Genomic DNA, 115,343 nt, shown 5'->3' on the forward strand with positions numbered 1-115,343 from the left:
CTAGACCAGAAGTACTCCTTCCACAGTTGCTTTTTGATATGAGGAAATTCTTTTTTGATGATGCGAGAACTAGCACTTTTGTAAGCATTGATAAATTTTGAAAGTTCAGTTTTAGGATGTGCTTTAAACAACACGTGAACATGGTCTTGATCGTGGTTCCACTCTAGCAATGTTATATGATACTTACTTCCAATGTCGATAAACATTTGTTTTGCTTTTTCAGATACCTTATGATTGATTACTTTTCGACGATATTTGATAACCAAAACTAAATGATAGCTTAATCTGAATACCGAATGATTATTACTGTCTATTTTCATATACAAAACAACCTTTTAGCTAATTAAGACTGATTATATCATATAAGAATAAAAAGGGCAAATGTTCTAAAAACAAATGCCTCTAGGCTATCGTCTAGCTGAAATTCACCACCCACTTAGCAACTTGAAGTGGGAGTACTCTTTCAGAAAAACTGATAGACACAATTTGTCAACTCAAGAATAGTACACAAATAAGTTTGGGATGGTCCTATTTACCATCCTGTTTTCCTGTCTCTCTCCTATTTCATTGGCAAGACTCCTGTAGGAAGGTGTTTTCATAACCACAATATAGAGTATTAGATTCATGTATCCAGATAGTATAATTCGTCATCCTACAGCATTTGGTTTTTATTTGTTCATTTCACATCTAATTCATGTTAATCATATGTATCGGAATATTTTCTTCCTAGGATTCTGAGTATCCAATCTGTTAGAATCATTCCAGATGAGTGAGATGATATTTTTCCATATCTGAATCTGTTATATGAGAGGAGTACGAAACATGTGTGGACGATTTACGCTTACTACGCCAGAAAGCAAACTTGAGCAACGATTTCAAATGTCATTAGATTTACCTTATGCTCCAAATTATAACACTGCTCCAACACAAAGCGTTATAGGGATAATTTCAAAACAAGGATCAAGGCAGGTAACGCATTATCGTTGGGGTTTGATCCCATTTTGGGCCAAAGACCAGAAGATTGGAAGTCGCCTCATCAATGCAAGGGCTGAGACACTGCATGAGAAGCCTAGCTTCCGTCATTTATTCAAACGTAAACGTTGTATTATTCTGAGTGATGGTTTCTATGAGTGGAAGCGGATTGGCAATAGTAAACAGCCTTATTATATTCGAATGATCGATCATTCTCCATTTGCATTTGCTGGATTATGGGATACATGGAAAAAAGGAGAACAAGAAATTCATTCTTGTACTATTATTACTACGCAACCAAATCGCTTAATGGAATCCATTCATCACAGAATGCCTGTAATATTACCACAAGAATATGAAGATCAATGGTTAGATGAGAAATTAATCGACAAAGAAGCTCTTCAATCATTGCTAGTACCTTACACTGAACCAAAGATGGAAGCGTATCCTGTATCGACTATGGTGAATAGTCCTAAAAACAATAACCCTGATCTACTAGAACGAATATGAGATGTAGTGGTTTTGTTTTTTGTAGATCTGTTCATTAATCCTCTCTATAGCAAATAACCACAAAGAAACAGCAAAGATTAAAACACATTTTATCAGTTCATAATGCAAAATAACAAAAACATACTTACCTACTAGGTGCACCAGAAATGGAGCTATCTTCTCAAAAGAGCAGAAGTTGTTATTCAACTACTTTGTTAGGAATCGAAATGGTGATTATCGAGACTTTCAGGATGAAGAAGATGACGCATATCTTCTTGATGAAGAATACTTTGATATGTATCTGCAGACGATGGAGAAAGGCGACCGAGAAGGGATGTGTAAGATTTCTAAGATTATCACGAAGAAAAACAAAAATTAACCCTGACTATCCTAGAAAATGCTGATTGTCTACGAACAAGTATAGCGGTGGATTTGTGTTTACAACAATGTGTCACGAATCCACCGCTGGTGTGTTATTATACTACATTGTTTAGAATAGAAGTAAATTTCACCTTTATCGGGCTATTGTCTATGAAAATTTACATAAGGATATACGAATGATATGGATTAAAAAAAGAGATAGGGGAGATGAAAGAATCGTTAGGCTAATCTTCTTAATTGGACAATAGTAATTGTACACATAGGAATCAGAAGTGATTATCAGATATTTGATAAATTAAAATATGTATCAAAAGATAGATAGACGTATGATTTCCCTCAATGTTTGTAAAAATATACCTATGCAATTGGGAGTAATGAACATAACACATATGATCCAATTTTTGTAATCGATAAAAAGTCGTTAGTTATTATGATTATTGATAAAATATAAAAGCAAATATATCCAGATGAGAATTATATGGAGTGGTTTATTTGTACAACAGCCAAGAAATCTTACTAGCGCTTGAATCTACTGCGTTGCATGTGAACAATCTCCCCCCTGAAATTGAAGAGTTTATTAATACTAATGAGCGATTCATGTGGGTGAGTATGCTGGATGATCCTGAATATAATTGGGTAACGCGTGTTCAGTTTAACAATCAAAATGTAGAACAAAAGGTTGATGAGATTGTCGATTATTATCGTTCGAAGAAGAAGTCCTTTAATTGGAGTATTGGACCCAATTCTAGTCCACTATTTTTAGGGGAAGTAATGGAGAAGAAAGGTTTTCATGTTATCAACGAATATGAAGGTTTGGCGTTCGATTTGCAGACATCGAATATAAAGACTCAATCCACAGATCATTTAAAAATGAAACGAGTACAAACAACTCAGGAGCTAAAAGATTTTATCAATATTCGACATGCAGGAATGAATGAGAAAGATCAGAACCTGTGGATCTCCCTACGTTCAAAGGGTTTGGAAAAACAACAGGATATGTTAGTCATTGCCTATTTAGATCAGACTCCTGTAGGAACAGCCAGTTTCCGTCTCTCTGCTGATAGAAAGATCGTCTATTTTGCCGATGCTGTAGTCTTGCCTCAATATCGTCAACGTGGGATCTATAAGCATTTGATCGAATATCGCATGAGATTGAGTAGACAATTAAAATGTCATGTGGTTATTACAATTGCTAACGTGAATACTTCTTCTCCTATACTAAAGAAATGGGGATTTAAATCATATTGTCTGATGACGGATTATAGATTATTAGATCAAACATAAAATGACCCATCCGCTAAAAGTTAGGGAGGGGCTTTTCGTTTATTGAATTGTTTTTTGCGGCTGGGGTTGCATAAGGTCGATGCTGGACAAGAGCAATGCAGTCAAAATTTGCGCCCCTTGGAGTAACGCCTCTTGATTAAAAGTCATGTCAGGATGATGTAATCCAGGTTGCAGGTCACATCCTAAACCGATCATCGTAGCGATCAGCTCAGGATGTTGCTGGGTGTAGAAATGAAAATCCTCTCCACCTGGCGAATGGCAGACAGGCACTAGATTTCGCTTGCCCAATACCTTGATAATAGATTGTTTAGCAATCTCTATCGCGTAATCATTTGGAATCGTTGCGGGTACATAATCTGTTACTCGCCATTTGATGAAGGTACCAGTCTCTAACGTCGTAGCTTGTATACATTGAATGATAAGTTGTTGCAATTGTTTCATCATTTGATCGGTATCTGCTCGCAAATCCAGCGTAAATGTGGCACTTTCTGGGATCACGTTGCAAGCTTTACGATTTCCTGATTCTAATTGAGTAATCGTGGCCGAAAAAGCTCCTCCTTCGAGTTTGATCTTTTGTATGGAGTGAAGGAGATTTGTCATAGCTAGTATCGGATGGATTGCTTCCTGTGGTCGCGCCGCGTGCGACGATCGCCCGGTAATGGTACCGCGAATGGTTGCTGAACTACGATGTATAATAACTGGAGCTGCTTTGCCATAGGGAACTTCCATCCATGGACGTAAATGGATGCCGAACAGCATTTTGACATTTTCCAAAACCCCATCTTTCATCATTTGTAATGCACCACCTGCTACCTCTTCGGCAGGTTGGAAAAGAAAGCGAAGTGTGTAGGGGAATCGAGGCTGATAAGCTGCCAATGCGAGTGCCGTATATAATACCATTGTACTATGAGCATCGTGTCCACAGGAGTGATTAGCGATCATTTCTCCTTGAACCTCTTGTATGATTGCATCCATATCTGCACGCAATGCGATCACGGATTCACTTAAACCAGGAATTTCCGCGACAAAACCATGATGTCCAGGAAATGAACGTACTTGTAGTCCAGCTTCGCTCAGACGTTGGGAGAGATATTGCGCAGTATATTTCTCTTGCCAACTTGGTTCTGCTATTTTATGTAATTTTTGGTATGTGTGGATGATGTCTTCACGATGTTGTTCTAAGTAAGTATGTGGTAGCATGAAATTCCCTTCTCACCTGCTAATTTGTTTCTGCTATCATGTCCGATTAACTGATAAATGTATTCTTTGATTCTAACAGAAATGAGCTTTTCTATCTAGTATTTGTAAATAATTATCAGAAAATTTTGGGTAGGCCATTAAACAGAAAATAATGATGGTGAGATTGACACTCCACACGCTTTCATGTGTGTGGAGTGTCAGGAGCTTTGGTATTCATGCTTTAGGATAGACATAGAAATTAGAGAAATATATCGATCATCCTCTAATCGACATTCTCTTGCAACACCTTCTCTTGTAAAACCTTCACTCACATAAAGTTTCTGAGCCCGCTGGTTAAATTCTTTGACATCCAAGTATAATCGATGAGTTTGTAAGTTGTTAAAGCACTATTTTTTTAACAGTCTTAATGCTTCTTTTCCAAAGCCTCTCCTTTTTTCATGGATCACAATACGTTTTAAATAGTGTGATCCATGAATATTCTTAAGATCAGTCATGATGATATATCCAAATCGCTTTCCTGATGAAACACTTTGTATGATCATATGTTCCATATCTAAACTTTCCATTGTATGAATGTGTTGATCGATTGTCCACGAATAATATATGGGGTATTTTCTTGATTTTATAATTTCAAAGAAATTGCATTAAAAGACAACTGAACTAAGCAAAGTTTTATAGCGTTAATGTTATGTATATTATGTATATTGCTAATTATATAATTTCTCTGGCCTTCCCGCAGGAAATGCCAGTAGCGTAATGCGTCAGGGTTTGATGTCCAAAACAATCACCAGAGCTATCAGTCGAGTCAACGTAGTGGGATACTCCCGCTGCACGACCAATTCGAATGCTCTTTTATCTGCGAAGGACCTGTGCTAATTTGACTTCCGTCGCTCGATCATCCGAAGAACCATGGGAAGAACAATCAGCGAGAATATCAGGAGAGGTATACTCGACACCCACACCCGACTGACCCCTTGGTTTGACTCAATCCAACCTCCGTACAGAAGGCCGACGAATGAACCGATATTTGAGAACATATTGAGGGTGGCTATCGCTGCTCCCTTCTCGTTCTCGTTTGCCCTATGCAGTATGAATCCCTCGGAATACAGCCCCTTTATTCGTGAAGCAATTCCTATAAGTGCTGCTGCGACGAAGATGGCTATGATGTGGTGGAGAACGGTGAGGACGATTGCCACTAACATGAGTAGCTGGCTCAGATAAAGCATCCACCGATACGTCTTTGGTTGGATGTGCTTACTGATCCAATTACTACTACCAATGCTAGAAACATAGCATACAAGGAAAACCCAGCTTGCTAGCCCTACATCGATTATAGTGGCAAATAGACCATAAAGAAACGGAAGGCTACAATTGAGCCCGCCATTCCGAGTGCAACCCACACTGCAGGCCAGTAGAGGAAGTTTGTCCAGGAGAATGGTTGTGGCTTCTCACTGAACACTGCATTCGGGACTAGCAGATACAGTCCCACTTCCAACAGGTTAATTGCTACTCCTATGATCAGGAGCCACCTATATGGAACCCGGGAGAGAAGTTGGTCTACCAGTACCATTGACAAGAAGTCTCCTATGATCATGAAGGTAATCATTAGAGATCTCCCTTTCGTTTGGTACGTTTCGGTTTGTTCTTGTTGTGTAGGTGACAACGAACCCGAGATGGAGGCTCGAATCCAGAGAATGCTCGAAGCAGCGCAGATACTGCTCGAAATTCCCAGCAGGATCCAAATGAAGAAAATCTCGAAGCTTCGTTGGAAGAACACTGACAAGATGGTCGAAACCATACCAATCAGTGATGACACACACACAACTTTTTTCGGTGGAAATCGATCAACCAACTGAATGGCCATCAACCCACCTACACCTAGGCCTATCCAGTAGCCGGATTCGAAAAATCCGACTGATCGTCCCTGCTTGTTCAGATGAATCTCCTGAACAACCCTTATATAGGCCACCTGCATCTCGTTAATACCTGCGCCCAGAAGAAGGCAGAAGAGAGTGCCAGTTAACCACGACGGAATGAGTTTGTTAACCCACTTACGCATATCGCCTCCTCATCAACTTGACTTCCTGTTGAAGTAACAGGACAGCTTTGTAGATTCCCACATCTACTAATGAGTGGGGAAAATAGCCTTGTTGAGATCATTTAATCATAGTAGAAAAAAATAATAAAGTCTGAATAATATTTAAAACAAAATTCTATTATTTACTTTGATTATATTAGTAAAGAAAGTAACTGTTTAACATCAGATAGGGTCAATGAATATGTGATATTCATAAATTTTGAATGTAAACAGATCAGACTTAGGTAGAATCATGAAAACCCGATCGGTACTAAAGTGTCAAACCCTAAAAGGGTAACAATTTCATCTGGTTTCGCATAGGAACGAATGGAGAGATACATTTTGTTTGAAGTGGATGCAGATGGTAAAATGAAGTAGAATTAATAAAGTTTGGAGTGATGATATGGATCATTCAGTGAATAAACGGACGTTTGTAGGTCTGTCTCTTCCTGCAAATATTAAGGAACAATTAGGCGGCTGGATGGAAGAAAACCAACTGAAACTACCTTTTCGTAAATGGACAATTCCAGAAGATATCCATATCACACTGCATTTTTTAGGAGAGACAACTGAGGAACAGTTGAAACACATAAAGAGCATATTAACGGAAGTATGTTCTAAACACCGTTCATTTTCATTATCTTTAAATGGATTTGGGATATTTGGTCAAAACCATCAACCACGTATTTTCTGGTCGGGAGTAGGTGGGGATTTGGAGCAGCTTCAAAATTTACAAAAGAGCATAGTGAAAGAACTTGATCTGATAGGGTTCCCCAATGAAAATCGTCCTTATCGACCACATATTACCCTTGCTCGAAAATATGAATCGAATACCTTTAACCCCAGTGTTTTACCATCACTACCAAAAATAGAAGCCGAATGGATCATTAATAAAGGGGTATTGTATGAATCGAAATTAGGGCAAAGGCAAAGGTATCATCAAATAGAATACTTTTCTTTTTCAAATACTTAGAAGAAGAGAAAAGCTGACTCAGCTTTGGACGTTTTATTAATTAATTATTTCAACTACTTGTCTCTATTTATTGATCCAATACCATCTTGAGGATTTATTGTTGCCATACCAAATAAAACAAAAAGCCCACGATACAACCATGGGCTCTTTGTCATGAATCACTTTGTTTTAGGGATAATAACATTTTACTCCATGGTTGAAGTGTTTCCCTTGTTTGTTACTCACTGTGAATGGTAGAAGATTACTCTGAGTGTGTGTAATCGCTTAAACAGATCGACTTGGACTCGTCTGAGTGGTTGTGGTCACTTCTGCAGGTCGACTTGGACTATCTGAGTGGTTGTGATCTGAACAGTTGTGCCTTTCGTAGGCAGGGAACTGGATGATGATACCCTTCATATGGAAGCTTTTCTCTTGCAGCAGTTCCTTCAGGTAATCTCATCCCCAATGTATCATTTTAGCTCCCAGCCAAAGGCCGAGCAGCGAATCGATGAAACGCAAGTGCTGACCGAATTGCCACACGGCTCCTTGACCGATGATCACGATGATCGAGTGGTAGAGATCCGATTTCACATGAAGGAAAACTCCCTTCAAATCGCCCTTGCGAGTTGCTGATGAGGATGACAAGTAGGTTGATCACGTTGATGATTTAGTTACCCATTTGCATTTGTAAAATTGTGAGTTAGGAAGTGAATAACCATATTGTCGCAAGTGAAAATAATGGACATATTGGTTCTGGTCATCAAAAATGAGCAACCTATTTATGATTTTTTGTTGTATCATTGAGTTCATCATCTTCCAAAGAATCACACCTGCACATGTGTTGGCTCTCTAGTTGAACATCGAGCATAAACGATGAGTAAGACGTTTGGTTTTAGAAGATAAGAGTTAAAAAGTAGGTTGAAAGATAAAAGTAATGAACTGATACAGATATATTTAATTGCTTATGTTTTTCAATTCTTGTATTAAGATATCGAGGGTATTAGCCCTTTCTTTTGCATCCTGTTGGTCAAATAGAAGTTCTTCGATACATTCCCAGATATCTTCTAGTTTTCGTCTTCCTTTGTAAAATTGTAGTGTATCGAGATTGATTACAAAATCTTTATGGGCTTTTTGATAGATGCTTAAAAACTTTTGATAGAAGGGTTTATCAATGAAAAATATCATATCCGCTTCTATAGGTGCCAATTTCAGCCCTTCCCAATCAATCAAAATCAAATGTTTTTTATGTTGCATGAGATTCCAATTATGAATATCTGTATGGCAAAGAACCATCTTCAAATTACTATTTTTCAAGAGTATAGCCAGCTTTTCAACTTGATCAACTAAGAGACTCAATGGTTCAATGTAAGGTTTTATCACTTCTTTTATATCATTTGAAAGATTGCGATACTCCTTATCAAATAAGTTTCTGATCAGTTGCAGGTATGGAACATGAAAATCCTCTCTAATCGCATCGGTTCCAATTGGTATTTCTTCGCCAAATAAATGAAGTTCTGCTATTATCTCCGAGAATTGGATAATTTGTTCTTCCATTAACTCTTGATCACCGATCGTTTGACCATCAATGAACTCAAAGAGTAAATATATTCCATCAGGGTCTTCATATTTATAATCACCGTTTTTTGTTATAAGAGGCACAGGAACTTTACCTTTTAATCCGCTATTATGCATCAGCCATTCCAAAATCGGCATATAGACATCTATAAGAGCGGTCCATTTTGCGGTTGAAGCTCTGCTTTTTTCATAAACCTTCAAAAAATAGGAATTTCGATCGTTATCAAGTTTGTATGCAAGTGCTGCCCAACCGGGTTGTTGTTCTAAAATGGTTGAAATATCGATATCATAGTGTTCCTTCAAAATAGATTTTATTTTATCCATAAGACCCTCCATATTACTAGTTCATATAAACTATTCTTTTTCTAAACATTTAAATAGATCCTTAAGAGAATATCATCAAATAACGCCGTGCGTTTGAATCTGATTGGAATAACTTTGTTACTTGATGTAGCAAAATAAATTATCCGTCCTTACCATCCAATCCTGTAGTCATTTGTAACTAAATCAAAGATTTAAAAGTGGAAAACATAGTACTTCTTCATGAAGAAAGAGAGATCAACTCTCCTACAAAAATGTAGCTGTATGTGATGCAATGAAGGCGTTTAAAAAAGAAGCAGGAGGCAAACCAAATCAAAAAAAACCAGCAATCTTTACTTTCGAGCCAGGGAATTTCGATAAGATTCCATAATATAGGAGGTTATTAAAAATGCTTGAGACTGAATTAACACGTATTCTCAAAATTCGTTATCCGATATTCCAAGCACCGATGGCAGGTGGATCTACTACTCCTGAATTAATAGCAGCAGTTTCAAACGTCGGCGGTCTTGGTAATCTTGGGGCAGGATACTTAACACCAGAGAAAATCCGTAGTTCGATTCAAGAGATCAGACAATTAACGGATCGGCCGTTTGGAGTCAACCTGTTTGTACCAGAGCAACCAATGGAATCAAAAGAAAATATCGATCAAATGACAGATTACCTCAATAAATATCGTGTCAAACTTGGCATTGCACAAAATCCATTGATCCAGAAGTTTTCGGAGTCGTTTGATGAACAGCTGCAAGTACTGCTGGAAGAGAGAATTCCAGTATTTAGTTTCACCTTTGGCATACCATCACAAGACGTGATCCAAGCTATGAAGCAGCGTGGAACAGTCGTTATAGGCACTGCAACAACAGTTGAAGAATCTAAACAATTGGAAGCGGCAGGCGTAGATTCCATTGTAGCTCAGGGAAGTGAAGCTGGAGGACATAGGGGCACATTTTTGAAGGGCCGTTCCGACTCTCAAATTGGCACCATTGCTCTTGTTCCTCAGATTGTGGACAATGTTTCGGTTCCAGTTATTGCATCTGGGGGCATCATGGATGGAAGGAGTCTTGTAGCAAGTCTCGCATTAGGTGCAGCAGCCGTACAAATGGGTACCGCGTTTTTGGCGTGCCCTGAAAGTGGAGCCCATGAAGTATACAAACAGAAAATCCTTTTGGAGAATGAGGATGCCACTGAAATTACACAAGCATACTCAGGTAAAGCCGCACGAGGCATTCGAACTGAATTTATGAACGACATGAATCATTATTCTGGCATAATTCCAGCCTACCCAATTCAAAATGCAATGACAAGAGACATTCGCCAAGCAGCTGCAAAAGTGAATAATCCCGAATTCATGTCGCTTTGGGCTGGACAAGGTCTTAGGTTAGCTAAAGATCACTCTGCCACTGCAATTGTAAAACAAACCATCGAGGAAGCGAAAGTTCTAATCAAAAGGATTTCTATCTTCGGAAAAATTAACAATTGAAATAAGAAATCGAGTAGATGCAATTTTTCACCGCGAGGATACGCTGGAAAATAGATGAACATGTCAATTCATTAAACTGGTATGTTATGAACGAAACAAGATGCCACTTTTTCAAAAAAACATGTGCAATACAGAAAAGAAATGCGACAAGAGAACAGTCTCCTTGTCGCTGTTTCAAGTCGATTATGATAGATTTTCTGATGGTCTAAATGTAGCATTCATTCGGATTTTTTTCTCTTGGGCCAACGGAGTCGATTTCTTGATCGAGAATAATAACCTTATTCATCTGTATCCCTCCTAATTCATCTACAATATTAATAAACATTCCCTTAAACGAAATAACTCAGTCTTACTTTTCGTAAAATAAAAAAGTGACCATTCCATTGGTAACGGTAAGGGTAAGCGGCTAGTTTTATCATTTTGACTAAGAACACTCCTGTCTTAACCAAGTCAGCTTATTGAACTCAGCGTACCGATCAATCATTGATATTTGTCTGATACTGGGAAATATTGTTGGTATATTCTGTATTCTATGGCTGAATATCAGATATAAAAGCGATTTCAGACTGCGCAATGTAGTAAATAACTACTGATCAAGTAGCTTAGAACAGATTGATGATGAGATGAAATGAAGAAATGAAATGAAGAAATGACTTGAATATCACTTAGAATACAAGTCATTTCATATTTAATAGGGAAACTCATAATGGGTTTATATACCTTTTTCGTTAGCATTCAAAAAATATATCTTCAAAAAGAAATCTAGTAAGAGAAGGATTAACTCTTTTAAAAAGAGTAATCCTTCATCTTCGATCCATTGTTACTTTATTATGAAGAGTCCTTTTGAAGATTTCCCTTCATTAAAGTTGCAATTTGTTGATCGTCTGATTGTTTAGATTGTTCCAATTGGCGGATGATAAGCTTTTGACGCTCTTTGGGATGGTTTTGGCTTAACTTTGCTTTCCCCTCAAGCCTGTCTATTTTTATTTTAAATCCAACTATGCCTTTTGACATACCATCTATATAACTTGCCTCTACTTGATCTAACTGGTAAGAGCTATTTGGTTCTTCGTATTTCAAGACCATATCCTTTAAGGATTCCATCAGTTCGTTTCCTTCTATGATTTTGACTTGTCCGTACACATGAACTGAAATGTAATTCCAAGTAGGTACAGCTTTATTTGTTTCATACCAAGAAGGAGAGATAAAGCAATGGGGGCCATGAAAGATTGCGAGCACAGCTTGAGATTCGATTTCCTTCCATTGTGGATTTGGACGAGCAAAATGACCGTATAAGTATTTTTGGCTTTGATCAAGTATTAAAGGTAGGTGTGTTGCCCATGGCTTTTCATGGTGCTGAGATATTAATGTTGCAAAGCTATACTTATTGATTACCTCATATATCGTATTATCATCTTCAATGCGGAATTGTGGTGGAATATACATCATTTATCACCCTATTCATGAATCATTTTGATATCAGTTCATAGATGAATGGAGGTTTCATTTGATGGTCAGGATGTCAATTCAATGAACAATACCTATATTATCATGGATGTTTATGTCGATTGCAAGAAACTGGTTTTATTCCAAGTAAAAGGAGCTCCTCTCAGGTACATGATTTTGGAACCAATTATGTTTTTTACAATGCCGATGATTCATACATCAATTTCTTTCAGCATACAAAGTAAGCTAGGATATCATGAACCCACTTTTTGAACGAGCTGTGCAAGAAGAAGTAATGAAAGAATTCTTAACTTGGTTTAAGGAAATCTCTATTAATAATCAAGAAAAATGGGTGGTACCATCCCAAACAGTTGCTTTGATGATTAGTTGGACAGTTTTTGGTGTAGCAGTTGAATGGAGTCAAGGAAAACCTGAAAAAATTTCTATTCATGAGATTGCTGATCATCTTCTTGACATGATTACGAAAGGAGCTGACTGCTTAATTCCAAAGGATTAAATCCAGGATTGATAAATCGACAATAAATGAAGGTCGAAGAATTACCCGAAAACGAGTATTTACTGATATATATATGTTCGAAATGGAATGGTCTCATTTTAATTATGTGAAATGAGACGTTTTTTATTGGCATGGTTTTTGCTTTTAATAGTCAATGTAAAACCAAAAATCACATGGAGGGTTAAACATGTTTGAACCAGAGTATACCATTTTACCAGATTATGCACCCTTATATCCTCAGCTACCTTTTCATTACAAAAATTATCGTAAGCTCAGTGTCTATTGTCGGGGAGAACGTGCAGCTATCGAGAGATTTTTACCTAAGCAATTTGAATATGCAGGAGATGTTTTTGAAATTTTTGTTTTAACCAATCCAGAAATTTCAGGACTTACTCCATACTCAGAAGGAGGGATAGTTATTCCTTGTAAATATCGAGATATTCAAGGTGGCTATATGGCTTATGAATATGTGGATACTGATGAATCTCTATGTGCTGGAAGAGAAATATGGGGTTATCCAAAAAAATTGGCTGATGTGACCTTCGAGGAGAATGAAGGAAAAGTTCAGGGTCGATTGGTTCGTAAAGGAAAGACAATTATAGATATCTCTGTCGATTTGGATGACACTCAAGTAGATCAACCTAATCTTTTTCCACGATTAATTGTCAAACGAATTCCAAAAGCTGATGTTTATGGAGTAGATGTTGATCAAGTTATATTAAATGAATTTGAAAACGTAGTTATTCACTCACGTGAAACAGGTTCTGCACAAGCCAATTGGGAGTATTCAAGTTTTGATCCTTTAGCAGAATTAGGACCAGTGGAAGTGTTGGGTGGCGTTTTTGTAGTTGCCGATTATACCTTGAATTATGGTAAGGTTCTAACTCGATAAAGGAGGGAGAAAATGAATAGAGGAAATAATATGCCTGTTCAGGCACCACTTATTCCAGATCCCTTTGTTCCTTATGAATGCATGAATAACCGTACACTTTTTGCCCTTTGCCAAGGTGACCGAACCATAATTGAACGTTTTTTAGAACCTACACCATTTGAGTATGTAGATAACCAGTTCGTTGTCTCGATTTCTGATTTTAGAAACTGTAATAAAGTCCCTTATATGGATTGTGCGATTGTCATACCAGTTAAATATAAAGATCAACTGGGTGGCTACTATCTCTTTGAGTATGAAGATCATGATGCGGCGATTGCTGCTGGTCGCGATTTATGGGGCTATCCAAAGAAGTTTGCAACGATTCAACTTAGCAAAGAAAATGATCAAGGAATGATACGTGGGACAGCAAGTCGTGAAGGTCAAGTCATTATGGAAATTGAATGCGATTGTAGTCAACCTTCGGAACAACTGAGTCTACCCCAAATAACCCCGCATCTGAATTTGCAAGTTTTTCCTAGACCAGATGGCCCAGGAATCGAGTCAATGAGAGTGATTTCTCGTGACACTTCTCCTGATTTTAAAAAGAAGTCGGAGAAATTTGGGAAGACGAAAGTAACTTTACAAGGATTATCGACAGATCCACTAAATCTATTACAGCCAAGTTATGTAATAGGAGGAGGGATCACAGTTGGTGATTTTTATGCGACAGATGAAAATGGTTGGGGGAAAATCCTTGATACCCTCATCTGAATAGCAATTTTGAAGGTGGTTTGCATGAGACTTAAAGATAAAGTAACAGTGATAACTGGTGCTGGTAAAGGAATTGGGAAAGAAACTGCTTTCTTATTTGCTAAAGAAGGAGCTCATGTAATAGTAACCGATTTTGATGCAAGTATAGGAGAATCAGTCTGTGAAGAGATTAGCCAGACATGTGCAACTACAGCATTTGTTCCATTAGATGTTCGCTATGAGGAAGAATGGATTCAGATGTGTCAGTTTGTCATTGCTAGGTTTGGTCGAATGGATATTCTTGTAAACAATGCAGGGATAGCTATGCAAGATACGATTGAGGATTGTAGCTATGAACAGTGGAGGAAAGTACATGAGGTCAATTTGGATGGAGTATTTTTAGGAACCAAACATGGAATTCGCACAATGAAAAGAAATAGGCAAGGTTCTATTATTAATTTATCTTCAATTGAGGGAAACATAGCTGAGCCACATTTAGTTGCCTATAATTCTAGCAAGGGTGGAGTCCGATTATTGACCAAATCGGCAGCTCTTCACTGCGCTAAATCGGGGTATGGGATACGTGTGAATAGTGTTCATCCGGGATATTTGCACACCCCCATGCATGATCATTTTTCGCAAAAACAGCTTAAAGAGATTACAGATCGACATCCAATTGGATATTTGGGACAAGCCATTGATGTGGCTTATGGAATTTTGTACTTGGCAACAGAAGAATCACGGTTTGTAACAGGATCAGAATTAGTGATTGATGGAGGATATACTGCACAATAGACAAGATACCGAAAAACGGGTAAATACCCAATAGTTCATGAATAATTTGGGTGAACGTATAAATGTTTGAATGAAAATGGCTTAAAATCTTCAATCTATGTTTTGGCATCAAAATTGCATTACTATTATACAAGCAATCGATGGATTGTAAATGTATATCATACGATAGGAGGGTGTCTATGAAAAGGCTCAAGTTGTTTGTGAATGGACAATGGACAGAACCAATCGATGATCAATATTTTTCAGCTTATAATCCAGCGACCGAGGAAGTGATTGCTCAGGTTGCACAGGGTTCACGGAAAGATGCACAAAGAGCAGTAGCAAGTGCAAAATCAGCTTCTAGAGAATTTCGAGAATGGTCTATTTGGAAGCGAGCAGAGTTATTACAACGTATTGCTACTGTAGTAGAAAAGAGAAAAGAAGAATTAGCATACTTACTGACTATTGATCAAGGAAAACCTTATCATACAGAGGCATTGAGAGAAGTAGATTCAGTTGTTCGTGCTTTCTCAGATGCAGCTGAACAGATTAAGTGGATGGAAACATCTTTTATTCCTACCCGAGATGAAAAGAAGCGAGTATACAATTATTTAGCTGCAAAAGGGGTATATGCGGTGATTACTCCTTGGAACTATCCTTATATGGTTCCTACTGAGTTTCTCGCTCCAGGGTTAGCAGCTGGAAATACAATTGTTTGGGTACCTGCTCCTACAACTTCAGTGTGTGCTGTAAAATTCGCTGAATGTCTAGAAGAAGCAGGAGTTCCTCCAGGGGTTGTCAACTTGATAACAGGCTTTGGGGATGAAGTGGGTGATGAAATTGTCATTCATCCAAATACAGATGCGATTGCATTTTGTGGCAGTACGAAAACAGGTCAGGTGATTGCTTCACGAGGTGCTGGAAAGCCCATGTTGTTAGAGTTAGGTGGGAATGGACCTACGATTGTACTAGCAGATGCAAATATTGAACAAGCAGCTCAGTCGATTGCCAAAGCTTGTTTTACAAATGCAGGGCAAATTTGCTCTTCAACAGAGCGGATCTTAGTGCAAAAGGAAGTACAGGATGAGTTAGTAGAACGATTGTTAGAGCAAGTGAAGTCAATTATTTTGGGTGATCCTTTAGATAGTAAGACGACGATGGGGCCTTTAAATAATCCTCCTGTTGTTGATAAAAATATTGAACATGCTGAGGATAGTCGTAAGAGAGGATCTACTATTGTAACAGGCGGAAAGAAACCAACGCATTTTGAAAAGGGTTATTATTTTGAGCCAACCATTATTAACAATGTCAAATTGGATAGTTTATATAATTTAGATGAAACCTTTGGCCCAGTAGCCCCAGTCATTCCTTTTGAATCATTAGATGAAGCACTTGAAATTACTTATCAAAGCAAGTGGGGGCTATCTTCGGCTATTTTTTCTCAACATTTAAAGACAGCGCTTACATTTGCTGAAAAAATGCCGACAGGCTTAGTGAATATTAATGATAATAGTGATTATTGGGAACCACATCTTCCGTTTGGTGGAGTTGCAGGGAAAACAAGTGGATTGGGTCGTGTTGGAGGAAAATATGCCATTCGTGAGATGTCTGATTTAAAGACAATCACAATTGATTTGAAATAAAGAAGCTTTGTTCAATTAAGGAGAAGAGGTGTCCAAATGGCGAATTCTGTACCTATGATCGCATGGATCTTTTATGTGATCATCCCTGTTGTCGGAATGGTCATTACAATTGCAACTTCGATGTATGTGTCAAAAAAGGATCAAAAGCAATAGATCACTGGGGAAATCGGAGGGGATCAGCTTGATCGCTACATTCATTGTTTATCTTGTTGTAGTATTTGTGATTGGCATTTCGGCTGAGCGATATATTTCTAAAGGTGAAGAAGGTTACTACCTTGGAGATCGTAATTTTGGTACTTGGGTCACTGCCATTAGTGCAGGTGCGACAGATTCGAGTGGCTGGGTATTCATTGGTGCAGCCGGCGCAGCTTATGCAGCAGGGGCTTCGACCATGTGGATGTTGCCAGGTTTTATTGTGGGGTATTTTTTGAATTGGTTCGTGGTTGCACCCAGACTGTATCAATATGGTTTAAAGCATAATGTTCTCAGTTTAGCTGATTACTTTGAAAAGCGCTTTAATGATAAAACAAATCTTCTCAAAGTGATTGCCAGCATTATTATTGTCATCTTTTTTGTCGCCTACATGGCATCTCAATTGAGTGCAGCGGGTAAAGCATTCAATGCCATTATCGACTTTGATTTCAATGCAGGATTAGTCTTATGTGCCGCGTTTGTGTTGGGTTATTCCGTGTTTGGTGGCTATCGCTCTGTTATGATGACTGACTTTATACAAGGATTGCTTATGGTTGGCGTCTTGATTGTATTCCCAATTTACATGATCTTTTTCGAACTCGGAGGTTGGTCTTCCTTTATTCAACAAGTAGCTTCCCTTGATCCTCTTCTTATGACATCGACTGCTGGAGCGACTGGTTCTGCTGCGATTGGATTGGTTCTTGGCTATTTGCTCTTCGGCTTTGGTGTCCCAGGACAGCCACATATCTCACAGCGCTTCTTATCAGCAAAGGATGAAAAAACAATTCACAATGGCTCAGTGATTGCAATGGCATGGGTCATTATTATGATGGTCAGCTCAAACCTTCTTGGTTTGATTGGACGTGTTATGCTGCCTAATCTAAAAGACCCTGAATATGTGTTTCCTATGTTGACAGAACAATATCTAAGTCCAGTGATAGCAGGTGTTGTGATTGGGGGAATCTTTGCGGCAATCCAATCGACATTTTCTTCTCAATTAATGGTTGCTACACAATCAGTGGCGAGCGATCTTCTGAAGGCTTTTAGTAAAAAGTCCTATACAGATCGACAGCTATTGGTGATTAGTCGTTGGACAATGGTGGTTTTAGGTATTTTAGCAACTGGTATAGCCCTACTTAATATAGAGGCTGTCTTTAATTTAGTGATGTATGCCTGGGGAGGCTTGGCCGCTAGTTTTGGACCGCTACTCTTTTTTAGTCTATATTCCAATATTGTAAACAAATGGGGAGCTGCAGCAGGAATGATCACAGGTACATTAGTGACGATTATTTGGAAGAACACTCCATATGACACAGTTGTTTATGAGTTAATTCCAGCGTTCATCTTATCCACCATTGCCATTGTGCTTGTTAGCAAACTAACCAAAAAACCACATCTTACACAATAGCAAAAAAACAGAGTCAGATGAAGAAAGTAACCAAAAGTTACTGATTTTGTAAAAATCGATAAGGAGTAGGTGAGGATTTATGCAATTTCAGCACATTATTTACCAAATCTCAAACAACGTCTTAACGATTACTTTGAATCGAGAATCGACATATAACGCTCTTAGCACAGATACGAAATTGGAGTTACAGCAAGCTTTCCAACAAGGAGAACAAGATCAAAGTGTGAAAGCAATTGTAGTTACCGGAGCGGGTGAACGTTCCTTTTGTTCAGGTCAAGATCTAAGTGAAAGTAAAGAGTTAACAGAAGAATTGGCCCAAGAGTGGGTAAATGAGTTTGATCAGCTTTATCGAGTGATTCGTTCTGTTCAGAAACCAATTATTGCTTCTATCAATGGGTACGCAGTTGGATCAGGTCTGCAACTTGCCATGTTAGCAGATATTCGTATAGGAGTTGCCTCTGCTAAGTTTGCAATGACAGAGATTAATGTGGGATTGGCTTGTATTATTGGTACAACGATGTTTTGGGAGATCATGGGGAGATCTAGAACTACAGATTTGATTCTAAGTGGACGTATGTTGACTGCGGAAGAAGCGGAGCAATATGGACTCATTACTCGATTAGTTCCTGATCATACAACGTTGAAGGAAGAAACAACCAAGCTCGCGTTTGAACTTGCTGCAAAACCACCTGTGGCTCTCAGCTCAAATAAAAAATGGTTTAACTATTTAACAGAAGAGAATTTCAATCACTGTATGGATTTTGCTAGAGAGGCACATAAGATTGGGTATGCATCAGGAGAACCACAAGAGATGATGAGAAAATTTTTTGCTAAGTAATATAAATGAAGGTCGGGATTATATATGAATCTATATGAATACGAAGGAAAAAAGTTATTTTCAATATATAATATTCCAATTTCACAGGGGTGGCTCTGGCCGAATCTTCCTTCAGTAGATCAACCACTGATGGCAAAAGCACAAGTCTTAACAGGAGGTCGTGGAAAGTTAGGTGGCATTCTTCCTGTTCAAAGCCTAGAAAATTTGGAGCCAGTAGTTCAAAAGTTAATGGATTTGAAAATCAAGGGAGAGAAGACAAATACTGTGTATTTGGAAGAGATCGTTTCTTTTCAGAGAGAACTATATCTTTCCCTTACACTTGACCGAAATGAAAAGAGCCCTATTTTATTAGTATCTAAGATGGGAGGGGTTGATATTGAATCAGTCCCCAATGAGCAAATCCTACAAATACCGATTCATCTTTTGATCGGTGTGCAAAACTATATGATTCGACATGTGGCTGATTTTCTGGAGTTATCTCAAGAAATAGTAGCTGATTTACTAGAGAAATTGTGGCGGTTGTTCATAAGGGAAGAAGCAGAGTTGGTTGAAATAAATCCCTTATTTGTTGATCAATCAGGTTCGATTACTGCGGGAGATGCGAAAGTGGTTTTATCTAAAGAGGACAACAAAAGTTTGAGATCGTTTTATTTGCCACGTGAAGAGAATACCTTTGAAGCCAAATGTAAACAGTTAGGCGCAGTTGGTGTTGAATTGGATGGTGAAATTGCGATTATCACAAGTGGAGCAGGTCTAGGAATGGCTACACTTGATTGGATTTGTCATCACAATCACTCAGTACGTGCTTTAGTGGATTTAGGAGGATATATCATTCATGATATTCAAAAAGCGAAACGCTTGCTGCATGAAGTTGTTTTGCTAAATCCAAAAGGGATCTTAATTAATTTCTATTTTCAAGTTGCCAGTTGTGAAGTGCTAGGACAAGCTATTGCAGAAGAATTGGGTCATTCTGCTATTCCTGTATCGGTTCGGTTAAAAGGAAAACAAGAAGAACAAGCATTACGTTTGTTAACATCCTATCAGAATATCAATACAGCGAGTGATTTAGAACAAGCATTTGCCAATTCGATTGGTTAAAGGGGATATAGAAAGCATGGCTATACTCATCGATGAGAAGTCACGTATTCTCATACAAGGGATGACAGGTAGTGTGGGTCAAATATTTGCCAAACGGATGTTGACCTATCAAACTCCTCTCGTAGCAGGAGTGACACCTGGAAAAGGACGACAAGTTTTATTCGGAGTTCCAATCTATTCAACTGTGCTTGAAGCAGTTCAAGAGACAGCAGCAAATGTTTCACTTGTTATTGTGCCACCAAATGTAGTAAAAGAGGCTGTATTTGAAGCAATTGATGCCGGCATTAAAACAATTGTTATTTACTCAGAAGGAGTTCCTGTGCATGATAGCATTCGAATGATTGAATATGCCAAGCTGAAAGATGTGCTTGTTTTTGGACCTAATTCTGCTGGTGTAGTATCTCCTAGAAAAGCTAATGTAAGTGACCTTGATGATTCAATCTTACAACCAGGTAAGATTGGAATCGTCTCAAAAAGTGGCACATTGACATATGAAGTGGTTGAAATTCTCAAAGATCTTTCTTTTGGTATTAGTACGATTGTATGTCTAGGTGGCGATCCAGTTATTGGCGTTCAACATGATCAGATTTTGGAGCTATTTGAACAGGATATGGAAACAGAAGCGATTATATATATTGGAGAAATTGGTGGAAATGATGAAAAACGTTCTGCTGAAGTGATTAAACAGATGGAAAAACCTGTGTTTTCATATGTGGCTGGAAAACATGCTCCTGTTGGAAAGAGAATGGGACATGCAGGTGCAATTATTCATCGAGAAGATGAAAGTGCGAGCAATAAACAACAAATATTAAAAGAGAGTGGTGCTTTGGTTGTTGATATTATAACTGATTTGAGAAGTGTATTAGCAACCTATCCCTTTACTTTTAGACAAGTATAAATCGAAATGGGAGGACTAAATATGAACTTACAAGATAAAGTTGTGATTATTACAGGTGCCGCTGGAGTTATTGGGAAAGCAACATCCAAATTATTCATTAAAGAAGGAGCTAAAGTTGTTTTAGTAGATTTGTCTAAAGATGCATTAGAGAAGGCTGCAAATGAACTTGATTTGCCTGAAGATCGTTATCTGTTGATTGATGCCGATGTGACAAAAGAAGTAGAGGTTAAAAGATATTTTCAGCACACAGTAGATGTCTTTGGTCGAGTAGATGCTTTTTTTAACAATGCAGGAATTGAAGGAGATGTAACAGATATTAAAGATACTACGCTTGAAAATATGGTTAATGTTTTAAATGTAAATGTCAATGGAGTCTTTTTGGGTTTGAAATATGCGATCCGGACGATGCTAAAGCAAGGTTTTGGCTCCATTATAAATACTGCATCTGATGCGGGTATCGGAAGTGCGACAGGTTTAGGTGCTTATGTTGCTTCAAAGCATGCAGTAATTGGATTAACAAAAGTGGCGGCATTAGAGACTGCTGATCAAGGAATACGAGTAAATGCAATTTGTCCATCATCGATCAATAGTCGTCTCATGCGATCATTAGAGGAAGGTTCGGGCAATCAACAGCAAGCACATGAAGAATATAAAAGTAAAATTCCTATGAAGCGTTATGGTAATCCAGATGAAGTTGGGCAAATCGTATTATTTCTAGCTTCAGATCGAGCTTCTTTTGTAACAGGTGCACATTACAATGTAGATGGAGGACGATTAGCAAAATAGTCATTATATGAATAAGTGATTCTTATATTGATGAGAATCACTTATTTTTTGTAACAACTTGGATTGTTGATAGAAAGGGAAATGAACATGGTTTTACTTGGGGCAATTGTAAATGGAGTAGCAATTATTTTAGGAAGTTTACTTGGTGCGGTTTTTACAAAAATACCTGAGAGAGTGAAACAGACAATATTACAGGCATTCGCATTATCTGTCTTGATGATGGGAATTGATATGAGTTTAAAAAGCCAACATTTGCTTTATGTGGTGATCAGTATTGCGTTAGGAGTGGTTATCGGTGAATATTTAAATATAGAAGAATCATTTCAACGATGGAGCATTTGGTTAGAAGAAAGAGTTGGAAGAAAAGAAAGTGATTCATTATCAAAAGGTTTTGTTACTTGTACGTTGATCTATATTGTAGGTGCAATGCCGATTATCGGTGCATTAGATAGCGGTTTGCGAAATGATCATACATTATTTTATATAAAAGCTTGTATTGATGGGCTAATGGCACTTTTTCTTACCACAACTTTAGGAAAAGGAGTGCTTTTTTCTGCTATTCCTGTTATTATCTATCAGGTTATATTGACTCTTTTAGCTACTCAGATTAGCTATTTGGTTTCTTCGAATATGTTAGATCAGATCATTCAAGAGATAACAGGTACAGGTGGTATCTTAGTTATGGGAATCGGGATGAATATGTTGGGGCTTATAAAAATACGTGTGGGTAATATGTTACCAAGTTTAGTGATTGTGATTCTGCTTATTTTCTTCAGAGATTTTTTTTGAAAAGGCATAAAACAGCAGGGAGTGTTGCATACTCCCTGCTTCGTTGTTATGAGATTTGCCGTGAAATAGATTTAGCCTGGGTAAAAAGTAGTAAATAATCGTAGCCACCCGCTTTGGAATCGGTACCTGACATGTTAAAACCACCAAATGGATGAACACCAACAAGAGCGCCGGTACATTTTCGGTTAATATAGAGATTTCCACAATGCATTTGCTCCTGTGCTTGTTGTATGCGGTGTTCATCTTTCGAAAAGAATGATCCTGTCAATCCGTATTCTGTATGATTGTAGATTTGAATGGCCTCTTGCCAGTCGGTTGCTCTGGTGATAGCCAACACAGGTCCAAAGATTTCTTCTTGCATAATTCTCGCTTCCTGATCAACCTCGCCAAAGATTGTGGGTTGAATATAGAAACCATCTCCCGAAGCGGTGCTTCCGCCAAGTAATAAACTTCCTTCCTGCTTTCCAATTTCGATGTAACTTAAAATTTTATCATATGCTTTTTGATCGATTACGGGTCCTATTGGATGATTTTCTTCAGGTAGACCAATTGTAAATGTTTTCGTCAGATCTAAAATTTTTGAGACGACCTGATCATAAATTGAATCGACAAGAATGGCTCGAGAACCAGCAGAACATTTTTGTCCTTGAAAACCAAAGGCAGATGCAACGATTTGCTGAGCGGCTTGATCGAGATCTGCGGTCTCATCTACAATAATCCCATCTTTTCCTCCCATTTCGGCAATCACACGTTTGATCCAAATTTGGTTTTTCGCTGTATTTGCTGCTAATTTGTTGATATGCAACCCCACTTGTTTGGAACCGGTAAAACTGATAAACCGAGTTTTTGGATGAGCAGTCAGAAAATCTCCAATTTCATTTGGATTACCAGGAATAAAATTAATGACTCCTGGTGGTAAGCCTACTTCTTTCATCAATGATACAAATTGATAGGCAATGATCGAAGTAGGTGAAGCAGGTTTTAACAGAACCGTATTTCCTGACACAATCGCGGCTGATGTCATTCCTACACAGATGGCAAGTGGAAAGTTCCAAGGCGGAATAACAATACCAACACCTAACGGAATATATCGTAGTTGACTCTTTTCTGTAGGGATTTGTGTAGGAGGAAGTGTTTCGTTGATACGATCTAAGCGGATCATCTCTCTTGCGTAAAACTCTAAGAAATCTATTGCTTCTGCTGTGTCTGCATCTGCTTCAGCCCAGTTTTTTCCTGCTTCAAAAACCAACAACGATGAAAACTCATGCTTTCTTTCTCTCATCAAGTTAGCAGCTTTAAATAAATAAGAAGCACGTTCTTCTGGGGAGACTTTTTTCCAAGTTTCAAATGTATCTAATGCCTTTTGCATCGCTTTTTCTGCAAGTTCTCGATTAGCACTACTCATATACCCAATCGTTTCAGAAACTTTACCTGGATTAATTGATGGTGTTGTGGTTTTCGTATAAATTTTTTCAGAGCCAATATAAAGAGGATAGGTATGACCAAAGGAATTTTTCACCTTGGTTAATGCTAGTTTCATCGCTTTCCGATTATTTTCATCCTGAAAATTGGTAAAGGGCTCATTAACGAAAGGTGTTAACATAGACTTCTCTCCTTGATCCATTAGTTTGATTGGTTACCGCTGAGTTCAAGTTTTACATAGATTAATAGTAGCAAGAGTGGTGCCAAATTCCTGATCAAGAAGAATAGGGATTCAAAAGTTGTGTTACCCATGAATAATACAAATGAATCGTTTTTTACCTATTTTTGGGTAGATGCTTTAATCTCGTAAACAAATGAACGTAGTTGATATTTTTGAATTTTGTTATTGAGTGTTTGCTGTGGAATATCTAATCGACGTGCTGCTTTTGATATGTTTCCTTGTTGCTGGATCAATTCTTCTTTTATCAGTTGAATCTCCAAATCAATGATTGCTTCTCTTAATTTAGGACGTTGATTTGTTGAGGAAGGAGTAGGTTGCTTTGATTGAAAGTACAATAATGTGTCTGTTTGAATGTCGGATAATTGGATATACCCATCTTCGGCGATATTCATAGCCCGCTCGATTAAGTTTTGTAACTCTCGAATATTTCCTGGCCAGTCATATTTGGTGAAGAAATTCAAAGTCTCTTTACTTACTCCTAATATGTTCTTATGAAATTCTTTATTGTATTTGTGAATAAAATGCTGTACAAGTTCGGGAATATCTTCTTTTCGTTCTCGTAGGGAGGGTAGCTCTAGATAAATTACATTTAATCGATAGTATAGATCTGAGCGTAATTCACCTGATTGTAGAATGATCGAAGGATGGACATTTGTCGCTGCGACAATGCGAACATCAATCGAGATTTCCTTTTGACTGCCAATTCGCCGTACTTTTTTCTCTTGAAGCACTCGTAATAACTTTGCCTGTAAAGTAAGCGGCATTGAGTTGATTTCATCTAAAAATAAAGTTCCTTTATGGGCAAGTTCAAATAATCCAGGTCGATTTTCTGCTCCTGTAAACCCGCCTTTTTCAGTTCCAAATAAAATGCCTTCCAATAACGTTTCAGGTATTGCTGCACAATTTTGAGCGATAAATGGGGCTTTTTCTTGTAGGGTCGATTCATGAATGGATTGAACTAGTAACTCTTTCCCTGTACCAGTCTCCCCATATATAAAAATAGGTGATTTGTATTTTGATATAATCGGAATTTGTTCTTTGATGTTTTGAATGGCAGGACTATGATCTAAGATCATGGTATCTGAATATTGATTATCAATATCAACAAGGGGTTGAGTGACGGATTTGTTTTGTAGCTGTTGTAATAAAAGCATTTTGTTTGAGTACTCATGGATCGCTGATACGTCCTCGAATATTTCAAATACACCTACTAATTTATTACCTTGGATTAGTGGATAGGTAGAGGTGAGTGTTGTTTTTCGTTCACCACGGTAATTGATAAATGTAATACGTTGATTGATAACAGCTCTTCCTGATTCTAATACTTGTATGATTAGACTTTTTTCCTTGTTTAATTTAGGAAAGACTGTAAATATCGATTGGCCCAGATCACGATCTGGTTGAAAGCCAATTGTTTTAGTTGCCGAGTTCATATAGATCAATCGTAGATTTGTATCAACAGCATAAACAGCTTCCTGTACTTTTGAGAGCATTTGCCAGAAACCTTCATTTGTAATGTTGGATGGAATCAATCAAGTCACCTACTTTTTCCAGCAAATTTAATTTCGTATTCAAAAACTAATAGAAGAAACTGAGTGTAATAAAAAGATACGATCTAAATAGTGGAATAAAGAGATTATAAACCCCGTTGGAGACTATTTGAAAGTAATCTTGAAGGATTATATAAGCTGATTTCTCGTGGCAACAGTTTCTATCATGTGAAAAATTCAACTTCCCATTTACTTCAAACGAATTGTATGCATCCAAGTAATTTTGAATTCAATTTTTTATTGCATCACTTGTTATGAATGCTTCTCCTTCGAGATTTTTTTATTGTGTTTCATATATTAACATATACAGTTATTCCGTTGCTCGAATTCTTATGTATCTAACTTTTGAAATAAATTCTAGTTTATACTGCTGACGAATTTTTCCTCCTATGAATAACTCTTTAGTTACATATAGATGAACCAGCCACGAATAGCGAAAAAAGGATGGTTCTTTTATTTGTACATTGGTATTAGTACGCAATATAATTAAAATCCAATTTATGATCGGGATATTCAGGAGGACAATAGAACAGGAATGTTAATTGGACTTATTCAACAGAACTTCATTCAAGAATCAGCGATTGAAGGAATACCAAACTAGTTGATGTTTGGTTTGCTTTATTTCCAACCTTTCACGAATTGAATTAGTAAAAGTAAATATGTTAGTTTTTGAATCATAACAAGCAAAAGAGACTTTGTTTTGCAAAGTCTCTTTTACATCACAATGTCAATTAGTTTTTGATATAGTAACGTTTAGCTCCTTGCCATTGATCCAAATTACTAACATCCCCCATACGAAGCATACCAGAACCCATGCTACCTTGCACATATTTTCCATGCCCCACATAGAGTGCAGCATGGGTAATATTTTTATCAATATAACATGAGCTACAGGAATAAGTGGGACCCCTAAAAAAAAGATCTCCAGGTTGTAGCTTATCTCTAGCTACTGGCTTTGCATAGACTGAGCCTGGTTTTAACTTTTTAAATTCGCTTTCATTTAGAGCAAGCTTCTTTGCACCAGCTGGTAATTTTTTGTATTTCTCATCACTTAGCACCAGTCGATCATAGTATTGTGTGTCTGTTATTCCTGGTAAGCTAATTCCAAGTTTTTTGTACATTTGAAGTACAAATCCAGAGCAATCCCAACGGTTACCATCTTTAGGCACTGGCCCTACGAGCGATTTTGCTGTTTTGATCATGGATTCAATTTTTGTTTGGGAAATAGCGGAATCTTTACCATTGTTATTTTTTTCTTCGTCCTTTTTCGGTTGTTGGTCATCTTTTTTGGGCTTATCTTTTACTTTATCTGTTGGTTTATCGTTGGTTGCTTCTGGCTCAATTACGGTCACAGGTGGCGTGACATCCACAATAATATATGTTCCGGCATCTGAAGAATGAATTGTTTGGGAGTCGGGTGATGGATCAACTGGATTGATTTCTATTGGGTCAGCAAATACAGAAATAGGTGATACGAGTGTCAAAGTAAGCAACAGGGTTAGTATAAAGAATGAGGAGCGTCGCATGTTGTAACCCCTTTCAAAAGTGTGTATGTAAAGTATAAATAATAAAATAAATAAAATCAATTCAAGAATGTTGATTAGGCATAATTAGAGGAAATATAAATATTAAACCTCTATTCAAAAATGAATGAATAGGAGAATGAAATTGAAACATGAAAATAAAAAGCCGAATTGACTGGTCAAGTTGTCAATGGGGAATTATTCGACATGTTAATAATGTATTTTTATGTTATTCAATTCGGAAAATAAATCTCCGGCGCAGCCCTCGTCCCTAGTGGGTACGAAGAGCGCGCACAGAGGTTCCTCCGTTGATTAGGCAGCAAATATGGATTTATCCATATAGGTCAGTGGGAACTCACCTCGCATATGGATCCAATATTGCGCTTGGATTCCGATCACCTGAATCTGTCGTCGCTTACCATCGAGCAGCAACCACTGATTTGGCTGAATCCGAACCAACTCCAGCTTCCGAGTCAGTAGAACCAAGTGGATGTCGATGATGCTGTACTTCTTTTGCGTCATATTCCGCAACTTGGCAAGAGTAAAGTCGAACTTTTCCTCCTTACCATAGATGATCCGCTCGCAAGCAAGAACCTCACTCAATCGCAGAAATCGACCTTCAGCTTGTACTACTTCAGTTGAAGTATTGCTGAAGACATGCATTCGACTTCCCATGATCCTTCCGCCGTGGTTGTCCCCTTCGAAAGAGCCAACACGAGTAAAACTGTCGAAACTAATAGACATTAGGTCCCTTTAGAAGAACATCTGTTTAGCTCCAGGAAACCTGGCATGCCCAGACTTTGGGTATTTAGGGCTATTTTCATGTTTGATTGTATAAAAACATATTTTGTAAATAAAATCAAATGATAAAATAGTTCAGGTATCATTTCGGGATTTTTTAGTTATGGATGAGATCATGTGTTGATGTAGTAGAAAAAATCGGAAAACAAGAGTCATGCTGCATGCGAGAATAAAACAACCGATCAGGTGAAAACACTAGTAGGGAAATATTAAAGATGATATTATAAAAAATATAATGTTTTGACATAGTTTCTGTTGTGGGAAAGAAGAATTATCAAGATCAAACTATCAACCTTTATAAGATGTGGTTTTTATATTATACGGAATATTTAAATTCAATGGGGAGCATCAATGATGAATGATTATAAAATCCCATTTCGCAACCGAATTGTTAATATTGCAGCAAATGTTCGCACCCATTCAGATCAGTGGTTGGTCTTTTTGCATGGGCTCGGCTGTACCAAAGCAGCATTTGATACCGCTTTTGCTGCAAAGGAATTAGAGGATTTTTCACTTTGTGCTTTTGATTTTTTAGGCTTTGGTGATTCCGATGCACCTAATGATTTATCTTACGAACTAAATGATCAGGCGGAAATATTGATTGCCCTGATAAATCAGCTCTCGATAAAAAAAGTGCATCTGGTGGCACATAGTATGGGTGGGGCGATCGGCTTATTGGCGACCGAGAAACTGCCTGAGCTCGTATCGTTTATTAATGTGGAAGGGAATTTACTTAATGAAGATTGCGGGATTGTTAGTCGAAAAATAGCGACTCAAAAAGAAGAAGATTTTATCCGAACCGGTTTTCATGAGTTTGTTCAATCATTGGAAGCAACAAAGCAAGATGATCTATTGCACTGGGCAAAGTGGTGCAGAGAAGGAAGCCCTATCGCTTTCCATCGCAGTGCCTGTTCTCTCGTTACATGGTCAGATAGCGGAAACTTGTTCTCGATTTTCCAGGCTATACAGAATAAAGCCTACATTCGTGGAGAAGAAAATTTACAGCTTTATCTGCAGCCACATCTTGATGGGTGGCATTCATATGTGATTCCTGCAAGTGGTCATTTTATGATGTTAGAAAATGCGCGTTCATTCTATACCAGTATAGCTCATTGGCTAAAACAGTCGAAGTAGATTTGAGACTTATTATCCGGATATAAATTTTGTGTTTACTGAATATAAGTACCTTCATGGTAAATCGTTGCTAGAAGTTTTTTAAACAGCCGATAGAATTTTCTTGCATCAACAAAGGGTAAAAACAAGAGCGTTGAACTCGATGTGTGGATTAAAAGCCAAATAAGTTTAGCGGCGACAAACATCCATCTAAATATACTTGATCCGAATTTACTTTTTTCTTCTCTTTCATTATTTCTAGCAGCTTTCTCCAAACGTTCTCTCATATTCCGACCTTTTGCCACGCTTTCAATCTTCTTCAACAAGTAGTGTAAGAACCATATTTATCCGGCATATCCATCCATGCTACGCTTGTCTTTAATATAAAAATAATCCCATTCAGCACTTTTTGGTAATGTTGGGGATGCATATACAGGAGATGAGACAGTAGAGGGATAAGACAAAGTGCATGGTATGATTTCAAGATGTTTTATGGCTAGTTAGCTGGTAGTAATGACGCACTCGCACTCAAGGCAGATCGGAAAGAGTGGCTTTGTGTATGCTTTTAAATACGTTTATGAAGTTTGTAAGTAAAAGAACTCGTATACCTAACCAGGCGAGTACATACTCACCTGGTTGGTATTTACTTCATTCGTTCCTCCAACTCGCGAAGTTTATTCTGAGACCATGTTAGTTTTTTTAGGTGATTTGCTAGTTTTCTCCGATCCGCTGGGGTTGCTTGGTTTGTATTAACACGTGCTTGGAGGGTTTCGATGTTTATTTCTAGTGTTCTGATGTCTCTTTTTAGTGTATTGATCTGTCTTACTTCTAGCGGAAGTTCATCTTCATCGGATGACATGGTACTCCTAACTAGTGGAAACGAACAAGGGCTCCTTTTACGAGGAGTTGATCCTTCCTCCGTTGGATCGACTATATACAGTACATTCTCATTATAAATGAGATGTGGAATATTGAAAATACAAAAAGGTGTGAATTATTAGGACTAAATTGAGAGATTGGTGAGATTATTGAAATTGGGAGTGATATTCGCTACTTCTTCATACGTTTCTAAAATCGTTCAAAGTCACAACCGAACCCACTGGAGAAAAGAATTCACTCCAGTGGGTTCGGTTGTTAGTTATGTTTATTTAGTATTATTCTATTATTACCTAATTCATGGCATTATTTGAATTTGGTGCATTTTAAACATGGATGATTAGAGTGATCTTTGCAAAGAAAAACGCCTTGTGTGGCGTTAGCTGTTTGTTATACTTAACATAACAAGCAATGTTTGCATGCACTCTCAGTAGTGCCTGAATCTCTAGGAGACAGATGTGAGTGTCTTTATGGGAGCGATGGCTGCATATGTCTGCTCCCTGGTACTGCCATTCCCGTGGTGGTTGATCGTCGCAACACCTATATGCATCGCTATCGGGTGGTTTACTTCGAGGTGATACACTCGCAAAAGCAGGTGGGGACGAGTCGCAGTCAAGCGATTCCCTACCTGCTTTTGTGTGAGCGTGAGTCTTTATCTTGCGTGTGGGGCTTGGGCTGTCTTTTGTTGTGAGAGGATGTGTGTTATTGCAATGTTTGTGTGAGTCCTTAAACTGTGAAAATAATATTGTCGCTTATGAGAGCATCTTTTATATATCTTGAATCTATCAAACCATAAAAATAGGTTATTGAAATTATCAGCTTATTTCTGTTTGGGTAAATCATTCCGCCGAGAGCGGATCAGTGTAATCCCAGCAAGAACTATGCTGATCAGCCCCATCAAAATGGCAATGATGGCTCCTGCTTTCCCGCTACCAGTACCGAAATTACCAGTAAACATGGTTAGATGCAGACCAGCATAAGCTATGACGATAACCCCTACTATCACGGCAATAATGGCACCGTTTCGTCCACCATTGCCGATTTGACGCTTGGAGCGAACCATTGATAACCCAGCTAGTATCGCACTGAATAGTCCCACAAATGCGTCTATCGACGCCCAAAGTCGCCCGGAAGTGAAGCCATATACCACACTTTCTGTAGTCATAGCTGCGAAGGAAAAAGTTGGTACTAAAAGAAGTACACTAAGAATTGCTAATGATATTAGTTTTGCTTTCATTTGTTAATGACTCCTCTTGGTTTGTCTTTTGTAAATAAAAGTTTATACATATGATGATCTAGCAATTTGGGATGAACCTGAGCAAAGCAATGTTCAAATAGCTTTCATCCACAATCATTCACTTACTTTAGAGGTAATTTTTGGCTTTTAACAATCACATAAGTAAGACTTTGATTATTAAAATTGAGATTTTCTTATTTTACACAGCTTAGATTACATTACAATTGTCGAGAACTTATGCAGATCCTATCCTTTTTATGCAGATTTTTTTTTAATAATATAAAAAATATACACATAATTCTGATTAATTTCTGATGAAACTTGATATTGGAAACAGACTAACAAGAAAGATATGATGGGATAGAGCAGTTAAAATGGGAGACAAACCAGGAATATTAAAAGAGGTGTAGACCTATTTGCGTGAGTTGCAAGTATTGACTGTTTGTATTAGTTAAGAATGTTTTATGATTGCCTATTCAGAACGAAAAGATAACATCTTGATTGAATGCTTCCTAAAAAAGTGAAATAGATGAATGTCACGAAATGAGGATATCTCACAATATAGCATGGTTATTGTAATAAGACGATCGAATGAGTCAAAAAAATAATTGATTTTGGGATGAATCATTGAATTCGAAATTCTTTATCCATTGCCGGGTAACTCTGGCATTGTATTAGCCGTTTACAATAGTAAAAGCTGCTTTGGAGGGAGAGTATATGGGTTACGAGAATTCGCATATCCGGAAACTTTATCACCAACTGGGGGATGGTCTTAGTAATCTGCGATATATTAAAACAATAAATGGTTTTAGCTACCAATTCGGTGATAATATATGAGAATAACAGTTCGAATGAAAATATTTGTCTGTATGGGACTGCTTTTACTGATTGGAAGCATTGCCTCTATTCTATTTACATTATCTTACACCAATATTTTGTTTGATAAATTTGAAAGAGAGCAAATTGACCCACATTATTTGAGCGCCTCACCAATAGAGCAAATCGAAATTATTAAATCTTATTCTTTTGACGAAATAAAGAAAAATGTGCTGTTTAGATTGTCCTTCTTTGTATTAATCGGTATTTTCTTTAGTTATTGGGTATCAGGACTGCTAACCCTTCCACTTAAAAAGTTGATGGTTGCTATAGAACGTGTGACACAAGGAGATCTAAATGTCGAAGTACCAGTAGGGACGAAAGATGAGTATGGGAAAGTGACTCAAGCGTTCAATGATATGATGTTGCGACTTCGTGAAGCGGAAAAAATTCGAAGGAAATTGGTGGCTGATGTTGCTCACGAGCTTCGAACCCCATTGTCCATTATGCAACTGAAACTGGAAAATTATCAACAAGCTGGACAGCATATTCCACCAGAAATGCTGCTTCGAATTCATGATGAAGTGATCCGAATCAGTTTGTTGGTCGATGATCTTCATGTCTTGTCATTGGCTGAAGCGGGGCAATTGTCACTTTATCGCAAACCAATTGACATGACTGTTCATTTAGAACGAATTGTAGATGACATAAAATACGAAGCGGAAGAAAATGGATTGAAAGTTCACCTTTCTGTATGTGCTAAACCAGTTATCGTGTTAGCAGATGCCCGACGAACCACTCAAGTTTTTATAAATTTGCTGACCAATGCGATACGTTACACACCTCGTGGCGGGGAGATTACGGTGAAAGTCGAAGATCAGGTTATTGATCAGAATAAGTTTTATGTACGAGTCTCAGTGGTTGACACTGGCATTGGGATACCTGAAGAGCATCTACCTTACCTATTCGATCGATTTTACCGCGTAGACAAAGCACGCTCTCGACATACAGGTGGAACAGGACTTGGTTTATCCATCGTACATCAACTTGTAAAAGCCCACGGTGGTTTCATCCGTGTTGAAAGTTGTATTAATAAAGGAACTAAATTTAGCGTCTATTTGCCTTCAGGAAATGAACGAGGTGAAGATAGAGAGGATAGGGAAGGGAACTGACGGTTCGTTCTTTTGTGACAAATGAGTAATCGTGCATTATTAAATACATATTCACATTCAACGTGGAGAATTGACTGTAAAAAGGAAGCCGAATGATCGACTTCCATTTGCAGAATGCTATTCCAAAGTTCGATTGTTATCATCAATGGCGAATGGCTTTGCTGGTTCAGGGGATTCTCCTAGTGTGAGATGACCATCGCCACCGCAAACAGTACAGCTATATTGCCAATTTTCATCATCAGCTAATAAACCAGTTCCTTCACAAGCTTTACATATAGAGTTTCGATCTACCATTTTACACAACCTTTCGTAGTGAAACTATTGCTTATTTTTTACCCAATTAATCAATCCTCCAGCTAACATGATTTCAACTTGCCTTGGGGAGAGGAGATGTTGAAGTTGAATTGCCTTTCCTGCAATAATTGCTTCAATTTGGTTGCCCTTGCGTAATTGTTCACGAATGTGATCAATCTGGATTAAGTCACCTGGCATAAGTTGTTCATAGTCCTCTGGTTGTCTAAATGTTAAAGGAAGTACACCAAAGTTAACGAGATTTTGCCAATGGATTCGAGCGAAATCTTTTACAATTGCTACTCTTAATCCAAGATATCGAGGAGCTAACGCTGCGTGTTCTCGGCTAGAACCTTGTCCATAGTTATACCCAGCAATAATCCCATGACCCCCTTGATCACGAATCTTGATCGCTTGTTCATAATAGGAGTCATCAATAATTTCAAATGTAAATTTACTGATTTCGGGTAGATTACTACGATAGGGAAGGACTCGTGATCCACCAGCAAGTATTTCATCTGTGGAAATATTATCCCCCATTTTAAGCAGGATGGGGACGTGTATGGAGTCAGCTAGTTCATCCATTGTTGGAATGGATGCTATATTGGGCCCTTTGACTAGTTGGACGGTTTTTGCTTCTTCAGCAGATAAAGGTGTATCAAGCAAGTCTACATCAATGGAGGGGTATTCGGGTTCATATGCTTGTGGGTAAGTAATGTTCAGTGTTCTTGGATCTGTAATTTTTCCTGTTATTGCAGAGGCGGCAGCCGTTTCAGGGCTGCATAAATAAACGCTATCCTCACGCGTTCCTGAACGACCTGGGAAGTTGCGTGGAGTGGTACGTAAGCTATTTCTTCCAGTTGCGGGTGCTTGCCCCATGCCAATACAGCCATTACATCCAGCTTGGTGGAGACGGGCACCTACAGAGATCAAGTTCGTGATGTGTCCATGTTTAACCAGATCAGTAAGAATTTGTCTTGAAGAAGGATTGATATCAAAAGAAACACCATCCGCAATTTGCTTCCCTTTTACAATTTCAGCGACGATTGCATAGTCACGATAACCAGGATTTGCGGAAGAACCAATGTATGACTGATAAATCGGACGACCCACTACTTCCCTTACTGGCACAACGTTTCCTGGGCTAGAAGGCTTAGCGATTAAAGGCTCCAATTCAGAAAGATTGATTTCATCATATAAATCATAATCTGCATCAGGATCAGCGATAAGCTCAACCCAATCATTTTCCCGTTGTTGACGAATTAGGAAGTCTTGAATCACTTCATCTGATGGAAATACAGTCCCTGTTGCTCCTAACTCGGCTCCCATATTGGCAATCACATGACGATCCATTGCGCTTAAATGCTGAAGACCTGGACCATAATACTCAATTACTTTCCCAACACCGCCTTTTACATCATAGCGACGAAGTAGTTCTAAGATCACATCCTTAGCACTCACCCACTCAGGTAATTCTCCAGTAAGTTTGATCCCCCAAATACGCGGCATCTTGACATAGAATGGAAGACCAGCGATTGCCATTGCTACATCAATCCCCCCTGCACCCATCGCCAGCATACCCATACATCCATTTGCACAAGTGTGACTGTCAGAGCCCAGCAAGGTTTTTCCAGGCTTCGCTAATCTCTGCATATGTACAGGATGGCTTACTCCGTTGCCTGGACGACTAAAATACAGGCCAAACTTCCTTGTAGCACTTTGTAAAAAAAGATGGTCATCTGGATTTTTACTATCGCTTTGAATGATGTTATGATCCACATATTGTGCTGAGGCTTCAGTTTTTGCACGTTCTACGCCCATTGCTTCCAGTTCTAACATCACCATTGTTCCAGTCGCATCTTGCGTTAATGTTTGGTCAATCCTTAATCCAATCTCTTCACTAGGTATCATCTCACCTGATACTAAATGATCACGAATTAGCTTTTGTGTAACATTAGACCCCATCAAATCCCCCCTCATTAATGGTAAGATGGGCTGATTTCTCTAGAATTATGTAAGAGAAGAAAACCTTAAATAATACAATCATGAAGTGATATACACAATTGTTGCTGAAATTGCTTATAGCTAGATGTACAAAGATATATCTGAGTAATCAAAAATTTATCTAAAAACTTCGAAGAGAGTACTTATTTTCGCAATGAATCTATTTTTCATTGATGAGGTTTCGCGTACACGCCGATCAAGCTAAGCGTATTAAAAAAATATAAATGTTGATTTATTTCGAATAAATGACACAACAAACAAGCCGAAAGGCTTGCGATTTTTTTGGGAATTAAGCAACTTTCGAATGAGACATGGTATACTCATAAGCAACGCTCAAAATATCAAAGACTGTTTTTTTTCTCATAGCGGTGAGATTTCCGCCCATTTCTGTCTAATAAGTGGAATAGGCGAAGGAGGATCTTTGTACGTTCTTGGGTGTTTTGTATATGCTGATGGAACAAAGGAAAATAACTTTGGATCATAAAGATCGTGAATCTGTTCATGTGAAATGAATTCCCAAGAAACATTAGTAATGTAAACATTGATCTCCATTAACCGTTTGCTTCGTTCAGAATAGAGAATGCCTTTCTTCTTTTCCTTATATGCTTGATCTTTTCGTCGTGTTTGAGTTGCTCAGCTCTCAATCGATATAACACGACACGAGTGGGGAGTTTTTTGTACATCCCAATGTAGGCATCTCAAATTTCGTAGGTTTCTCCTGGTTTGATCCTTGATCTCTTCGAGAACAAGTTGAATATATTCAGATCAATAATATCGATAAACAGGCTATCTCAATCTTTTGAGATAGCCTGTTTATAGTGAGGTAGAGAAGATGAGGATCGTTTCTTTAACCAAAAACCACTACACTGGAGTGATTACGCTTATAACGGGTCAGTCACTGGAGATCGTGGGACAAAGCCGTTGATCTCCAGTGACTGGCTGGTTGGGGTCGTATCATGAATGACTACGACATGTAGTTTGCTGTAAGCTCGATGATTCGTTTTGTCACCTGCCGTTGGGTGCCGAAGTCGACCCAGGGCGTCTCCTCACTGGAGCGCTCATATCGAGCGAGAGACTGCTCTTCGGTGTATGGCAGGTGAAGGAACGTGATCCCAGCTTTGAGGCCGAGATTTTCGTTGATATGCAGTGCGCCGTAGATGGCCGCGTTGCACCCTTGAAGACCAGCATCAGATGACGCAGTGACTGGCCTTTTCTCGGATCGGAGTTGCTGACAGATCGACTCGATGGGAAGGGTTGTCTGGTAGACGTCTGCCGCATCTTCGATGAGCCGATGTCCTGTGGTGTTCTCAGGGTGACCCAGGTATGTTGCCGGGTCGTAGGAGTTACGACCACCCTTCTCCAAGTGGAAGTATGACGCTCCATGGAACACGCCCGCGATGATGATCAGACGAGGTGAGTGCTCTCGCATCTTTGCTTCCATCAGACTGTATGTCTCCTGGAAGAGGTTGCGCGAACGCAACTCAACGCAGGTGATGGGCAGCGGGAGACCGTGTGTCGCTTCAGACACCACCTCAAAAGAGAGGTTGGGCATGTAGTCGAACACTCCGCTGAGCTGGCCACCATATCCCATGACCAGAATGTCTGTTTTCACTTTCGCCTACTTTCATACATGGCTTGAATGCTCAAGCTCCTTCCGATAACTCAATGTATATTGGTCTCGTTAGGCTGCTCCTTTTCGGGCATCTCTCCTCAGTTATCCTTCGAGAAGGAACTACATAAGAAAGAGACATATGATATTTATTGTATTATACCATACGAAGGAGTATGGTGTGATTCGAGAAAGGATGTTTTTGCCCAACTCCTCAAAAAAGCGAGATCAGGTATGTTGCCTGCTATCTTGCAAGTGTCAAACACCTCAGTAGTATTATTTATAATGTTGGTAGGTTAAGTAAATGGGATACGAAGCCAGAAGTATATTGTTTTGATGCTGCTTGCATGAATCTATTTTTCATTATATAATGACCTCGGTCAAATAATGACTTAGGTCATTTTGGTGGTGATTATTTGTTAAGGGAAGCAAATAAAAAGAAAACAAAAGAACTGATTATGAAGAATGCAATTCAGTTATTTAAGCAAAAAGGGTATCAGAATGTAACGGTTGCAGAAATCACAACTGCATGCGGAATCGCGAAAGGAACTTTTTTTAATTATTTCCAAAAGAAGGAACATATTTTATTGTATTTAGCTGATTCCTATATGGAGCTATTACATAAGATTGTGCAAAGAAATCAAGTTGGAACGATGAAAGAACAAGTTTTACATATTTTTCGGGAGTTATTTAGTATTTATTTCAAGCAAATAGATATATTACATCCCGCCTTTGAAGAAACAATAAAATCAGCGATTCGCTCCAATGGAGCATCAGGGAATATTTCGAAATTAAGAGAAGCGATTTGTTATGTTTTAGAACAGGGGATGGAAAAGAAAGCATTTCGTAGTAAGTGGAAGGTGGCCGAATGTGCAGATGTTATCGTAGGGATTTTTTTGAATGTCTTAATATGTACCCCCTTAGAAGAAGAAAAATTGATGAAGAAGCTAGCACAACAATTAGAGATGGTTTGGGGAGGATTCATTCATGAATCGACTAAAGAAATTAGCTAAGAGTAAACTTTTTCTATTTTGCGTTGTGCTGATCATATTTATATATTTTAATAATAGCTCACTGTTTGTAAGGAATCATAGTAAAACACCAACCTTATTAGCTCATCGAGGTCTAGCCCAGACCTTTACTATGAAAAACATTACAAATGAAACTTGTACAGCAGAGCGGATCAATCAGCCAGAACATCCTTATCTAGAAAATACGATTTCATCAATCCAGGCAGCTTTTGATAATGGAGCTGACATTGTTGAATTTGATGTACATATGACGAAAGATGATCAATTCGCTGTTTTTCATGATTGGACATTAGATTGCCGAACGAATGGACATGGTGTCACAAGAGATTATACAATGTCTGAATTGAAGAAGTTGGATATTGGATATGGTTATACTGCTGATCAAGGTAAAACCTATCCATTCCGTGGAAAAGGAATCGGACTCATGCCATCTTTGACTGAAGTGTTAAAACGATTTTCGAATAAATACTTGTTAATAGATGTGAAAAGTAGTGATCCCGATGAGGGGAAATTATTAGCGAGTTATTTATCGAAGATTCCAGAAGAGCAGCGAAAAAGTTTAGCTGTATATGGAGGAGATGAACCAATTGATGCTTTAAAAGATATACTGCCAGATATGCGTGTTATGTCAAAAGCGACAATGAAACGTTGCTTAATCCCATACATAGTTGTAGGATGGATTGGCTATATGCCTGATCAATGCGAGCAAACAGAACTACACATCCCAGATCAAATAGCACCTTGGTTATGGGGTTGGCCCACTAAATTCTTAAACCGTATGGAGATTGCTGGTACAAGAGTGATTATTGTTGGCGGAGATGATAGTGGATTTTCTAGTGGATTTGATACACCAAATGATCTAAAGCGACTCCCAATCGACTATACAGGTGGCATTTGGACAAATCGAATTGACCGAATTGCACCCATATATAAAGGCAAAAAACGTATACATTAATGCCTTGAATAAGTTGAAAAAGAAAGTTCATATATGACCATATTGATAAAGCCTGGCATTGCAATGCCAGATCCTACCTGAGGCTAAAACAGAATTCCTTCTTAACAAATTTTAGTTCTTTCCTAACACGTCTTCTCATGGTAACGTCGTTCTAATTATAAAACAAGGACAGAGAAAGAGGTGCCAGATGGCAAAAGTGCATCAATCAAAACAATCAGTAGGTTTAGTATGTATCCATGGAGCAGGATTGCATAGCCGAATTTGGTCAGGGCTATCAGAACAATTGAATCTCCCAGTATTGGCAATTGATTTTCCAACAATACCTAAAAAACAGCTTACACTTGAAGAATATACTGTTTATATTCAACAACAAATACAAGCATGGGAGATTGATAAGTTTGTCATAATTGCTCATTCAATTGGAGGGCTACTTGGTTTGAAAATAGCAAACATGTTCCAGGATCGTTTGGTAGGATTTGTTGCAGTTGGGGCAGCCGTTCCTAAAAAAGGAGGATCTTTTCTCTCGATTTTCCCATTTGCAAAACGAGTCTTTATGAGTTTGATGTTACGGATTTTTGGGACAAAACCACCAGAAGCAGCGATTCGACAAGGATTATGCAACGATCTAACAAATGATCAGACGGCTGACATTATAAACTCTTTTTCTCCAGAGTCAATACATCTTTATATAGATAATATAGAATTTTCTATTCCGGATGTAAGAAAGATTTATGTAAAACTTATGGATGATCTAGAATTTTCACCATTGTTTCAAGATCAAATGATTGCCAATCTAGCTCCTCAGAGCGTCGAAAAACTAAATACTGGACACCTACCTATGCTTAGTAATCCACAACAATTAGGTTTGATAATTAATAACTTTATCGAGAGTATTGAGTAACCAAATTTTTTGCCGACCTATTTTCTAGTAATTTATCATTAACGAGCCTAAGAAAAAAAGACTTGAGTTTTCTAAAGAGGTCTCAAGTCTTTTTTTCATTTAATGGTTAATTGATACTAAAATCAATAGATACTTCAAGGTCAATCAGGAAAAGAGTGCAGTTGACCGTCCATGGAAACGAAAATTTCTGAGGTTGAATGGTACGTAAGTTGTTGTGAGAGGGGGGTTAGTCATCCTCTTCCTAATCGATTATGAGATATCACTACATATCTTTGGATGGTTTTCCTCGAATCGAATATTGTCCATATAATTGACCACAGGCTGCATCAATGTCTTGACCAAATGATTGCCTAATCGTTACTCGAACACCAGCATTTTGTAAAAGCTTGAAGCAGTGTTGGATTTGTGATTCATTGGTGGGTCTATAGTGTATAGGGGCATCAATGGTTGGATTATAACGAATCAAATTGACATGATAGAGGTGTCTTAATTCAGGTCTTCTATTTAGTAGTTCAATGATTCCTTTCATGTGAGTCTCTGTGTCGTTAATACCTTGTAAAATCACATAAGCAATGTAAACTTTACGATGTGTCTGGCGGATGTGCGTATCTAGGACTGACATCACTTCTTCCAAAGGGTATTTTTCATTGATCGGCATTAATTTACTTCGTTGATCATGAAAAGGTGAATGCAAAGAAAATGTGAGATTAATTTGAGGAAAAGATTGGGTCAACTTTTGGATGCTCGGTATGATTCCAATTGTTGAAACTGTGATCCGTCTAGGACTTAGATTGAATAATGTTCGATTAGTTAAAATGGCTAATGCATGAAATGTAGTTGGGTTTGCTAGAGCTTCACCCATACCCATAAAAGAGATACTATCGAGTGAGTGGCGTGCAAGATGGAAATAAAGTAGTTGATCTGTAATTTCATTAACAGTTAAATTTCTTTTTAGTCCAATTGAACCAGTAGCGCAAAAACTGCAAGCAAATCCACATCCAGCCTGTGAAGAAATACAAAATGATTCCCACCCAGCTTTATATTTCATGGCTACCGCTTCTATTCGATTATCGTCAGCCAATGAAAAGAGAACTTTTTTCGCTTGAGAAGTTGATGTAATTTGAACAGGTTGTAGGTTCATTACGGATGTGCCAAATTTACTTAACAGTTCGCCACGAACTGTTTTAGGTAGAGTTGTCATTTGTTCAAATTTATCAATGCGTTGCTGAAAGATAGCATTTAACAATTGTCTAAATCGATAATCTGGTTCTCCTAATTCTTTTAAAAATAGTTGCATCTGTTGATATTTACTTTTGGCAGTCATAGATGAAGCCTCCTCTGGTTTTATCAGAGGCCACCAGTATGACGATGCCAAATGAAATCAGAAAATAAAAAGAGACACCGAACATACCGGTGCCTCTGATTTAGCAATATTAATAAAACATGTTTATAACAAATAACACGTTGAGAAATATTGAACTGAGCACTCGATATGAGCTTTCGATATACAATTAAAAGATTGTACAGAAATTCTCATATCGCTAATTTTCATCGCTCTTTTCACCTCAACGTTTTTGTAACGAACAAATCAATCATATAATTATTTTCAAAGGAATGCAAGATTTTCCTGTATTTTAATATGGATATCTAAATATCTTGAAAAATGGAAACAGATTAAGTCATGATTTGTATTCATTTACTTTTCTAAGAAGGTTTTCTTTTACCTGAGACCATTCCGATTGAATAATTGAATAAATATAAGCATTACGTATATAACCGTTTTCCAAGATCCGTTCGTTTCTAAGTAATCCCTCTTTTTTTGCTCCCAATCTTTCAATTGCTTTCTGTGAAGGAAGATTACGTTCATCGGTTTTCAATTGTACTCGGATCATTCCTAATGTTTCAAAGCAATATTGAAGTAGGAGTAACTTACAATCTGTATTCACGAAGGTGCGCTGATAATTTTTTTGATACCAAGTTGCACCTAATTCACAGCTTTTTTGAATGAAGTTAAATTCATAAAGTCTGGTAGCACCAATGATATGTTGATTCTCTTTGTGAATAACAGCAAAAGGTAATGCATGATGCTCTTTTCGCATCTGAATTGCTTGTTTTACCCACGTTTGCATATCTTTTAAGGTTTCCATTTGTTGAAGCATAAATTTCCAAATCGCTTTATCACTTATTTTAAAAAGATCAATTGCATGTTTTTCTTGCATAGGTACCAATTGGATTCGGTCGTTTTGAAGAGTAGGCGGGTGTTCAAATATAAATGAATTCATGGTTGAAGTCCTTTTTATGATAAGATTTTAATATAGTATGATTCATATTTTGATACTGCATACGAGTAACTTTTGAAGGAGAGATAAAGATTGGCATTTATATATCAAGTTGATGCATTTACAGATAAGCCATTTCAAGGAAATCCTGCTGCCGTTTGTATACTTACTGCCCCAAAAGAGGATCAATGGTTACAAAATGTTGCAATGGAAATGAATTTATCAGAAACCGCATTTTTATTTCCTGAAGAGAATGGCTATCAAATTAGATGGTTTACACCTACTACTGAGGTAGATCTATGTGGTCATGCAACTTTAGCCAGTGCTCATATCTTGTGGGAACAGAATCTATCCGATCAACATGAGATATCTTTTTTTAGTAAAAGTGGACTCCTAAAAGCAAGACAAAATGGAGGGAGAATTGAACTTGATTTCCCAGCTGAGCCTGAAACAGAATGTGAAGCTCCACCTACATTGTTGGAGGGAATTGGAACCGGTGTAAGATATGTAGGGAAAAATAGGTTTGATTATTTAATAGAAGTTGAAAATGAAGAAATTGTCAGAGATTTAAAACCAAACTTTGATGTTTTGGCTAAAGTTGAAACAAGAGGAGTCATTGTGACCAGTCGTTCTGAATCTTCTGCGTATGATTTTATCTCGAGAGCATTTTTTCCCCGAATTGGGATACTTGAAGACCCTGTGACAGGTTCTGCACATTGTTGTTTAGGTCCTTATTGGCAGAAAAAGCTAAACCAAAGTCATTTAGCTGCATATCAGGCTTCTAAACGAGGTGGGGCATTAGATGTTCGAATGAATGGAGAACGCGTTTTTTTAGGTGGGGAAGCAGTTACTGTATTAAAAGGAGAAATCCTTAGTGAATAAGCTGTCTTTTTCAAACAGTGTAGACATATAAATAATAAAACTGCAATATAGCCGACTTAAAACGGACGATATCAACCCCTCCATACATTTGCACAATTATACAAAGTGTCTGGATCCCGAAGAGGGCGAGTTTCGCTCGGTCGTGAAGATTGACCAGACCGTGACAGTCTCACATAGGAAGCGTCTCTGTGAACCACGAATCACGAACCGATCATGTGACTTTGTCTACATAGCAAAATCTCCCAACTTATCTAGAGCGGGGAATTTTGTTATGTAGATTTTCTGTATTCCAAATTGATCTTATTAATCTAAGAAAGTACCATCCATTAAACTCTGTGTCATAACAAATTTGTTTTAACAACTAAAATGAAATATACCGATTGTAATATCTATCCAAATTCGTCCAAGAGTACTCCTGCTTCTACAAGCGGTGAGGTGAATGGGACGTGGTTCGGTATCCCTTTTGCAGGGATGCTTAGAACCACTTTTTTTGTTAGAATAGTTTTAATTCTTTGAAAACTGAAGATATGGGGTTGTTGCTGGAAAGGGTCAGTAACGTAAAATCTTCAACCACCCAGCTCACCGAAGTTGCGAAAACCAAGCGAAAGTAGGGAGCATAGCAGAGCATACTTTGTTTTCACCGCTGGGACGGCGGGTAGAGCCTGCTAAGATAACTGGACGTTGGTCTGGTGTTCGCAGGAATCTACCACCTCTGTAGGTGGTAGTAGTTCAATGGTTTTACTAAGTCTTATCTTCTGAAAGATAACCCCAAATGTTTATAAGATATCGAATAAATACTTGAATCCATTTATACATATAACAGGGAGGTTTTTCATGAAACGTTTATCTGGATTATTTATTGTAGTTGCTTTCTTGTTTAGTTTCTATCTTGTTCCACCTGATATATCTTCTGCTGCGAATAAGAATTGCAAAGATTTTAAAACATGGAAAGATGCGCAAACATATTTTGAAATAAAAGGCGGCTCAAAAAAGAATAATATAGATGGTTTGGACCGAGATCATGATGGTCTAGCTTGTGAATCTAACAAAGGATTTAACAAGAACTACAGGAATCCAAATGATTTTACATGTAAAAATTTTGCGACTTGGAAAGCGGCACAAGATTTTTTTGAAAAACGTGGCGGTTCTAAGAAGAAAAATGTGAATGGGCTTGATCCTGATCATGATGGTTTAGCATGTGAGACAAATAAAGGTTTCAATAAAAATCACAAAAATCTTAACAATAGTAAATAATGGGTTTGAGATCATAAAGAAAAGTTTGAGAAGTGGGTTCCCAGATGAATAGGGACTCATTATTTTCATTCTCTTTAGGTAAGTTAGAATGATAGCTATAAAGATCTAATCAATCCTGACATTTTATTCAAAAAATTTTTGTGCAGCTGAGCAGTGTTATAACACTGCTCAGAACTTTGCAGTCATAATGAAGTGAGGTAATATTTATAATTCGTTTTTCATTAGAAGAATTAAATGTGTAAACATAAATATTCCTTAGACTAAACGTAAAGAAAAGTTTCTTTTTTGATGTTTAATCTTCATCATCATCAAAAAAGCTAAATCCTTCGTCGTCATCTTGGTAATCAGTATTATCATCTTCGTTATCATCCACAAGATCATCAATATCATCGATGGTTTCTTTCAGCAGTCCAGCGGCGATCAGTCCCACGGCAGCACCACCAAGAATTTTCGTAACAGGGTATTTAGATAATAGATGTTTTTTGTCACTATGATGATATTGAGCTGGAGATGCAATCATTTCATCGATGATTTGTTGAAAGTATGATGTAAGTTGTTCAACATTATTTAACAGATCATGTTCAATGAAAAGCTCTCTATGAATTTCTTTCTCGCCTAAAAATGAGTAGAGATCCAGTTCTAAAAGAAGTGCAATTCCAGTTTCCTCAAAAATAACATTGAATTCTAACTCTTCTATTTGATCATGATAGTACGTTGTAGGAGTTAACTCAAATTCTTGATAAGAACCATCAAAAGAACGGGAGTCATACTTTTCACGAAAACCTAACTGTTCAAATGCAAATAATATATTTTGCAAATGATCAGGAGGCTGAATTGTGATAGGGTCTCGATCGGTACTATCAACCCCACCTTTAATATCAAGATGAGTAACAAAGTCGTAAGAGATGTGTGGGCCTGTAATCAAAAGATTATAAGGTAATTCATAGTGGAAAGGGTAGTGTTTTTCTTCTTCAGGTTGAATTTTAAAAGGTTCATCAAAAACGAAACTTTGGATTAACTGTGAGTAGTGTTGTTCTTTAGCGGCAATACGTAATGTTAATTCAACTTCTAATTTGTTAATATACTGTTCAATTGTACCGCCTTTGAGAACAATTTGCCCGAAAATTTGCTCACCAAGCTTGTATTCATGTTTATCAATGACTAAATCGACTGTTGTTGATCCTTTTCCTAATTTCGCCAAAAATTTCTTGAACAAGAGTGTTTGAACCTCCAATTAAAATTTTCCTAAAAAATTTAAAGCCCCAATACAATTATTAGCATACTTTTTTCTATATTAGCTGATCACATTATCATTTCATATAGATATTTTATGTCAATTCGTTGGATTCACTTTTTTAAAAATGGAGATCAAGTATTCAATTTCCATTATCATGCAAACAGTTCATGTGTTAATGATTAGTATGTTAAAATTCATATATATTTTAAATGGATTTAGTGGAAGGGTGAGGAACAATGAACTTGAGCCAGCAGTTGGAGCAGCGGTTAAATCTTGTTTTGACAGCAGAGCTGCGTCAAGCGATACAAATCTTACAATTTTCCACAATAGATTTAGTCGGGTTTATTCAGGAACAAATCATAGAAAATCCTGTACTAGAAATGCATGACTTTGACAAGTGGCTAGAATTTTTAAACAGCCCATTACCTAATCATCGAGAACGTTCTACCCCTGTTATTTATGATGAGATTGTAGATGTACAAAGTCAGTCATTGGCAGATTATCTTGAGCAACAGCTTCATTATCTAGATTTAAAACCAGATATATATTCCATTTGCATCTATTTAATTGGGAACCTAGATGAAAGAGGATATCTCGATTTAACATTACAACAAATTTGCAATCATTTATCCGTTTCTCTAGCGGAAGCCTCGGAAGCCTTACATTTACTCCAATCGTTAGAACCCGCGGGTATAGGTGCGAGTTCTTTAGAAGAATGCTTAATGTTGCAGCTTAGTCGAAAAACAAAGCAAAATGAAACTGCAAATAGAATTGTTCAACAATATTTACTAGAGTTAGCACAAGGTCGATTATCGATGATTGCCAAGCATTTAGATGTAGAAATAAATGAAGTAAAAGAAGCGATCGAGATCATTCGAACTTGTCAACCACGACCTGGACTTCTTTATGCTCCGCATTCAACTCAATATATTTTGCCAGACGTTACCGTTGAGAAAAAAGGAGATCAATTTCAAGTGAGAAGTAATGAACGGGATTGGCCTCAACTTCGTATTAGTTCTCGATATCGTCAGTTGATTCGAACGGCAACAGATCAGCCAATCGAAGTAATCCAATATGTTAAGAATCAAATTCAGTCAGGTATAGGATTGATTAAGGGGATTGAACAACGGCGTAATACCATCGAACGTGTGGCTGAAGTGATTGTAGAATATCAACAAGATTTTTTTGAGCATGGTATAGCAGGTTTAAAACCATTAACACTAAAGAAAGTAGCTGAACGAGTCGAGTTGCATGAATCAACAGTGAGTAGAGCAACACAACATAAATATGTACAAACACCACGAGGCATTTTTCCATTTCGTTTCTTTTTTCCATCAGGAATTGCTTCTGATCAGGGAATGGTTCATACTGAGTCAATTAAAATGGAAATTAAACGTCTCATTACTAATGAATCAAAGCTACGCCCTTTATCAGATCAGAAAATCGGACAGCAACTACAACATTTAGGGATACGTATTTCACGTCGCACTGTTGCAAAATATCGAGATGAATTAGGGATTCCTGCTTCCTCCATTCGCCGCGAAGCTTGAATGAAACCTTTTTTCGTAATCGCCTTCAAACAGAAAAAAGCATCCGAATGTGATGGATGCTTAGAATGGATTCAATTTATTTATACTCCTTGATTATCTCTGCAATGATCTCCAACGCTGATGCAAGCTGTTCATCTGTGATGACGAAGGGTGATAAGAAACGGATCACATTGCTATGCAGTCCAGCACTTAACATGATAACACCACGTTGATATGCTGTTTGAATGATATGAGATGTTAACTCAGCATGTGGAGTACGGCTTGTTTGGTCTTTAATCAATTCAATCGCAGTCATAGCGCCTAAACCTCGTATATCACCAATATAGGGGGAGTTTTGTTTGAGTTGATAGAAGTAATTGCGAATCGTTTCGCCTATTTGTTGAGCTCGCTCAAGGAGTTGGCCATTTTCAAGTAGTTCAATTACCTCTAAAGCAGCTATACAACCTAATGGACTACCTCCATAAGTACCACCAATTTCTCCTGGGGCTGGAGCATCCATCACATCTGCTCTTCCTGTTACAGCGCTGATCGGAATACCAGCAGCAATCGATTTTGAAAGAGTGATCAAATCAGGCTCTACCTCAAAATGTTCCATTGCAAACATTTTTCCTGTTCGACCAAATCCTGTTTGGATTTCATCAGCTATAAATAGAATTCCATATTTCTCGCATATAATTTTAACGCCTTGAACAAATGCTTTAGAAGGGACGATAAAACCGCCTTCGCCTTGTACAGGCTCCATAATGATTGCAGCTACATCTTTTGCAGGTACCTCAGTAATAAAAAAGTCTTCCAGACGATCTAATAGATATTGATCAAGTTGTTCATTCGATATCTCTAATCCTTTTCGATAATAGTATGGATAAGGAAATTTATAAGTCTCAGGGGCAAATGGTCCAAAGTCTAATTTGTAAGGTTTTACTTTGCTGGTTAATGACATACCTAAAAGAGTTCGTCCATGAAATCCTCGCTCGAAAGAAATAATGGCTTTTCGTCCTGTATATTTTCTTGCAATTTTAACCGCATTTTCTACAGCTTCTGCGCCGCTATTTAAGAAGAAAGTCTTTTTCGTTTGATTTCCAGGTGTAATTTGATTTAGTTTTTCAGCTAACCGAATATAAGGTTCATACATGATTACGTTGAAGCCTGGATGCATATATTGGTCAAGTTGTTTTTTTAGTGCTTCGATTACTGATGGTGGACAATGACCTGTATTTTGCGTTCCAATCGCACCAGCAAGGTCAATGTAAATGTTACCATCAACATCCTTGATTAGCGCTCCTTCGCCTTTCTCAGCAAATGCAGGAACAGTATTGGAAACGCCTCTAGGAATGTGCTTTTCTCTCTTCTCCAATAGGTGAGCTGACTTTGGGCCTGGAATCGATGTGGATAAATGAGGGGATTGGTTTTTCATTTGGCTGTTTCTCCTTTTGCAATCAATTGTTTTATTTTTTATAATGCAAGTTTGATGCCAAGAAACATGGACTAAGGAGTGATGGTATGGAGAGGCAAGATCATTGGCTATTACAAGAATTAGAAGCTATCTTTCATACATCTTATCAAAGTATTTTTGTTACGGATAGACATGGAAAAGTTTTGCGTGTTAGTGAGTCTGTTGCTCATACATGCGGTTTAGCTCCAGAAGAGTTGATAGGGGAAAATGTATATGATTTAGAACGTCGTAAGATTTTCTATCCCTCTGTTACCCGTTCTGTTTTGGAATCTGGTAAGAAAGAGTCAATTGTACAACATACTCGTTCTGGTAATACATTGCTTGTTGAAGCAATTCCGATTCGAAGTGAATCAGGAGAAATTATTCGAATTATTGCTATATCAAAAGATATATCTGAAATCAATCATTTACAAAAACAATTGGCAGAGTTGACCAATCTAATGGAGGGATATCAAAAGGAATTACTGCGTTTGAAGCAAGAAACTTTAGAGGAAACAACTTTTATCGTTAAAAGTAAAGCAATGATCAAGGTCACCGAATTGATGCATACGGTTGCATATTCGGATGCATCTGTATTGATCTTGGGAGAGACAGGAGTTGGAAAACAAGTAGTAGCAACACATATTCATCAGTGGAGTGACCGAAAAGAGAAACCATTTATCACCATTAACTGCGGTGCCATTCCCGAGAATCTATTGGAAACCGAGCTGTTTGGATATGAGTCTGGAGCGTTTTCAGGAGCGAAAAAAGGCGGCAAATTGGGGATTTTTGAGCTAGCGAATGGAGGGACTGTTTTTCTAGATGAGATTAGTGAATTGCCGCTACATCTTCAAGTGAAGTTGTTACGTGTATTGCAGGAAAGAAAAGTAATGCGTGTAGGGGGGGCAAAAGAGCACGATGTAGATATTCGTGTATTAACTGCTACAAATCAAAATCTAGAAGAGATGGTACAAAGAAAGAAATTTCGTCAGGATCTATATTATCGGATTCATGTGATCCCTATGCTGATTCCTCCATTACGAGAGAGAAAAGAAGATATTTATGATTTAACTATCCATTTTTTAGAAAGATTTAATCAAAAATATAACAAAAAGAGATTTTTATCAGAACATCAATTGCAATTACTACTTCGTTATCAATGGCCTGGCAATGTTCGAGAGTTAGAAAATACAGTGGAACGTTTTGTCGTAACTGGACAAATATTTGATTCATTATTAGAGGATGAGCAGTTACCCAGCGTTGAACATTATGAGACAAAAAGGAATACCAATCCATTACATTTACCAACTGTGCTGAAAAATGTAGAACGAGACCTATTGTTACAAGCAAAACGTGAGTGCAGAACCACTCGAGAAATGGCGGATTATCTGGGAATTCATCAATCTACAGTTGTTCGTAAACTACAAAGTCACGATTTAATCGATTGATGCTATCATGCATCAATCTTGATGATAAATGACATCAAGCATCAAAATGCTTGGTGTTTTTTTATTGATTATATGATTTTTTTCGTTTGGCATCTAACTTGCTTATTAAGTAAATCGTAAAACTTTATAAATAAATATTCATTCCATCGTTCAATCTAATAAACAAGGAGGAAGGTAGATGAAAAAGTTTTTAATAGCGATATTAGCAGTTGTTTCGATCGTTGCCCTTACTGCATGTGGTGGAGGACAAACAGGTGGGAGTAGTGGGCAAACGTTAAAAGTAGCTTCAACGCCTACAGGTCCTCCGTATACATTTTTAAACACCGAAACCAATAAAATCGACGGAATTATGGTTGATATTGTAAATGAGTTAGGGAAGCGAATTGGACAAAAAATTGAAATTAAGCCTATGCAATTTTCTACATTAATTTCCTCAGTAAAAGAGAGAAAAGTTGATGCGATTGCAGCAGGTATGATTATGACAGATGAACGAAAAAAAGAGGTTGCATTCACAAAACCTGTTTTTGGTTTTGGTGAAGGATTAGTTGTTCAAAAAGGTGATAACAAAACGAAAACAATTGATGACTTAAAAGGTAAAGTTGTCGGAGTTCAGTTAGGAACAACGTATAAAGATTTTGTTGAGAAAAAAGGGGTTGCAAAAGAATTAAAAGTTTACAAGGCAATTGGTGAGATGCTAAAAGACTTGGATAACAAGCGTTTAGATGCTGTTATTGCAGATGGGCCAGTCATCACGTATCTCAAACAACAAAATCCTAATTTTAAGATACAAGTTGTAGAAGAATATAAACCTTCTGTTGTTGGAGAAACAGGAATTGGTTTAGCAAAGGGTAACACAAAATTACTTGAGAAACTAAATAAAGCCATTGATGAAATGAAGAAAGATGGATCGTTCCAACAGATTTATAAAAAATGGGGGGTCAAATGGGAATAAGGAGGGAGATTATCGGCAATGAGTGAGTTGATTAAAGATGTAAAAATGTTTTTTCCAGCTTTGCTCGAAGGTGCTTGGCTTACGATTGAATTAACTGTAATCTCCCTTATCTTAGCATTGATAGTAGGTCTATTTATCGGTCTAGGGAGAATTTCACGAAATCGTATCATCTATCGCATCTGTAGTATTTATGTCAGCATTATTCGTGGAACACCACTTTTGGTTCAATTGGTCTATGTTTATTTTGTTTTTCCTGACTTAGGAATAGAATTAACCCCATTTCAAGCTGGCATAATTGGATTGTCAATCAATGAAAGCGCATATTTAGCTGAAATTTTTCGGGCAGGGATTAAATCTGTTCCAAAAGGTCAGACGGAAGCAGCCCAATCCTTGGGGATGAACTACTCCTTAGCGATGCGAAGGATTATTTTGCCACAGGCCATTCGAAATGCATTACCTCCAATAGGTAACTCGGCGATTATTTTATTGAAAAACTCTTCATTAGCTGCTGTGATAACGGTTGGCGAATTGATGCATCAGGGTGAGATTATAGCTGCAGCTACCTTTAAGAATATGGAAATTTTCACGATGGTAGCGATTATGTATTGGATTTTACATTATCCGATCTCTCTACTCGTTGATTATTTAGAGAAACGGGGGGATCATCAACATGCTTCAGCTGAAAGACATTAGAAAAACGTTTGGACAAAACGAGGTACTAAAAGGTGTAAATTTCGCGGTTTATAAAGGTGAAGTAGTTGTCATTTTGGGACCGAGTGGGAGCGGTAAAAGTACTTTATTGCGAACGATGAATTTTCTAGAAGTTCCATCAAGCGGTGATATGTTTCTAGAGGGAGAATCGATGCTCTATCGTGAACAAAATGGTAACAAAATCAAACGTGATCCAAAGGAATGGAATCAATTTCGAATGGAGATCGGAATGGTTTTTCAGGGTTTTCATCTATTTCCGCATATGACAGTTTTAGAAAATATTATTGAAGGACCTGTACATGTGCGTAAGCAAGCAAAAGAAGAAGCAATCACTTACGGAGAGAGCTTATTAAAGAAGGTAGGTTTATCAGATAAACGAGATGCCCATCCTTTTTCGTTATCAGGAGGGCAGCAACAAAGGGTTGCCATTGCTCGTTCTTTAGCGATGAGACCAAAAATTGTTTTGTTCGATGAACCTACATCAGCGCTTGATCCTGAACTTGTTGGCGAAGTCTTATCAGTGATGAAAGAGTTAAAAGAGGAAGGTTTAACTATGGTGGTTGTAACACATGAAATGGGCTTTGCTCAGGATGCCGCGGATCGCATCGTCTTTATGGATGATGGGAATATCATTCACGAGGCACCGCCAGAGCAGTTTTTTGGAAAGAATCAGCCAGATCGTGTACAAAAGTTTTTGCAACGATATGAGGGAGGAAATCGTTTATGAAAGTAGCGGTGATTGGAGGAGCCGGAAAAGTCGTTTGGGGAGCAATTCGCGATTTTGTAGAACATCCTTCTGTTGATGAATTGCTATTAGCTGATCTGAATTTGGAGGCAATTGAACAAAGAAGACAACATTTAGGCTCTGACAAAGTAAAAGTTGAAAGAATCGATTTAAATGACCATCAAGCTCTTGTGCGATTACTCGATGCATACGATGTTTGTCTAAATGCTACTTCGCATCATTTTAACTTAAAGGTGATGGAGGCTTGTATTGAATCGAGAACCCATTACACAGATTTTGGCGGACTATTTCATTGGGCTTTAAAACAGCTTGAATTTCATGATCGATTTAAAGAAGCAGGAATTACTGGTATTGTTGGCTCTGGTAGCGCGCCTGGTATTGTCAATGTAATGGCTCGCTATGGATATGATCATCTAGATCAAGTCCATTCAATAAAGATTCTAGATGGAATTGTTAATTTTAATGCACCAGAGGATAGTTTTATTCCTCCATATGCGATTGAGACATTAATTGAAGAATTTGTTATGAATCCATATGAGTTTAGAGATGGTAAATATGTTGAAATGACACCGTTTTCAGGGCAAGAGGAGATTGATTTCCCTGACCCAGTAGGGAAACAAACTGTTTTTAATACAATTCATTCTGAAGTAGCTACTATGCCGCTAACATTTCAAGATAAAGGAATTCAAAATGTTGCTTTCAAATTATCATTGCCAAAACGATTTGAAGAAAGATTACGTTTTTTAGTCAATTTGGGAATGGGCAGTAAGGAACCTATTCAAGTGCGTGATCAACAAGTGATTCCACTTCAAGTATTATCTCAATTGGTTCAAAAACAATCTTTCACAGTACCTGATGGTGAACATGATGATCATAAAGCGTTACGAGTTGAGATCACAGGGGTTAAAGATGGAATTGAATCAAAGTATGTTTTACATTCTGTGCTGCATCCATATAAACCATGGAGTGATATGTCACAAGGTGTTTTTTCTGTTGGTTTTCCTGCAGCTGTAACGACTCGTTTGATTGGCAGTGAGCAAATTAAGGAACCAGGATTTTTCCCAACAGAGGCTGCTATTCCACCTAAAATTTATTTTCGTGAATTAGCTCAACGAGGAATCGTTGTGCAAAGCCAATTTACGCAAACATTGTAGGATGTGATTTTGATGACTTTGCAAAATGCCTCAGTAACGAAGGTTAAAAATTTAATAGGCGGACAATGGCTTGAATCAAATGGAGAATATATAGAAGTACCCAATCCAGCAAATGGTGAATCGATTGCAACAGCCCCACTTTCAACAAAGGCTGAATTAAGTCAAGCTGTTGAGCTAGCTAGGAAAGCATTTGCCTCATGGAAAAGAACAGCGGTTCCAAAACGTGCCCGAATTTTGTTTCGTTACCAACAACTTTTAATTGAACATTGGGATGAATTAGCTCGATTGATCACTCTTGAAAATGGAAAAAGTCTCGAAGAAGCTCATGGTGAAGTACAAAGAGGAATTGAATGTGTTGAATTTGCTGCCGGTGCACCAACTCTGCTAATGGGAAGCCAGCTCCCCGATATTGCTACAGGGATTGAGTCTGGAATGTATCGCTATCCATTAGGCGTTGTGGCTGGGATTACACCATTTAATTTTCCAATGATGGTTCCGTGTTGGATGTTTCCATTAGCAATTGCCTGTGGAAATACATTTGTTTTAAAACCATCTGAAAGAACGCCACTATTAGCGAATCGACTTGCCGAGCTATTTTTAGAAGCTGGGTTGCCAGCTGGTGTTTTAAGCGTTGTGCATGGAGCACATGAAATTGTAAATGGCATGTTGGAACATCCCGAGATAGAGGCGATCTCTTTTGTTGGATCAAAACCTGTTGCAGAATACGTTTATCGAACAGCTGCTGCACATGATAAACGTGTTCAAGCACTTGCCGGAGCGAAAAATCACTCCATTGTCATGCCTGATGCGGACTTAGACCTGGCTGTTAAAAATATTATAGGTGCTGCTTTTGGCTCTGCTGGCGAACGATGTATGGCGTGTGCTGTAGTAGTTGCTGTAGGTGAAATTGCTGATCCTTTAGTGCGTCGTTTACAGGAGGCTGCCGATTCTATTCAGATTGGCGATGGACTAGATCCTGATGTGTTTCTTGGACCCGTCATACGACACGATCATAAGGAAAGAACGATTAACTATATTCGTATAGGAGAAGGTGAAGGGGCTCGATTGATACGAGATGGACGGGAAGATCGTATGACGAAAGGAAAAGGATATTTTATTGGCCCCACTATTTTTGATTATGTAACGCCGAAGATGAAGATATGGAAAGATGAAATTTTTGCTCCTGTTTTGTCAATTGTTCGTGTAGAGACATTAGATGAAGCGATTGCTATTGCAAATCAATCAGAATTTGCAAATGGTGCTTGTCTTTATACAGATAGTGCCCGTGCAATTCGGCAATTTCGCGAAGAGATTGATGCTGGGATGCTAGGAATTAATTTAGGTGTACCCGCTCCGATGGCATTCTTTCCTTTCTCTGGGTATAAGAAATCTTTTTATGGTGACCTTCATGCAAATGGGCGTGATGGTGTTGAGTTTTACACGCGAAAGAAGATGGTAACGGCAAGATATTAAACACTGAAACCTGGACAACCTATGTGTCTAGGTTTCAGTTTATTCTGGTGCTAGTGGATAAGAGGAATTAAATTAATTTATCAAGTAAATAGATGATATTTTTGCCCAGGGTTTTGAAGTATTTAGCTTATCTTATGGCTACAGATGAGACAACATCATTCCAGTTGTTACTACTGCCACGATCTAGATTTCGAAAATCGGAGTAATTGCCAGGACGCAGAGTAATTCGATCACCACCATAGTTGATATGTTCATAAAGATTTACACCATTTCCATTGGATACTTTTGCTGATGAAGCAATATCATTCCAATCATTGTTCACCAATGTAGAATCATTAGAACAGAGTCTGATTGATTTGCCGCCATAATTGATATGCTCATAGAGAGTTACGCAGGATTTACGGGCAGCAAAAGAGTCAGTAGGGGCAATTAGAGCACAAATAATCATCGCTGCTGATAAAAGAGCAAAAAGTTTTTTCAAACAAATCACACTCCTGATTAGTTTTCGAAATACATTTATTATTATTTATACAACGAAGAAAAAATGACAAATACTGAAAAAAATCGCAGTATACTGTTTGCATTCAACAAATTCCGTAGTATAGAGAAATTGTATGATATCAGGAAGTGGACATGCCTTAAATGGTGGTATGAAAGGGAGGGAATGAAAGTGGTGGTTAACATTTTGTAAGAGGAAGATTTCTCTCTAAATATCATTTTAAGAATATCCTGTCTCAATTTTAAATGGAATCATAGGTTCAACGCTTCTTTCACTATTTAATCTATGGAGGTAACATGATCAATTCACTTCTCTTGTATTACCTTCTCCTACTGTATATTTATATGTCGCTTCTGAAACAGGATTACCATCAATTGCCCCTTGCAAAGCTCTCATTATTCTTTTATGTTTTTCAGAATCGATAGCTACGCCATCGGTTCCTTTTTTTGGTTTGTGGTTATCATTTTCTGCCACTATATTCACCTCCACTTATTCGTGTGGTTTACACCTTCTTATTTCCCGATCTGTTTATGTAGAAATCTAATTTTTATATTTAAATAATAAATAATTTTAAGTTTAAATTTAATTATATTATATGTATATATCATATTATCGGCATTAAATGGAGAATGAATATAAAATAGAAATTTATTTATAATGGAATGAATAATATTTATTTTAGATCAATTATATGATATAATAAGAACGTATATTTGGTTAGTGGATTCTTATTAAAAAGGAGATAAGTGAAGTGAAAACAAAAACAACAATCTGGGTTGCAAGGATCATGAGTATTTTGGTTATTATTTTTATGTTATTTGACAGTGTGTCTAAGCTATTAAAGGCTAAGCAAGTAATCAGTGGAACATTACAATTAGGATTCTTAGAGCATCATATTGTGATCATTGGAATCCTTGGACTGATACCTACATTGTTATATGCATTTCCAAGTACTTCAATTTTAGGAGCCATCTTATTAACAGGTTACTTGGGTGGTGCGATTGTTACAAATTTACGCGTTGATGCACCATTATTTACCAATATTTTATTCCCTGTTTATCTTGCTTTATTTATGTGGGGTGGTCTATGGTTGCGCGATGAGAAACTACGTAACCTGTTTCCACTGAAGAGAAAACAGAAAGATATTGAAGAATAAGGGTTTAAATTGAATGAAAGGACTTGTTCAATGATTGAGCAGGTTCTTTTCTGTTTCATATTTCACGAAGATATGGAAATCTACATAAATATGGAATTTCATATTTATCGGTTGTATGATATGGTATTGAATAGATATAGACTATTTCGTATTCGCACCCCTGAGGATTGAATAGGAGGTATCACTCCGGGGAGCTCCATTTGTAAGCTACCGCAAAACGGAACCGTTCAATACGGGAAATTGGAGTTAGACATGAGCTGGTTGGGGATTTTGTTCATCGTGGTGACTGTCATCTATGGCTACTTCTGTCAAACCCGGTCGGCGTACCAGATCGGCGGATTTTTCACTGGAGGAATGATCGGCATGGTGATCGGGGGAATCATCTGGAAAATCCTCTCCATCTTCGTTGATCAGTCTTACCAGTGGTACCATCCGAAGGACGGATCGCTGCCTGACGTCTTGTTCGACGAGTCCAAGTTCCAGATGCCTCTTGCTGATCTGATCGGTGGTGGTGTCACCTTCACTCTGATCTTCCTGGGAGCCTTCATCCTGGGGCATTTGGGTAAGAGAGCCTATCAGGAACTATAAATCCAATATGTATATGCACATCTAACTCATGACAGTCCCCGCCCTCGCCAAAAAGGGTGGGGGCTGTCATGAGTTAGATGTATTTGTATTGGTGGTGTAATTCACAATCGAAGTGAAATTTAGTACAGAAGTCATATATGATTTGGATTGGCTATTTTAATACAAAGGAAGAAAAGGGATTAAACTCAAATCTATTTTTTCTAACAAGAGGGCGTAATCACCCTCTTGTAAAAAACTATGGTTGTTGGGTACTTAAGATTCCCTTTGCGGAACAATTTAAATCAACGGAGCCGCAAGAGAAGTATAATCGATATTCACCAACGGGTGCACCAGTTGTAAAATTAGCATCAGTAGTGCCTTCTTTAATAATAATATTATTACTATCACGAATAAACCAATGTGTTTTTCCAGAAGTACTGCTAATATCCACATAAACGCCTAAAATTTGCCCCGCATAAAGATAAACCGGGGCAGTAGATTTTGTTTCTTCACCATAAGAAATTGTGACCTCTTTTTTAGTGATTACTGTAGCTGCATCTGATATTCCCGAAAAGGATAGAATTGCAAAAATAGTAAATACAGACATAAGCAATTTTCTTATCACGGAATATTCAGCCCCTTATTATTATTTACAATTATGTTATTACCCCAATATGCTCTATAAAAAACCAACTGGTTGGTTTTTTATAGAGCATCGGATTAAATGATATAATGGTGCAAATTTAGTTTGAGTAGTCCATTTTATCGCAATAAATTTTGAGATAGTCATCTATGCTTAATCGTCTATATATGTTGTATCGAGTTGCAGAGTGAAAGCCCAATGAATAATGGAAAAAGAGCGATGTAACCTAATTGGTCAACTGTCGCTCTTTTTATTCTGCCCCTATCTAAGATGATATGTTAGTAATCACTTTATCTAGCATTCGTTCAGAATCATATTCTGATACGAGAAGGCTGAATAACTTTAAGTTAGTGTACTTATCTTCTTCGATTCTCCTGGCTTCGCGCTTGATACCCTCGCATTTAAGACCAAGTGAGGTTACTAGTTTCTCAGCTGCTGAATCTTGAAGGACCTCTATTTCGACTCGGTGATACTGAAGTATTTTAAAGCAGTACTCGATGAGTAGATAAATGGCCTCAGAGGCATATTTTTTACCTGAGTACTTTTGTCCGATAAGGATATAGCAGATTTCACCGACTCGATTATGGTGATTCGTTATTTTGAGAGATATCGTTCCAATAATATTTTCGTGGTCGATTATTATATATGGAAGTTGACGCAGTATAGCCTTCTTAACGAACTCCTCTAGATCTTTTTCTGAACGGGGTACTCTAGAGTTGTGGCGATGATTCCAAATTTCAGGAGAATTTAGAGCTCGCCACAGCGCAGGTACATGTGACTGATTTAAAGGTTCTAGCCTTATCCGGGGGCCTTGTATCGTATTTTCCACTGTGATTCTTTCGATCAGGTTTCTGTGGTGGCTTCAAGACACTGTCTTGAACTAATCTAGATGTTCTCTCTAGATTAGAAAATCCTTTAATAACACAATATAACATGTTACTATTTAGTAACATGTTATATTGTGTTATTTTGTTGAAAAAAACTTTACCTAATTAACGTTATTCAAAAGTAAAAATTAGATACAAAGATAGTTGAGTAGAAAAGCATTTAAATAAATTCTTCTTAATCCTGAATCTGCTCTATCCGCTTTTCGATTTTTGCTTGAATGGGTTGAGGTAGGTGTTGAATATATGCTATTAAAGCGTGCAAATCTACTGATCCTGTCTTTCGTTTTTTACCAGCTAATGCAATAGAAAAATGATCTCCACCTTCTGCTAGGAAAGAATTCATTGTGACAGTATAGAGATAATTGGGTTGGATCGCATCGCCGTCTGTCTTTTTAAGATTTAGAATATGAAATTGCCCAAGTGTGTTCTTTCTCCATTGGTAAGTAAGTCCTGAGCTTTTTAAGATTTGCTTTTTAGTAGGATTTTGAAATTGTTGTTCAAGTAGTTGTAAAATTTGCTTTCCGGTAAGCTCCATTTTAATCAAATGGTTTCCGAATGGTTGGACAGTATATAAATCTCCCCATGTGATGGATCCTGCGCGTAAGCTAGCACGAATTCCGCCAGGATTTACAAAAGCAAAATCAGATTTCATTGCCCAACGATGCGCATCAGCGACCAAGTTGCCCAATGCTGATTCACCTGCTTCATTTTCTTGACGGGAAATCTCAGCTTTACTTTGTCCGATTTTTTGGGAGATGATCGGATTTACTTTTTGTTCAACTTTTGCTACGAATTGTTTCATTTTTGTATCTGGTTTTGTATTAGTATGAAAGGTAGGAATGATCTTAGCATGTTTACTTATGACTTCTTTGCTTCTTTGATCAATAAGAAGCTTAACAGAAGCGAATGCAGTTCCATAACTTCTAGCTTCTATGATTAATTTGTTAGCTACTATGCCATTTAATTCGGTGTGTGAGTGACCAGCTAGAATTACGTCTACCTCTGGATCGATTTTTTTGGCAATTGTAGTAATAGGTCCAATGATTTGATGAGTTTTCTGATTTTGTTGACCACCTTCATGTGCTAACACAATAATTGTTTTGACACCTCGTTTTCGCAGTATCTTAACTTGTCGATTGATTGCTTCTGACTCATCCGTAAATACGAGCTGTTTAATTCCGCTTGCTTTTACCAGGTTTACTGTATCTTTTGTTACCACACCGATAAATCCTACGGGAATTCCGCTTTTCCACCTTATCAAAAAAGGAATAAATACTGGTTTTCTAGTCTTTTTATCTAAAACATTGGCAACCAAATAGGGGAATGAAGCACCTGAGAAATATCCAGTTGAAGGATGGTAGCCACCGTTGATCAGACGTTTGAGCTCATCAATTCCTTCATCAAATTCATGATTACCTACTGTTGCTAGGTCAACATGCAGTTGATTCGCCATTTCAATAGACGGTTCATCCTGTAATAACGCCGAAATCGGAGGGCTTGCACCAACCAGATCTCCAACATGTACAAGAAAGCTATTTTTAATACGATATTGTTTTAAATAACTGGCTAAGATAGAGGCGCTCCCAATAGGCTGTTGATTGATGTAATCAGTATAGTTTAATTGACCATGAAAATCATTCATGCTTAGGATTTGAATAGGTATTGTTTGAGGAGAAGTATGAACAGGTGTTGAGTGAATAAAATACAAGATTAACAGAAATGAAGAAATAATAACGAAAATGTTTCCATATTTATAGTTAACTGACAACAAACGCACCTCCCTCTTTAATATTATACATTAAATTCAATATATTTTGTATATTATGGAAAGCCATCTACCTAAGAGAGATGGCTTGTACAAGATTGCGAGCGGGAAAATTTCTAGCTTTAGTTATGGGGATGAAAGCAAGCGTCAGGCGAAGGAGGGTCTCAATCCTCTTTCAAGCATGTCCATCTTTTGCTCTCTTTTTTTGTCCTTTTGTAAATACCTTTGGTGAAAAAGTAAAAGCTCTCAAGTACTTTAGAAAGTATGAGATACGATTAGCCAAAGCACAGGGAATCCTGTCCAGACGCACCAAAGATGGGGCGAATTGGCATCAGGCACGAATCAAAGTCGCTCGGATTCATGAAAAGATCACCAATGCACGTCATGACTTTCTTCATAAGCTGTCTACCAAGCTGATACGCGAAAACCAAGTCATCAGCACGGAAGATTTGCAAGTGAAAATATGGTCAAGAATCACCATGTACTAAATCCATTACTGATGCTAGTCTGAGCTTGGTTCATTTCTCTCAGTAGCGAGAGAATACCCAAGAATCTCCCGTATTCATGCGTGGGGAGTGGTCAAGGAATTCCGATAAATTGTTGTGTCCAATAAGTCCCATAAGTTCCACCACCATCAACATAACCCACACCAATATGAGTATAGTCAGGGTCAAGAATGTTACGGCGATGTCCTTCACTGTTCATCCATGCATTTATTGTTTCAGCTGGGGTTTGGTATCCTTCAGCAATGTTTTCACCAACCCCATGATAATAGGAAATGCCATGATCATTTACCATTTGTTCCGGTGAACCATATGTAGGTGAATCATGATTAAAGTAGTTATTATCACACATATCCGCTGATTTTTTACGGGCAACAAAAGAGAGGTCTTGATGCGTTTTTAGTGGTTTAAGTCCGTTTTTTTTGCGTTCTTCATTCACTAAACGAATCACTTCTTTTTCGTACTCGTTTAGTTGATGGTTTTTAGGTATTGGGTATTTAGAAGCAAATACGCTTTGTTGAAATTGGAAAACAAATAAGAGTGTTAAGAAGACGACTGATGCTGAAAACAAAGATCTTCTACGATGCAACTCGCTTTGATGCATATGTTCACTCCTTTGATGTAAATATAATCAATATTTTAACAAAATAAATCTAATTTGTATATACTATATATTTAAAATATGTGTAATTTTTTACCTATAAAATAGGAATAAAACCATGTTGATATATCCTAAAAGTAAATATATAATTAAATAAATCCGATAGGTTTAGTTTTATATATGATTCTTATCAAGAGAGATGGAGGGATTTGGCCCGATGAAGTCTCAGCAACAGGTTATTTAACACTGTGCTAAATCCAACAAGTTTTCAACTTGGCAGATAAGAAAGGGTAAGAAAAGCCCTCTTAACTTTCCAAGTTAAGAGGGCTTTCATCACTTTTAAAACATATTAAACAGGCCTATTAATTATATATTTGGAGGTTATGTTAATGGAATTTAAAGAACAAGTTCAATTGCTTGGACAGTTACCTAAATTGATCCAAGAACCTTATCAACGATATCGTTCATTTTCAAATGCCATTTGGAATAAAGGCGTGTTAACCGTTGAGGAAAAAGAAGTGATTGCAATTGCTGTTGCGCATTCAACCAAATGTGCTTACTGCATTCGATTTCATACAAGAAAAGCAAAGCATTTGGGGATTTCTATTGAAAAGTTACTAGAAGCGGCAACCATTACTGCATCGATTGAAGCGGCAAGTCCTATTTATTACCGTTATGAAAAATCAGAGCTTGATAGACAAGCATTTCCTCATCACATTGAAACGACAATTCCTTTTATCGATTCGATTGATGATATGGGTCATTTATCCACTCGCATACGAATCCTAATTGCTTTTGCAGTGAACCATCTCGTGCAAATCGAACAGCTTCAAGATCAACTGGTAAATCTAGCAGATGAATCCAATATAGTAGAAGATGAAATAAGGGAAGCGATTTTAGTTGCAGCTGCATTAAAGGCCGGGGGAGCAATCTCACATACTGCTGAGTTAATCAATGAGTATCTAAGTATCGAATCAGGAGTTTAAAATATGCAATCTATTAAGACTTTAATAAATAAATCGTTTGTTGTATGGGTTGTTCCCGTTATTTTTTTAGTCGGATGGCAGCTTTCGGGTTCGTTCGGTTTTCTATCAGCTGAAACATTACCTACTCCTTGGCAAGTGGTAAAAGGGGCAGAACGGTTAATCGTAGATGGGAGTTTGATTCATTACATTTGGATTAGTACAAAACGAGCTTTTATCGGCTTTTTTATCGGTGGATTGATTGGATTTCTACTTGGGTTTATGAATGGCCTATCACGAATCTCTGAAAAATTACTAGATACATCGATTCAAATGGTTCGTACGATTCCACATCTCGCACTCATTCCATTGGTTATCTTATGGTTTGGTATTGGTGAAGAATCAAAGTTATTTTTAGTTGCACTTGGGGTTGCCTTTCCTATTTATTTAAATACTTTTAATGGCATTCGCAATATTGATCCAGGACTTCTTGAAATGGGTAAAGTGTATGGATTAAAAGGAAAGGTACTGTTTTGGCAAGTTATTTTACCAGGTGCATTACCATCTATCCTAGTTGGTGTTCGTTATGCACTAGGTGTGATGTGGATGTCTTTGATTGTGGCGGAAACGATTGCTTCAGACTCAGGAATTGGATATATGGCTACTTCAGCACGAGAGTTTATGCAGATGGATATTGTGATTTTGAGCATTTTGCTCTATGCATTTCTGGGTAAACTATCTGATTTTTTAGCAGGACTGTTAGAAAAGAGATGGCTAAAGTGGCATCCTAATTTTTCTAGATCAAAATAAATAAGGAGCAACCAAAGATGAAAGGTATTCCAGTACAGATTGATCAGGTGAAAAAAAGCTTTCAATCACTGGAAGTTTTGAAAAGGATTGATTTAAGCTTACGATCAGGTGAGTTTTTAGCAGTTGTTGGAAGAAGTGGGTGTGGAAAAAGTACATTGCTTCGATTAATTGCTGGATTAGAGCAGATGAGTGCTGGGGAGATTTACATCAACCAAGAGCCAATTACTGGGACTCATCCGGATTTACGAATGATGTTTCAAGATGCTCGATTACTACCTTGGAAAACGGTGATCAAAAATGTGCAAATTGGTCTTAGAACGAAAGAGACTACAATAGCAGAAAAGGCGTTAGAAATGGTGGGGCTTACTGATAAATTTGACCAATGGCCAAGTAGTCTTTCTGGCGGACAGCGTCAACGGGTGGCTCTTGCACGTGCCTTGGCAGGACAACCAAAATTACTATTATTAGATGAGCCTTTGGGTGCGCTTGACGCACTCACAAGGATTGAAATGCAACAATTAATCGAAGATTTGTGGTCAAAGCAGCAGTTTACAGCGATTTTAGTTACTCATGATGTAAGCGAGGCAGTAATGCTTGCAGATCGTGTGATTGTAATTGAAGCAGGAAAGATTACGTTTGATCAAAAAATAGAGCTTGCTCGACCGAGGGAGAGAAATAATGACTTTGTCTACTATGAGCAGATGATCTTAGATCAATTGATTAAAAAATCTCGTCGTACCCATTATGAAATAGAATTTACCGTTTAAATCAGTAGATGGAGGCAAAAAGATGAAAAACAAGTGGTTAATTTTGTTGATAACAGTGGCGGGAATGATTAGTTTGTTACTCGGATGTGGTAAAGAAGAAAGTAAAGGTCCGATAACGGAAATTCGCATTGGTTTTCAAAAAGGGAATACTTTAAATATCTTAAAGGCTAGAGGGACGCTTGAAAAAAAGCTGTCACAGCAAGGCATTAAAGTGAAATGGTCTCCCTTTCCGATGGGATCTGTCTTATTAGAAGCGTTAAATGCAGGAAGTATTGATTTTGGTCATGCGTCGGATGGAAATAGCGTGTTTGCTCAAGCTGGAGGTAAACCAATTGTCTATGTTGCTGCGGAATCTCCATATCCTAAAGGTGTTGCAATCGTTGTACCAAAGAACTCGCCTATCCAAACGATTAAAGATTTAAAAGGGAAGAAAGTAGCTGTATCCAAAGGAGGGAATCAACACTATCTCTTGGTAAAGGCACTAGAAAAAGAGGGATTATCATTTTCAGATATTCAGCCAGTCTATTATAAAGATGCGGCAGAGGCTCGCGCAGCTTTTGATTCAAAGCAGATTGATGCTTTAGGTCTCTGGGACCCATATCTAGCTGTTTTAGAGAATGAAGTACAGGTTCGCTATTTGACAGATGGACAAGGTTTGACAGAAAACCGCACCTATTATTTTGCCTCTAAAACTTTTGCTAAAGAGCATCCAGAATTGATTAAAACGATATTAGAAGAGTTAAACCAGGCAGATCAATGGGCGAATAGCCATCCAACAGAAGTTGCCTCTATTTTATCGAAAGAACTTAAAATAGATCAGAAAGCGCTTGAAGTAGCAAGTAAAAGAAGAGAATATGGGGTGCAGAGGATTGACGATCAAGTAATCAAGGTGCAACAAGAACTAGCAGATACTTTTTATCAATTGAAGTTGATTCCAAAAGGAATTCAAATTAACTCTGTAATCGAGCAGAAACCAAAATGGCTTCCTGACAATATAAAATAACTATGGTGTAGAGATGCAGCTTGTCTATTTGATAAGCTGCATTTGTTTTGCATTAAGTTTCATTCATCATGTTAAAATGAATGATAACTTTCTTGATAACAAAAAGGAGTCGTGGATGAACTCAACATTATTCTCGGTGTTATTACAAACGACACTTCCAATTTGTATTGCTACATTTATAGGTTATCTGTTGCAACGCTTTCAAAAGATTGATACGAAAAATTTAACCTTTGTAAGTCTCTATGTCCTTGCCCCATGTTTAGTTTTTGCCTCCTTGACAGGGGCTGAGTCCAAAGTTGATATATTGTCTGATTTAGTCTTATTCACATTTCTTCATACAGTTACTTGCTGGTTAAGTGCCTATATAATTGGGAGGCTATTTCATTATTCATCAGAAAAACAATCATCTTTCACATTAACAATGCTCTTTGGTAATGTAAGTAACTATGGGCTTCCTTTTCTCATGTTAACATATGGAATGACGGGTTTTACTTGGGGAGCAGGATATGTAGTGGGTCAGATGATTTTAGTCAATACACTTGGAATCTATATTGCATCACGAGCAAAAGTGAGAGTGATGAAAGCTTTTTTAGCTGTTTTTCGAATGCCAATTATTTATGCCTGTATATTTGGGTTGATCATTTATTGGCTACATATCAAATTACCAACTTCTATTATATCTTCGTTAAAGCTTTTAGGAAACGCTTATCCTGCGATTGTATTATTCATCTTAGGTGCACAGTTTAGTCGCTTGAATCGAAAAATGATGGGTGATGTTCAAGTATGGATTGCTGTTTGCTCTCGAGTACTTTTGGTTCCCTTACTAGCATATCTATCAATTCAGCTTTTGCACATACATGGTATGCTTGCCTCCATTTTGCTAGTACAAGCAGGCATGCCAGCAGCTGTGAATACAGTATTACTTACAGAACGATTTGATGGAGATCAAAAATGGGTCGCTACTATAGTAGGCATTACAACACTGATTAGCTTTGTTACTTTACCCTTACTCGTAGTTATAAGTCAAGGGATTTGAAACTTGTGAGTAAGTATAGAATAGAGATTTGTAGATAAAAGACTTTAAAATCAGAAGAATATTCAATGTCTAATTATAGGATTGATATAATAGTTGAAAATCGTTAGGGGTGAATGGAATTTGAGTCAACCATCAAATGGACGAGTATTTTTAGCTTGGGCGAAAATTTGTGCAGAAAAAGAGTTAACAGGTGATGATCTACAGGCAATTCGATCGAATGAAGATTTCTTTACTGGTGATAGGAGAGAGGTTGCTGAAAAATTGGAGGTTCTTGACCAAATACTTCGAAGAAATGAATTTGAACAAATTGTCCCTGATTGGCAAGACGAACGTAGCGATCCAATGATTTATGAAGATATGTATGTTGAAATTGCAAAGATATTATCAAAACAGCCAACAATAAAATATCCAGATAGTAGTTCTCTTCAAAGATGGAGCACACCAGAACAGATGATGAGAGCGGCAATGTCACATTTAACACAAAAAGCTAGAAAAGTTCATCCAAAACAATCAGAGCAAACTTATATGCCAAATGCAGTGAAGAATTGGCATGCATATTGTTGGCAAAGCTCAATAGATGAAAATCAACTTAGCGAAGTTGATCAATATCTTCGAAGCATTTTTGAACTAACTGAAGAAATTAAAAATGATTCCCAGAAAGAACCCAAGCCTGAGCAATGGGCCCGCTTAACTTATCGTTTACAATCGCTTACCATGAGTTCTCAACGTATCAATTATTCTCACGAGAATAATCAGTTCGATGATACAATATTAGCACAAACTAGACAATGGCTAGAGAGAACAGAGGAAGCTTTTCTGGGAGATCGATTTATTGGAAATATGCCTAATGATTCACAAAATATAACAACTAATCTAATAAGCACACTAAGAGAAATGGAAAGTATATATCGTGGTCATCGTGTCGCTCGTATATCTGATAACATTTTAGATGGTTCGGTAGGACAAGCTTCTAATGACCATGTAACCTGCTTAAGCTGGGCACTAATGCTAAGAGGTAAGAGGTTAACAAAAGATGAGGCAAAATCTATTCTTGATCGTCCGGATTTTTTTCAGACGGGGAGTCGAGTTGAAACAATAGAAAAGCTACAGATCATTGATCGACTAAAGCGTGATTTATCTTTTTTTCCAGCATCAAACCAGCCTTTGGATGTGAAGCTATATGAAGACCTATACCAACATCTTTTTCTAATGAGGGATGGATTAAAAGAGTCCATTAATGATTGGTATCATAATCCAACTTATGAATCCTTACCTTGGTCAGATCCATCTAAACTTTGCGGAGAAGCAATGTACCATATTATCCAACATGTTGACCGATCTTTAATGCAAGATCAAACATTTCCTACACAGTTAAGCCATCTACAGGCTTGGAATCTAATCAGAAATGGAAAAGAAGTTTCAATAGAGGAGATAGAGAAGCTAGATCAGTTTTTTACTGAACTTCAAACAAACCATACTAGAGCTGAAGAAAATAATGATATAAAACTAAAAGGTTTAGTGAAGTTTCACGCTGCTTACTTACACGAACCGAAAGATCCACAACTAGGTTCAGAGGATCATCTTTCGCCAAAGGAGATGCTAAACTATTTGCGGAAATGGGAGGATATGTCATTGCCGCCGCGTATTATTGAAGCTATAGGACGTTATGCATCAATCTATCGAGGCCAATCGAGCAAAGAGACTGCGCAAAGTATCTTGGAAACTGCTTTAGGAAGTAAACCGGTTTTAGAATCTCCTATACAAACAAACAATTTCGATCGCGCACTATAGAATAGCTATGATAGGGTTTGTTAATGAATATTGATCGGCAAAAGAGCGTGAAGAATTTTCTTGGTTAATAAAGAGAATTCATCTGACACGCTCTTTGATGTATGCTTTTAACGATCAATAATTTAGTGATAAATCAGGATTAGGAGTGTCTTATAAATGTTATTTTCAGACCAGATCGTAAAAAGAATTCAAGCAACATCGATTGAAAGGGAGAAGCAAGGGGAACTATCACCAGACATACTGAAGTTGATTTATCAAAAGAGGTTATTTAAGTTATTTGTACCCACTACGTTAGATGGGGTCATGTCACCTTTTATCGAAGCCATTCATATATTTGAAGAAGCGGCACAGATCGATGGAAGTTTGGGTTGGATGATAGCAATTGGTTCTGGTGGAGGTTTTTTCGTTCCATTTATGGAACCCGAAGTAAGTAGACAAGTATATCAAAAAGAAACAGCATTAATTGCTGGAAGCGGGGCTCCAAGTGGTACTGCTTATCCACAAGATGGAGGGTATTTGGTTACAGGAGAATGGAAGTATTGTAGTGGTGCTACTTATGCGACCACTTTTACAGCAAATTGTAAGGTCATGCAAGGAAAAAAAGAAGAAGTTCTAGCTGTGATATTACAGCCTGAGCAAGTACGTGTAAAACGAGACTGGAATGCAATTGGATTGAAAGCAACAGGGAGCCATAGCATCTTAGTCGATCAAGTATTTGTACCAGCAGCGTTGACTTTTCAATTGACACAGCCCAAAGCATTTCTTGATGAATTCATCTATCAATATCCATTTCAAACATTTGCCGAAGTATCATTTGCTGCAGTTGTTTTGGGAATTGGTCAACGTTTCCTTGATAAAGTAAAGCAATTTCTTAACCAGAAACAAGAAGTATGGAATATAATGAATCAACAAAAATATTCTGTTATCCTAACTAAAATAAATGAGCACGTAAGTCGATTTGACCAATGTCGTGCTGAATTTTATAGCATAGTTAGTGGATCTTGGGATCAGTTTGTGCAAGAAGGCCACTTAACCCGATCAGAACAGCATCAGGTTACCACTTGTTGTAAGAAGTTGACGAAGTGGATGCTATCAATCGGGATGGAGTTACTACCTTTATTTGGCTTATCTGCTGTAATGGAAGATACATTATTAAATCAGGCATGGAGAGATTTGCTAACAGCTAGCCAACATACCTTACTCCAACCCATTTGACAGTTAAAGATGACTATATCAATTTGGGTGAGACAGATATTCTCTGCGTATTTTTCGTGTTAAAATATCTGCTTGTCTTGTTATCTCAGGAATGCGACTCGTTTTACCAACCAATTGCATCGAAAGATGTATAGACGAATCAAGGTCAATAAGATTCCCTACTGAGATATAAACTGGTTTGACATTGGGCTGAGTTCGTAAGGAAGCACCGATCATTTCATCTTGTTCATAAATGAAGGTATACGAGCCTCTCTGCGGATCGGGTTCTAGATAATGACCAATAAATGGAGTTTTCGCAATCCCAACCGTTGGTTTCTCAAGGAAAAAGCTAGCATGGGTAGCAATTCCAACACGATTAGGGTGAAGAATACCATTTCCGTCAAAAAAGACGATCTCTGGTTCAATGGTAACCTTTTTCCAAGCAGTTAAAATCAAGGGAAGTTCTCGAAAGGCAAGCAGCCCAGGGATATATTCCTGTGTAACTTGATCTATTTGCCAAACCTGCTCTACTACTTGCATACTTTTGAAATCCATTACAATAATCACAGCAATACCCATCTGTTGATGATAGGCAACATCTACTCCTGCGACAAAAGTTGGTGTTCCGTGATAGGGGGCAATTTCAATTTTCTGTTGTAATTCTCTTTGTTTGTTTTTCATTTCAGGGATCGAAAGAGAAAACGAGTGTACATGATTAACTTTCATAAGATGCCACACCTTAGCATGAAATAAAATGATTTCAATCAATCATATTTATCATTTAAAAAGAAAAGTACAATTTATAACATTTTATCATAATACAGTGAAGAAGATGATTTGCTTTGAAGAAAATTTGTATTTTAGGCTCTCCTGGTGCAGCCATAGAATTATTATTAAAACAAATAAATAGAGAAAAACCATAGCCTCTTGTTAATGATGAAAGGGCTATGGTTTTTTTACTAATTAAAAAGTTGAAATAGGTTTACAATGAGTGGCCAAAGGTCGGTATTACCCAAGAAATTAAATGCAAAAGCAATTAACGCGATTACGATTACGATCAGGATTATGATTGCAATACAACCAAATGTAAAAATTTTACCCAATTGTATCTCCTCCTCCTCACTATCATAAACGATTTGTATATGAAAATGAATGATGCAAAGAGAGTTGTTTTCCTGTACCCTTAAAGAATCGGAGTGATAATCTGTGCTGTAACCATTCGGTACCTAATGCCAAAGAATGTGATGAAAGGGCTGTTAACAACAATGATACAAACAGCGAGAATAGAGATGTTGGATGGCCTGGTATTGGAACTGCGTGGGGAACTCGCAGAAGATACATATAAACAAATGAAGAATGTAAACCAATCTTTTCTTACAATTGAACATAATCAACGGATTACAATGATTTCTAAACAAAATATATTATATATACATTTTGTTAGAGCAACAGAAGTAGAAGAAATTGAACGGAAAATTAATGAAAAATGGCAGCTAATTTTTGATGAAATTAAATTGGAGGAGAAGGTTGATCCTCAAAGTGAGATTGAATGGTTTGCAGAAGGATTAAAAACATACATTCGATTGGGTGAAGGAGAGTGGGAATTGATTTCTGAAGATCCAAAAGTAGCAAAATGGATGTTTGAAATTGACCAACTGGATGAGAAAATGGAGAGACTAAAAGAGAAAGAAGATAAAGATGATTTATCTTAAACAAGTTTGCTGCACAAACAACGAGTTGAAGTTCATGAACTTCAACTGAATAGGGGAGTCGACATGAGTTTAATTGATTTGGTTGAGCAATTATTTAAGCAATATGGTTACTTTGTGTTGTTGATCGGGTTACCACTTGATGCAATTGCTCTTCCCATTCCCCCTGGAAATACGACTTTAACGTATACAGGTTATCTAGCGTATAAAGGAGTATTTGATTGGTTGCCTGCAATAGTTGCCGCTTATTTTGGATCAATTATTGGCATGACAATCACATATTGGATTGGATATACGATTGGCTTACCGATTGTGGAGCGTTATGGAAAATGGATATTTATAAAACCAGCGACGCTTGAAAGAACGAGAAATGCATATCATAAACATGGAAATAAACTCTTTTTAATCAGTTATTTTTCGCCTGGTATTCGCCAATTTATTGGTTATTTTGTTGGGATCATTCGTGTTCCATTTTCTACATTTGCGTTGTACGCATATACTGGTGCAGGAATTTGGGTAACGTTCTTTTTTTTAATTGGCTATCTATTTGGACCACAATGGCAACAGGTTTTTCTTCTGATTGAACAGTATTTAAAATATATTTTTATTGGTATTGGATTGCTGTTAGTGGGATTGATTAGCTGGCGTCTATACATTTGGTTAAAGCAGCGTTCGAACAAGTTAGATCGAGAGTCAGGTTCATGAAGTAAGTTTGACGATGTTGTTTATTTTTTTGACGAATACAAATTTGGAATGCTTTAATAGAAAATGAGGTAACTCCCCCTTATTGGGAATGCGATTTTCCATAGGCGTAAATGACGCTGAGGAATTCATTGCAAGATGAAGCTGCCCACAGCTTTTTGCGTTGTGGGATCCACTCAGACATTCCGTATGAGATAAAGAGAGGTGTCATGACGAATCCACCGACTCCGCTTACATCTTCAATCGACAAGCAAACTGGCTATATTGTCCTGACTACAAGAGACGGGATGAAACTACGTTTCCAAATCCCGAAGGGAGTCAATGCCTCCATACAACGGTCAGCTTCTGAATCGGTCGTCTACTTCGATGGAAAAGAGGCGATCAAAGTTAAGGCAGAAGGCAAGTTTCAGCTACTCGATCCATGTCTCGAATCGTTCGAGATGAGCCTTCCAGCTGAAGTCGACAAATGGAGGGACTGTACTGGACTTCCAGGAGCCTGGTGCTGGCTTTCTGTAATGCCGACAGGCACCGCTCGAATCATCAGTAGTCCACCTAACGGTCGTACCAAGCGAGTTCGTCGACGCAATGGGGATAGGCTAAATCGTTCTGTGTGACGTTTAGAACCAAGTCATCCCAATTCAAGATGGCGCCAAGGAATCAAGCTACCCCGGTTCTCTCTTAAAATGAGGACTGGGGTGGCTTTTATTTGTTATATATAAAATTATATACATAACAAATAAATTTATATTATAATTCGTCTATGCTTTTATTTTTGTCTGTCGAAATTGGAATCTATTTTCATGTTTTTGAAGATATTAAAACCGATCTTTTAAATGTATTGAGGGGGAAAAAGAATGTTGCATCTATGGCGTAAAAAATTTGTTGTTTTATCGCTATTGATCCTAGCATTTGTATCAATTACTGCTTGTGCAGGAACAAAGAGTTCCACAAATAAAGAACTAGTAGTTAGCTCTTTTGGTGGGAAGTATGATGAGGTTTTTACTAAGTATGTTGTAAAGCCTTTTGAAGCTAAAAATCCTGGCGTAAAAGTAAAGTTAGCACCTTATACAGGTGTAGCAAAAATGTCACAAGGTGGTAGTAGCTCTCTTGATGTTGTTCAGCTAGATGATTTTGATATTATTGAGGCTGCGAATAAAGGCTTGTTACAATCATTGAAAAAAGATGAGTTTTCAACCTGGGGTCAGCTTTATCCACAAGCATTTTTAAATGACAAATCAGGGAAAACATATGGTTTAACAAATGTTTTTGGCGCATGGGGGATTGCATATAATCCACAAAAAGTGAAGAAACCTACTTCCTGGAATGATCTTTGGAACCCTACGATAAAAGGGAAAGTCGCAATGATGAGCCAATGGATTCCTGATCTGTTAATGACACAAAAAGCAACGCATGCGTCCAATGAAAATATGCAACCAGTGTGGGATGCTTTTAAAAAGCTGTCAGTCGCACAATATTATCAGTCGTTTTCAGCTCCGGAAGCGCTCTTTAAAACAAACGGCATTGTAATGGCATCATGGTTTGATGGAAGAACTTATACATTGAAACAATCAGGGACACCTATCGATTTTGTTATTCCCAAAGAAGGAGGAATCTTAATTCGAAGCGGGATGGGGGTTGTAAAGAAAAGTAAGAATCAAGCATTAGCGAAAAAATTGATCGATTTTGCAATGAATCCAGATGCACAAAAAGGATTTGCAAAAGAGTTATATTATGGACCTACAAATTCAAGTGTTAAGTTAGAAGGAAATATACAACAACAAGTCGTCTACGGAAAAGATAAAGTAAATCAATTAATTACACCTGATTGGAATACAATTTTTCCAAAGCGAGAGGAATGGTTACAAAAATGGCAAGAAGCAACAGCAAAATAGAGATAGCCATTTCTTTAGATTCCATTGTGAAAGAGTATCAAGGAGAGAGAGTGATTGATCAGGTAGGTTTTCAACTTCAAGAAGGTGAATTTTTGTCATTGTTGGGACCTAGCGGCTCTGGTAAGACCACCATTCTACGAATTGTAGCAGGGTTAGTGAAACCTGATTCAGGAAGTATTATCTTGAAAGGGAAAAATATCGAACATATTCCACCGCATTTACGAAATATGGGCATGGTTTTTCAACAATATGCCCTTTTCCCGCATCTAACCGTTTATGAAAATGTTGCCTATGGTCTAAAAGCACGTAGACTGGAGAAAAAAGTAATGAAAGAACGTGTTAGTAAATATTTAGAATTGGTTGATTTATTGCCATTCGCCAAGCGTAAACCAAAAGAATTATCTGGTGGGCAGCAACAAAGGGTTAGTTTGGCAAGGGCTTTGGCGACGGAACCCATTTTATTGTTATTTGATGAACCGCTTTCCAATCTTGATGCAAGATTAAAAGAGCAGATGTTACATGAAATTCATACACTACATCGCACTTTAGGTTTCACTGCGATATACGTCACACATGATCAAAATGAAGCGCTCTATTTGTCAGATAAGATTGCAGTATTAAATCATGGAAAGATCGAACAATTTGCCAGTCCTGAGAAGATTTTACAGCATCCTAAGACACCTTTTGTGGCAGACTTTTTTGGCTATGTGAATCGTTTGGAAGATGCTATTTTACAAGACAATAATACAGCAACTGTGGGTCAAATCAATGTTCCGATTGGTCATCAGGGAATCAATTCGTTAGCAGGTAAAAAGGGACAGCTTTTCATTCGTCCAAACGCGATTCAAGTAGCTGAATATCAACAAACTTTGGTAAAAGACAAAGGAAATTTACCTGCTGTGGTGCTGGATGCTCGTTATCGGGGGGGGGAGACTGAGGTACAAATTCAGCTGGTCAATGAAGCAGTTAACTTAACGGCAGTGATTCCGAAGATGATTGTCCCTTCTCCTAAGCAAGGAGAGCAGATCTCCATCGTTTTTGATTCTTCAGGGATCTGTTTTTTCCCAGGAGATGATTCTGATGAATAGAATGACACGGCTATATACAGGTATGGGCTTTATCGCTATTTTGTATTTGTTTTGTTTTTTTTTATATCCCTTATTAAAGGTGTTCTATACAAGTTTGTGGATTAATGATCAATTTACCTTTGATAATTACATCAAAATTTTAACGACTAGTATTTACACTCAAGTACTCATGAAGACTCTGTCAGTTGCAGTAATCAGTACTGTGATTGCATTAGGATTAGGATATTTGATGGCTTATTTTATCGTGACACGTAGACCTGAGCGTCAAGGGATTTGGTTATTAATCGTGGTTTCTTCAATGTTTATGAGCTTAACAGTTCGCCTTTACGGATGGCTGATCATTTTAGGAGAGAATAGTCCGATTCTGAAAGCTCTTACATCGTTGTTTGGAAAGATTCAACTTTTATTTTCCGAAAAAGCTATTGTGGTTGGGATTGTTCATTTTATTTTACCTTTTGTTACTCTGACCATTTATACCTCCTTGAAGAAGATTGAACCATCGTTGCTAGAGGCCTCCAATATGTTAGGTGCTTCACCACTTCGTACATTTTGGCGTATTACGTTCCCTTTGTCACTCCCAGGAATTTATGCAGGTGGCTCTATTGCTTTTGCGTTATCTGCAAGTACTTTTTTGGTGCCCATTATGCTAGGTGGTGGACCAAAGAATTATTTGATTGCAAACATTGCTTACGATTTGATTGTTACTGTTGGAAATCTCGATATGGGTGCAGCCCTTTCATTTGTATTATTTGTGATGGTTATCTTGATCCTTTCTATCTTTAACCTACTAGAAAGGAGGGGACAACATGCTCCAAGGAAAATGGACTAATGGGATTATATATTTCTTAGTGTTTTTATTAATTTTGTTTATTTTGAGTCCATTAATTGTAATCTTGCCCATTTCTTTTAGTAACTCAGATATGTTCCAATTTCCACCTGATTCATTTTCACTAGAACGTTATCAAACCTTATTTCAAGATGAACAAGCACTTTCATCAATTTGGTTGAGTCTTTATATTGGACTCGTATCAACGGTATTGGCAACTCTGCTGGGGCTGCTAGCAGGATTGGGTGTAGTGCGTGGTCGATTTCCTTTTCGTAGTTTGTTGGAATCTTTCTTTCTAGGCCCACTGATTGTGCCTTTAGTCACAACTGGAATTGGATTATTGATCTTTTTTGCTCCACTTGGGATGACTGGCTCGTCGATTGGGATCATTTTGGCTCATTCAGTCATTATATCTCCCTATATCACACGTATCTTAATAGCCAGTTTGAGGCAATTTAATGTAAGTCAAGAAGAAGCTGCGATTGTTCATGGTGCTACTCCTTGGTATGCTTTTCGGACGATTGTTATCCCTCAATTACTTCCGGCGATATTGTCTGGAGCGATTTTAGCGTTTTTGGTTTCTATTGATGAGTATACAGTCACCGTTTTTCTTGCCAATGCTGATACGATTACAATACCCATTCGAATCTATCAATTTGTTTCAATGGATATTAATCCGGTTGTTACAGCATTAGCAGGTTTGATCGTCATTTGTTCTTTTGGATTGATTGCTTTATTAGAGTGGAAATGGAAAATCCATCGGTACCTAGAAATGTAGAAAGGTAGGGAGGAATATGGCAAACAAAAGATTTGGGATTGTGGGATTTCCTTGGGATGGAGGCGCTTCATTAGGCCGACCTGGAGCACGCTATGCACCGAAAGAAATCCGAGAAGCAGTTCAGTGGTTTCAAAATCGAATTTCTGACCGGAAAGTATACGATGTGGAAAGAAGAAGATTAGTTGATCTAAATGATGTTGATATGATCGATTACGGGGATATTGAGATTGTAGCTTATAGTAGAGAGGCGACATTTGAGAATGCAGAGCGAAAAGTGAAACAGATGTTACAAGAAAATACTTTTCCTTTTGTACTTGGAGGAGACCATTCGATTTCCTATCCAATCATAAAGGCACTGCATGAGCAAAGTGAGGGGAATATAGCAATCATTCAATTTGATGCACACTTAGATTTGGTTGATGATGATCCCATCCAGGGCAAATATTCTCAAAGTAGTCAGATGAGAAGAGCATTAGAACTGCCAAGAGTTGAGGCGAAGCAAATCGTACAAATTGGGGTTCGAAGTTACAATTATCCATGGTATGCAGAGTATTTGAAGCAAAATGAGATTGTGCAAATGACTGCAAGAGAAGTTCATCAAATGACGGCGAAAGAAGTAGCAGATCAAGCCTTGGACGCTTGTGCTGGTGCAGAAAAGATCTATCTTACTTTTGACATAGATGTACTTGATCCAGCGTTTGCCCCAGGAACCGGGGCAAATGAACCAGGAGGTTTGACCCCTGCACAGTCATTTGCTATTCTAGATCATCTTTATCCACATATTGACGCGATGGATATAGCGGAAGTAAATCCACTATACGATCATCAGCAAATAACAACGAGTATTGCAGCACGTATCCTTTTTGATTGTTTAACACAACGGTCTATTGTAAACCATAATTAAAGTGACATCGATTTGGATGTCTTTTATATTTCAGGAAAAAAGGAGAGTTAGTATCTTGAAATTAAAAACAGCAGGGATTCATCATATTACAGCGTTTGTATATGATGCACAAAGGAATGTGAATTTTTATGTGGGCGTATTAGGATTACGGTTGATAAAAAAAACGGTTAACTTCGATGCTCCAGAAGTTTATCATCTCTATTTCGGAGATCAAATAGGTACACCAGGCTCAGTCATCACCTTTTTTCCGTTTAACCAAGGTAAAAGAGGTCGAATAGGAGGTGGGCAAGTAGGGTCGGTTACTTTTGCAATTCCTATTGGAGCAATATCATTTTGGGAAGACAGGTTAAAAAATTATGATGTAACTTACCAAGTTATTGAACGGTTTGATGAAATGTATTTATGTTTTCAAGATCCTGACGGAGTACAGTTAGAGCTAGTAGAGCGAGCAGATGGAGAGAATAGTGAATGGTCAGTTGAAGGGATTTCAACAATACATGCAATAAAAGGTTTAGGCGGTGCTAAGTTATATAGTTTATCACCTAATAAAACATTGGGTCTTCTTCAAGAAGGATTAGGATTAGAAAGAATAGCTGAGGATTCAAATTGGATTCGATTATCTTCTTATGGGGCTCTAGGAAATATAATTGACCTTAATCGAAATAGTATAGAACGAGGAATGGGTGGATTAGGTACTGTACATCATATTGCTTGGCGTACTCAGGATCAAGAAGAACATTTAAGGTGGAGAGAGAAGATATTATCTTTAGGATTACAACCTACTGATCAAGTTGATCGACAATATTTTTTAGCATTATATTTTCGAGAACCAGGTGGGATTCTTTTTGAAATATCAACAGATTCTCCAGGTTTTACGGTTGATGAACCTATTGATCAGTTAGGCCGAAATTTGAAGTTACCTCTTTGGTTAGAACCTCATCGAAATGAACTTGAGCAGTTACTGCCACCTATAAATGTACGTGCTTTAGAAGGTGATCAAACATGATTCATACTTATATAAAAGGATCATCGCCTCATACCATCATATTGTTACACGGAACAGGTGGTGACGAGAATGATTTACTCTCAATTGGAAGTATATTGAATCCTAATTCTACATTGCTTGGTATACGAGGGAATGTACTTGAAAATGGAATGTCTCGATACTTTAAAAGAGTTGCTGAAGGAATATTTGATGAGCAAGATTTAGTTTTTCGGACAAAAGAGTTAAAAGAGTTTATTGACGTAGCCATAGAGAAATATCAACTCGACAGACAGAAGATTGTTATTGTTGGATATTCAAATGGAGCAAACATTGCTGCAAGCATGATTTTTCATTATGGTGCAATTTTCCAAGGTGCTATTCTATATCATCCTATGGTGCCAATACGCGGAAAAATGATCCCTCAATTAGCGGGAATGCCTGTTTTAATAGGAGCAGGGAAAAATGACCCTATTTGCAGTATAACGGAAACCGAAGAATTAGCTAAACTTCTAAAGGAAGCAGGGGCTGAGCTAACAGTCCATTGGGAAAATCATGGTCATCAATTGTCAGAGCCTGAAGTTCATTTTTCGATAAAATGGTATAATTGTTATATTTTATAAAAAATAGGAGGGACGTTGAATGAAAGTGATAGATGTGACCACGTTAAGCCAACAGGAAAATTATAAGTGGATGATTGGAAGTATTATTCCTCGGCCTATCGCATTAGTCACTACTCTTTCCTCCCAAGGTATAATAAATGCTGCTCCATTTAGTTATTTCAATGCTGTGACTTCAAATCCACCCTTATTGTCGATAGCAGTTGGTAGAAAAGATGGTGTTCAAAAGGATACAGCAAGAAACGCAGTGGAACAAGGGGAATTTGTAGTACATATAACAGAAGAATCAAATGTAAAACAAGTGAATCAAGCTTCTATTCCACTTCCCAGCAATCAAAGTGAGATTGAGTTTGCCGGATTTTCTCCTTGTCCCAGTAAGTTTGTTTCCGTTCCAGGCGTTGCAGAAGCCAAAATTCGAATGGAATGTAAGTTAGATAAAATTTTACCATTAGGAGGGAGTGAAGAGAAACCAGCATGTGATCTGATAATAGGTCGAGTTGTTTGTTTGCATGTTGAGGAAGAATTGTATGACCAAGGAAAAATTGATCTAGGCGCACTTCGTCCTGTTAGCAGATTAGCAGGTAATGATTATGGGAAAATTGGAGAGGTTTTTTCAATCGAAAGACCTATACAAAAAGATTGACTGATTTCGGTAAGTTTTGGGAAAGGTAATTACTGATGGTATGTTAGGAGGGTAGATTATGTTAAAGATAGGGATTATTTTAGGAAGTACGAGACCTGAACGGGTCAGCCCACAAGTTGGCAAATGGGTAAAGGAAATTGCGGATCAGCGCGGTGACGCAAATTATGAAGTCGTTGATATTGCTGACTATCAATTACCTTTTTTAGGTGATCCAAATGGTGAACAACAGGTAAGAGCTTGGACAGAAAAGCTAAGGGAATTAGATGGATTTGTCTTTGTCGTTGCTGAATATAACCATAGCATAACGGGTGCTTTAAAAAATGCTCTCGATTTAGCACGCGATGAGTGGAATAATAAGGCGGCTGGTATGGTTAGCTATGGTTCTACTGGTGGCGCTAGAGCTGCAGAACATTTAAGAGGCATTATGGGCGAGTTGCAAATTGCTGATGTACGTACACATCCAACATTGTCTCTGTTTACGGATTTTGAAAATTTTAACCAATTTAAGCCACAAGATTTACATTTCGATAATGTCAATATGATGTTAGATCAGGTCTTGGCATGGAGTAATGCTTTAAAAGGGCTGCGCTCTTAATAAGAAACGCTGGTTGTTCATGATACACCTTGGATTATATTTAACTAGTAAGAAAATCACCAGCTTCAGAGAATGATGAAAGTAGATGTCGGATGAGGGAGGATGCAGCTTCTCACTATCTGACATCTTTTTATTATAAAATTTTAATACTATAAACAAGTTTGCAAAACAAACTATATCATGTAAAATGAATAAAAAAATAAGATGGGAGTTGCTCTTATTTTTATCACTTAGCTGAGTAAATGTATTACATTGCATAGTTCCATTAATTGATGAACAGCGTGTAACTGTAGACGATTTCTTCGATTGATGATTGAAACTGCTTGTTGTGTTATCTTTTTAAGGTCATCTATTTTTTTGTTATCAAATGCCTGAATCAATTCTTTTATGCTTTTTAGAAAATAAACTGATTCTCTTAGCATACGAATAAGCAGAATTTTACGTAAATCGTTTGGTGAATAGATACGATATCCATTTAGAGGATCACGATGGGGTAGTAATAATCCTTCTTTTTCCCAATGACGAATCGCAGAGGGGGTTACATTTGCTAGTAAAGCCACTTCTCCAATCGTCATTTTTTTTTGGATCCTTCTATCATTCACACTAGGAAAATCAAACGTTTGGATGACCTCTAGGGTTTGATCAGTGAGTAATTTTTCTTGGTGTAATTTCGACAGTTCTTGATTTACGATCCATAAGGCTTGGTCTAGTTGCTTTTTTTGAAGATGTTTCAACACTTTGGAGGTAATAGGGACACCAAAGCCTGCAAACATAGCACGGAGGCAACGGAAATAGGCAAGATGTTCAATTGTATAAAGTCGATAGCCATTTTTGGCTCGTTTTGGTTTTGGAATCAATCCCCAGCTTTCATAATGCCGTAATGCGCTAGTGCTCACTTGAAGTTCTCTAGCAATTTCGATTGGCTTATAATAGCGCAATTTTGTTCCTCCTCTATTTCATGTTTTTAAACATTAACAGATCAGAGCACTAGAATCAAACATTCAATGAAAAGATTCAACCACCTAGATAAGGTTTTAGAGTATATATGCTTTGTTTTCAATTAGCTTTGGTGGCTAGGTTTGCACTTGCATGAATGTTGTAAAGTATAGATAGAGGAGGTTGAGAGATGAAAGAATTTATTATTATAAAAGGTGCAAAGGAAAATAACCTAAAAAGCATTTCAATTAAAATCCCAAAATATCAATTGGTTGTAGTAACTGGACCATCAGGTTCTGGAAAATCAACGCTCGCTTTAGATATTTTACAGAGGGAATGTCAACGTCAATATATGGAATCAAGTGGTTTGGCAACAGGTTCCATGTCAAAACCGAGGGTGGATACGATTATCGGGCTTTCGCCATCTATTGCGATTACCCAACATGCCACAAATCGTAATCCGCGTTCTACTGTTGGTACAGTAACTGATTTATACGCACTATTACGGCTTATATTTCAACAAAAAGGCCAGCGTCGGTGTATAGCATGTCGAGCAATGATTCCTCCAAAAGAAGCAGCTTATGACCATGAAGAGATCCATTGTCCGGCTTGTAATGCTCGGAATCGGATTTTAACAAAAACAGACTTTTCTTTTAATGCACCAAATGGGGCTTGTAGGACTTGTGGTGGGTTGGGAACGGTTATGGAAATTGATATAGAAAGAGTTTTTGATAAAAAGAAGAATCTATCAGAAGGTGCTATTACTTTTATGTACGAAAGTATGAACACATACCTTTTTTCGATTTTAAAAGCGGCTAGTAAACATTACAAATTTGAATTTGACCTAGAGAAACCGTTAGCTCAGTATACGGATGTTGAATGGGATTTACTTTTATACGGAGTAGAAAGTGAGGAATTTTCTCGGCATTTTCCATCGATTTCTCCCCCTAAAACAGTGACGAAAGGACGTTTTAAAGGAGTACTTACTGGTATGTGGCAAAAATATCGAGAGAAGGATGGACAGTCAAGTGAAGCTGCTTATTTTCAAACGCAAATATGCTCGGATTGTAATGGTGAGCGATTAAATGAAGAGAGTCGCCAAGTTACTGTAAACGGTCAGACGCTTCCTCATCTATCCCAATTCTCTTTATTTGAGTTACAAACCTGGATTGAACAACTTAGAGATCAAGAACGAAAAACTGACGATGCATTATTTGATACGGTCTTACATGATTTATTAACAAAGTTAAATCGTTTAAATCGTGTAGGTTTAGGATATTTGACAATGGATCGACAAGTAATCACACTCTCTGGAGGGGAAACTCAGCGGTTAAGATTAGCTACTGTGCTAGGATCAGGTTTGACTGGGGTGCTGTATCTATTAGATGAGCCAACCTCTGGACTCCATCCGAGAGATGCAGCAGGTTTGATTCAAATATTAAAAGAACTACGTGATTTAGGAAACACGGTTTTAATAATTGAGCATAGCAAGCAAGTGATCGAAGCTGCTGATCATATCATTGATATGGGTCCAGGAGCTGGAAGTTTTGGTGGGGAAATCATTGGACAAGGGTCACCGAGTGAATTGATGACTCAACCAAAATCAATTACAGGTCACTTTTTAAAAACAACATCCCCATTGAGATCAAAAAATCGCAGTGGAAATGGTAAAGCTATAACCATTCATGGGGCAACACACCATAATCTAAAAAATATAAACGTTTCATTTCCATTACACTCTTTGATTACTGTTTCAGGCGTCTCAGGTTCTGGGAAATCAACACTTGTATTTGATATTTTAGCAAATGCAAACGATAAAAAGGTAATAGGTTGTCAAGCTGTTACAGGGCTTGAGTGGATTCAAAAGATGATTACAGTTGGACAAGCTCCATTGACTCGCATGAAAAGATCAAATGTAGCAACTTATCTTGATTTATTTACCCTATTGCGTAACCTTTTTGCCTCTTTACCTGAGGCAAAAAAGAAAGGTTTTCGTTCTAAGCACTTTTCTTTCAATACATCTGGCGGTCGATGTGAACGATGTGAAGGTATGGGTATTGTAGATGTTGATATGTTCTTTTTAACCGATTTAAAGGTTACATGTCCCGCATGTAAAGGGAAAAGGTATCGACCTGAGATTTTAGCCATACAGTACCAAGGTTATTCAATTACAGATATCCTATCGTTAGGAATAGAAGAAAGTCTCTCCTTATTCCAGAAACAGAGGAAAATTGTAAAGCTGCTCAACTTATTATGTGAAGTGGGGCTTGGCTATTTGCAGTGGGGACAACCCGTCACTACGCTTTCAGGAGGAGAAGGGCAACGATTGAAATTGGCCAAAGAGTTAAGCAGTTCAAGTCATGAACATACCCTATATCTACTAGATGAACCGACAACGGGTTTGCACGCTACCGATATAGAAAAACTATATGTATTACTTAGCAAATTAGTAGATGCTGGTAATACTGTTATCTTAGTTGAACATAATATGGATCTGATTTCTGCCTCGGATTGGGTGATTGATATGGGGCACGAAGGTGGAGAAATGGGTGGTCAGGTCATTGTATCTGGCATTCCAGAGGAAGTGGCAAAAAATACTCAATCTTATACAGGGCAATTTTTGAGTAAAGCTAACTTAGTTAATATATAAAAAGAGACCCTTTCACAGGGTCTTTATTACTTGCTATTTTTTTCTGAAACCAGATGAGCAATTTTATCGATCGCTTCATTTGCTTTTGAACCAGAGACCATTTGGATACCCATTTCCTGAATTCGTTTATATGCCTCATCCAATTTCGCTTGTAGTTCAGCCATAGATTCATGTGCTGCTGTTAATTGATTTTTAAGGTTATCTCGTTCGGTTTCAAGAATACGCTTATCAGCTTCAATTTCTTTCTTCATTGCACCTTCTTTAATTGCCATTTGTCTTTTGAATTTCTCTTTTGCTTTGTTTTCTGCTTCTTCCTTGATACTGGCAATTTTATCTGGCAATGAAGCAACCTCAGCTTCTAGCTCTTCCATTTTCTCTTCACGTTTGCTTAAATCGCTTTCCCGTTCCTGAAGTTGTTTTTCAATATCTTTTTGTTCATAACGCTTCTTTTCAAATTCGTTCTCAAATATCTTCCTTTTTTCTGCCAATTCGTCATTTAGCTCGTCATAAGATTGCTTTTGATGACGGGCAAAGTCATATTGAAACTCTTCTTCTTGTCTAGATTTAAGTTGTTTCAATTCTGCTTGTTGCTCTTTAAGTAATACTTCATGTTCTTCCCTTGCCAATTGAATAGCTTTTCTAATTTCTTCCAATTCATTTGTGGCTTTTTCTTTTGCTTCTGTTAACTCTTGTTCTTGTTCTAGCTTTAGTGTTTGATGTGCATTTACAAGACCTGCTAGCGTATGGGCCTGTTTTTCAATACCATATAATTCTTGAAGTTCTGCTTCTTTGATAGTAATTGCTTCAGTAACCGTTTTCAAATTTTTTGCTTGTTCTACTGTATCTTCTCCGATTTTAGTAAGTAGCTGTGCGACTGATTTTGATAGATCAGCTATCTTTTCATCAATATCTTCAGAGATAATTTCATTAGCTTTAGAAGTGGTTTCTACTTCTTTTTTGATATTTGACACCGCAACTGCGTCTAATTTTCCTTTTTCTAATTCAGTGATCTTTTTCTCAGCGTCACGTAATGCTTTGAGGATTGTTGCTTTTGTGTTTCTCTCGGTAATTTTGCTCATCGTAATCCTCTTTCTTATATGTATTATCGAACTAATGATCTTATTTTAATTCTTAATCATCTAATTGTCAAAAGGGTGTAAAATATAAATAATGGAATTGAATAAAATGGGGTGGGAGAATGAGAAAAACAAATGTTTCTGCACATCGAGGATTATCGGCTGGCATGCTAGAAAATACAAGGAGTGCCTTTGCTAAAGCGATATCGATAGGCGTTGATGAAATTGAATTTGATGTTCATCTATCAAAAGATGGAGAAGTGATTGTTATCCATGATGAAACGTTGGATCGAACAACTACTGGAACGGGTGAGGTTCGGAATTATACTTTAGATGAGTTGAAGAAATTTCGGATTAAAGATGAACAAGGAACCCCTACGCTTGAAACAGTGCCAACCTTAGATGAAGTACTTGATCTAATCAAGCAAGGCGGAACTCACGTAAAGGTAAATATTGAATTAAAAACAGATGTATTTCAATATGAGGGTCTTGTAAAGAAAGTAATCCAAAAAATTGAAGGTCACCAGCTACCTAAGGAGCCGTTTTTATTCTCTTCATTTCATCATGATACGTTAAAAGAAGTACCTGAAGGATACCAAAGGGGGCTATTATATTATGATCATAATCAGCCAAATGATCCTTGGATAAGTGCAAATCAATATGGAGCTACATCGATTCATTTTGATCAACAAACTCTTACGAAAGATCTTGTAAGAGAATGTCATAAACGAAAACTTCAAGTTCGTGCTTATACAGTTAATGATGAAAATGTGATGAAAGACTGTTTGGATTGGGGTGTAGATGGGATTATTACTAACTTTCCAGAGAAAGTAATGGAGCTTAGACGAGCTAAGAATCAAGATTTTGACATTATTCGATTAAATGGGAATGATCGTGATCGGTAATTTTTATAAAATTTCACCAAACTCTCTGCTATACTATTTTCAGTAAGTTGCTGGTTAGGAGTGAATTGAAATTGGATGCATTTGTGCAGCAAAAAATTAAAAATCGTTTTATTCAACGGGTAGAAGAGCATTTAAAAAAGAAACCAGGGAAGTATTTAACAAATCATGATTTAATGCAAAACGGAGATCGATTTGTGGATCGGTTATTAGATGGTTTTCCTTTAGCTATTTTTGGACTAGCTCCTGTATTAGGTCTGGTTCATTTTAACCGATGGATTCATTACATTACACTTGGATTAGCCGTTTTGATGTCGTTTTCAGAATCGCCATTTTCAGGCATTTTTTCACTGATTTCCTTATATTTATTAGCCGCATATTTCTATGGTTGGATTGTATTTTCAATTAATGGATTGGTGAATTGGAATTCGCAAAGAGGTGTAATGCGAGATTTTACTTTAAATCTACAGCATGTTGTAAATTGCACAATAGATATCTATCAAGCAAACCAAAATATATTAAGTAATTATAAAATTGAATCATGTGGTCCGAAGTATCCAGGGTGGTTTAACATCTTTCTGTACGCTCATCCTGGACAAGGAAGTGTGATTAACCAAGCTTACATTCAAGGAATCTATTCTTTGGAAGCGCGGTATTTTCAAATTGAAAACGATTTAATTAGTTTTCAAATGAATGCGATGGGGGAGAAAATATATGCACAAGGTTTATCAACGGTTTATTCTCAACCTACATATGAAACGCAACAATCCATCACATATGATCAACCCATTACAAATAAACAATCATCAATAGAAAGTGAAGTGACCAGTAGTCAACCAATCAATCGGGAAGCAATGCTAGCAGAAGCCTATAAAGAGTTGCAGCTGATGATCGGTTTACAGCCCGTTAAGGAGTATCTATCTGAAATGCAAGATATGATTTCGCTTCGTATGGAACGTGAGAAGATTGGGCAATCATTGTCTTTAGGAAGCATGCATATGTTGTTTACTGGGAATCCAGGAACAGGTAAGACAACTGTTGCCAGGGTTGCAGCCAAGATACTTTGTGGACTTGGTGCTGTCACGAAAGGTCATCTAGTAGAAGTAACACGTGAGGACTTAGTAGCTGAATATATTGGGCAAACCGCTCCTAAAACGAGAAAAGTGATTGAGCAGGCAATAGGTGGGGTGCTTTTTATTGATGAGGCTTATACCCTGGGTAAAGGGGGAGATAATGATTTTGGGCAGGAAGCAATTGATACATTGGTGAAGGGAATGGAAGAAAATCGATCCAATCTGGTTGTCATTTTAGCAGGTTATACAAAGGAAATGAACGATTTCTTAAAGAAAAATAGCGGTTTACGTTCTAGATTCCCGAATATAGTGGAATTTCCGGATTATACACCTGAAGAATTACTAAAAATTGGTCGGAACATCCTGGACCAGCAAGGTTTTGTTGTAGATGAATCTTCAGAGAAGGCTTTATTGCAAATCTTAGAGCGTAGACAGATTGCAGGACGAAATGATGATGGAAATGGGCGTCTAGTGCGAAACGTGATCGAGGAAGCAATACGTCGTCAATCGAAACGGTTGAAACAAAAAGGATATCATCAACATGAGTTAAAAGTTCTTCAAGCTGAAGATTTTGGGTTCATTCCATCTGAAGAAAAGTTTGATCTAGAAGCTGAGTTTGCTCAAATTGTTGGAAATGAAGAAATTAAAGAACATATCAGGATGCTAACAGCTCAGTTGCATATTCAAAAATTGCGACGTGAACAGGGACTAAGTACAGCGGGGGGTCAGTCTCTTCATATGGTATTTAAGGGAAGTCCAGGAACGGGAAAGACTACTTTTGCTCGTTTAATTGGCAAAGTATTACGTGAAGTGGGTGTGCTGAAGTCGGGGCAATTGATAGAGACGGATCGCAGTGGACTTGTTGCTTCTTATATTGGACAAACTGCTCCAAAAGTTTATGAAGTGGTGAAAGAGGCATTAGGTGGCGTTTTATTTATTGATGAGGCATATGCACTAGCTTCTGGTTCAGAGCAGGACTTTGGACGAGAGGCAATTGATGCCTTAGTGAAAGCAATGGAAGATTATCGTGAAAATCTAGTTGTTATTCTTGCTGGCTATGAGAAAGATATGGATCAGTTTTTTGCTGTAAACTCAGGATTACAATCTCGCTTTCCAACCATTTTTACATTTAAAAACTATACTCCAGCAGAGTTATACGAGATTATGGAGAGATTTGTAAGTAAGGAAAACTATTTACTAAGTAATGGGTGTAAAGAAGTGATTATGCAACGTTGTGTAGAAGAATATCAATCTGATAATCCAAGTAATGGACGCTTTGTGCGTAATCTTTTTGAACTAGCGATACGAAAACAATCGATTCGCTTACAGCGAGAGAGAGCATTGGATCGTGAAACATTAATGCTTTTAAAGCCTGAGGATTTCCAGAATTAGGAGTGGTGGTGTGAAGGTAGTTGAATGGAGAAGAGAGTTTCATCGATATCCTGAGATCGGTTTTACTGAATTTTTTACAGCAAGTAAAGTCATCGAAACTTTACGATCATTAGGTTTTTCCGTGCTATATGGTCAGGATGCAATGGATGGCGCTGCTCGCTTTGGTGTTCCAGCTAAGGAGATATTAGAGAAAGCCTATCATCAAGCAATGAAGCGAGGTGCAAATCCTGCTCTCCTAGAATCGATGAAAGGTGGTTATACAGCGGTAGTTGGTATTTTACAAGGGAAAGAAAGTGGTCCAACACTTGCTTACCGTTTTGAGTTAGATGCCTTACCAATAGAGGAAAGCCAGTCAACTGATCATCTCCCTCATCGGTTTGAATTTCGCTCAAGGTTGAAAGGCCAGATGCATGCATGTGGTCATGATGCTCATCTTGCCATTGGTTTAGGGGTAGCAGAAAAAATTGCTGATCGAAACTTTGCTGGAACGATCAAATTGATCTTTCAACCAGCAGAGGAAGGTGTTCGAGGTGCGCGCTCGATGATTGAAAAAGGAATTGTAGATGATGTTGATTTAATCATTTGCCAACATATTGGCATGGGTGTACCTACAGGACAAATACAAGGTGGCGTTGAAGGTTTTTTAGCCACAACTAAATTAGAGGTTACTTTTTTAGGAGAACCAGCTCACGCAGGTGCTGCGCCAGAAAAAGGGAAAAATGCTTTGCTTGGTGCAACTACAGCATTTTTTAATATACAATCTTTAGGTCAACATAGTGGGGGTAAGGCGCGGATAAATGTCGGAGTCTTAGAGGGTGGGACTGCTGCTAATATAATTCCAGCTACTGCAAGAATGGTGATCGAAACACGAGCTGATCAGCAAGAAGTCAATCAAGAATTAGTTGAGCGAGTCTATCAGATCATTGCTTCGAGTGCAATGATGCATAGGCTTGAATATTCGATTGAAATCATTGGAGAAGCTACAACTTTTCAATGTGACGAAGAGTTAGTTTCTTTGGTTTTAGAAGAAGCTGAACACATTGAAGGCTTTACATCATTGCAGAAATCTAGTGTGACAGCCGAAGGCAGTGAAGATGCCAGCTTATTGATTCGAAGAGTGCAGGAAAGAGGTGGATATGGTACATACTGTATTATTGGTTCTGATCTAGCAGCACCTCATCATCATGCTCATTTTGATATTCATGAAGAAGTCTTACCACATGCTGTTCAGTTATTAGAACGAATAGCAAGACGAGACTGGGAAATTGCTCACTTTTAGGTGGGCTCTTTGTATGCGCTTAATTTTTTAGACAGTTTTGTATGAAATTGAGGTATAATGATCGTTGTTATAAAATAAACATTTTCAATAGATGATTCATCGTTAGAAAGGAACTGTGGACATGCATTTATGGGAAATATTTGTAGGGATTATCCAGGGTTTAGTAGAAGGTCTTACTGAATTTGCGCCTGTTTCATCAACCGGGCATATGATTTTAGTCGATGATTATTTGTTAAAAACCAAAGAACTCTTCTCTAAAGATGTAGCAAATACATTTAAGGTTGTAGTCCAGTTGGGGTCAATTTTAGCTGTGCTCATTGTATTTAAAGATCGTTTTCTTAATTTATTAGGTCTCAAAAAGGAAACGGCTGTCCAAGAAGAGACTGGAAACCGCTTGAAATTGACACAAGTAATCGTCGGTCTTCTACCAGCTGTAGTTCTGGGATTCATTTTTGAGGATTATATTGATGAATATTTATTCTCTGCAAATACTGTCTTGATTGGTCTTGTATTGGGTGCGGTATTAATGTTGATAGCAGACTGGTTTCGTCCAAGTCGACCGAAAGCGCAGACTGTTGATCAAATAACATATAAACAAGCACTAACAATTGGACTCTTTCAGTGTTTTTCTTTATGGCCGGGTTTTTCACGTTCAGGTTCTACTATTTCTGGCGGTGTCCTGTTAGGACTAAGTCATCGTGCTGCATCTGATTTTACTTTTATTATGGCACTGCCGATTATGTTAGGTGCAAGTGGGTTAACTTTGATTAAAAATTGGCAATTTTTCTCTCTAGATGTACTCCCTTTCTTTATTGCAGGATTTGTCAGTGCTTTTGTTTTTGCACTTCTTTCCATTCGATTCTTTTTAAAATTGATCAACCGTATTAAATTAGTCCCATTTGCAATCTATCGCATTGTGTTAGCTTTAATCCTATATCTCTTCTTTGTTTAAGAAAAAACTCTTCCTATGGATGTTTCGTAGGAAGAGTTTTTTTGTCTTGTATAATTGTTTGTAAGAGTTGACCCATCTGCTGTCGATTAAATGGTCCATTCATTTTGTGTTGAATGACGTTTTGTTGATCAAGTATAAAGGTTGTAGGTAGACCCACGATGGTTGGGTGAGAAACTGTCTGAAATTTATTTACTAGATAAGGAAATGAAAAGTGTTGTTGCTGAAACCATTTTTTTGCTAGTGTTGCATTGGGTTCAAATGATAGTGAATGGATGATGAGAAAATGGATTTGTTGGTGTTGCTCTTTGTATTTACGGTTTAAAAATGTAAGTTCCTTTTTACATGTATCACAATTTGAACTCCAGAAATAGAGTAAAGTCGGCTTTCCATCTGCTTGGTCAGATGAAACTTTCTCTTGTGCCGCGTTTAACAAGTTAAGATTAGGTATACAGGAGCCAACTTCAAATTTATGAAAAATCGGTTTCTTTTTGACACAACTCTTAATGGGGACAAGAATTGATCTCTCTTGTGATATAAATCGGGCATATATAAATCCTCCAATTAGACCAAGTAACATTAAAGTAGTGATCATAATAAATAATGTACGTTTATTAATAAGCTTACTTTTCATGATGAGGCCCCTTTGGATTGGTAAACCGATTTAGGACATTTTTTACAATTTGTGTTAAATTGGGATCGATGGCTAAACTACCTCCAAAAGTAATCGATCCAACAGAAAAAACTCCGCCGCCTCCTGGATGATCATAATAAACCATTTCAGCGCCCCCGTTATTTGGATTTGTACCCTTTGCCAATAATACGATATTCTTGGGAGAAGATTTGTCTCTTTTATCTGTTTCATGACCTGATGCCCCACCACGGTTTAACCCCATCGATCCGATCAAGTCACCTTTTTTAAGATTTGTGTTTGTAAAAATCCAATGATTTGGATTGATAACTTGATAAGGCTTAAATGTCATATAACCTTTTGGCGTATAGAGTGCACCAAGGATTTTTGACTCAGGTAAACCTAGGTTTCTCCAAAGTCCTCCTCGTTCACCATTTAATGTATGGTAGCCAAAAATCTTTCTAGCTTCTATCTGGTCACCCTGTTGAACAACTTTCCAGTAGATAGCGTTTCCAGAAAGGCAAAGCAGATTTCCGCCATTCTTTAAAAATGATTCTAAACCTTTATACATCTGTTTACTCCAATACTCTCCATGTGTATTGATGATAAGAGTTCCAAAAGACTGCAAGAGATTTGGATTATTATGTAAGTCAGGATCAGAAATAACATGAAAAGGATAGCCATTTCGTTCTAACCAAGCTAAGATTAATTTCTCAGCATTCGCCAAATGTTCTGGATTGCCAATCGGGGTTGCTGCTTCATTAGGACGTTGTGTATTTACTATTTGTCCATGAATAGGTTTCAAATCATTTTCAATCAGATATTTATAAAGTGATCCACCACCCCAAGTATTATAGGCTTGCCATGTGTTAGTTGATGAAAGAATGGCAATGCGCTTCTCTTTGGGAAGGAGAGGGTCAATCTTCTGTTTTAAATTAAAGCTAACATAGAAGTCCTTTCCAGAATTATCGTAAAGCCGAGCCGCATACAAACCTGTAGACCATTGTTTCGGTATTTTAAAATGTAAACTAGTTAACCAATTAACACCGTTTCTATATGCATATTCCGGATAATTTTGGCGATAACCAGTTATATTTTTTACTGTCTGCACAATATGTTCATCGGCACCATAGCTGATAAAATCGACTGAGAATTTTGGATAGGGTGAGTGTACCTTTAATTCAATCACTTCTTCTGGAAAATAGCTTACTTTAGGTGAGTACCCTTCGATTGAATGATAATTTTCAAGCATTAGAGGTTCACTTACCTTGATTGTGGCATTTAATAGTTTAAATCCCTCTCCACGATGATTAAGATCGAGATAAACATTCTTATCATGATCGATCAATTCTGGTGATAGTGTAACATTAATTTCCCTTATTAGATTCGAAATATGTTTAATTTTATCTGCAGCAGATGGATGTGTAGGGTAGATGCTAGGCCCTGTTCCGATAATTGTACCCCCTTTATTTGTAACGATAAGTTTAATTTCCTCTGGTAGTGTACCTTGGTATGTAAGTGTTAAATGTGCGGTTCCCATTTTTTGAAAATGATTCATTTTAACTGTAACTTTTCGAAGAAGGGAGAGGCGCTGGTTTGAAACTTTTTTCATTGCAGCATATGTTGTATTAAATCTTGAGAAAGTGGTTAAGCCCAAGGAAACTAAGAATGTTCTTTTTATGAAGTCTCTTCTATTCATCCATTTCCACCTAATCATTCATAGCTGTATAAATCCTAGGAATATACGCATTAAAATTATATATGATAGTTAATGGGCAAGCAAAGAATTGTTAAGTTAATTTGCAAATGTTTTATAGTCATATAAAAAGAATCCATTATATTAAGAAGTTAAATGTTCATTAAAAACCTGGATAATAAAAATAAAACCAAAGAAGGTGAAGTAGTGCATCAAATTCTTATTGTAGAAGATGATTTGAAAATTGCTAGGAAAATTGCTTCATTTTTAATACCATATGGATATACAGTTAGGTGGATAATAGATTTTCGAAATGTATTAGAGCAAGTAGAGGAATATCAACCTGATTTGATTGTGCTAGATGTAAATTTACCTAGTCAGGATGGATATACATTATGTAAGCAAATACGCCTGGATTCTAAAGTACCTATCCTTTTTTTATCAGCTAGAAGTAGTGATATGGAGCAAATATTTGGGATGGAGAGCGGGGGAGATGATTATCTTACAAAACCATTCCAATTAGAGCTTCTGTTGGCAAAAGTCCGAGCGCTATTACGTCGTTCCTATGGAGAATTGTCTTCTATGAATCAACAAAAACCCTTTTTAGCTGAGCTAAATGTGAACGGACTTATTTTACGGCTTGATCAAATGGAGATGGTTTACAATGGTGAAACAATATCTCTGACTAAGAACGAATGTAAATTATTACATTTAATTTTATCTCAATCGGGCAAAGTAGTCACAAGAGAAGAGTGTCTGGAAAGATTATGGGATGAGCAGCATTTTGTTGATGATAATACTCTGACAGTTAATGTTACCAGAGTACGAAAGAAATTAGCACGTTGGGGACTCGATCATGCAATTGAAACCAAACGAGGGGTTGGCTATCGTTGGGTGAACGAAACATGAAACAAGGGATGGTTCTATTTTTACGTGATCGGTTTGGTTGGTCTTGTTTATATTTTGGGGGTTTCTTTTTTATTATGATTTACTTTTTATTAACTTTTCGATTTCATCATATTTCACTATCAATTGGGGAATGGTTCTATTTTTGGGTTTTAGTCTTTACTCCTTATATTGTACATATCATTTTTTCATTTTTACGCTGGTATCCAATTTATCAAGAGTGGAATTTTCGTAGTCAACAAATATCAATTGATCACTTTGTCAAACGAAAAGTGAAGGGGAGTATGGAACAGAAATTTTATCAACAAGTTTTGTTAAGACAGTCGGAATTATTTCTTACAGAGCAAGAAAAGTTAGCCGAAAGATATCGTTTGCAGCAAGACTTTATGAATCTCTGGGTACATCAAATGAAAACTCCGTTAGCCGCTATTTCCTTGGATTTCCAACAAGCACCTACTCATCCTGATCAGTTAAAAAGTTGGATTGTAAGTTTAGAAGAGGAGTGGGAGAAGTTAGACCGTGGGCTTGACTTAGCATTATCAATGGCAAGAATTGAGGATTTTACCTTTGATTATCATATACAGCCCATTTCCTTAATAGACGATGTTCGTCAACTTCTGAATGATCGTAGAAAATCCTTTATTCGTCATCGGATTTATCCACAACTAGATGCTGAAAAGTCGTTAAATTGGACGATATTGAGTGATAAAAAATGGAATCGTTTTTTACTTGATCAAATTATTCAAAATGCAATCAAATATACAGCGCAAGTGCGCCAGCAAAGTCAATTATTGATTCTGCTAACCCAAGAGGGGAAAGAGATCGTTTGTAGCATTCGAGATCAAGGACCTGGGATACCAGCTCAAGATTTAAAACGAGTTTACGCTCCTTTTTTTACAGGTGAGAACGGACGACTTTTTGCTGAGGCAACGGGGATGGGACTTTATTTAGTTAAAAGATTATGCGATGAACTTGGACATCAAATACACATGGAGTCGGAATTCGGAAAAGGAACCACTGTGATCTTACGATATCAAAAATATAGAGAAGCCTTGCAATAATGTAAGGCTTTTTTTTGATTTGTAAGGATGATCGATGGGACGGTTGATTTGTGGTGTGTAGACTTACACTAAGAAGAATAAGGAGTGAAAATATGAAGATATTAGAGGCAAAGAATGTGACGAAGATATATGGGGAAAATGCTGGGGCAGTTTATCGAGCATTGGACTCCTTTGATTTAGAAGTAGAAAAAGGGGAATTTGTTGTGATCATGGGGCCTTCTGGTAGCGGAAAAACTACTTTATTACAGTTACTAGGAACAATCGATCGTCCTTCAGCCGGACAAATATGGATTGATCAAGAGGAAGTAAGTCAACTAAATGAAAATCAATTAGCTGATTTTCGAAGAAAAAGATTGGGATTTATCTTTCAAGATTTTCATCTTCTTGATGCCCTCTCATTAAAGGAGAATTTAATCTTACCGATGGTTTTAGACAAGAGACCAGTCGATGAAATTGACCGTCGTTGTAATCAATTAGCTGAATCATTAGGGATAGCTGAAGTTTTACATCATCGTCCTTTTGAGGTATCAGGAGGTCAAAAGCAGAGAACTGCAGCAGCACGTGCATTGATCCATCGACCATCTCTAATATTAGCGGATGAGCCAACGGGAAATCTAGATTCTAAGTCAGCCCATTCGTTGATGGAATCTTTACAGAGATTGAAAACAAAGGAAGCAGGGACCGTTGTTATGGTGACACACGACCCTGCAACAGCGAGTTATGCAGACCGTGTCATATTTATAAAAGACGGAAAAGCGTTTCAAGAAGTAAGGAGTAGTGGTGATCGATCTCATTTGTATCAGCAGATTATACATGTGCAGACAGTGTTAGGTGGAGGTGAAGGAATTGACATTCCAACAGCTCGCTTTTAAGAACATACGTTTTCATCATCGGCAATATCTGGCTTATTTTTTAAGTTGCACGTTTACAGTATGGCTCTTTTATCAATATTTGCTGTTACTTTTACACCCTATTTTACGAGACGAGACAATACCTAAACAATTTGTGGCATTTTTATATCTTATTCAGGGAGTTATTGTTCTCTTTTCTATTCTTTTTATAGGATATTCACAGTCTGCTTTTCTCAAAAATAGAAAGAAAGAGATTGGCTTATGGCAAGTAATGGGAATGAGTATCAAGCAAGTAACGAGGATTTTATTTTGGGAGAATATGGTTTTTGGATGTGTTGCGATCTTGATCGCTCTTCTGATGGGAACTGTAACTTCCAAACTGTTTTTTCTTGGTGTATCAGCCGTTTTAGAACTTGAAAAGCCAATCCCATTTCATTTTTCAATAGAAGCAGTTATCATTACTATTTTGGGGTATTTGATCTTATTTTCTCTTTTATCTTATTGGGCTCGTTATACTGTTAAAAAAGTAGCGATTGTAGATTTATTTCGAGAAGCAGTTCAGCCAAAAAAGACACCGCGTTTTTCTCTTTGGTTAGTATGGGTCACTTTACTGACTTGGATAGGCGGCTATATTTTAACGTTTCAAGTAAATATTGAAACTGTAACATTGCTCATGTTTCCAATTACAGCCATGGTCTTATTGGGTACTTATCTTGCTTATACACAGGCAAGTGTATATCTTTTACAACGTTTAAAAGATAATAAAAGGATTTCTTATCTTGGTAAGAATTTGATTTTATTCGCCCAACTGCGCTTTCGATTAAAAGATAATGCGAGAATATTGTTTTTGGTTACCATTTTAACAAGTATTGTACTTTCATCAGTTGGAATTTCTTTAACTTATTATTTAAAGGCAAATCAATTAGCCGAAGAACAGGCACCATATTCATTAAGTTTAATAAATGAACCCAAAGGGTTAACTTCAGATAAAGTCAAGCAGGAAATAAAGAGATATGGATTGAAGCTGAAAAAGGAGTATCATATACCGGTTTTTCAGATTGTCCTCGCTGAATCAATAGCGCAAGAAAAAAAACTTCCTTCTCAGGTATCCGTTATTTCCGAGAACGATTTTCTAAAGTTCTGGAATGAAAACAGAAACAAAAAATTGCCCAAGCTAAAAGATGGTGAAGTATTAATTGCACGAAATGGTGGTATTCATCCCTTACAGCAGTTTAATCTGCCCAGTAAATCTCTCGCATTTCTAGAAAAGAAATGGACAAATAATAAAGAAGTAATGGGTGTCTTCTTTAACGAAAATGATACAATGCGGACACTTTTGGTCGTCACGAATCATGATTTTGCTCAGATTAAAAATCATATTGATCCCAAGCTAAGGGTAATGGTTCATGCTTATCAATTTGATGATTGGCAAAAGAGTCGAACGTTCTTTATATATCTTCATACTGTACTCCAAAAAAATTCTATAACTTGGTTAAATGGAACGAATGAGGTTTATCATTTTATCAAGCAAATTTTTGCCCCAATCATGTTTGTTAGCCTTTTTATTGGGTTTTTGTTCTTCCTTGCAGCTGGAAGTATGTTATATTTTCGTTTGTTTACAGAGCAAAGTTATGACCGCAGTCAGGTAGTAGTATTACAGAAGATCGGGATGGACCAGTCTGATGCACAGTCTACTATCACGTGGCAGATATGTATTCTCTTTTTTGTCCCTTTTTTCATTGGTGTATGTCATGCTTCAGTAGCAATTAAAGTGTTTAGTGTTCTGTTTAAAGAACCGGTATGGAGTCCATTTATATACGCATGTATTGGTTATTTTGTGATCTATGGTCTTTATTATATTTGGACAAAACGCATTTATGTACGCTCCATTATTAAGTGATAAAGTAAATCCATCTATACCCCTGCCTAAAGAAGCTAGCGCAGGGGCTTGAATATGTGAGAGGTAACTGGATAAAAAAACCAATCTAAACCACTTTACCACCATATATTGTGGTGTTATACTAATAAAGCAACCATATATAGATTGGATCGTGATAAGCATGATTGAAGTACAAGATCGCAGCAATCAACGGATGACAACCAAAATGGAATTAAGTGATGTTTTTCTATCACAATATAAAGATAAAAATCCTCGATGGGGGTATGATGGACTCGGTTATATCGTTTATCTTCGTACATATTCACGTAAAAAAGCAGATGGACAGATGGAGCAATGGTATGAAACTGTCCAACGGGTAACAGAGGGTAACTTTTCCCTAGAAGCGGAACGACTTCAAGAGATCGGAAAATGGACAGAAGAACGTAAAGAGAAATTAGTCCAGGAGATGGAAAGATTTTATCATTTAATGTTTAATCTTGTCATTACCCCCCCTGGTCGGGGATTATGGATGTCTGGTACAGATTATGCAAAGAAAATTGGTGATGCTGAAAATAACTGTTGGTTTGTATCGATGCGTCCGCAAAAGTACGGTCATAGCAAGATTCAACCAGTTATTGGTTCAATTGATGAGCTTTTACCATCGATGCCCGCTGTGTTTACCTTTGATCAGGCGATGAAAGGTGGCGGAGTTGGTGTTAATATTCAAGAGAAGAATACTTCACTCATGCCTAAAGTAAAACGGAAAGTTGAACTTATTTTTATATCTAAAGTGGATCATGACAATTTTGCTTCTGAACTACAAGCGCTAGATGTATTGCCTCGTGAACAGAAGCGGGCAGTCTTTACCCATCATGTAAAAGATAGTCGTGAAGGTTGGGCAGAGTCTTTACAGTTAGTTATTGATTCACATTTTACTGGCTCCGAAGAAGTTTTACAGATTGATGTCTCAGAAGTTCGACCTCGTGGATCAGAAATTCGTGGATTTGGTGGAATTGCTTCAGGACCTGCTCCACTAGTAGAGATGTTACAAGTAGTGAATCGGATTTTAAACCGTCGGGTTGATTCTCAAGTATCTCCAGTAGAATGGGGAGATATTATTCAAAATATCGGCAGATGTGTTGTAGCAGGAAATGTGCGCCGAACGGCACTTATTTTAATTGGAGATCGAGAAGATCATGATTTCATTACTTCAAAAGATTATCGTCTGGAAACAAACAAGGAAGCAAGTCAATGGCGTTGGGCATCAAATAATAGTATTGATCTTGGTTCTGATGTTAGCCGAGAAACGTTTCTTCAGATTGCAGAGAATATCTACTATAATGGAGAACCTGGCGTTGTAGATATTGAGACGGCAAAACAATTTGGTCGTCTGATTGATGGGCAGAATGAACAAGTTGATTCTTTAGTAGAGGGGTTTAATCCCTGCGGTGAGATTACCTTACCTAACGCATCACCATGTAATTTATTCGAAATTAACTTACCTCGGATTCATGAGTTAATCGAATTAGGTATAGAAGATCAAGGGCTATATGCAGAGGCATGTTGGCTTGCTACTCGCTATGCATACAGAATTACATTTCGTCCTTATGAGTGGGAAGCGACTCGGGAAATTGTATATCAACATCGTCGTTTAGGTGTAGGGATTACAGGTGTATCTGATTGGGCTTTGATGAAATTTGGAGATCGCGTTGTTATGTCATTTACTGAGCAAAATCAACCTGTGTATAACGAACGAGTTACTGCACAACTTGATCGTATGTATCGAGCAGTAAAAAAGACCAATCAACTTCATGCAGAAGAGTTAGGGGCTGATCCATCCATTAAACTTACGACCGTGAAACCTTCCGGCTCAATGTCTCTTTTAATGGGTGTTTCTGCTGGTATGCATTGGCATTGGTCTCCATACATGATTCGTCGTGTTCGGTTTGCCGCCAATTCACCTCTAGTTCCAGTTTTGATTGAATGTGGATATCCAGTTGAGCCTGCTGTGACTGGCTTTGATGCAGAGGGAAATCAAAAAGTTGATTCACATACGATGGTAGCAGAGTTTCCAATTCGTGCTGCAACGGCAGATCATCCCCGTTTCCAAACAGAAGATGAAGTACCACTGCGTGAACAAGCAGCATTACAATCAATGCTTCAAACGTATTGGTCAGATAATGCAGTTTCAGCAACACTAAAATTTAAACAAGCGGAAGGGAAAGGTAGAGAAGGAATCGAAGAGATTGCTGATGTGCTAGAAACATATCGACACAAATTAAAAGCAACTTCTTTCTTACCGCATGCAGTTGGGACTTACCCTCAAATGCCTTTAGAAGCGATTAGTCGTGAACAATACGAACAAAAAGTAGCTCAAATCAAGGCAAAACCGTGGGAAATAATGAGTGATTCGGTAACACTCGAAGATGATAGTACTGATGTGATTGGAGAGTGCGAAAATGGAGCTTGTCCGATTCGTTGATTTAAATACGGTAATAGGGTAAATCGTGCATATAGAAGTAATCGTTACGTAATTGATAGCCGACTTTTAGGGACGTAAAATTTATTACTTTGTCCCATGTTTACGGCAATGCAATGAAGTTATTCATGCTGAAGCTCACTATTAAAGTGGGCTTTTTTTGCAAAGGAGGAGATGATGCCAGTTGAGTTGAAGCATTTTCTCACAGTTACCGCTCGAAGTATCTATATTTTGTAGACTCTGATCGTTGGATCAATTCTCCTATGATCCTACTTGCATTTATCACAGGAGGAGTCTGGGTATAGTAGTAGCCTATGTCAGCATTTAACTCTCTTAAAGTTTGAACAAAATGAGGGTATCCGCGGTCAATAAATCCTGCGTTTGAAATTTTGGTTTTATTCTTGGCAATTAATCCAGCTAAAGTAAGAGCTGCCCCTGCTCGCATATCATATGCCCTAACCTTGGTACCATATAAAGGTTTTCCGCCTTGGATATATATTGTAGAACCATCAATTGTAATATCTGCTCCCATTTTTTGTAATTCTGGAACATGTGTAAACCTTTTTAAGAAAGTCTTCTCTTCGATTTTACTAATACCATCAGTAGTCAGACATAAAGTTGTTATAAGGGGTTGAAGGTCAGTCGGAAATTCAGGATAAGCACCAGTAACAAGATTGACTGATGTGAGAGGTTGATCGTGAGCAAGAACACGAATTCCATTTGCTTCATTTTTTAATGGGACTCCTATTTCTTTAAAGATGTCAAGCAGTGCCTTGAGATGATGTTCATTTGCTCCTTTCACCAAAATGCTTCCTCTAGTTGCTGCTGCCGCGATTAAATAAGTCCCTGCTACCATTCGATCAGGGGGAACTCGATGTTCTACTGCGGTTAACTCTGTAACTCCTTCGATTTCGATTATATTTTCTTCTGCATAATGAATTTGCGCGCCCATGTTCGTTAAAAATTGGATCACATCTTCAATTTCAGGATCTTTGGCAGCATTGTGAATCACTGTTTTTCCTTCAGCGAGTACTGCAGCCATTATCAGATTCAGTGTAGTACCGACACTTTGACGTGCATTGACTGTAGCACCCTTAAGTCGTCCGTTAACATAACCTTTAATATAAGGTGATGTTGAGATAAAAGTAGCTCCCATTTTTTCTAAACCTTCAATATGATAATCGATCGGCCGTTCTCCAATTTTACATCCACCCGGATAAGGAATATATACATGTTTTTTCCGGGCAAGTAGTGGTCCAATTAAAAAAAGAGATCCTCTAATTTTCCCTGCGTGTTCTGATACGGTTTTCGTTTTTCCAATTCGTTCAGTAGAGATTAAAATCTCATCATTGTTCAAAGCTACTTGCATGTTTAAACTTTTTAGGAGATTGACCAGATCGATTACATCCGACAGGTAGGGGATGTTTGTTAGTCGTGTTACACCAGTAGTAGCAAGGGTAGCGGCAGCGATTAAGGGTAAGACACCATTCTTTGCCCCAGGTATTTGTACGACTCCGTCTAGTTTAGTGCCTCCAGTAACGGCGATTACATTCAATTTTCTCCCGCCCTTTGTCATTAGGTGTATGATAATAAATTAGCATATTGGTTGTATTTGGTGTTGTTGGATCTCTTTATATAATTATCTTTAAATTTTAAAATATATTATTTATTCTTGCCAAAATTGATCTATAATTAAAATAGTTAATCTTAGTATTCGATCAGGAGTGATGAAAATGGAGAAGTTGAAAGCAAAGAGAAATGCGAGCAAATCAACCGCTTTGTTTGTAGCTGGAACTATCTTAATGGGTGGTGGTGGACTAACTATATGGAAAATGCTGCAAGATCAACCTGGAATAATAGGTGAAAAAATCAGTATTTCTTGTAATGATCAGGAACACCCTCAAACTGAACCAATTACCAAAGATCAGCCTGATTCTCCTTTGTACAATCCATATTCTGTCCCTGTTGAACCGATTCACTTTAAGCCTTCGGCGGTATTTGCACAAAAAAAGTTAGAAATGACGCTACCTAAAGGTCCTAATTGGAGTCCTTTGGCTCAAAGTGTTGCCAAAATTGCTTGTGATCAAGATCGAATTCCTGAAATTGCAGAAAAAACATTACCCAATAAGATAGAAGATGAAACAAAAATTTGGAACAGAGAAGTGATCGGCTTCCGATATGAATTCACACCAAAAAGTTTTGAACAGTCTTCATCTGTCTTACAGGCAGAAAGAGATGAAAGAGCAACGAATGTGAAATCATATCAATCAGATTCATTTCCACATCGTATTTTAAAGGAAGCGAATCCGGAGATCACTACAAAAGGTGAAAATATACAAATACAATTGCCTATTTTAGGATTAAAAAGTGAAGGAAGAGAGAAAAACGCCAGATATTATTCTTTGCACGCACCAGTCTTTGATCAGGAACAACACTATATTCTTATAAAGGATTTGCAGAAGATTTTTGATCAGCGGAAATCTATTAAAGAATCAAAAGCTGAAGTCACGTCAAGGAAAAATCTCCCTTCTCCTCTTGAGCTACAGAATTCAGTTATCCAGATGACAGAAGTTCGCGAACATTAAGTTCTTTAAAATCTATACCATAATGTAAGTCAGTTCTATAAACGTATATTAAGCTAGATAATTCTTAGTGTATCATTTTTAAAAGAAGTGAATACCGAGTGCCTTGATAATAAGATACTCGGTTAAATCATTTGTATTAGTTTTTAGATACATTGATGTCAACTAACTGATAGATTATTTTAAGTTGCCCAACCGTTCCTAACAGTATGGCAACATGGATATCGTCGCCCTAATTATAAAACAGTACTCAAGAAAAGTTTGCGACTCTGGGTTGGCAAAATTTTTGACAAGCAGAGTTGTCAAAGTTTTGTTTGGACAAAGCTGAGGAGATTATGAAGCTCTTGTTCTAATTCATGGATTTGTTGACGTTGTAAGTAAAGTAGTAGTCCTTCAACAATATAACTACGTGGTTCAGTTTCACAATTAGAAAATTCGTTTTCAAGATCGTCTAAACAGGCAAATAAAGGCTCTAATGTTTTTTTACTCTTTTTCATTGATTTAAGAGCTTTCCTCATTTTATTGATTGAGGCTTTTACTTGTTTATATAAGTATAATCTTTCTTGACGTTCAATTTGCAAAAAATCGTTCAATAAATCTTTATTAAAAATGGGAGTTTCATTTATATCAAAACTTTTTACGATCCCATTCATTCTACGAATAACAAAATTGATCATGGTATTGATGTCGATGGTCTCCTGTTTGATCATAAAAATTCGAAGCGAGTAGGATAGAATAAGGCCTAGTAACATGACTGCACAATCAAATGCATATGGTTCAACAGCATCTCCATATACCTGAACCACTTTGGAGCTTAACCATTCTATGTCTTGAATTTGTAACTTACTTAAAAACGCTTTACTTTCATCACTCTCATGTGAACTTTGAAAAGCTAAATGAAATAACTCTTTGTTATCAATTACATACTGAAGCTGAACCTTTAGTTGTTCAATAAATAGCTTCTCTTTACTCCACCCCTCTATTTCTTCTAACTCCCAAATCGATTCCCATCTCTTAGCATTCTTTTTTTTCAGTATGAGAAAGGCGAGTTCTTCTTTTGATTTAAAATAGTTATAAAATGAACCTTTAGAGATTTGGCAAAATTGTACGATATCTTGGACAGAAGTTGTTAAGTATCCTTTTTTACTAAATAATTGAGCGGCACCTTCAATGATTTTAGTTCGAATCGATTCCATGTGAACTCCTTTATTGTAATTATTCAATAATTGAAGTGTAACAAAACATGGATAAAGGTACAATGAACTTTATACTATAAGTTCAAAAATAGTATTCTAAAAAAGTTCAATAATATTAGATTGAAATCTAATATGGAATGATTTATAGTCAGTACCATGGTTTACGCATGGTCATTTTTTTTTGAACACATAGTTGAAGGGTGATGAGTTTGAAGCGAATCATTCAGTTTTCGATTCAAAATAAGCTGGCAATTTGGCTACTTACAATCCTGGTGGTAGCTGGTGGAATGTATGCAGGTACTCGGATGAAGATGGAAACGTTGCCCAATATTAATGCTCCAGTGGCTACGATTACGACATCTTATCCAGGAGCTACTCCTGAAGAAATTTCAGATAAGATAACACAGCCTATTGAGAAACGTGTTAAAAGTTTACCAGGAGTAAAGACTGTTCGTTCAACAACAGCGCTGAATATGTCAAGTATTCAAGTAGAATATGATGATTTTGGCCAAGATATGGATCAAGCGGTTGAGGATCTTCGAAATGCAATTGACAAGATATCGTTGCCAGAGAACATAGAAAAGCCTGAGGTTGCAAAAGTAAGTTTAAATGATTTCCCCATACTTGCTTTAAGTGTTTCTGGTGAGAATCAATCGTTAGAAAAGTTAAGTAAATCAGTAAAAGAGTCACTTGTGCAAAAGTTAGAAGATATAAATGGAGTCTATTCAGTTGAAATTTCTGGACAACAAGTCGAAGAAATTCATTTGAAATATAAGGAAGATCAGTTGAAAAAATATGGGCTGACTGCTGATAACTTAACTCAATTGATTCAAAATAGTAATCTATCATCTCCTGTAGGAACATTTGTGATCGATAAAAAAAGGCGCTCAGTTGTTGTAGATGGTCATGCCAGCAAACTGGAAGATTTGAAGAAACTGAAAATACCCGCAACAGGGGCACCTGCGGGAGGTAATACTACAACATTGACCCACTCAACCAAGACACCAGTTGTTGAATTACAACAACTCGTCGATTTTCAGGATGTCAAAGAATCAAAATCGATTTCACATACAGATGGAAAAGATTCAGTCAGCATTAGTATTGTCAAAGCATCTGATGCAAACACAGTAGAGGTTGTAAAAGCGATTCAAAAGGAAATCAAACAATTTGAAGAAGATCATGATGGGTTTGATGTGGCAACCACTTTTGATCAGGCGAAACCAATTCAAGACTCTGTGCAAACAATGTTAGAAAAAGCTCTTTTAGGCGCTTTGTTTGCAATCATCATTATCATGGCCTTTTTACGTGATATCCGATCAACAGTAATTGCTGTTATCTCAATTCCTCTGTCATTGTTAATGGCATTCCTTGTATTAAATCAAATGGGAATTACATTAAATGTAATGACTTTAGGTGCAATGACAGTAGCGATTGGACGAGTTGTAGATGACTCTATTGTGGTAATTGAAAATATTTATCGAAGATTTCATTTGTCGCGGGAGACAAGGACAGGTAAAGAACTTATTATTGAAGCAACGCGTCAAATGTTTATCCCGATTCTATCATCGACAATTGTAACAATCGCGGTATTTCTCCCACTAGGGTTAGTCTCAGGAGCAGTTGGTCAAATATTTTATCCGTTTGCAATTACAATTGTTTGTGCACTGCTCGCATCACTGCTTATAGCTATAACAGTTGTTCCAATGATGGCACATATATTCTTTCGGAAGCGTCCTAAGAAGACAGACGATGGGAAAGCCAGTGTAAGTCGTTTTGCTAACTCTTACAAGCGGATTTTAAATTGGTCACTTGATCATAAAGGGATCACCTTTTCACTTGCAATCCTGTTGTTAATTGGTAGTTTATTTCTTGTTCCAGTAATTGGGGTTAGTTTCCTACCAGCAGATGAGGAAAAAAATCTCATGCTCACTTATAATCCTGTGCCTGGTGATACTTTAGATGATGTAAAGAAAATAGCCGATCACGCTGAGGATTATTTTGAAAGAAATCGTGATGTAGAAACAATCGATTATACTGTAGGAAGCAATAATCCGATGAATCCAACTGCAAATAATCAAATTCTTTTTGTAGTGAAATATGAGGATGACTTCAAAAATTTTGATGAAGAAAAAGAAAAAGCGCTTCGTGACCTAAGGGCGATCACGACGAAAGGTGAATGGAAATTCCAATCAATGGGTCCGCATGGAGATAATAACTCGCTTAATCTTCAAGTATATGGTGATGATCTTAAAGAGATTCAGCCAATTGTAAATAAGATTAAAAAGCTCGTTGAAGATAAAGATGAGTTTGACAATGTGGATACCAGTATTTCAGATGCTTTTGATCAATATACATTAGCTGTTGATCATAATAAGTTAAGCCAATATGGACTAACAGTAGGACAGGTCGCACAACGACTTTCCGTGAGTGGTGAAAAGCCTGTACTAACAACAATAGAAAAAGATGGTAAAAATTTAGATGTATCTCTTGCCGGAAATCAAACTGACTTTAAAAATATAGACGAATTGCAAAAGCAAAAGTTAACGACTCCAACAGGTGAAGAGATCACTTTAAAAGATGTAACTAAAGTTGTAACAGGTAAAGCGCCACAAACTGTGACAAGATTAAATAATGATCTATTTGCTGAGATTACAGCTAAAATCAAAACAAAAGATATAGGGAAAGCAAACGCTGATATAAAGAAAGAAATAGATGATTTAGACTTGCCTTCTGGTGTACGGGTCGAATTTGGCGGTGCCCAAGAACAGATCAATGAATCATTTAGTCAGCTAGGTGTTGCCATGTTAGCTGCGATTGGAATTGTTTATTTTATTCTTGTCGTAACATTTGGTGGTGGACTTGCACCTTTAGCGATTCTGTTTTCACTTCCTTTTGCTGTAATCGGCGGCTTGTTTGCGCTATTTGTAACAGGGGAGACGATTAGTGTATCTGCATTGATTGGTGCATTAATGTTGATTGGAATAGTAGTCACAAATGCAATCGTACTGATCGACCGAGTGATCAGACAACAAAATGAAGGATTGTCTATTCGAGAAGCATTATTAGAGGCAGGAGTTACTCGTTTGCGCCCGATCCTGATGACAGCTATTGCAACTGTGTTTGCGCTACTGCCACTAGCTATTGGGATGGAGAATGGTGGAGGTTTAATCTCCAAAGGTTTAGGTGTAACTGTTGTGGGTGGATTGATTAGTTCAACTCTTTTAACTTTATTAGTTGTCCCGATTGTGTACGAGACATTTGTTAATTTCCGTTCTCGTAAGAAAAATAAGCAAGCCATCCAAACGACAACCGAATCGTGATAAAACAAGGGAAGCGACTGTGCTCGCTTCCCTTGTTAATCAATTAAGATTTTCTCCATCGCAATTACATCTATAAAATTTCCATTTAAGCGACCATGTTTTTGAAAAACACCCACTTCACGAAACCCATTTTTTTTATATAATTGATATCCTCGTTTATTTGTGGGCAGGGCATATAGAACCAATTTGTGAAAATCATGATTTATTGCAATCCACTCAAGTTCTTTTAATATTCTCCCTCCCAATCCTTTTCCACGCCAATCACGTTCGATATAGATTGAGATAACTGCAATACCCTCATGGGCTCTGCGCTGTGAGTAGCGATTAAGGGAGGCCCAACCACATATTTTCTTGTTTAAGGTCGCCACAAGCACTTGATATCTTTGATCATGTTCCGAAAACCATTGATCCATATCTGATGCTGTTTTTAGATCTACCTCAAGTGTAGCATTTCCTTCTTCAATTCCTTGATTATAGATGGTTGTGATCGATGCAAGATCCACTTTTGTAGCTTCTCGAATATGCAAGCGCATGTCTTGTACCGCCTTTCAGTTTCTCAACAAGACCATATGATACTCGGAATCTTAATCAGATACAATTACATTATTTTACAGCTATGCCTAAGGAAAAGAAACATTGTTAAGCTAAGTTATGAACCTCTCATAACGGAGAATATTGCGCCAATCGACAAATTGGTATCCTTACTCATTCATTTGAAGAAATAATATATGCAAGCAAGGAGATTGTGAATATGATGATTCTAAATGAAAAAAAGCCAATTGATGATAGTTGGCTTTGGATTGATCATTATAATTATTACTCAAGGGAATCGCTGTGGAAATCGGGAACAAACATGGAATAATAAATGAAGCTCGATTATTTATCCAATAACTAGTTTTTCCTCTGGATATTTGTAAGAGGTAGGACGTGATCGATTGGCTAGAGCGAAACCAATTGTTATTGGTCCCAGTCGACCAATAAACATTAAAATGATGATCAGTATTTTCCCAGGTATTGATAGTTTTGGGGTTAAGCCTAATGAAAAACCTACTGTACCAAAAGCAGAAACAGTTTCAAACAAGGCAGTAAAAATATCTGTTCGTTCTAAGATGGTTAGTGTCATGGTTCCGAATATCAAAAATCCAATTGCCAAGATTGTGATCGTAAGTGCACGATAGACATAGATATAAGAAATACGTCGTTTAAATATCTCTACATGCTGCTTTCCGCGTAACATTCCCCATACAGCTAGAATAATAATAGCAAACGTTGAGCTTTTAATCCCACCTCCTGTAGATCCGGGTGCTGCTCCAATAAACATGAGAAAGACAATAAAAAAAAGTGAAGCTGAATACATGGAAGTTAATGATAATGTGCTAATTCCACCTGAACGAGGTGAAGCTGCATGGAAATGTGCCGCCCATAATTTCCCTTGAAATGATAGGTTGCCCAGTGTCTCAGGGTTGGACCATTCAATTAATAGGATAACAAACGTTCCTAATATTAATAGAAATCCGCTAGTTGCTAGTACCAGCTTAGAATGAAGACTTAAACGTTTTGTTTTCCAGTAATGAAATAATTCATAAATCACGATAAATCCAAGTCCGCCTACAATAACTAGACCTGAAATCGTGAAACTTACTAAAGGGTCATCAGCGTATAGCGAGAAGCTGCTGAATTTTTCTACATGACCAAATAAGTCAAATCCAGCATTATTAAATGCAGATACGGCGTGAAAAAAAGAAAAATAGAGCCCTTTTTCTAGACCCCATTGAGGAATGAAACGGATGGATAAAAGGAGTGTACCCATCAATTCAAAAATGAATGTAATCGACATGACAAATATTAATAGTCGAACGACGCCTTGTATTTTGTTTTGTTTGAATGATTCAGCTAACAATAATCGCTCACGTACACTTACTTTTTTTCCTAGCATTACTGTAAAAAGTGTAGCAAACGTAACAAAACCAATTCCACCGATTTGGACTAGCATTAAAATAATAATTTGACCTACTAGGTTAAAGCTTGTTGCAGTATCAACAACGACCAGCCCTGTCACACATATTGCAGATGTTGAAGTAAATAACGCATCAATAAATGACACGTTTTGTCCAGGTTGATGAGTCATTGGTAGAGATAGTAGAATTCCTCCAAATAGGGTTACAATAAAAAAACCAATGACAAGATAACGTGCAGGTGAGAGAGTATTCATTTTGGTTTAATCTCCAAGCTCCTTTTTCTTCTAATCGAGTCTGAAATAAGTCACTAATACCGATTAAGTTGCTTCTAAAATTCTTTTCTACCAATAATAACTGATCATGTCAAATAAAGCAGCTTGTATCAATATGAAAAAGGGACAACTAAATAGATTTTCTATCAATAGAATTAATTAAAATTAGGTTTAATTAATAGCGTAAATAATTATAAATAATAATAATCGATAGAATTAAGAAACATAGGAAAAGAAAGGCTCCCAAAACAATTCTCAAAGTAATAATAATCCCGCTTAGCGAGGTTGAGTTTCTGTGCTCTTTTCGTATATCTAAAAAAATAGCAATTCCAAGTATAATCGTAGCAACTGGAAAGATAACTAAACCGAAAAGTTCATAGCTATTCATAATGATCCCCCATTTTTTTCAAGAAAATATGTTGGTAGTTAAACTGATTTACTTTAATTATGTTGAATATAATCTATGCACACTAAGTCATACTGATCAAGGATTAAAATTTACCCAAGAAATGGTCAAACCAATTGATCCCTGATATAAAAAAGAATATATGAGATTATGCATATTTAACAGGATTAAAATGACTAAAACAACTATATATCAAGAAGACAAAAGGAGTAACTTAATTTACGAAAAACTAGTTCGAACTGGATAAATCTAGATGGAAACAGGTAACTGAATTTGTATCAAGAAAAGATAATGAGTATCTGATGCTTTTTTGAAATCATTTGATTGGTTCAGTTTGTGAATGATTATATCTATGTCAATCAACTCCGAACAGTTAATAAAAACCACCTTTACCTGATTAATAAAGGTGGTTTTTAGGTGATCTTTTACCAAGCAAGTGAGGGTAGTTCGTTGTTTAAACCTCATACCATGGCGTACATAGAAATAAAACCTGCTACAAGAGAATAACACTGCTCGTGTGTTCGATTATACAAAAAAATGGTTGCTCGGTAATCGTTTGAAAAGGATTACCGAGCAACGCTTGTTCTCAGCCCACGATTGAAACAGTGGGCTTTTACACTCATATTTTGTAAATCTAAAATTACTAAAATACTAAAAATATAGTATTTTAATGAACATTCTATCCTACGAGTATCTGATTAGTATGGTCTTCTTTTTCACTTAGAAAGACTTCTCGTAAATGCTCATCTAACTTTTTAAGAAACGAATCGATATCAGGATTTCTTACAACATCGTGCAAAGAGAAGGTTGGCAATGGCTTCATCCCAACATATTCTTGTATTTTATGAAAATGGAACATTACTTCATCTACATCTTTCCCCTCAAAAAATTGTCCTGGATTTGAGAATACTTCTGATGTAGCATTCCATGTTAAGGACAGCATATATTGCTTATCTGTAAATAACCCGCCGCCCCCATAAGTCTGGGAACCTTTGAAGAAAACCCCATATTCATATACTTTGTCAATATATGTTTTAAATGCACCAGGAAGACTAAACCAAAAAACAGGCGATTGAAAAATAACCACATCAGCCCAGCGAAATTTATCCGATTCTTCTTCAGGGATATAACCATTAGCAACAACGGTTGTTTTTATTTCATAGGAGGAGCTGAGTTGATCTGTCATATGATTGACAATAGTTTGATTTAATCGCCCTGTGGCATTAGGGTACGATTCATATCCATTAATAATAAAAATCCGCTTCATGATTGTGTTCATCTTCTCTGTTGAAATGTTCATACATTATCGATACACAAATAAGTTTTTCCATTTGGATATTCAATTTTATTACTATTAATTTAGTACATTAGTATGATAGCTTAAATGATTTTAGTTGTCAATTCAAAGAGGTGCTTTTTTCTTATTCTACCTTGATTTTATCAACAGACAGAAGAATGGGTGAAACAATAGATCGTATCTTACGATCAACAGCAACAGGATTTGTGGACAAAGTTGGATAAGACGAGGGATTTATCGGTCAATCACTTAGGAGATGGAAGGGGTGACAGTATTAGAAGTGAGTTATTTGATAGACCGAAATTACTGGGGCAGTGGATAGCTACAAAGGCTGCACAGGCAATTCATAATTTTGCATTTCACACTTATGACATACCCTATTGGATCTCTTCACTCTCGTTATTCCTTTAATCACGCCTCTTGCTGAGTCGCTGGAAAAAACTGTATGCATCTAAGATGGGAAAGAATTTCCCATCTAGTCAACGTTGTTATTTTGCGGATACATCAGCAAGGGCGTGAAGGATTAAACCTAAAAGAATGGACATGTACAGAATGTAACGAGCATCATAATCGAGACATGAATGCAGCCATTAACATCTTGCAAGAAGGTATGAGATTAGTAGCCGTGGGGCTCACGATCTGAACTTGTCCAATTTCTCCCGGTTGCGAGAGATTACCCATGAATCCCCGCATTCATGCGTGGAGAGTGGTCAAAAATAGTTCGATAACCAAAAAACCAAGATTTATAGCTTGGCATTTTGGTTATCTGTTTATTTTTTCTTAATATCAATTGAAAGTTGACTGAGTTCATGAATCTCATCTTCAGTTAAACGAAATTTCATGGCGTTAGAGTTTTCTTCAGCCTGTTGAACTTTAGTTGCTCCAGGGATCGCAAAAATAGTATCCCCATGTACATGAATTGTCCAGTTTAAGGCTATTTGCGTAGATGATACTTTATATTGGTCAGCTAATTCTTTTAAACGGTTTATTAGCGGTTTCGTTTGCTGTACATTTCGTCGATTAAAGGACGGAAGCCATTTTCGAAAACCTGTTAGTTGTTTCATCCGGGCGGAGTCTTGATGAAACTTTCCTGTTAATAAACCTTGCTCAAGAGGGGAGTATGCAATAATTGCAATATCCAATTCTTTTGCAGTTTCTAGGATACCGTTTTGTTCAATGGATCGATCTAACAAATTAAATCGAACTTGATTTGAGACTAAGCGAAGTCCTCTGGATCGGAGTATTTGATCGGCTTTTCGCATTTGTGTTGCCGAGTAATTACTAACACCGATATATCGGATATGATCTTTTTCAACCAAGTTTGCCATCTGTTTCATTTCGGCATCAATGCTTGAAAGGGAATAGGGTTGGTGAATTTGATAAAGATCAATTCTCCAGCCCTGCAATGCTGCTTTGCGTTTTTCGATGGTGATGGGAATATTTTCTGCAACACGCAAAAAAGGGAACCATTTGGTTGCAATATGTACTTGCTCTTCCTTCATTCCTAAGTTATTTAACGCTGAGCTTAGTTGCTGTTCAGAGGCTCCATTTCCATATGCTTCAGCGGTATCAAACCAATTGTTTCCTCCATCGACCGATGCTTTTACAATGGATTCTATCTCTTTTGCGTCCAGATCAGGCCAAAATCGACCTACCATACCTTTTCCTTTACTAAATTGCCAACATCCTAGACCAATGGGAGATAACATAAGCTCGGAGCTACCAAGTTTTCTTTTCATGGTGAGCACTCCTTTATTCTATTTATACCTCCGTATATTACCCGTTGTCGTTAGATGAAAACATTATGTTAATCATTAGATACGATCGACTATTTCGTTATCGCCATCAAAAATGAGCTGATCTAAAAGATCAACAAGATGAATGGCTTGCATTTGTTTATCCAATCCTGAGCGAATAATGCCTTTTTTCATCTGAAGTAAGCAACCAGGATTTGAAGTAACAATTAATTGGGCATTCGTTGCATGTACATATGCCATTTTCTCATCAAGTATTTTCATTGACATCGGAAAATGAGTGAGGTTATAAATTCCAGCTGAGCCGCAACATTGATCTGCATCTTCTAATTCAATATATTCAAGACCTGGAATTTGTTGTAGAAGTTGACGTGGTGATTTACGAATATGTTGACCATGTGCCAGGTGACAAGAGTCTTGATATGTAGCACGGATATTTAATGATTTTTTGAAGGGTAACGGGGATAATTCGTATAATACTTCATGGATATCACGCACATGTTCTACAAAATGAACCGCGCGCTGGTACCATGCTTGATCATTTTCAAATAAATGATGATATTCCTTTAATGCTAATCCACAACCACCTGCATTATTTACGAGTAGATCAACTTTAGATTGTTCAAAGGCTTGGATGTTACGTTTTGCTAATTGCATAGCCTCGCTTTTATAACCAGCATGAAGATGAAGCGCACCACAACATCCTTGTCTTTTGATAAAGACCACGTTGCATCCAAGGGATGTAAGAAGGCGAGCTGTAGCTTGATTTGTTTGATAAAAAAAGATGTCCATGATACATCCTGTAAATAAGCCCACAGAGAGTAGTCGTTGATGAGAGGATGAGGGAGAAAGATTTTTTCGTTTTCTACGAATAAAAGGAGAGACAACGGGGTCAATGATTTCTTGCATTTCTCTGAGCGAAGAAGGGAGGAGGTTTAGTAATCGAAAACTCTTTGCTAATTTTTGTAGACCAGTTTTCTGTACAAACCATAATAGATTGCCCAGTGTATATAAACGGTGAGGATGAGTAAACAAATGTTTCAAAATAAAGCGTTGAATCCAATTTGATTTTTGATCAGATTGGACGATAAACTCTCTTGCTGATTCAAGTAGGTTGCCATAAGCAACATTAGCAGGGCATGCTGTTTCGCAGGCACGACATCCTAAACATGCATCAATATGTTTTGTAAATTCAGCATTTAATTTTAGCTTTTCGGTAGCTACTCCTTTGATGAGAGCGATTCTCCCTCGAGGATTATAAGTCTCCAACCCTACCTGACGGTAAGTGGGGCAACTCGGTAGACAGAAACCACAATGCATACATTGGTCTAATTGATCCATTAATTTTTGAGATGTTTGTAAATGATCGTTCATTTTCTCACCACCAATCGTTTACGATGTTCTGAAGTGAAGATTTTACCAGGATTTAAGATTTGATTTGGATCAAAGGCTCTTTTAATTCGTTTCATAAGTTCATAGCTAGTAGCCCCTAATTGATACTTGAGAACATGTTGTTTCGCAATACCAACTCCATGTTCTCCTGTGACCGTTCCGCCTAATCGGATGGCTGTTTCAAATATCTCTTGAAATGCCGCTTCAACTCGTTTGAGTTCATCTTTATTTCGTTCATCTGTAAGACAGGTTGGGTGTAGATTACCATCACCGGCATGACCAAATGTACAGATAGTGAGTTGGTATGTATTTGATATTTTTTCGATTGCTGAAAGCATTTCCGCGATTCTAGAACGTGGAACAGTGGCATCTTCTAAAATGGTGGTTGGTTTTATACGAGACAGAGCAGAGAGAGCAACTCTTCGAGCCATCATTAATTTCTTGCTTTCATCAGCTGTTTTTGCGATTTTTACTTGAACAGCTCCAACTCGTTTTGCTAGGGTAGCTATTTGATGCATATCTATCTTTACTTGTTCTTTATGTCCATCTTGCTCAATTAACAACATTGCTTTCATATTTTGAGGTAGGCCAAGTTGAGCATATTGGTCAACCACTTTTATTGTTGATTGATCAAGTAGCTCCATTGTTGCTGGAATGATCCGATTCGCTAGAATCTGTTCAACTGTTTGTGCTGCTGGAATCAGTTGGTCATAATAAGCAACAAGTGTTTGTTTATACGCTGGTAGTGGAAGTAACTTTAATATCACCTCAGTAATCACAGCAAGTGTCCCCTCTGAACCTACCAAAAGTCGGGTCATGTCGTACCCAGCTACATCTTTTATATTTTTTCCTCCGCATCTTAGTACATCTCCGGAAGGGAGGACATATTGTAAACCTAAGACATAATCTTTCGTAACTCCATATTTGACCCCACGCATTCCGCCTGCACATTGTGCTAGATTACCACCGATTGTAGAGACTCTCATGCTGCCTGGGTCTGGGGGATAGAATAGATTTTTCGCCTCTACTTCTTGATGTAAGTCTGCTGTAATAACACCTGGTTCAACAGTTACAGTTAGATTTTGC

Annotated in this window: 105 protein-coding genes, 1 pseudogene and 1 riboswitch (1 of these 107 running past the window's edge); of the genes and pseudogenes, 64 read left to right on the forward strand and 42 right to left on the reverse strand. The window is 37.4% G+C overall.

Annotated features, from left to right (window positions below):
• Positions 1-320, reverse strand: a 320-nt coding sequence (gene tnpA / locus BUB71_RS00005; protein ID WP_073152538.1) for an IS200/IS605 family transposase, incomplete at its 3' end; no start/stop codon positions are given.
• 502 nt (positions 321-822) lie between these two features.
• On the opposite strand from tnpA, the gene BUB71_RS00010 reads away from it, so the two are divergent.
• Together BUB71_RS00010 and BUB71_RS00020 are read left to right on the forward strand one after the other, a co-directional pair.
• Positions 823-1,482: an SOS response-associated peptidase gene (locus BUB71_RS00010; protein WP_073149950.1), complete on the forward strand. Its 660-nt coding sequence runs from the start codon at positions 823-825 to the stop codon at positions 1,480-1,482.
• Between the two features lie 852 nt (positions 1,483-2,334).
• Positions 2,335-3,126: a GNAT family N-acetyltransferase gene (locus BUB71_RS00020; RefSeq protein ID WP_073149957.1), complete on the forward strand. Its 792-nt coding sequence runs from the start codon at positions 2,335-2,337 to the stop codon at positions 3,124-3,126.
• Between the two features lie 39 nt (positions 3,127-3,165).
• Here the strand turns inward: BUB71_RS00020 and BUB71_RS00025 are convergent, their stop codons facing one another.
• The 4 genes from BUB71_RS00025 to BUB71_RS00035 all read right to left on the reverse strand — a co-directional run bounded on the left by BUB71_RS00025 (position 3,166) and on the right by BUB71_RS00035 (position 6,385).
• On the reverse strand, positions 3,166-4,326 hold the full coding sequence (locus BUB71_RS00025; RefSeq protein ID WP_073149960.1) for an amidohydrolase: 1,161 nt from the start codon (positions 4,324-4,326) through the stop codon (positions 3,166-3,168).
• A 386-nt stretch (positions 4,327-4,712) separates the two neighbouring features.
• Positions 4,713-4,877, reverse strand: a complete 165-nt coding sequence (locus BUB71_RS19310; RefSeq protein WP_175552230.1) for a hypothetical protein — start codon at positions 4,875-4,877, stop codon at positions 4,713-4,715.
• A 321-nt stretch (positions 4,878-5,198) separates the two neighbouring features.
• Complete coding sequence (locus BUB71_RS20315) at positions 5,199-5,726, reverse strand: MFS transporter (RefSeq protein WP_422785115.1); 528 nt, start codon at positions 5,724-5,726, stop codon at positions 5,199-5,201.
• Positions 5,657-6,385: an MFS transporter gene (locus BUB71_RS00035; protein ID WP_073149967.1), complete on the reverse strand. Its 729-nt coding sequence runs from the start codon at positions 6,383-6,385 to the stop codon at positions 5,657-5,659. Before BUB71_RS00035 ends, BUB71_RS20315 begins: the two co-directional genes overlap by 70 nt.
• Before the next feature lie 421 nt (positions 6,386-6,806).
• Here BUB71_RS00035 and thpR point away from each other — a divergent pair, with 421 nt between their 5' ends.
• Complete coding sequence (thpR, locus tag BUB71_RS00040; RefSeq protein WP_073149970.1) at positions 6,807-7,376, forward strand: RNA 2',3'-cyclic phosphodiesterase; 570 nt, start codon at positions 6,807-6,809, stop codon at positions 7,374-7,376.
• Between the two features lie 933 nt (positions 7,377-8,309).
• Here thpR and BUB71_RS00050 read toward each other — a convergent pair.
• Positions 8,310-9,254, reverse strand: a complete 945-nt coding sequence (locus tag BUB71_RS00050) for a phosphotransferase (protein ID WP_073149976.1) — start codon at positions 9,252-9,254, stop codon at positions 8,310-8,312.
• 385 nt (positions 9,255-9,639) lie between these two features.
• Between BUB71_RS00050 and BUB71_RS00055 the strand changes: the two genes are divergently transcribed.
• Positions 9,640-10,728 (forward strand): NAD(P)H-dependent flavin oxidoreductase, encoded by a 1,089-nt coding sequence (locus BUB71_RS00055; protein ID WP_073149979.1) that lies wholly within the window; start codon positions 9,640-9,642, stop codon positions 10,726-10,728.
• A gap of 828 nt (positions 10,729-11,556) precedes the next feature.
• On the opposite strand, the gene BUB71_RS00060 is transcribed toward BUB71_RS00055, so the two are convergent.
• The gene (locus tag BUB71_RS00060; protein ID WP_073149982.1) at positions 11,557-12,174 is read right to left on the reverse strand and encodes an FMN-binding negative transcriptional regulator; all 618 of its coding nucleotides are present in this window, start codon (positions 12,172-12,174) and stop codon (positions 11,557-11,559) included.
• A 256-nt stretch (positions 12,175-12,430) separates the two neighbouring features.
• Here BUB71_RS00060 and BUB71_RS00070 point away from each other — a divergent pair, with 256 nt between their 5' ends.
• The 11 genes from BUB71_RS00070 (at position 12,431) to BUB71_RS00120 (ending at position 22,738) form a co-directional block, all read left to right on the forward strand.
• The gene (locus BUB71_RS00070) at positions 12,431-12,691 is read left to right on the forward strand and encodes a hypothetical protein (RefSeq protein WP_073149988.1); all 261 of its coding nucleotides are present in this window, start codon (positions 12,431-12,433) and stop codon (positions 12,689-12,691) included.
• Between the two features lie 187 nt (positions 12,692-12,878).
• On the forward strand, positions 12,879-13,583 hold the full coding sequence (locus tag BUB71_RS00075) for an acetoacetate decarboxylase family protein (RefSeq protein WP_073149993.1): 705 nt from the start codon (positions 12,879-12,881) through the stop codon (positions 13,581-13,583).
• Between the two features lie 12 nt (positions 13,584-13,595).
• Positions 13,596-14,333 carry an acetoacetate decarboxylase family protein gene (locus BUB71_RS00080; RefSeq protein ID WP_073149997.1) on the forward strand — a complete coding sequence of 246 codons (738 nt, stop codon included), beginning with the start codon at positions 13,596-13,598 and terminating at the stop codon, positions 14,331-14,333.
• A 24-nt stretch (positions 14,334-14,357) separates the two neighbouring features.
• Entirely contained in the window at positions 14,358-15,107 is a 750-nt protein-coding gene (locus BUB71_RS00085; protein WP_073150001.1) for a glucose 1-dehydrogenase, read from the forward strand.
• A 179-nt stretch (positions 15,108-15,286) separates the two neighbouring features.
• Positions 15,287-16,729: an aldehyde dehydrogenase family protein gene (locus BUB71_RS00090; protein ID WP_073150004.1), complete on the forward strand. Its 1,443-nt coding sequence runs from the start codon at positions 15,287-15,289 to the stop codon at positions 16,727-16,729.
• Between the two features lie 181 nt (positions 16,730-16,910).
• Positions 16,911-18,329 (forward strand): sodium/proline symporter, encoded by a 1,419-nt coding sequence (locus BUB71_RS00095; RefSeq protein ID WP_175552231.1) that lies wholly within the window; start codon positions 16,911-16,913, stop codon positions 18,327-18,329.
• Between the two features lie 79 nt (positions 18,330-18,408).
• On the forward strand, positions 18,409-19,167 hold the full coding sequence (locus BUB71_RS00100) for an enoyl-CoA hydratase/isomerase family protein (protein ID WP_073150010.1): 759 nt from the start codon (positions 18,409-18,411) through the stop codon (positions 19,165-19,167).
• Positions 19,168-19,191: 24 nt separating this feature from the next.
• Positions 19,192-20,265, forward strand: coding sequence for an ATP-grasp domain-containing protein (locus tag BUB71_RS00105; protein WP_073150013.1), 1,074 nt, complete (start codon positions 19,192-19,194; stop codon positions 20,263-20,265).
• A gap of 16 nt (positions 20,266-20,281) precedes the next feature.
• Positions 20,282-21,163 carry a succinate--CoA ligase subunit alpha gene (sucD, locus tag BUB71_RS00110; RefSeq protein WP_073150016.1) on the forward strand — a complete coding sequence of 294 codons (882 nt, stop codon included), beginning with the start codon at positions 20,282-20,284 and terminating at the stop codon, positions 21,161-21,163.
• A 21-nt stretch (positions 21,164-21,184) separates the two neighbouring features.
• Positions 21,185-21,949 (forward strand): SDR family NAD(P)-dependent oxidoreductase, encoded by a 765-nt coding sequence (locus BUB71_RS00115; protein ID WP_073150019.1) that lies wholly within the window; start codon positions 21,185-21,187, stop codon positions 21,947-21,949.
• Between the two features lie 87 nt (positions 21,950-22,036).
• The gene (locus BUB71_RS00120) at positions 22,037-22,738 is read left to right on the forward strand and encodes a DUF554 domain-containing protein (protein WP_073150023.1); all 702 of its coding nucleotides are present in this window, start codon (positions 22,037-22,039) and stop codon (positions 22,736-22,738) included.
• A gap of 46 nt (positions 22,739-22,784) precedes the next feature.
• On the opposite strand, the gene pruA is transcribed toward BUB71_RS00120, so the two are convergent.
• The 4 genes from pruA to BUB71_RS00140 all read right to left on the reverse strand — a co-directional run bounded on the left by pruA (position 22,785) and on the right by BUB71_RS00140 (position 28,149).
• Positions 22,785-24,341 carry an L-glutamate gamma-semialdehyde dehydrogenase gene (gene pruA / locus BUB71_RS00125; RefSeq protein ID WP_245815477.1) on the reverse strand — a complete coding sequence of 519 codons (1,557 nt, stop codon included), beginning with the start codon at positions 24,339-24,341 and terminating at the stop codon, positions 22,785-22,787.
• 158 nt (positions 24,342-24,499) lie between these two features.
• Positions 24,500-25,933, reverse strand: a complete 1,434-nt coding sequence (locus tag BUB71_RS00130) for a sigma-54 interaction domain-containing protein (protein ID WP_084730842.1) — start codon at positions 25,931-25,933, stop codon at positions 24,500-24,502.
• Positions 25,934-26,682: 749 nt separating this feature from the next.
• The gene (locus BUB71_RS00135) at positions 26,683-27,477 is read right to left on the reverse strand and encodes a C40 family peptidase (protein WP_073150029.1); all 795 of its coding nucleotides are present in this window, start codon (positions 27,475-27,477) and stop codon (positions 26,683-26,685) included.
• A gap of 309 nt (positions 27,478-27,786) precedes the next feature.
• Positions 27,787-28,149, reverse strand: a complete 363-nt coding sequence (locus BUB71_RS00140; RefSeq protein ID WP_073150032.1) for a hypothetical protein — start codon at positions 28,147-28,149, stop codon at positions 27,787-27,789.
• Positions 28,150-28,626: 477 nt separating this feature from the next.
• On the opposite strand from BUB71_RS00140, the gene BUB71_RS00145 reads away from it, so the two are divergent.
• Positions 28,627-29,409 carry an alpha/beta fold hydrolase gene (locus BUB71_RS00145; RefSeq protein WP_084730844.1) on the forward strand — a complete coding sequence of 261 codons (783 nt, stop codon included), beginning with the start codon at positions 28,627-28,629 and terminating at the stop codon, positions 29,407-29,409.
• A gap of 35 nt (positions 29,410-29,444) precedes the next feature.
• Here BUB71_RS00145 and BUB71_RS00150 read toward each other — a convergent pair whose 3' ends face one another.
• The 3 genes from BUB71_RS00150 to BUB71_RS00165 form a co-directional block, all read right to left on the reverse strand.
• The gene (locus tag BUB71_RS00150) at positions 29,445-29,693 is read right to left on the reverse strand and encodes a hypothetical protein (protein ID WP_139278932.1); all 249 of its coding nucleotides are present in this window, start codon (positions 29,691-29,693) and stop codon (positions 29,445-29,447) included.
• 338 nt (positions 29,694-30,031) lie between these two features.
• Positions 30,032-30,247, reverse strand: a complete 216-nt coding sequence (locus BUB71_RS00160; RefSeq protein WP_073150043.1) for a hypothetical protein — start codon at positions 30,245-30,247, stop codon at positions 30,032-30,034.
• A gap of 837 nt (positions 30,248-31,084) precedes the next feature.
• Positions 31,085-31,501: a DUF6223 family protein gene (locus tag BUB71_RS00165; protein WP_073150046.1), complete on the reverse strand. Its 417-nt coding sequence runs from the start codon at positions 31,499-31,501 to the stop codon at positions 31,085-31,087.
• 833 nt (positions 31,502-32,334) lie between these two features.
• Here BUB71_RS00165 and BUB71_RS00170 point away from each other — a divergent pair.
• Positions 32,335-33,489 (forward strand): sensor histidine kinase, encoded by a 1,155-nt coding sequence (locus BUB71_RS00170; protein WP_073150049.1) that lies wholly within the window; start codon positions 32,335-32,337, stop codon positions 33,487-33,489.
• A 117-nt stretch (positions 33,490-33,606) separates the two neighbouring features.
• Here BUB71_RS00170 and BUB71_RS19315 read toward each other — a convergent pair whose 3' ends face one another.
• From BUB71_RS19315 to BUB71_RS00180, 4 genes and pseudogenes are all read right to left on the reverse strand, one after another.
• Positions 33,607-33,783, reverse strand: a complete 177-nt coding sequence (locus tag BUB71_RS19315) for a hypothetical protein (protein WP_175552232.1) — start codon at positions 33,781-33,783, stop codon at positions 33,607-33,609.
• 24 nt (positions 33,784-33,807) lie between these two features.
• Positions 33,808-35,745, reverse strand: a complete 1,938-nt coding sequence (locus tag BUB71_RS00175; protein ID WP_073150052.1) for an aconitate hydratase — start codon at positions 35,743-35,745, stop codon at positions 33,808-33,810.
• 328 nt (positions 35,746-36,073) lie between these two features.
• Positions 36,074-36,518 (reverse strand): annotated as a pseudogene (locus BUB71_RS19910) (hypothetical protein); the annotation flags it as partial.
• Between the two features lie 230 nt (positions 36,519-36,748).
• Positions 36,749-37,396: a pyroglutamyl-peptidase I family protein gene (locus BUB71_RS00180; RefSeq protein ID WP_084730848.1), complete on the reverse strand. Its 648-nt coding sequence runs from the start codon at positions 37,394-37,396 to the stop codon at positions 36,749-36,751.
• 413 nt (positions 37,397-37,809) lie between these two features.
• Between BUB71_RS00180 and BUB71_RS20290 the strand changes: the two genes are divergently transcribed.
• The 3 genes from BUB71_RS20290 (at position 37,810) to BUB71_RS00195 (ending at position 40,280) form a co-directional block, all read left to right on the forward strand.
• On the forward strand, positions 37,810-38,406 hold the full coding sequence (locus BUB71_RS20290; RefSeq protein ID WP_073150060.1) for a TetR/AcrR family transcriptional regulator: 597 nt from the start codon (positions 37,810-37,812) through the stop codon (positions 38,404-38,406).
• Complete coding sequence (locus BUB71_RS00190; RefSeq protein ID WP_073150064.1) at positions 38,381-39,379, forward strand: glycerophosphodiester phosphodiesterase family protein; 999 nt, start codon at positions 38,381-38,383, stop codon at positions 39,377-39,379. Before BUB71_RS20290 ends, BUB71_RS00190 begins: the two co-directional genes overlap by 26 nt.
• Before the next feature lie 187 nt (positions 39,380-39,566).
• Positions 39,567-40,280 (forward strand): alpha/beta fold hydrolase, encoded by a 714-nt coding sequence (locus BUB71_RS00195; protein WP_073150067.1) that lies wholly within the window; start codon positions 39,567-39,569, stop codon positions 40,278-40,280.
• Positions 40,281-40,542: 262 nt separating this feature from the next.
• On the opposite strand, the gene BUB71_RS00200 is transcribed toward BUB71_RS00195, so the two are convergent.
• Positions 40,543-41,604 carry a Cfr family 23S rRNA (adenine(2503)-C(8))-methyltransferase gene (locus tag BUB71_RS00200; RefSeq protein WP_073150070.1) on the reverse strand — a complete coding sequence of 354 codons (1,062 nt, stop codon included), beginning with the start codon at positions 41,602-41,604 and terminating at the stop codon, positions 40,543-40,545.
• 355 nt (positions 41,605-41,959) lie between these two features.
• A complete protein-coding gene (locus tag BUB71_RS00205) occupies positions 41,960-42,562 on the reverse strand; it encodes a GNAT family N-acetyltransferase (protein WP_073150073.1) in 603 nt (200 codons plus the stop codon).
• A gap of 90 nt (positions 42,563-42,652) precedes the next feature.
• On the opposite strand from BUB71_RS00205, the gene BUB71_RS00210 reads away from it, so the two are divergent.
• Positions 42,653-43,441 carry a PhzF family phenazine biosynthesis protein gene (locus BUB71_RS00210; protein ID WP_073150076.1) on the forward strand — a complete coding sequence of 263 codons (789 nt, stop codon included), beginning with the start codon at positions 42,653-42,655 and terminating at the stop codon, positions 43,439-43,441.
• An 834-nt stretch (positions 43,442-44,275) separates the two neighbouring features.
• On the forward strand, positions 44,276-44,695 hold the full coding sequence (locus tag BUB71_RS00215; RefSeq protein ID WP_073150079.1) for an excalibur calcium-binding domain-containing protein: 420 nt from the start codon (positions 44,276-44,278) through the stop codon (positions 44,693-44,695).
• A 292-nt stretch (positions 44,696-44,987) separates the two neighbouring features.
• Here the strand turns inward: BUB71_RS00215 and BUB71_RS00220 are convergent, their stop codons facing one another.
• Positions 44,988-45,929: a sporulation protein gene (locus BUB71_RS00220; protein WP_084730850.1), complete on the reverse strand. Its 942-nt coding sequence runs from the start codon at positions 45,927-45,929 to the stop codon at positions 44,988-44,990.
• A gap of 239 nt (positions 45,930-46,168) precedes the next feature.
• On the opposite strand from BUB71_RS00220, the gene rpoN reads away from it, so the two are divergent.
• Positions 46,169-47,482, forward strand: coding sequence for an RNA polymerase factor sigma-54 (gene rpoN / locus BUB71_RS00225; RefSeq protein WP_073150086.1), 1,314 nt, complete (start codon positions 46,169-46,171; stop codon positions 47,480-47,482).
• A 76-nt stretch (positions 47,483-47,558) separates the two neighbouring features.
• On the opposite strand, the gene gabT is transcribed toward rpoN, so the two are convergent.
• Positions 47,559-48,896: a 4-aminobutyrate--2-oxoglutarate transaminase gene (gabT, locus tag BUB71_RS00230; RefSeq protein ID WP_073150089.1), complete on the reverse strand. Its 1,338-nt coding sequence runs from the start codon at positions 48,894-48,896 to the stop codon at positions 47,559-47,561.
• An 86-nt stretch (positions 48,897-48,982) separates the two neighbouring features.
• On the opposite strand from gabT, the gene BUB71_RS00235 reads away from it, so the two are divergent.
• The 6 genes from BUB71_RS00235 to BUB71_RS00260 all read left to right on the forward strand — a co-directional run bounded on the left by BUB71_RS00235 (position 48,983) and on the right by BUB71_RS00260 (position 55,397).
• Complete coding sequence (locus tag BUB71_RS00235; protein ID WP_073150091.1) at positions 48,983-50,362, forward strand: sigma-54 interaction domain-containing protein; 1,380 nt, start codon at positions 48,983-48,985, stop codon at positions 50,360-50,362.
• A gap of 178 nt (positions 50,363-50,540) precedes the next feature.
• On the forward strand, positions 50,541-51,314 hold the full coding sequence (locus BUB71_RS00240) for a substrate-binding periplasmic protein (protein ID WP_073150095.1): 774 nt from the start codon (positions 50,541-50,543) through the stop codon (positions 51,312-51,314).
• 18 nt (positions 51,315-51,332) lie between these two features.
• Complete coding sequence (locus BUB71_RS00245) at positions 51,333-52,007, forward strand: amino acid ABC transporter permease (RefSeq protein ID WP_073150099.1); 675 nt, start codon at positions 51,333-51,335, stop codon at positions 52,005-52,007.
• On the forward strand, positions 51,985-52,752 hold the full coding sequence (locus BUB71_RS00250) for an amino acid ABC transporter ATP-binding protein (protein ID WP_073150102.1): 768 nt from the start codon (positions 51,985-51,987) through the stop codon (positions 52,750-52,752). Before BUB71_RS00245 ends, BUB71_RS00250 begins: the two co-directional genes overlap by 23 nt.
• Positions 52,749-53,924 carry a saccharopine dehydrogenase family protein gene (locus BUB71_RS00255; RefSeq protein ID WP_073150106.1) on the forward strand — a complete coding sequence of 392 codons (1,176 nt, stop codon included), beginning with the start codon at positions 52,749-52,751 and terminating at the stop codon, positions 53,922-53,924. The genes BUB71_RS00250 and BUB71_RS00255 overlap by 4 nt, the downstream gene beginning before the upstream one ends.
• A gap of 12 nt (positions 53,925-53,936) precedes the next feature.
• Positions 53,937-55,397: a CoA-acylating methylmalonate-semialdehyde dehydrogenase gene (locus tag BUB71_RS00260; RefSeq protein ID WP_217653521.1), complete on the forward strand. Its 1,461-nt coding sequence runs from the start codon at positions 53,937-53,939 to the stop codon at positions 55,395-55,397.
• A gap of 127 nt (positions 55,398-55,524) precedes the next feature.
• Here BUB71_RS00260 and BUB71_RS00265 read toward each other — a convergent pair whose 3' ends face one another.
• Both BUB71_RS00265 and BUB71_RS19320 read right to left on the reverse strand, forming a co-directional pair.
• Complete coding sequence (locus tag BUB71_RS00265) at positions 55,525-55,878, reverse strand: beta/gamma crystallin-related protein (RefSeq protein ID WP_073150110.1); 354 nt, start codon at positions 55,876-55,878, stop codon at positions 55,525-55,527.
• Positions 55,879-56,196: 318 nt separating this feature from the next.
• Positions 56,197-56,370: a hypothetical protein gene (locus tag BUB71_RS19320; RefSeq protein ID WP_175552233.1), complete on the reverse strand. Its 174-nt coding sequence runs from the start codon at positions 56,368-56,370 to the stop codon at positions 56,197-56,199.
• Between the two features lie 277 nt (positions 56,371-56,647).
• On the opposite strand from BUB71_RS19320, the gene BUB71_RS00270 reads away from it, so the two are divergent.
• Both BUB71_RS00270 and BUB71_RS00275 read left to right on the forward strand, forming a co-directional pair.
• Positions 56,648-57,052 (forward strand): DoxX family protein, encoded by a 405-nt coding sequence (locus BUB71_RS00270; protein WP_340148284.1) that lies wholly within the window; start codon positions 56,648-56,650, stop codon positions 57,050-57,052.
• 252 nt (positions 57,053-57,304) lie between these two features.
• A complete protein-coding gene (locus tag BUB71_RS00275; protein WP_073150118.1) occupies positions 57,305-57,640 on the forward strand; it encodes a hypothetical protein in 336 nt (111 codons plus the stop codon).
• A 235-nt stretch (positions 57,641-57,875) separates the two neighbouring features.
• On the opposite strand, the gene BUB71_RS00280 is transcribed toward BUB71_RS00275, so the two are convergent.
• The 3 genes from BUB71_RS00280 to BUB71_RS00290 form a co-directional block, all read right to left on the reverse strand.
• Positions 57,876-58,226, reverse strand: coding sequence for a hypothetical protein (locus tag BUB71_RS00280; protein ID WP_073150121.1), 351 nt, complete (start codon positions 58,224-58,226; stop codon positions 57,876-57,878).
• Between the two features lie 301 nt (positions 58,227-58,527).
• Positions 58,528-59,091, reverse strand: a complete 564-nt coding sequence (locus tag BUB71_RS20320) for a GNAT family N-acetyltransferase (RefSeq protein WP_073150125.1) — start codon at positions 59,089-59,091, stop codon at positions 58,528-58,530.
• Positions 59,092-59,324: 233 nt separating this feature from the next.
• The gene (locus BUB71_RS00290) at positions 59,325-60,917 is read right to left on the reverse strand and encodes a bifunctional metallophosphatase/5'-nucleotidase (protein WP_073150128.1); all 1,593 of its coding nucleotides are present in this window, start codon (positions 60,915-60,917) and stop codon (positions 59,325-59,327) included.
• 80 nt (positions 60,918-60,997) lie between these two features.
• Between BUB71_RS00290 and BUB71_RS19920 the strand changes: the two genes are divergently transcribed.
• Positions 60,998-61,402 (forward strand): transposase, encoded by a 405-nt coding sequence (locus BUB71_RS19920; RefSeq protein WP_245815478.1) that lies wholly within the window; start codon positions 60,998-61,000, stop codon positions 61,400-61,402.
• A gap of 91 nt (positions 61,403-61,493) precedes the next feature.
• Here the strand turns inward: BUB71_RS19920 and BUB71_RS00300 are convergent, their stop codons facing one another.
• Complete coding sequence (locus BUB71_RS00300) at positions 61,494-62,021, reverse strand: CAP domain-containing protein (RefSeq protein ID WP_073150133.1); 528 nt, start codon at positions 62,019-62,021, stop codon at positions 61,494-61,496.
• 181 nt (positions 62,022-62,202) lie between these two features.
• Positions 62,203-62,305, forward strand: a riboswitch (SAM riboswitch).
• 102 nt (positions 62,306-62,407) lie between these two features.
• Between BUB71_RS00300 and BUB71_RS00305 the strand changes: the two genes are divergently transcribed.
• The 7 genes from BUB71_RS00305 (at position 62,408) to BUB71_RS00335 (ending at position 69,602) form a co-directional block, all read left to right on the forward strand.
• Positions 62,408-63,004 carry a carboxymuconolactone decarboxylase family protein gene (locus BUB71_RS00305; protein ID WP_073150138.1) on the forward strand — a complete coding sequence of 199 codons (597 nt, stop codon included), beginning with the start codon at positions 62,408-62,410 and terminating at the stop codon, positions 63,002-63,004.
• Positions 63,005-63,007: 3 nt separating this feature from the next.
• Positions 63,008-63,790: an ABC transporter permease subunit gene (locus tag BUB71_RS00310; protein ID WP_073150143.1), complete on the forward strand. Its 783-nt coding sequence runs from the start codon at positions 63,008-63,010 to the stop codon at positions 63,788-63,790.
• A gap of 17 nt (positions 63,791-63,807) precedes the next feature.
• Positions 63,808-64,557 (forward strand): ATP-binding cassette domain-containing protein, encoded by a 750-nt coding sequence (locus BUB71_RS00315; RefSeq protein WP_073150146.1) that lies wholly within the window; start codon positions 63,808-63,810, stop codon positions 64,555-64,557.
• Positions 64,558-64,579: 22 nt separating this feature from the next.
• Positions 64,580-65,560, forward strand: coding sequence for a sulfonate ABC transporter substrate-binding protein (locus tag BUB71_RS00320; protein ID WP_073150150.1), 981 nt, complete (start codon positions 64,580-64,582; stop codon positions 65,558-65,560).
• 115 nt (positions 65,561-65,675) lie between these two features.
• Positions 65,676-66,596 (forward strand): AEC family transporter, encoded by a 921-nt coding sequence (locus BUB71_RS00325; RefSeq protein ID WP_073150153.1) that lies wholly within the window; start codon positions 65,676-65,678, stop codon positions 66,594-66,596.
• A gap of 120 nt (positions 66,597-66,716) precedes the next feature.
• Complete coding sequence (locus tag BUB71_RS00330; protein ID WP_073150156.1) at positions 66,717-68,387, forward strand: hypothetical protein; 1,671 nt, start codon at positions 66,717-66,719, stop codon at positions 68,385-68,387.
• Between the two features lie 156 nt (positions 68,388-68,543).
• Positions 68,544-69,602 (forward strand): acyl-CoA dehydrogenase family protein, encoded by a 1,059-nt coding sequence (locus BUB71_RS00335; protein WP_073150160.1) that lies wholly within the window; start codon positions 68,544-68,546, stop codon positions 69,600-69,602.
• A gap of 18 nt (positions 69,603-69,620) precedes the next feature.
• On the opposite strand, the gene BUB71_RS00340 is transcribed toward BUB71_RS00335, so the two are convergent.
• Together BUB71_RS00340 and BUB71_RS19325 are read right to left on the reverse strand one after the other, a co-directional pair.
• Positions 69,621-70,307, reverse strand: a complete 687-nt coding sequence (locus BUB71_RS00340) for an endonuclease V (protein WP_073150163.1) — start codon at positions 70,305-70,307, stop codon at positions 69,621-69,623.
• A gap of 233 nt (positions 70,308-70,540) precedes the next feature.
• Positions 70,541-70,684 carry a hypothetical protein gene (locus BUB71_RS19325; protein ID WP_175552234.1) on the reverse strand — a complete coding sequence of 48 codons (144 nt, stop codon included), beginning with the start codon at positions 70,682-70,684 and terminating at the stop codon, positions 70,541-70,543.
• A gap of 204 nt (positions 70,685-70,888) precedes the next feature.
• Between BUB71_RS19325 and BUB71_RS00345 the strand changes: the two genes are divergently transcribed.
• The 12 genes from BUB71_RS00345 to BUB71_RS00400 all read left to right on the forward strand — a co-directional run bounded on the left by BUB71_RS00345 (position 70,889) and on the right by BUB71_RS00400 (position 80,320).
• Complete coding sequence (locus tag BUB71_RS00345) at positions 70,889-71,293, forward strand: hypothetical protein (protein WP_139278933.1); 405 nt, start codon at positions 70,889-70,891, stop codon at positions 71,291-71,293.
• A 63-nt stretch (positions 71,294-71,356) separates the two neighbouring features.
• Positions 71,357-71,995, forward strand: coding sequence for a DedA family protein (locus BUB71_RS00350; RefSeq protein WP_073150171.1), 639 nt, complete (start codon positions 71,357-71,359; stop codon positions 71,993-71,995).
• A gap of 206 nt (positions 71,996-72,201) precedes the next feature.
• Entirely contained in the window at positions 72,202-72,606 is a 405-nt protein-coding gene (locus BUB71_RS00355; RefSeq protein ID WP_073150174.1) for a hypothetical protein, read from the forward strand.
• Between the two features lie 240 nt (positions 72,607-72,846).
• Entirely contained in the window at positions 72,847-73,884 is a 1,038-nt protein-coding gene (locus tag BUB71_RS00360; RefSeq protein WP_073150177.1) for an ABC transporter substrate-binding protein, read from the forward strand.
• Complete coding sequence (locus BUB71_RS00365) at positions 73,860-74,972, forward strand: ABC transporter ATP-binding protein (RefSeq protein WP_073150180.1); 1,113 nt, start codon at positions 73,860-73,862, stop codon at positions 74,970-74,972. The genes BUB71_RS00360 and BUB71_RS00365 overlap by 25 nt, the downstream gene beginning before the upstream one ends.
• Positions 74,965-75,801: an ABC transporter permease gene (locus tag BUB71_RS00370; RefSeq protein WP_073150183.1), complete on the forward strand. Its 837-nt coding sequence runs from the start codon at positions 74,965-74,967 to the stop codon at positions 75,799-75,801. The genes BUB71_RS00365 and BUB71_RS00370 overlap by 8 nt, the downstream gene beginning before the upstream one ends.
• The gene (locus BUB71_RS00375; protein ID WP_073150186.1) at positions 75,779-76,576 is read left to right on the forward strand and encodes an ABC transporter permease; all 798 of its coding nucleotides are present in this window, start codon (positions 75,779-75,781) and stop codon (positions 76,574-76,576) included. Before BUB71_RS00370 ends, BUB71_RS00375 begins: the two co-directional genes overlap by 23 nt.
• Positions 76,577-76,592: 16 nt before the next feature.
• The gene (speB, locus tag BUB71_RS00380; RefSeq protein ID WP_073150189.1) at positions 76,593-77,480 is read left to right on the forward strand and encodes an agmatinase; all 888 of its coding nucleotides are present in this window, start codon (positions 76,593-76,595) and stop codon (positions 77,478-77,480) included.
• A 55-nt stretch (positions 77,481-77,535) separates the two neighbouring features.
• The gene (locus tag BUB71_RS00385) at positions 77,536-78,486 is read left to right on the forward strand and encodes a VOC family protein (protein WP_139278935.1); all 951 of its coding nucleotides are present in this window, start codon (positions 77,536-77,538) and stop codon (positions 78,484-78,486) included.
• Positions 78,483-79,085, forward strand: coding sequence for an alpha/beta hydrolase (locus BUB71_RS00390; protein ID WP_073150196.1), 603 nt, complete (start codon positions 78,483-78,485; stop codon positions 79,083-79,085). The genes BUB71_RS00385 and BUB71_RS00390 overlap by 4 nt, the downstream gene beginning before the upstream one ends.
• Before the next feature lie 19 nt (positions 79,086-79,104).
• The gene (locus tag BUB71_RS00395) at positions 79,105-79,725 is read left to right on the forward strand and encodes a flavin reductase family protein (RefSeq protein WP_073150200.1); all 621 of its coding nucleotides are present in this window, start codon (positions 79,105-79,107) and stop codon (positions 79,723-79,725) included.
• 58 nt (positions 79,726-79,783) lie between these two features.
• Positions 79,784-80,320, forward strand: coding sequence for an NADPH-dependent FMN reductase (locus tag BUB71_RS00400; RefSeq protein ID WP_073150203.1), 537 nt, complete (start codon positions 79,784-79,786; stop codon positions 80,318-80,320).
• Between the two features lie 230 nt (positions 80,321-80,550).
• On the opposite strand, the gene BUB71_RS00405 is transcribed toward BUB71_RS00400, so the two are convergent.
• Complete coding sequence (locus BUB71_RS00405; protein WP_073150206.1) at positions 80,551-81,258, reverse strand: TioE family transcriptional regulator; 708 nt, start codon at positions 81,256-81,258, stop codon at positions 80,551-80,553.
• A 188-nt stretch (positions 81,259-81,446) separates the two neighbouring features.
• Here BUB71_RS00405 and uvrA point away from each other — a divergent pair, with 188 nt between their 5' ends.
• Positions 81,447-83,906: an excinuclease ABC subunit UvrA gene (gene uvrA, locus BUB71_RS00410; RefSeq protein WP_073150210.1), complete on the forward strand. Its 2,460-nt coding sequence runs from the start codon at positions 81,447-81,449 to the stop codon at positions 83,904-83,906.
• Between the two features lie 26 nt (positions 83,907-83,932).
• Here uvrA and BUB71_RS00415 read toward each other — a convergent pair whose 3' ends face one another.
• Complete coding sequence (locus tag BUB71_RS00415; RefSeq protein ID WP_073150213.1) at positions 83,933-84,985, reverse strand: coiled-coil domain-containing protein; 1,053 nt, start codon at positions 84,983-84,985, stop codon at positions 83,933-83,935.
• Positions 84,986-85,104: 119 nt separating this feature from the next.
• Here BUB71_RS00415 and BUB71_RS00420 point away from each other — a divergent pair, with 119 nt between their 5' ends.
• The 4 genes from BUB71_RS00420 to BUB71_RS00435 all read left to right on the forward strand — a co-directional run bounded on the left by BUB71_RS00420 (position 85,105) and on the right by BUB71_RS00435 (position 90,580).
• Positions 85,105-85,887: a glycerophosphodiester phosphodiesterase gene (locus BUB71_RS00420; protein WP_073150216.1), complete on the forward strand. Its 783-nt coding sequence runs from the start codon at positions 85,105-85,107 to the stop codon at positions 85,885-85,887.
• A gap of 71 nt (positions 85,888-85,958) precedes the next feature.
• Positions 85,959-88,349 (forward strand): AAA family ATPase, encoded by a 2,391-nt coding sequence (locus BUB71_RS00425; protein ID WP_245815479.1) that lies wholly within the window; start codon positions 85,959-85,961, stop codon positions 88,347-88,349.
• Positions 88,350-88,359: 10 nt separating this feature from the next.
• Positions 88,360-89,628, forward strand: coding sequence for an amidohydrolase (locus BUB71_RS00430; protein ID WP_073150220.1), 1,269 nt, complete (start codon positions 88,360-88,362; stop codon positions 89,626-89,628).
• Between the two features lie 121 nt (positions 89,629-89,749).
• Entirely contained in the window at positions 89,750-90,580 is an 831-nt protein-coding gene (locus BUB71_RS00435) for an undecaprenyl-diphosphate phosphatase (protein WP_073150223.1), read from the forward strand.
• A 13-nt stretch (positions 90,581-90,593) separates the two neighbouring features.
• On the opposite strand, the gene BUB71_RS00440 is transcribed toward BUB71_RS00435, so the two are convergent.
• Both BUB71_RS00440 and BUB71_RS00445 read right to left on the reverse strand, forming a co-directional pair.
• Complete coding sequence (locus BUB71_RS00440; protein WP_073150226.1) at positions 90,594-91,211, reverse strand: TlpA family protein disulfide reductase; 618 nt, start codon at positions 91,209-91,211, stop codon at positions 90,594-90,596.
• Entirely contained in the window at positions 91,201-92,907 is a 1,707-nt protein-coding gene (locus BUB71_RS00445; protein ID WP_073150229.1) for a N,N-dimethylformamidase beta subunit family domain-containing protein, read from the reverse strand. The genes BUB71_RS00440 and BUB71_RS00445 overlap by 11 nt, the downstream gene beginning before the upstream one ends.
• A 204-nt stretch (positions 92,908-93,111) precedes the next feature.
• On the opposite strand from BUB71_RS00445, the gene BUB71_RS00450 reads away from it, so the two are divergent.
• From BUB71_RS00450 to nrdJ, 5 genes are all read left to right on the forward strand, one after another.
• Entirely contained in the window at positions 93,112-93,813 is a 702-nt protein-coding gene (locus BUB71_RS00450) for a response regulator transcription factor (protein WP_139278936.1), read from the forward strand.
• Positions 93,795-94,871, forward strand: coding sequence for a sensor histidine kinase (locus BUB71_RS00455; RefSeq protein WP_073150237.1), 1,077 nt, complete (start codon positions 93,795-93,797; stop codon positions 94,869-94,871). Before BUB71_RS00450 ends, BUB71_RS00455 begins: the two co-directional genes overlap by 19 nt.
• Positions 94,872-94,963: 92 nt before the next feature.
• Positions 94,964-95,743, forward strand: coding sequence for an ABC transporter ATP-binding protein (locus BUB71_RS00460; protein WP_073150240.1), 780 nt, complete (start codon positions 94,964-94,966; stop codon positions 95,741-95,743).
• On the forward strand, positions 95,718-97,622 hold the full coding sequence (locus tag BUB71_RS00465) for an ABC transporter permease (RefSeq protein ID WP_073150243.1): 1,905 nt from the start codon (positions 95,718-95,720) through the stop codon (positions 97,620-97,622). Before BUB71_RS00460 ends, BUB71_RS00465 begins: the two co-directional genes overlap by 26 nt.
• 160 nt (positions 97,623-97,782) lie before the next feature.
• Complete coding sequence (gene nrdJ / locus BUB71_RS00470; protein WP_084730864.1) at positions 97,783-100,083, forward strand: ribonucleoside-triphosphate reductase, adenosylcobalamin-dependent; 2,301 nt, start codon at positions 97,783-97,785, stop codon at positions 100,081-100,083.
• A 205-nt stretch (positions 100,084-100,288) separates the two neighbouring features.
• Here the strand turns inward: nrdJ and murA are convergent, their stop codons facing one another.
• Positions 100,289-101,635: a UDP-N-acetylglucosamine 1-carboxyvinyltransferase gene (gene murA, locus BUB71_RS00475; RefSeq protein ID WP_073150246.1), complete on the reverse strand. Its 1,347-nt coding sequence runs from the start codon at positions 101,633-101,635 to the stop codon at positions 100,289-100,291.
• A gap of 178 nt (positions 101,636-101,813) precedes the next feature.
• On the opposite strand from murA, the gene BUB71_RS00480 reads away from it, so the two are divergent.
• A complete protein-coding gene (locus tag BUB71_RS00480; RefSeq protein WP_073150249.1) occupies positions 101,814-102,665 on the forward strand; it encodes a hypothetical protein in 852 nt (283 codons plus the stop codon).
• Between the two features lie 299 nt (positions 102,666-102,964).
• On the opposite strand, the gene BUB71_RS00485 is transcribed toward BUB71_RS00480, so the two are convergent.
• Positions 102,965-103,858, reverse strand: coding sequence for a TetR/AcrR family transcriptional regulator (locus tag BUB71_RS00485; protein WP_073150252.1), 894 nt, complete (start codon positions 103,856-103,858; stop codon positions 102,965-102,967).
• A 209-nt stretch (positions 103,859-104,067) separates the two neighbouring features.
• Between BUB71_RS00485 and BUB71_RS00490 the strand changes: the two genes are divergently transcribed.
• On the forward strand, positions 104,068-107,178 hold the full coding sequence (locus tag BUB71_RS00490; RefSeq protein WP_073150255.1) for an efflux RND transporter permease subunit: 3,111 nt from the start codon (positions 104,068-104,070) through the stop codon (positions 107,176-107,178).
• Positions 107,179-107,213: 35 nt separating this feature from the next.
• On the opposite strand, the gene BUB71_RS00495 is transcribed toward BUB71_RS00490, so the two are convergent.
• The 3 genes from BUB71_RS00495 to BUB71_RS00510 all read right to left on the reverse strand — a co-directional run bounded on the left by BUB71_RS00495 (position 107,214) and on the right by BUB71_RS00510 (position 111,081).
• A complete protein-coding gene (locus BUB71_RS00495; RefSeq protein WP_073150258.1) occupies positions 107,214-107,711 on the reverse strand; it encodes an arsinothricin resistance N-acetyltransferase ArsN1 family A in 498 nt (165 codons plus the stop codon).
• Positions 107,712-108,058: 347 nt separating this feature from the next.
• Positions 108,059-109,390 carry a TrkH family potassium uptake protein gene (locus BUB71_RS00500; protein WP_073150261.1) on the reverse strand — a complete coding sequence of 444 codons (1,332 nt, stop codon included), beginning with the start codon at positions 109,388-109,390 and terminating at the stop codon, positions 108,059-108,061.
• A gap of 1,103 nt (positions 109,391-110,493) precedes the next feature.
• Entirely contained in the window at positions 110,494-111,081 is a 588-nt protein-coding gene (locus tag BUB71_RS00510) for an NAD(P)H-dependent oxidoreductase (protein WP_073150270.1), read from the reverse strand.
• Between the two features lie 475 nt (positions 111,082-111,556).
• On the opposite strand from BUB71_RS00510, the gene BUB71_RS00515 reads away from it, so the two are divergent.
• On the forward strand, positions 111,557-111,754 hold the full coding sequence (locus BUB71_RS00515; protein WP_073150273.1) for a zinc ribbon domain-containing protein: 198 nt from the start codon (positions 111,557-111,559) through the stop codon (positions 111,752-111,754).
• 127 nt (positions 111,755-111,881) lie between these two features.
• Here the strand turns inward: BUB71_RS00515 and BUB71_RS00520 are convergent, their stop codons facing one another.
• From BUB71_RS00520 to BUB71_RS00530, 3 genes are all read right to left on the reverse strand, one after another.
• Positions 111,882-112,850, reverse strand: a complete 969-nt coding sequence (locus BUB71_RS00520; RefSeq protein ID WP_073150279.1) for an aldo/keto reductase — start codon at positions 112,848-112,850, stop codon at positions 111,882-111,884.
• A 75-nt stretch (positions 112,851-112,925) separates the two neighbouring features.
• A complete protein-coding gene (locus BUB71_RS00525) occupies positions 112,926-114,239 on the reverse strand; it encodes a (Fe-S)-binding protein (protein ID WP_073150282.1) in 1,314 nt (437 codons plus the stop codon).
• Positions 114,236-115,343, reverse strand: partial view of an FAD-binding oxidoreductase gene (locus tag BUB71_RS00530; protein ID WP_073150286.1) — the 3' portion only. It continues 305 nt past the right edge of the window; 1,108 of the gene's 1,413 nt are visible here — the last part of the coding sequence; its start codon lies beyond the right edge, outside the window; its stop codon occupies positions 114,236-114,238. The genes BUB71_RS00525 and BUB71_RS00530 overlap by 4 nt, the downstream gene beginning before the upstream one ends.

Source organism: Seinonella peptonophila, assembly GCF_900129355.1.
In the GTDB taxonomy this organism is placed as follows: domain Bacteria; phylum Bacillota; class Bacilli; order Thermoactinomycetales; family Thermoactinomycetaceae; genus Seinonella; species Seinonella peptonophila.

Excerpts from the sequence above, each read along its gene's own strand:
- BUB71_RS00010 (WP_073149950.1), top strand. The coding sequence starts at position 823 with ATGTGTGGACGATTTACGCTTACTACGCCAGAAAGCAAACTTGAGCAA.
- BUB71_RS00025 (WP_073149960.1), bottom strand. The coding sequence starts at position 4,326 with ATGCTACCACATACTTACTTAGAACAACATCGTGAAGACATCATCCAC.
- BUB71_RS19310 (WP_175552230.1), bottom strand. The coding sequence starts at position 4,877 with ATGGAACATATGATCATACAAAGTGTTTCATCAGGAAAGCGATTTGGA.
- BUB71_RS00035 (WP_073149967.1), bottom strand. The coding sequence starts at position 6,385 with ATGCGTAAGTGGGTTAACAAACTCATTCCGTCGTGGTTAACTGGCACT.
- thpR (WP_073149970.1), top strand. The coding sequence starts at position 6,807 with ATGGATCATTCAGTGAATAAACGGACGTTTGTAGGTCTGTCTCTTCCT.
- BUB71_RS00050 (WP_073149976.1), bottom strand. The coding sequence starts at position 9,254 with ATGGATAAAATAAAATCTATTTTGAAGGAACACTATGATATCGATATT.
- BUB71_RS00055 (WP_073149979.1), top strand. The coding sequence starts at position 9,640 with ATGCTTGAGACTGAATTAACACGTATTCTCAAAATTCGTTATCCGATA.
- BUB71_RS00060 (WP_073149982.1), bottom strand. The coding sequence starts at position 12,174 with ATGTATATTCCACCACAATTCCGCATTGAAGATGATAATACGATATAT.
- BUB71_RS00070 (WP_073149988.1), top strand. The coding sequence starts at position 12,431 with ATGAACCCACTTTTTGAACGAGCTGTGCAAGAAGAAGTAATGAAAGAA.
- BUB71_RS00075 (WP_073149993.1), top strand. The coding sequence starts at position 12,879 with ATGTTTGAACCAGAGTATACCATTTTACCAGATTATGCACCCTTATAT.
- BUB71_RS00080 (WP_073149997.1), top strand. The coding sequence starts at position 13,596 with ATGAATAGAGGAAATAATATGCCTGTTCAGGCACCACTTATTCCAGAT.
- BUB71_RS00085 (WP_073150001.1), top strand. The coding sequence starts at position 14,358 with ATGAGACTTAAAGATAAAGTAACAGTGATAACTGGTGCTGGTAAAGGA.
- BUB71_RS00090 (WP_073150004.1), top strand. The coding sequence starts at position 15,287 with ATGAAAAGGCTCAAGTTGTTTGTGAATGGACAATGGACAGAACCAATC.
- BUB71_RS00100 (WP_073150010.1), top strand. The coding sequence starts at position 18,409 with ATGCAATTTCAGCACATTATTTACCAAATCTCAAACAACGTCTTAACG.
- BUB71_RS00105 (WP_073150013.1), top strand. The coding sequence starts at position 19,192 with ATGAATCTATATGAATACGAAGGAAAAAAGTTATTTTCAATATATAAT.
- sucD (WP_073150016.1), top strand. The coding sequence starts at position 20,282 with ATGGCTATACTCATCGATGAGAAGTCACGTATTCTCATACAAGGGATG.
- BUB71_RS00115 (WP_073150019.1), top strand. The coding sequence starts at position 21,185 with ATGAACTTACAAGATAAAGTTGTGATTATTACAGGTGCCGCTGGAGTT.
- BUB71_RS00120 (WP_073150023.1), top strand. The coding sequence starts at position 22,037 with ATGGTTTTACTTGGGGCAATTGTAAATGGAGTAGCAATTATTTTAGGA.
- pruA (WP_245815477.1), bottom strand. The coding sequence starts at position 24,341 with ATGTTAACACCTTTCGTTAATGAGCCCTTTACCAATTTTCAGGATGAA.
- BUB71_RS00135 (WP_073150029.1), bottom strand. The coding sequence starts at position 27,477 with ATGCGACGCTCCTCATTCTTTATACTAACCCTGTTGCTTACTTTGACA.
- BUB71_RS00140 (WP_073150032.1), bottom strand. The coding sequence starts at position 28,149 with ATGGGAAGTCGAATGCATGTCTTCAGCAATACTTCAACTGAAGTAGTA.
- BUB71_RS00145 (WP_084730844.1), top strand. The coding sequence starts at position 28,627 with ATGATGAATGATTATAAAATCCCATTTCGCAACCGAATTGTTAATATT.
- BUB71_RS00160 (WP_073150043.1), bottom strand. The coding sequence starts at position 30,247 with ATGTCATCCGATGAAGATGAACTTCCGCTAGAAGTAAGACAGATCAAT.
- BUB71_RS00165 (WP_073150046.1), bottom strand. The coding sequence starts at position 31,501 with ATGAAAGCAAAACTAATATCATTAGCAATTCTTAGTGTACTTCTTTTA.
- BUB71_RS00170 (WP_073150049.1), top strand. The coding sequence starts at position 32,335 with ATGAGAATAACAGTTCGAATGAAAATATTTGTCTGTATGGGACTGCTT.
- BUB71_RS19315 (WP_175552232.1), bottom strand. The coding sequence starts at position 33,783 with ATGGTAGATCGAAACTCTATATGTAAAGCTTGTGAAGGAACTGGTTTA.
- BUB71_RS00175 (WP_073150052.1), bottom strand. The coding sequence starts at position 35,745 with ATGGGGTCTAATGTTACACAAAAGCTAATTCGTGATCATTTAGTATCA.
- BUB71_RS00190 (WP_073150064.1), top strand. The coding sequence starts at position 38,381 with ATGAATCGACTAAAGAAATTAGCTAAGAGTAAACTTTTTCTATTTTGC.
- BUB71_RS00195 (WP_073150067.1), top strand. The coding sequence starts at position 39,567 with ATGGCAAAAGTGCATCAATCAAAACAATCAGTAGGTTTAGTATGTATC.
- BUB71_RS00200 (WP_073150070.1), bottom strand. The coding sequence starts at position 41,604 with ATGACTGCCAAAAGTAAATATCAACAGATGCAACTATTTTTAAAAGAA.
- BUB71_RS00205 (WP_073150073.1), bottom strand. The coding sequence starts at position 42,562 with ATGAATTCATTTATATTTGAACACCCGCCTACTCTTCAAAACGACCGA.
- BUB71_RS00215 (WP_073150079.1), top strand. The coding sequence starts at position 44,276 with ATGAAACGTTTATCTGGATTATTTATTGTAGTTGCTTTCTTGTTTAGT.
- rpoN (WP_073150086.1), top strand. The coding sequence starts at position 46,169 with ATGAACTTGAGCCAGCAGTTGGAGCAGCGGTTAAATCTTGTTTTGACA.
- gabT (WP_073150089.1), bottom strand. The coding sequence starts at position 48,896 with ATGAAAAACCAATCCCCTCATTTATCCACATCGATTCCAGGCCCAAAG.
- BUB71_RS00235 (WP_073150091.1), top strand. The coding sequence starts at position 48,983 with ATGGAGAGGCAAGATCATTGGCTATTACAAGAATTAGAAGCTATCTTT.
- BUB71_RS00240 (WP_073150095.1), top strand. The coding sequence starts at position 50,541 with ATGAAAAAGTTTTTAATAGCGATATTAGCAGTTGTTTCGATCGTTGCC.
- BUB71_RS00245 (WP_073150099.1), top strand. The coding sequence starts at position 51,333 with ATGAGTGAGTTGATTAAAGATGTAAAAATGTTTTTTCCAGCTTTGCTC.
- BUB71_RS00250 (WP_073150102.1), top strand. The coding sequence starts at position 51,985 with ATGCTTCAGCTGAAAGACATTAGAAAAACGTTTGGACAAAACGAGGTA.
- BUB71_RS00255 (WP_073150106.1), top strand. The coding sequence starts at position 52,749 with ATGAAAGTAGCGGTGATTGGAGGAGCCGGAAAAGTCGTTTGGGGAGCA.
- BUB71_RS00260 (WP_217653521.1), top strand. The coding sequence starts at position 53,937 with ATGACTTTGCAAAATGCCTCAGTAACGAAGGTTAAAAATTTAATAGGC.
- BUB71_RS00275 (WP_073150118.1), top strand. The coding sequence starts at position 57,305 with ATGAGCTGGTTGGGGATTTTGTTCATCGTGGTGACTGTCATCTATGGC.
- BUB71_RS00280 (WP_073150121.1), bottom strand. The coding sequence starts at position 58,226 with ATGTCTGTATTTACTATTTTTGCAATTCTATCCTTTTCGGGAATATCA.
- BUB71_RS19920 (WP_245815478.1), top strand. The coding sequence starts at position 60,998 with ATGGCTTGTACAAGATTGCGAGCGGGAAAATTTCTAGCTTTAGTTATG.
- BUB71_RS00300 (WP_073150133.1), bottom strand. The coding sequence starts at position 62,021 with ATGCATCAAAGCGAGTTGCATCGTAGAAGATCTTTGTTTTCAGCATCA.
- BUB71_RS00305 (WP_073150138.1), top strand. The coding sequence starts at position 62,408 with ATGGAATTTAAAGAACAAGTTCAATTGCTTGGACAGTTACCTAAATTG.
- BUB71_RS00310 (WP_073150143.1), top strand. The coding sequence starts at position 63,008 with ATGCAATCTATTAAGACTTTAATAAATAAATCGTTTGTTGTATGGGTT.
- BUB71_RS00315 (WP_073150146.1), top strand. The coding sequence starts at position 63,808 with ATGAAAGGTATTCCAGTACAGATTGATCAGGTGAAAAAAAGCTTTCAA.
- BUB71_RS00320 (WP_073150150.1), top strand. The coding sequence starts at position 64,580 with ATGAAAAACAAGTGGTTAATTTTGTTGATAACAGTGGCGGGAATGATT.
- BUB71_RS00325 (WP_073150153.1), top strand. The coding sequence starts at position 65,676 with ATGAACTCAACATTATTCTCGGTGTTATTACAAACGACACTTCCAATT.
- BUB71_RS00335 (WP_073150160.1), top strand. The coding sequence starts at position 68,544 with ATGTTATTTTCAGACCAGATCGTAAAAAGAATTCAAGCAACATCGATT.
- BUB71_RS00340 (WP_073150163.1), bottom strand. The coding sequence starts at position 70,307 with ATGAAAGTTAATCATGTACACTCGTTTTCTCTTTCGATCCCTGAAATG.
- BUB71_RS00350 (WP_073150171.1), top strand. The coding sequence starts at position 71,357 with ATGAGTTTAATTGATTTGGTTGAGCAATTATTTAAGCAATATGGTTAC.
- BUB71_RS00355 (WP_073150174.1), top strand. The coding sequence starts at position 72,202 with ATGACGAATCCACCGACTCCGCTTACATCTTCAATCGACAAGCAAACT.
- BUB71_RS00360 (WP_073150177.1), top strand. The coding sequence starts at position 72,847 with ATGTTGCATCTATGGCGTAAAAAATTTGTTGTTTTATCGCTATTGATC.
- BUB71_RS00365 (WP_073150180.1), top strand. The coding sequence starts at position 73,860 with ATGGCAAGAAGCAACAGCAAAATAGAGATAGCCATTTCTTTAGATTCC.
- BUB71_RS00370 (WP_073150183.1), top strand. The coding sequence starts at position 74,965 with ATGAATAGAATGACACGGCTATATACAGGTATGGGCTTTATCGCTATT.
- BUB71_RS00375 (WP_073150186.1), top strand. The coding sequence starts at position 75,779 with ATGCTCCAAGGAAAATGGACTAATGGGATTATATATTTCTTAGTGTTT.
- speB (WP_073150189.1), top strand. The coding sequence starts at position 76,593 with ATGGCAAACAAAAGATTTGGGATTGTGGGATTTCCTTGGGATGGAGGC.
- BUB71_RS00390 (WP_073150196.1), top strand. The coding sequence starts at position 78,483 with ATGATTCATACTTATATAAAAGGATCATCGCCTCATACCATCATATTG.
- BUB71_RS00395 (WP_073150200.1), top strand. The coding sequence starts at position 79,105 with ATGAAAGTGATAGATGTGACCACGTTAAGCCAACAGGAAAATTATAAG.
- BUB71_RS00400 (WP_073150203.1), top strand. The coding sequence starts at position 79,784 with ATGTTAAAGATAGGGATTATTTTAGGAAGTACGAGACCTGAACGGGTC.
- uvrA (WP_073150210.1), top strand. The coding sequence starts at position 81,447 with ATGAAAGAATTTATTATTATAAAAGGTGCAAAGGAAAATAACCTAAAA.
- BUB71_RS00415 (WP_073150213.1), bottom strand. The coding sequence starts at position 84,985 with ATGAGCAAAATTACCGAGAGAAACACAAAAGCAACAATCCTCAAAGCA.
- BUB71_RS00420 (WP_073150216.1), top strand. The coding sequence starts at position 85,105 with ATGAGAAAAACAAATGTTTCTGCACATCGAGGATTATCGGCTGGCATG.
- BUB71_RS00435 (WP_073150223.1), top strand. The coding sequence starts at position 89,750 with ATGCATTTATGGGAAATATTTGTAGGGATTATCCAGGGTTTAGTAGAA.
- BUB71_RS00440 (WP_073150226.1), bottom strand. The coding sequence starts at position 91,211 with ATGAAAAGTAAGCTTATTAATAAACGTACATTATTTATTATGATCACT.
- BUB71_RS00445 (WP_073150229.1), bottom strand. The coding sequence starts at position 92,907 with ATGAATAGAAGAGACTTCATAAAAAGAACATTCTTAGTTTCCTTGGGC.
- BUB71_RS00460 (WP_073150240.1), top strand. The coding sequence starts at position 94,964 with ATGAAGATATTAGAGGCAAAGAATGTGACGAAGATATATGGGGAAAAT.
- nrdJ (WP_084730864.1), top strand. The coding sequence starts at position 97,783 with ATGATTGAAGTACAAGATCGCAGCAATCAACGGATGACAACCAAAATG.
- BUB71_RS00480 (WP_073150249.1), top strand. The coding sequence starts at position 101,814 with ATGGAGAAGTTGAAAGCAAAGAGAAATGCGAGCAAATCAACCGCTTTG.
- BUB71_RS00485 (WP_073150252.1), bottom strand. The coding sequence starts at position 103,858 with ATGGAATCGATTCGAACTAAAATCATTGAAGGTGCCGCTCAATTATTT.
- BUB71_RS00495 (WP_073150258.1), bottom strand. The coding sequence starts at position 107,711 with ATGCGCTTGCATATTCGAGAAGCTACAAAAGTGGATCTTGCATCGATC.
- BUB71_RS00500 (WP_073150261.1), bottom strand. The coding sequence starts at position 109,390 with ATGAATACTCTCTCACCTGCACGTTATCTTGTCATTGGTTTTTTTATT.
- BUB71_RS00510 (WP_073150270.1), bottom strand. The coding sequence starts at position 111,081 with ATGAAGCGGATTTTTATTATTAATGGATATGAATCGTACCCTAATGCC.
- BUB71_RS00515 (WP_073150273.1), top strand. The coding sequence starts at position 111,557 with ATGCATCTAAGATGGGAAAGAATTTCCCATCTAGTCAACGTTGTTATT.
- BUB71_RS00520 (WP_073150279.1), bottom strand. The coding sequence starts at position 112,850 with ATGAAAAGAAAACTTGGTAGCTCCGAGCTTATGTTATCTCCCATTGGT.
- BUB71_RS00525 (WP_073150282.1), bottom strand. The coding sequence starts at position 114,239 with ATGAACGATCATTTACAAACATCTCAAAAATTAATGGATCAATTAGAC.